Annotated in this window: 105 protein-coding genes, 2 tRNA genes and 1 pseudogene (2 of these 108 only partly in view); 54 read left to right on the top strand and 54 right to left on the bottom strand. The window is 72.6% G+C overall.

Annotated elements, in window-relative coordinates; all coding sequences use genetic code 11:
* Positions 1-676, top strand: partial view of an Nramp family divalent metal transporter gene (locus FHX44_RS09035; RefSeq protein WP_147255070.1) — the final stretch only. Its footprint begins 821 nt before the window's first position; the window shows 676 of its 1,497 coding nt (coding positions 822-1,497); the start codon falls outside the window, past its left edge; its stop codon occupies positions 674-676.
* 2 nt (positions 677-678) lie between these two features.
* Here the strand turns inward: FHX44_RS09035 and FHX44_RS09030 are convergent, their stop codons facing one another.
* The 9 genes from FHX44_RS09030 to FHX44_RS08995 form a co-directional block, all read right to left on the bottom strand.
* Entirely contained in the window at positions 679-1,707 is a 1,029-nt protein-coding gene (locus FHX44_RS09030) for a CopD family protein (protein WP_147255069.1), read from the bottom strand.
* The gene (locus FHX44_RS09025; protein WP_147255068.1) at positions 1,701-4,058 is read right to left on the bottom strand and encodes a DUF1996 domain-containing protein; all 2,358 of its coding nucleotides are present in this window, start codon (positions 4,056-4,058) and stop codon (positions 1,701-1,703) included. The genes FHX44_RS09030 and FHX44_RS09025 overlap by 7 nt, the downstream gene beginning before the upstream one ends.
* 17 nt (positions 4,059-4,075) lie before the next feature.
* Positions 4,076-5,419 (bottom strand): ferredoxin reductase family protein, encoded by a 1,344-nt coding sequence (locus FHX44_RS09020; RefSeq protein ID WP_147255067.1) that lies wholly within the window; start codon positions 5,417-5,419, stop codon positions 4,076-4,078.
* An 18-nt stretch (positions 5,420-5,437) separates the two neighbouring features.
* Entirely contained in the window at positions 5,438-6,295 is an 858-nt protein-coding gene (locus tag FHX44_RS09015; RefSeq protein ID WP_212612389.1) for a cupredoxin domain-containing protein, read from the bottom strand.
* Between the two features lie 70 nt (positions 6,296-6,365).
* A complete protein-coding gene (locus tag FHX44_RS09010) occupies positions 6,366-7,592 on the bottom strand; it encodes a MinD/ParA family ATP-binding protein (RefSeq protein WP_246170277.1) in 1,227 nt (408 codons plus the stop codon).
* Positions 7,589-8,281: a hypothetical protein gene (locus tag FHX44_RS43160; RefSeq protein ID WP_246170276.1), complete on the bottom strand. Its 693-nt coding sequence runs from the start codon at positions 8,279-8,281 to the stop codon at positions 7,589-7,591. The genes FHX44_RS09010 and FHX44_RS43160 overlap by 4 nt, the downstream gene beginning before the upstream one ends.
* Complete coding sequence (locus tag FHX44_RS09005) at positions 8,278-9,210, bottom strand: hypothetical protein (RefSeq protein ID WP_147255064.1); 933 nt, start codon at positions 9,208-9,210, stop codon at positions 8,278-8,280. The genes FHX44_RS43160 and FHX44_RS09005 overlap by 4 nt, the downstream gene beginning before the upstream one ends.
* Before the next feature lie 107 nt (positions 9,211-9,317).
* A complete protein-coding gene (locus FHX44_RS09000; protein WP_147255063.1) occupies positions 9,318-11,114 on the bottom strand; it encodes an aldehyde ferredoxin oxidoreductase family protein in 1,797 nt (598 codons plus the stop codon).
* A gap of 820 nt (positions 11,115-11,934) precedes the next feature.
* On the bottom strand, positions 11,935-12,777 hold the full coding sequence (locus FHX44_RS08995) for an NTP transferase domain-containing protein (protein WP_212612388.1): 843 nt from the start codon (positions 12,775-12,777) through the stop codon (positions 11,935-11,937).
* Between the two features lie 93 nt (positions 12,778-12,870).
* Between FHX44_RS08995 and FHX44_RS08990 the strand changes: the two genes are divergently transcribed.
* The 3 genes from FHX44_RS08990 (at position 12,871) to FHX44_RS08980 (ending at position 15,683) form a co-directional block, all read left to right on the top strand.
* Positions 12,871-14,136, top strand: coding sequence for an AI-2E family transporter (locus FHX44_RS08990; RefSeq protein WP_246170275.1), 1,266 nt, complete (start codon positions 12,871-12,873; stop codon positions 14,134-14,136).
* A gap of 16 nt (positions 14,137-14,152) precedes the next feature.
* Positions 14,153-14,653 carry a ribose-5-phosphate isomerase gene (locus FHX44_RS08985; RefSeq protein WP_147255062.1) on the top strand — a complete coding sequence of 167 codons (501 nt, stop codon included), beginning with the start codon at positions 14,153-14,155 and terminating at the stop codon, positions 14,651-14,653.
* Between the two features lie 163 nt (positions 14,654-14,816).
* Positions 14,817-15,683 (top strand): Fpg/Nei family DNA glycosylase, encoded by an 867-nt coding sequence (locus tag FHX44_RS08980; RefSeq protein ID WP_147255061.1) that lies wholly within the window; start codon positions 14,817-14,819, stop codon positions 15,681-15,683.
* On the opposite strand, the gene FHX44_RS08975 is transcribed toward FHX44_RS08980, so the two are convergent.
* From FHX44_RS08975 to FHX44_RS08965, 3 genes are read right to left on the bottom strand one after another with little or no spacing between them, the layout of a single operon-like run.
* Positions 15,643-16,845, bottom strand: coding sequence for a cytochrome P450 family protein (locus FHX44_RS08975; RefSeq protein ID WP_246170274.1), 1,203 nt, complete (start codon positions 16,843-16,845; stop codon positions 15,643-15,645). The two genes, FHX44_RS08980 and FHX44_RS08975, sit on opposite strands and share 41 nt — an antisense overlap.
* On the bottom strand, positions 16,842-17,609 hold the full coding sequence (locus FHX44_RS08970; protein WP_147255060.1) for an alpha/beta fold hydrolase: 768 nt from the start codon (positions 17,607-17,609) through the stop codon (positions 16,842-16,844). The genes FHX44_RS08975 and FHX44_RS08970 overlap by 4 nt, the downstream gene beginning before the upstream one ends.
* Entirely contained in the window at positions 17,606-18,808 is a 1,203-nt protein-coding gene (locus FHX44_RS08965) for a cytochrome P450 family protein (RefSeq protein WP_147255059.1), read from the bottom strand. Before FHX44_RS08965 ends, FHX44_RS08970 begins: the two co-directional genes overlap by 4 nt.
* A gap of 104 nt (positions 18,809-18,912) precedes the next feature.
* Here FHX44_RS08965 and FHX44_RS08960 point away from each other — a divergent pair, with 104 nt between their 5' ends.
* On the top strand, positions 18,913-19,998 hold the full coding sequence (locus tag FHX44_RS08960; protein ID WP_147255058.1) for a winged helix DNA-binding domain-containing protein: 1,086 nt from the start codon (positions 18,913-18,915) through the stop codon (positions 19,996-19,998).
* A gap of 4 nt (positions 19,999-20,002) precedes the next feature.
* On the opposite strand, the gene FHX44_RS08955 is transcribed toward FHX44_RS08960, so the two are convergent.
* Complete coding sequence (locus tag FHX44_RS08955; RefSeq protein ID WP_147255057.1) at positions 20,003-20,893, bottom strand: sigma-70 family RNA polymerase sigma factor; 891 nt, start codon at positions 20,891-20,893, stop codon at positions 20,003-20,005.
* 74 nt (positions 20,894-20,967) lie between these two features.
* Between FHX44_RS08955 and FHX44_RS08950 the strand changes: the two genes are divergently transcribed.
* Positions 20,968-21,432 carry a carboxymuconolactone decarboxylase family protein gene (locus FHX44_RS08950; RefSeq protein WP_342792475.1) on the top strand — a complete coding sequence of 155 codons (465 nt, stop codon included), beginning with the start codon at positions 20,968-20,970 and terminating at the stop codon, positions 21,430-21,432.
* Positions 21,433-21,483: 51 nt separating this feature from the next.
* Here the strand turns inward: FHX44_RS08950 and FHX44_RS08945 are convergent, their stop codons facing one another.
* On the bottom strand, positions 21,484-22,245 hold the full coding sequence (locus FHX44_RS08945; RefSeq protein WP_147255056.1) for a hypothetical protein: 762 nt from the start codon (positions 22,243-22,245) through the stop codon (positions 21,484-21,486).
* Between the two features lie 107 nt (positions 22,246-22,352).
* Here FHX44_RS08945 and FHX44_RS08940 point away from each other — a divergent pair, with 107 nt between their 5' ends.
* Together FHX44_RS08940 and FHX44_RS42065 are read left to right on the top strand one after the other, a co-directional pair.
* Entirely contained in the window at positions 22,353-23,102 is a 750-nt protein-coding gene (locus tag FHX44_RS08940) for an HAD-IIA family hydrolase (RefSeq protein ID WP_425469182.1), read from the top strand.
* 1,054 nt (positions 23,103-24,156) lie between these two features.
* Positions 24,157-24,312: a hypothetical protein gene (locus tag FHX44_RS42065; RefSeq protein WP_170308843.1), complete on the top strand. Its 156-nt coding sequence runs from the start codon at positions 24,157-24,159 to the stop codon at positions 24,310-24,312.
* A 1-nt stretch (position 24,313) separates the two neighbouring features.
* Here the strand turns inward: FHX44_RS42065 and FHX44_RS08935 are convergent, their stop codons facing one another.
* The gene (locus tag FHX44_RS08935) at positions 24,314-24,814 is read right to left on the bottom strand and encodes a GNAT family N-acetyltransferase (protein ID WP_147255054.1); all 501 of its coding nucleotides are present in this window, start codon (positions 24,812-24,814) and stop codon (positions 24,314-24,316) included.
* 50 nt (positions 24,815-24,864) lie between these two features.
* On the opposite strand from FHX44_RS08935, the gene FHX44_RS08930 reads away from it, so the two are divergent.
* Positions 24,865-25,479: a TetR/AcrR family transcriptional regulator gene (locus tag FHX44_RS08930; RefSeq protein ID WP_147255053.1), complete on the top strand. Its 615-nt coding sequence runs from the start codon at positions 24,865-24,867 to the stop codon at positions 25,477-25,479.
* Here FHX44_RS08930 and FHX44_RS08925 read toward each other — a convergent pair.
* Both FHX44_RS08925 and FHX44_RS08920 read right to left on the bottom strand, forming a co-directional pair.
* Positions 25,429-26,895, bottom strand: coding sequence for a PH domain-containing protein (locus tag FHX44_RS08925; protein ID WP_147261017.1), 1,467 nt, complete (start codon positions 26,893-26,895; stop codon positions 25,429-25,431). The genes FHX44_RS08930 and FHX44_RS08925 overlap by 51 nt on opposite strands.
* Positions 26,896-26,945: 50 nt before the next feature.
* Positions 26,946-27,458 carry a PH domain-containing protein gene (locus FHX44_RS08920; protein ID WP_147255052.1) on the bottom strand — a complete coding sequence of 171 codons (513 nt, stop codon included), beginning with the start codon at positions 27,456-27,458 and terminating at the stop codon, positions 26,946-26,948.
* A gap of 41 nt (positions 27,459-27,499) precedes the next feature.
* Between FHX44_RS08920 and FHX44_RS08915 the strand changes: the two genes are divergently transcribed.
* The 3 genes from FHX44_RS08915 to FHX44_RS08905 are packed head-to-tail and all read left to right on the top strand — an operon-like array spanning position 27,500 to position 29,162.
* Positions 27,500-28,099, top strand: coding sequence for a TetR/AcrR family transcriptional regulator (locus FHX44_RS08915; protein ID WP_147255051.1), 600 nt, complete (start codon positions 27,500-27,502; stop codon positions 28,097-28,099).
* Positions 28,100-28,101: 2 nt separating this feature from the next.
* Entirely contained in the window at positions 28,102-28,821 is a 720-nt protein-coding gene (locus FHX44_RS08910; protein ID WP_147255050.1) for a Mut7-C RNAse domain-containing protein, read from the top strand.
* Complete coding sequence (locus FHX44_RS08905) at positions 28,818-29,162, top strand: VOC family protein (protein ID WP_147255049.1); 345 nt, start codon at positions 28,818-28,820, stop codon at positions 29,160-29,162. Before FHX44_RS08910 ends, FHX44_RS08905 begins: the two co-directional genes overlap by 4 nt.
* Positions 29,163-29,251: 89 nt before the next feature.
* On the opposite strand, the gene FHX44_RS08900 is transcribed toward FHX44_RS08905, so the two are convergent.
* The 3 genes from FHX44_RS08900 to FHX44_RS08890 are packed head-to-tail and all read right to left on the bottom strand — an operon-like array spanning position 29,252 to position 31,208.
* On the bottom strand, positions 29,252-29,905 hold the full coding sequence (locus FHX44_RS08900) for an RraA family protein (RefSeq protein WP_147255048.1): 654 nt from the start codon (positions 29,903-29,905) through the stop codon (positions 29,252-29,254).
* Positions 29,905-30,780 carry an alpha/beta fold hydrolase gene (locus tag FHX44_RS08895; protein ID WP_147255047.1) on the bottom strand — a complete coding sequence of 292 codons (876 nt, stop codon included), beginning with the start codon at positions 30,778-30,780 and terminating at the stop codon, positions 29,905-29,907. Before FHX44_RS08895 ends, FHX44_RS08900 begins: the two co-directional genes overlap by 1 nt.
* Before the next feature lie 29 nt (positions 30,781-30,809).
* Entirely contained in the window at positions 30,810-31,208 is a 399-nt protein-coding gene (locus FHX44_RS08890; RefSeq protein ID WP_147255046.1) for a cupin domain-containing protein, read from the bottom strand.
* 180 nt (positions 31,209-31,388) lie between these two features.
* Here FHX44_RS08890 and FHX44_RS08885 point away from each other — a divergent pair, with 180 nt between their 5' ends.
* Positions 31,389-32,393 (top strand): methyltransferase, encoded by a 1,005-nt coding sequence (locus FHX44_RS08885; protein ID WP_425469122.1) that lies wholly within the window; start codon positions 31,389-31,391, stop codon positions 32,391-32,393.
* Here the strand turns inward: FHX44_RS08885 and FHX44_RS08880 are convergent, their stop codons facing one another.
* A complete protein-coding gene (locus FHX44_RS08880) occupies positions 32,394-32,720 on the bottom strand; it encodes a DUF1905 domain-containing protein (RefSeq protein WP_147255045.1) in 327 nt (108 codons plus the stop codon). It abuts the gene before it with no gap.
* A gap of 62 nt (positions 32,721-32,782) precedes the next feature.
* On the opposite strand from FHX44_RS08880, the gene FHX44_RS08875 reads away from it, so the two are divergent.
* Positions 32,783-33,319: a putative immunity protein gene (locus FHX44_RS08875; protein WP_147255044.1), complete on the top strand. Its 537-nt coding sequence runs from the start codon at positions 32,783-32,785 to the stop codon at positions 33,317-33,319.
* Between the two features lie 40 nt (positions 33,320-33,359).
* On the opposite strand, the gene FHX44_RS08870 is transcribed toward FHX44_RS08875, so the two are convergent.
* Positions 33,360-33,436 (bottom strand) — tRNA-Pro (locus tag FHX44_RS08870).
* A 93-nt stretch (positions 33,437-33,529) separates the two neighbouring features.
* Between FHX44_RS08870 and FHX44_RS08865 the strand changes: the two genes are divergently transcribed.
* Both FHX44_RS08865 and FHX44_RS43805 read left to right on the top strand, forming a co-directional pair.
* Positions 33,530-33,603: transfer RNA gene (locus FHX44_RS08865), tRNA-Gly, on the top strand.
* 81 nt (positions 33,604-33,684) lie between these two features.
* On the top strand, positions 33,685-33,807 hold the full coding sequence (locus FHX44_RS43805) for a hypothetical protein (RefSeq protein ID WP_281287971.1): 123 nt from the start codon (positions 33,685-33,687) through the stop codon (positions 33,805-33,807).
* Positions 33,808-33,865: 58 nt separating this feature from the next.
* Here the strand turns inward: FHX44_RS43805 and FHX44_RS43155 are convergent.
* A pseudogene (locus tag FHX44_RS43155) lies at positions 33,866-34,068 on the bottom strand (DUF5131 family protein); the annotation flags it as partial.
* Positions 34,069-34,168: 100 nt separating this feature from the next.
* Positions 34,169-34,756 carry a CGNR zinc finger domain-containing protein gene (locus FHX44_RS08855; RefSeq protein ID WP_147255043.1) on the bottom strand — a complete coding sequence of 196 codons (588 nt, stop codon included), beginning with the start codon at positions 34,754-34,756 and terminating at the stop codon, positions 34,169-34,171.
* A gap of 106 nt (positions 34,757-34,862) precedes the next feature.
* On the opposite strand from FHX44_RS08855, the gene FHX44_RS08850 reads away from it, so the two are divergent.
* Both FHX44_RS08850 and FHX44_RS08845 read left to right on the top strand, forming a co-directional pair.
* Positions 34,863-35,093 (top strand): hypothetical protein, encoded by a 231-nt coding sequence (locus FHX44_RS08850; RefSeq protein WP_246170273.1) that lies wholly within the window; start codon positions 34,863-34,865, stop codon positions 35,091-35,093.
* A gap of 204 nt (positions 35,094-35,297) precedes the next feature.
* A complete protein-coding gene (locus tag FHX44_RS08845; RefSeq protein ID WP_147255042.1) occupies positions 35,298-36,473 on the top strand; it encodes an epoxide hydrolase family protein in 1,176 nt (391 codons plus the stop codon).
* A gap of 108 nt (positions 36,474-36,581) precedes the next feature.
* Here the strand turns inward: FHX44_RS08845 and FHX44_RS08840 are convergent, their stop codons facing one another.
* The gene (locus tag FHX44_RS08840) at positions 36,582-37,673 is read right to left on the bottom strand and encodes a M23 family metallopeptidase (protein WP_170308842.1); all 1,092 of its coding nucleotides are present in this window, start codon (positions 37,671-37,673) and stop codon (positions 36,582-36,584) included.
* 858 nt (positions 37,674-38,531) lie between these two features.
* On the opposite strand from FHX44_RS08840, the gene FHX44_RS08835 reads away from it, so the two are divergent.
* The 5 genes from FHX44_RS08835 to FHX44_RS08815 all read left to right on the top strand — a co-directional run bounded on the left by FHX44_RS08835 (position 38,532) and on the right by FHX44_RS08815 (position 43,257).
* Positions 38,532-39,458, top strand: coding sequence for an NADP-dependent oxidoreductase (locus FHX44_RS08835; protein WP_147255040.1), 927 nt, complete (start codon positions 38,532-38,534; stop codon positions 39,456-39,458).
* Positions 39,459-39,481: 23 nt separating this feature from the next.
* The gene (locus tag FHX44_RS08830; RefSeq protein ID WP_147255039.1) at positions 39,482-40,015 is read left to right on the top strand and encodes a hypothetical protein; all 534 of its coding nucleotides are present in this window, start codon (positions 39,482-39,484) and stop codon (positions 40,013-40,015) included.
* Between the two features lie 143 nt (positions 40,016-40,158).
* Positions 40,159-40,863 (top strand): Clp protease N-terminal domain-containing protein, encoded by a 705-nt coding sequence (locus FHX44_RS08825; protein ID WP_147255038.1) that lies wholly within the window; start codon positions 40,159-40,161, stop codon positions 40,861-40,863.
* 228 nt (positions 40,864-41,091) lie between these two features.
* Positions 41,092-42,294, top strand: a complete 1,203-nt coding sequence (locus FHX44_RS08820; RefSeq protein ID WP_147255037.1) for a glycosyltransferase — start codon at positions 41,092-41,094, stop codon at positions 42,292-42,294.
* 63 nt (positions 42,295-42,357) lie between these two features.
* Positions 42,358-43,257, top strand: a complete 900-nt coding sequence (locus FHX44_RS08815; RefSeq protein WP_147255036.1) for a LysR family transcriptional regulator — start codon at positions 42,358-42,360, stop codon at positions 43,255-43,257.
* Here FHX44_RS08815 and FHX44_RS08810 read toward each other — a convergent pair.
* The 4 genes from FHX44_RS08810 to FHX44_RS08795 all read right to left on the bottom strand — a co-directional run bounded on the left by FHX44_RS08810 (position 43,243) and on the right by FHX44_RS08795 (position 46,736).
* The gene (locus FHX44_RS08810; protein WP_147255035.1) at positions 43,243-44,286 is read right to left on the bottom strand and encodes an MDR family NADP-dependent oxidoreductase; all 1,044 of its coding nucleotides are present in this window, start codon (positions 44,284-44,286) and stop codon (positions 43,243-43,245) included. The two genes, FHX44_RS08815 and FHX44_RS08810, sit on opposite strands and share 15 nt — an antisense overlap.
* Before the next feature lie 11 nt (positions 44,287-44,297).
* Positions 44,298-45,035, bottom strand: a complete 738-nt coding sequence (locus FHX44_RS08805) for an SDR family oxidoreductase (protein ID WP_425469121.1) — start codon at positions 45,033-45,035, stop codon at positions 44,298-44,300.
* Positions 45,036-45,048: 13 nt separating this feature from the next.
* The gene (locus FHX44_RS08800; RefSeq protein WP_147255033.1) at positions 45,049-45,816 is read right to left on the bottom strand and encodes an oxidoreductase; all 768 of its coding nucleotides are present in this window, start codon (positions 45,814-45,816) and stop codon (positions 45,049-45,051) included.
* Between the two features lie 275 nt (positions 45,817-46,091).
* On the bottom strand, positions 46,092-46,736 hold the full coding sequence (locus tag FHX44_RS08795; RefSeq protein WP_147255032.1) for a class I SAM-dependent DNA methyltransferase: 645 nt from the start codon (positions 46,734-46,736) through the stop codon (positions 46,092-46,094).
* 93 nt (positions 46,737-46,829) lie between these two features.
* Between FHX44_RS08795 and FHX44_RS08790 the strand changes: the two genes are divergently transcribed.
* From FHX44_RS08790 to FHX44_RS08780, 3 genes are all read left to right on the top strand, one after another.
* Complete coding sequence (locus FHX44_RS08790) at positions 46,830-47,180, top strand: YciI family protein (protein WP_147255031.1); 351 nt, start codon at positions 46,830-46,832, stop codon at positions 47,178-47,180.
* A gap of 6 nt (positions 47,181-47,186) precedes the next feature.
* Positions 47,187-48,407, top strand: coding sequence for an RNA polymerase sigma factor (locus FHX44_RS08785; RefSeq protein ID WP_147255030.1), 1,221 nt, complete (start codon positions 47,187-47,189; stop codon positions 48,405-48,407).
* A 263-nt stretch (positions 48,408-48,670) separates the two neighbouring features.
* The gene (locus tag FHX44_RS08780; protein WP_147255029.1) at positions 48,671-48,988 is read left to right on the top strand and encodes a hypothetical protein; all 318 of its coding nucleotides are present in this window, start codon (positions 48,671-48,673) and stop codon (positions 48,986-48,988) included.
* 68 nt (positions 48,989-49,056) lie between these two features.
* Here the strand turns inward: FHX44_RS08780 and FHX44_RS08775 are convergent, their stop codons facing one another.
* Positions 49,057-49,461 (bottom strand): DoxX family protein, encoded by a 405-nt coding sequence (locus tag FHX44_RS08775; RefSeq protein WP_147255028.1) that lies wholly within the window; start codon positions 49,459-49,461, stop codon positions 49,057-49,059.
* Positions 49,462-49,543: 82 nt separating this feature from the next.
* Between FHX44_RS08775 and FHX44_RS08770 the strand changes: the two genes are divergently transcribed.
* The 4 genes from FHX44_RS08770 to FHX44_RS08755 are packed head-to-tail and all read left to right on the top strand — an operon-like array spanning position 49,544 to position 54,040.
* Entirely contained in the window at positions 49,544-50,332 is a 789-nt protein-coding gene (locus FHX44_RS08770) for an IclR family transcriptional regulator (protein ID WP_147255027.1), read from the top strand.
* A gap of 49 nt (positions 50,333-50,381) precedes the next feature.
* Entirely contained in the window at positions 50,382-51,605 is a 1,224-nt protein-coding gene (locus FHX44_RS08765) for an MFS transporter (protein WP_147261015.1), read from the top strand.
* Positions 51,602-53,191, top strand: a complete 1,590-nt coding sequence (gene mdlC, locus FHX44_RS08760; RefSeq protein ID WP_147255026.1) for a benzoylformate decarboxylase — start codon at positions 51,602-51,604, stop codon at positions 53,189-53,191. The genes FHX44_RS08765 and mdlC overlap by 4 nt, the downstream gene beginning before the upstream one ends.
* Before the next feature lie 48 nt (positions 53,192-53,239).
* Positions 53,240-54,040: an NAD(P)H-binding protein gene (locus FHX44_RS08755; protein ID WP_147255025.1), complete on the top strand. Its 801-nt coding sequence runs from the start codon at positions 53,240-53,242 to the stop codon at positions 54,038-54,040.
* An 18-nt stretch (positions 54,041-54,058) separates the two neighbouring features.
* Here FHX44_RS08755 and FHX44_RS08750 read toward each other — a convergent pair whose 3' ends face one another.
* The gene (locus FHX44_RS08750; protein ID WP_246170272.1) at positions 54,059-54,868 is read right to left on the bottom strand and encodes a serine protease; all 810 of its coding nucleotides are present in this window, start codon (positions 54,866-54,868) and stop codon (positions 54,059-54,061) included.
* Positions 54,869-55,054: 186 nt separating this feature from the next.
* Between FHX44_RS08750 and FHX44_RS08745 the strand changes: the two genes are divergently transcribed.
* Positions 55,055-55,660, top strand: coding sequence for a DedA family protein (locus tag FHX44_RS08745; protein ID WP_147255024.1), 606 nt, complete (start codon positions 55,055-55,057; stop codon positions 55,658-55,660).
* 91 nt (positions 55,661-55,751) lie between these two features.
* Entirely contained in the window at positions 55,752-56,198 is a 447-nt protein-coding gene (locus FHX44_RS08740; protein ID WP_147255023.1) for a nitroreductase family deazaflavin-dependent oxidoreductase, read from the top strand.
* 250 nt (positions 56,199-56,448) lie between these two features.
* On the opposite strand, the gene FHX44_RS08735 is transcribed toward FHX44_RS08740, so the two are convergent.
* On the bottom strand, positions 56,449-59,247 hold the full coding sequence (locus tag FHX44_RS08735) for an AfsR/SARP family transcriptional regulator (protein WP_212612387.1): 2,799 nt from the start codon (positions 59,245-59,247) through the stop codon (positions 56,449-56,451).
* 141 nt (positions 59,248-59,388) lie between these two features.
* Between FHX44_RS08735 and FHX44_RS08730 the strand changes: the two genes are divergently transcribed.
* Complete coding sequence (locus FHX44_RS08730) at positions 59,389-60,786, top strand: FAD-binding oxidoreductase (protein ID WP_147255022.1); 1,398 nt, start codon at positions 59,389-59,391, stop codon at positions 60,784-60,786.
* A gap of 16 nt (positions 60,787-60,802) precedes the next feature.
* On the opposite strand, the gene FHX44_RS08725 is transcribed toward FHX44_RS08730, so the two are convergent.
* The 4 genes from FHX44_RS08725 to FHX44_RS08710 all read right to left on the bottom strand — a co-directional run bounded on the left by FHX44_RS08725 (position 60,803) and on the right by FHX44_RS08710 (position 65,354).
* On the bottom strand, positions 60,803-62,647 hold the full coding sequence (locus FHX44_RS08725; protein WP_246170271.1) for a helix-turn-helix domain-containing protein: 1,845 nt from the start codon (positions 62,645-62,647) through the stop codon (positions 60,803-60,805).
* Between the two features lie 16 nt (positions 62,648-62,663).
* Positions 62,664-63,944 (bottom strand): MFS transporter, encoded by a 1,281-nt coding sequence (locus tag FHX44_RS08720; RefSeq protein ID WP_147261011.1) that lies wholly within the window; start codon positions 63,942-63,944, stop codon positions 62,664-62,666.
* A gap of 89 nt (positions 63,945-64,033) precedes the next feature.
* Positions 64,034-64,795: a 3-hydroxybutyrate dehydrogenase gene (locus FHX44_RS08715; RefSeq protein WP_212612386.1), complete on the bottom strand. Its 762-nt coding sequence runs from the start codon at positions 64,793-64,795 to the stop codon at positions 64,034-64,036.
* Between the two features lie 97 nt (positions 64,796-64,892).
* Positions 64,893-65,354, bottom strand: a complete 462-nt coding sequence (locus tag FHX44_RS08710; RefSeq protein ID WP_246170270.1) for a MarR family winged helix-turn-helix transcriptional regulator — start codon at positions 65,352-65,354, stop codon at positions 64,893-64,895.
* Between the two features lie 77 nt (positions 65,355-65,431).
* Here FHX44_RS08710 and FHX44_RS08705 point away from each other — a divergent pair, with 77 nt between their 5' ends.
* A complete protein-coding gene (locus tag FHX44_RS08705; RefSeq protein WP_147255020.1) occupies positions 65,432-66,250 on the top strand; it encodes an LLM class flavin-dependent oxidoreductase in 819 nt (272 codons plus the stop codon).
* Positions 66,251-66,870: 620 nt separating this feature from the next.
* Here FHX44_RS08705 and FHX44_RS08700 read toward each other — a convergent pair.
* Together FHX44_RS08700 and FHX44_RS44180 are read right to left on the bottom strand one after the other, a co-directional pair.
* A complete protein-coding gene (locus FHX44_RS08700) occupies positions 66,871-69,024 on the bottom strand; it encodes an ATP-binding domain-containing protein (protein WP_170309283.1) in 2,154 nt (717 codons plus the stop codon).
* A gap of 474 nt (positions 69,025-69,498) precedes the next feature.
* Positions 69,499-69,780 (bottom strand): MmyB family transcriptional regulator, encoded by a 282-nt coding sequence (locus FHX44_RS44180; protein ID WP_425469120.1) that lies wholly within the window; start codon positions 69,778-69,780, stop codon positions 69,499-69,501.
* Here FHX44_RS44180 and FHX44_RS42700 point away from each other — a divergent pair.
* Positions 69,712-70,113: a zinc-binding dehydrogenase gene (locus FHX44_RS42700; protein ID WP_147255017.1), complete on the top strand. Its 402-nt coding sequence runs from the start codon at positions 69,712-69,714 to the stop codon at positions 70,111-70,113. The genes FHX44_RS44180 and FHX44_RS42700 overlap by 69 nt on opposite strands.
* A gap of 44 nt (positions 70,114-70,157) precedes the next feature.
* On the opposite strand, the gene FHX44_RS08685 is transcribed toward FHX44_RS42700, so the two are convergent.
* Both FHX44_RS08685 and FHX44_RS08680 read right to left on the bottom strand, forming a co-directional pair.
* Positions 70,158-70,748, bottom strand: a complete 591-nt coding sequence (locus FHX44_RS08685) for an RNA polymerase sigma factor (RefSeq protein ID WP_170308840.1) — start codon at positions 70,746-70,748, stop codon at positions 70,158-70,160.
* A gap of 68 nt (positions 70,749-70,816) precedes the next feature.
* Complete coding sequence (locus tag FHX44_RS08680; RefSeq protein ID WP_170308839.1) at positions 70,817-73,759, bottom strand: AfsR/SARP family transcriptional regulator; 2,943 nt, start codon at positions 73,757-73,759, stop codon at positions 70,817-70,819.
* A gap of 151 nt (positions 73,760-73,910) precedes the next feature.
* On the opposite strand from FHX44_RS08680, the gene FHX44_RS08675 reads away from it, so the two are divergent.
* Positions 73,911-77,048, top strand: a complete 3,138-nt coding sequence (locus FHX44_RS08675) for a polysaccharide deacetylase family protein (RefSeq protein WP_147255014.1) — start codon at positions 73,911-73,913, stop codon at positions 77,046-77,048.
* A 16-nt stretch (positions 77,049-77,064) separates the two neighbouring features.
* Here the strand turns inward: FHX44_RS08675 and mmsB are convergent, their stop codons facing one another.
* The 3 genes from mmsB to chvE all read right to left on the bottom strand — a co-directional run bounded on the left by mmsB (position 77,065) and on the right by chvE (position 81,089).
* On the bottom strand, positions 77,065-78,309 hold the full coding sequence (mmsB, locus tag FHX44_RS08670) for a multiple monosaccharide ABC transporter permease (protein ID WP_147255013.1): 1,245 nt from the start codon (positions 78,307-78,309) through the stop codon (positions 77,065-77,067).
* Positions 78,306-79,844 (bottom strand): multiple monosaccharide ABC transporter ATP-binding protein, encoded by a 1,539-nt coding sequence (gene mmsA / locus FHX44_RS08665; RefSeq protein ID WP_147255012.1) that lies wholly within the window; start codon positions 79,842-79,844, stop codon positions 78,306-78,308. The genes mmsB and mmsA overlap by 4 nt, the downstream gene beginning before the upstream one ends.
* 117 nt (positions 79,845-79,961) lie before the next feature.
* Positions 79,962-81,089, bottom strand: coding sequence for a multiple monosaccharide ABC transporter substrate-binding protein (gene chvE, locus FHX44_RS08660; protein WP_147261009.1), 1,128 nt, complete (start codon positions 81,087-81,089; stop codon positions 79,962-79,964).
* 309 nt (positions 81,090-81,398) lie between these two features.
* Between chvE and FHX44_RS08655 the strand changes: the two genes are divergently transcribed.
* Positions 81,399-82,031: a DedA family protein gene (locus FHX44_RS08655; RefSeq protein WP_147255011.1), complete on the top strand. Its 633-nt coding sequence runs from the start codon at positions 81,399-81,401 to the stop codon at positions 82,029-82,031.
* Positions 82,032-82,141: 110 nt separating this feature from the next.
* Positions 82,142-82,303, top strand: a complete 162-nt coding sequence (locus FHX44_RS42055; protein WP_170308838.1) for a hypothetical protein — start codon at positions 82,142-82,144, stop codon at positions 82,301-82,303.
* Between the two features lie 62 nt (positions 82,304-82,365).
* Here the strand turns inward: FHX44_RS42055 and FHX44_RS08650 are convergent, their stop codons facing one another.
* Together FHX44_RS08650 and gltB are read right to left on the bottom strand one after the other, a co-directional pair.
* A complete protein-coding gene (locus FHX44_RS08650) occupies positions 82,366-83,820 on the bottom strand; it encodes a glutamate synthase subunit beta (protein WP_147255010.1) in 1,455 nt (484 codons plus the stop codon).
* Positions 83,813-88,348 (bottom strand): glutamate synthase large subunit, encoded by a 4,536-nt coding sequence (gene gltB, locus FHX44_RS08645; RefSeq protein ID WP_147255009.1) that lies wholly within the window; start codon positions 88,346-88,348, stop codon positions 83,813-83,815. The genes FHX44_RS08650 and gltB overlap by 8 nt, the downstream gene beginning before the upstream one ends.
* Before the next feature lie 486 nt (positions 88,349-88,834).
* Between gltB and FHX44_RS08640 the strand changes: the two genes are divergently transcribed.
* The 8 genes from FHX44_RS08640 (at position 88,835) to FHX44_RS08610 (ending at position 96,688) form a co-directional block, all read left to right on the top strand.
* On the top strand, positions 88,835-89,521 hold the full coding sequence (locus tag FHX44_RS08640; protein WP_147255008.1) for a (2Fe-2S)-binding protein: 687 nt from the start codon (positions 88,835-88,837) through the stop codon (positions 89,519-89,521).
* A gap of 698 nt (positions 89,522-90,219) precedes the next feature.
* Positions 90,220-91,641 (top strand): trigger factor, encoded by a 1,422-nt coding sequence (gene tig / locus FHX44_RS08635; protein ID WP_147255007.1) that lies wholly within the window; start codon positions 90,220-90,222, stop codon positions 91,639-91,641.
* Between the two features lie 167 nt (positions 91,642-91,808).
* Positions 91,809-92,417, top strand: a complete 609-nt coding sequence (locus FHX44_RS08630) for a ClpP family protease (RefSeq protein WP_147255006.1) — start codon at positions 91,809-91,811, stop codon at positions 92,415-92,417.
* On the top strand, positions 92,414-93,064 hold the full coding sequence (locus FHX44_RS08625) for an ATP-dependent Clp protease proteolytic subunit (protein WP_147255005.1): 651 nt from the start codon (positions 92,414-92,416) through the stop codon (positions 93,062-93,064). The genes FHX44_RS08630 and FHX44_RS08625 overlap by 4 nt, the downstream gene beginning before the upstream one ends.
* 177 nt (positions 93,065-93,241) lie before the next feature.
* Entirely contained in the window at positions 93,242-94,525 is a 1,284-nt protein-coding gene (clpX, locus tag FHX44_RS08620) for an ATP-dependent Clp protease ATP-binding subunit ClpX (RefSeq protein ID WP_147255004.1), read from the top strand.
* A gap of 244 nt (positions 94,526-94,769) precedes the next feature.
* Positions 94,770-96,161 carry an OFA family MFS transporter gene (locus FHX44_RS08615; RefSeq protein ID WP_147255003.1) on the top strand — a complete coding sequence of 464 codons (1,392 nt, stop codon included), beginning with the start codon at positions 94,770-94,772 and terminating at the stop codon, positions 96,159-96,161.
* Complete coding sequence (locus FHX44_RS42050) at positions 96,158-96,298, top strand: MFS transporter small subunit (protein ID WP_170308837.1); 141 nt, start codon at positions 96,158-96,160, stop codon at positions 96,296-96,298. The genes FHX44_RS08615 and FHX44_RS42050 overlap by 4 nt, the downstream gene beginning before the upstream one ends.
* A gap of 75 nt (positions 96,299-96,373) precedes the next feature.
* Positions 96,374-96,688 carry a DUF6457 domain-containing protein gene (locus tag FHX44_RS08610; protein WP_147255002.1) on the top strand — a complete coding sequence of 105 codons (315 nt, stop codon included), beginning with the start codon at positions 96,374-96,376 and terminating at the stop codon, positions 96,686-96,688.
* Between the two features lie 15 nt (positions 96,689-96,703).
* On the opposite strand, the gene FHX44_RS08605 is transcribed toward FHX44_RS08610, so the two are convergent.
* Positions 96,704-97,126 carry a PPOX class F420-dependent oxidoreductase gene (locus FHX44_RS08605; RefSeq protein ID WP_212612385.1) on the bottom strand — a complete coding sequence of 141 codons (423 nt, stop codon included), beginning with the start codon at positions 97,124-97,126 and terminating at the stop codon, positions 96,704-96,706.
* 94 nt (positions 97,127-97,220) lie between these two features.
* Here FHX44_RS08605 and FHX44_RS42045 point away from each other — a divergent pair, with 94 nt between their 5' ends.
* Positions 97,221-97,364, top strand: coding sequence for a hypothetical protein (locus tag FHX44_RS42045; RefSeq protein ID WP_170308679.1), 144 nt, complete (start codon positions 97,221-97,223; stop codon positions 97,362-97,364).
* A 122-nt stretch (positions 97,365-97,486) separates the two neighbouring features.
* A complete protein-coding gene (locus FHX44_RS08590) occupies positions 97,487-98,224 on the top strand; it encodes a hypothetical protein (RefSeq protein WP_147254999.1) in 738 nt (245 codons plus the stop codon).
* Here FHX44_RS08590 and FHX44_RS08585 read toward each other — a convergent pair.
* The gene (locus tag FHX44_RS08585) at positions 98,221-99,657 is read right to left on the bottom strand and encodes an amino acid permease (RefSeq protein ID WP_147254998.1); all 1,437 of its coding nucleotides are present in this window, start codon (positions 99,655-99,657) and stop codon (positions 98,221-98,223) included. The two genes, FHX44_RS08590 and FHX44_RS08585, sit on opposite strands and share 4 nt — an antisense overlap.
* Before the next feature lie 87 nt (positions 99,658-99,744).
* On the opposite strand from FHX44_RS08585, the gene FHX44_RS08580 reads away from it, so the two are divergent.
* The gene (locus FHX44_RS08580; RefSeq protein ID WP_147254997.1) at positions 99,745-102,390 is read left to right on the top strand and encodes a valine--tRNA ligase; all 2,646 of its coding nucleotides are present in this window, start codon (positions 99,745-99,747) and stop codon (positions 102,388-102,390) included.
* Between the two features lie 140 nt (positions 102,391-102,530).
* Here the strand turns inward: FHX44_RS08580 and FHX44_RS08575 are convergent, their stop codons facing one another.
* The 3 genes from FHX44_RS08575 to valS are packed head-to-tail and all read right to left on the bottom strand — an operon-like array spanning position 102,531 to position 106,698.
* Positions 102,531-103,031 (bottom strand): pyridoxamine 5'-phosphate oxidase family protein, encoded by a 501-nt coding sequence (locus FHX44_RS08575; protein WP_147254996.1) that lies wholly within the window; start codon positions 103,029-103,031, stop codon positions 102,531-102,533.
* Positions 103,032-103,042: 11 nt separating this feature from the next.
* Positions 103,043-104,134 carry a serine hydrolase domain-containing protein gene (locus FHX44_RS08570; protein ID WP_147254995.1) on the bottom strand — a complete coding sequence of 364 codons (1,092 nt, stop codon included), beginning with the start codon at positions 104,132-104,134 and terminating at the stop codon, positions 103,043-103,045.
* Positions 104,135-104,178: 44 nt separating this feature from the next.
* Complete coding sequence (gene valS / locus FHX44_RS08565) at positions 104,179-106,698, bottom strand: valine--tRNA ligase (protein WP_147254994.1); 2,520 nt, start codon at positions 106,696-106,698, stop codon at positions 104,179-104,181.
* Positions 106,699-106,772: 74 nt separating this feature from the next.
* Between valS and FHX44_RS08560 the strand changes: the two genes are divergently transcribed.
* Both FHX44_RS08560 and FHX44_RS08555 read left to right on the top strand, forming a co-directional pair.
* Positions 106,773-108,251, top strand: a complete 1,479-nt coding sequence (locus FHX44_RS08560; RefSeq protein ID WP_425469119.1) for a bifunctional folylpolyglutamate synthase/dihydrofolate synthase — start codon at positions 106,773-106,775, stop codon at positions 108,249-108,251.
* Positions 108,248-108,628 carry a DUF4233 domain-containing protein gene (locus FHX44_RS08555; protein ID WP_147254993.1) on the top strand — a complete coding sequence of 127 codons (381 nt, stop codon included), beginning with the start codon at positions 108,248-108,250 and terminating at the stop codon, positions 108,626-108,628. Before FHX44_RS08560 ends, FHX44_RS08555 begins: the two co-directional genes overlap by 4 nt.
* A 6-nt stretch (positions 108,629-108,634) precedes the next feature.
* Here FHX44_RS08555 and FHX44_RS08550 read toward each other — a convergent pair whose 3' ends face one another.
* Positions 108,635-109,252 (bottom strand): CGNR zinc finger domain-containing protein, encoded by a 618-nt coding sequence (locus tag FHX44_RS08550; RefSeq protein WP_170308836.1) that lies wholly within the window; start codon positions 109,250-109,252, stop codon positions 108,635-108,637.
* Between the two features lie 62 nt (positions 109,253-109,314).
* Between FHX44_RS08550 and FHX44_RS08545 the strand changes: the two genes are divergently transcribed.
* The 3 genes from FHX44_RS08545 to FHX44_RS08535 are packed head-to-tail and all read left to right on the top strand — an operon-like array spanning position 109,315 to position 111,426.
* Positions 109,315-110,493, top strand: a complete 1,179-nt coding sequence (locus FHX44_RS08545) for an MFS transporter (protein ID WP_170308835.1) — start codon at positions 109,315-109,317, stop codon at positions 110,491-110,493.
* Positions 110,494-110,503: 10 nt separating this feature from the next.
* Positions 110,504-110,914, top strand: coding sequence for a nucleoside-diphosphate kinase (gene ndk / locus FHX44_RS08540; protein WP_147254990.1), 411 nt, complete (start codon positions 110,504-110,506; stop codon positions 110,912-110,914).
* Positions 110,915-110,940: 26 nt separating this feature from the next.
* A complete protein-coding gene (locus FHX44_RS08535) occupies positions 110,941-111,426 on the top strand; it encodes a GNAT family N-acetyltransferase (RefSeq protein WP_246170269.1) in 486 nt (161 codons plus the stop codon).
* Here FHX44_RS08535 and FHX44_RS08530 read toward each other — a convergent pair.
* The 3 genes in view from FHX44_RS08530 to FHX44_RS08520 are tightly spaced (at most 8 nt apart) and all read right to left on the bottom strand, a layout consistent with a single transcriptional unit that may run on beyond the window.
* Positions 111,423-112,262, bottom strand: coding sequence for an MBL fold metallo-hydrolase (locus tag FHX44_RS08530; RefSeq protein ID WP_147254988.1), 840 nt, complete (start codon positions 112,260-112,262; stop codon positions 111,423-111,425). The genes FHX44_RS08535 and FHX44_RS08530 overlap by 4 nt on opposite strands.
* Positions 112,259-112,837, bottom strand: a complete 579-nt coding sequence (locus FHX44_RS08525) for a TetR/AcrR family transcriptional regulator (RefSeq protein WP_147254987.1) — start codon at positions 112,835-112,837, stop codon at positions 112,259-112,261. Before FHX44_RS08525 ends, FHX44_RS08530 begins: the two co-directional genes overlap by 4 nt.
* Before the next feature lie 8 nt (positions 112,838-112,845).
* Positions 112,846-113,187, bottom strand: partial view of an amidase family protein gene (locus FHX44_RS08520; protein WP_147254986.1) — the 3' end only. The gene runs 960 nt beyond the window's last position; only the last 342 of its 1,302 coding nucleotides appear in the window; its start codon lies beyond the right edge, outside the window — the gene reads right to left on this strand; the stop codon is at positions 112,846-112,848.

Here is a 113,187-nt window from a genome sequence, read left to right as displayed (position 1 = left end):
CGGCAGCCAGCGCGAGCTGCTCTCCGTCGGCGTCACCTTCCCGGACGACGAGCGCAACGCAGGCGTGTGGCGGCGCTGGTACCGCCTGCTCATGGTGGACATGTGGGGCGTGTTCTTCGTGGGCGCGATCCTCGGAATGCTGCTGCCCACCATCCTCATGGCACAGGCGGTGGCGATCTCGGGCGAGCAGCCCACCACCGCCAATGTGCCCACGTTCGCCGCCACGGCACTCCAACCGGAGTACGGCCAGGGGATGTTCTACGTGCTGCTGCTCATGGGCGTGCTCGTCCTGTTCTCCACGCAGCTGGGCATCTTCGAGGCGCTGGTCCGGGTGGTGACCGACGGCGCGCCCGCCGTGAGTCCGCGCCTGCGCGAGCTGATCGAGCGTGACCCGCGCCGCTTCTACTACCCGTTCATGATCGCGTTGTTGGTCGCGATCTCGATCATCATTCACCTCGCGCTGCCCGTCGCGCTCGTGCAGTTCTCGGCGAACATGTCCAACCTGGGGGCGCTGATCTTCCCGTTCATGCTGATCTACCTCAACAGCAAGCTGCCGCGCGCGGCCCGGCCACGGCCGTGGCACTACGTGCTGCTGGTGCTGAACTTCCTGTTCTTCGGCTTCTTCTTCGTCAACTTCGTCGCCGACTTCGTGGGAGATCCCCTGATCGTCTTCTGACGTCAGTGGCCGCCGCCGGTCTGGGTGAGCGCGGCGGCCAGGCCGAGCGCGACGGCCATCAGCGTGACCTCGTACCCGGCCCAGAGCAGCAGCGGCACGCGGCTGGCCGCCAGCCGGCGGCGGGTGAGCCACCCGAGCCAGCCGATCACGCCGAGGGCCGCGGTCTTCGCCACCAGCAGCTGCCCCGTGCCGGTGGCGAGGTAGAGCTGCACCGCCGCCTCCCACCTGACGTGCGCCAGCGCGGGCGGCAGCCGGACGGCCGCGGTGAGCACGCCGGTGACCGCCACGGCGGCGATGCACACCGCGGCCAGCCGCGAGAAGCGCGGCAGCACGGCGACGAGCAGACCGCGCCGTGCCACGAGCACCAGGATCGCGCCGAGGCCGCCGACCCACGCCGCCGCGGCGGCCACGTGGACCCCGACGCCGACGACGGCCACCACCTGGTACGCGTGCACCGCGCCGGAGTGGCCCGTGACCGCCGGGGTGATCATCGCGAACAGGGCGACGGCGAGCACGACCCGCGCCGGGACGAGTGCCGGCCTGCGCACCCGCACGACCGTGCACCCCAGCACGAGCGCCGTGGCGCAGGCGACGAGCAGCATCCCCTGGCCTGCGCCGAGCCGCGTGACCCAGGTGGCCAGCTCGTCCGCCCCGACCCCGGTGACGGGACGGGCGAACGCGGCGGCGGCACCGAGGACGATCGTGAGCAGGACGGCCACCAGCCACGCGCCGGCGGCGGCGAGCGCGGTTCGTCGCGTGGCCGCGAGCACCGGTGCCGCCCTCCGGTCTCCCGGTGGGAGCAGCACCTCGAGCAGGGCGATACCGACGACCGCGACCCCGGCCACGTCCATCACCGTGCGGCTCACCGTGACCGCGATCGCCGTGGTGCCGGGCAGCACCCCGTCGGCCGTCGCGGCAAGCAGCACACCGACGACGGCTGCGCCCAGCGCGACCGCCGCCCACCGGCCGGCCGGGCCGACGGCCTCCCGCGGCCGGGCGGCCACCGCGGCGCTGGTCGGCCGGGTCAGCACTGCAACCCCTCGTTCAGGCACTCGACGACGGCGTCCATCAGCTCGTCGGGCATGCCGTTGACGAAGTCGCCGTGGTCGGTGGCCGGGTGGTGCTGCTGGTCGGGGAACCCGTCGAGCGCGAAGTTGCGCCCGCCCGGCTGGTCGTAGGCGAGGATCATCCGCAGCTGCGGCACCGCGACCGTGTCCTGCGGGCACGCGCCGCTGTCCTCGTCGGCGAACGCCATGTGCGAGCGGTGGTCCTCCGAGTCCAGGTTCTCGCCGTCCCAGCAGGACGGGAAGTCGAGTACGCGCAGCAGCCGGCTCCCCTGCGGGCACAACGGGTACTGAGTCGTGGCCCGGTCCTCAAAGCCGCGGCACGTCCACTGGGCCCGTACGTTGTCCGGCCCGTTGGTCACAGCCTTGGCGTCCCCCGTGATCACGCGCAGCAGCTGCGGCATGGGTGACACCGGCTCTGTCGGGTTGCCGAGGAACTGCATGACGACCTGCGCGGGCTCGAGGATCTCCCCGACGTTGCCGTCGAGGCCGCCGCCGTCCTGGTTGTCGTCCGGGCCGACCTGCGAGGTGTCGCGCAGCACGGGCCAGAAGAACGTGGAGCGGTTGTCCAACTCGCACGTCGTCTCCGACACCAGCAGGTCGCCGGCCTCGGTGGACGAGTCGGTGGCGGCGCTGCCGATGTAGTCGTGCATGTGCTGGGCGCCGTTCACCTTGCCCGGCGCCGCGATCCAGTTGTCCGAGTTGCGCAACGCCGGGTCCGGCGTGCCGCACTCGGACACGAAGCTGCCGGTGGACGCATTCGCGTCCGGAGTGGGGTCGGAGACGAGCTGGTTGACCTCACCGATGTCGGCGAAGTCGCCGAGGGCGGGCGGGGCGGCGTTCTCGCGGCCGGGGAAATCGTCGTCGGCGGCGTTCTCGTCCTGATCGTTCTCGTTCTGGCCGTTGCCGTCCTGCTTGTCGTTCTGGTTGTCGCCGTTCTGGTTGTTGTCGCCGTTCCGGTCGTCGTTCTCGTTCTCGGCGTTCCGGTCCTCGGCGCCGCCCTGCTCCGCCTGGCGGGCGGCGAGCGCCTGGTTCAGCGCCTCCCGGGCGTCGTCGCCCTCCGCCTGGTCGCCCGCTGCCTTGTCGTCGTTCTGGTTGTCGTCGTTCTGGTTGTCGCCGTTCTTCCCCTCGTCCTTGTCGTCGTCGCTCTTCTCGTCGTCGGACGGCTCGTTCTTCTTCTCGGCGACGAGGGCGAGGACGTGTTCGGGGGCGGGGTCGAGCGCGGCGAACCCGGCGGCGACGGCCGCCGACGTGGAGGGCTGCGGGGGAGGTGACACCGCGCCCTCGAGGAGCGGGGGCAGCGCGAGAACGCCGATCACGAGCAGGCCGAACACGGCGGGGCCACCGGGCCTGCGCTGGGGGGCCGGCCGGCGCCGGGCCGGGTGGATGCGCGGGGGCGCCGGGGGCCGGGGCGGTGCGGGGAACGGTCGCTGCGGCGGGTAGGACGCCGCGGGGGTGGGGCCGGCCGGGGTGGTGCGGGTGCGGTCGCGCAGCAGCATGTCGAGCAGCGCCCCGCCGCCCAGCACGGCGACGAACGCCAGCACGGCGGCGAGCCACGACGACAGCGAGACCTCGCGGACCGCGGTCAGCACGCCGTCGAACCCGCCGCTCGCGGCCGCGGTGCCGCCGTTCGCGGTGAGCACCGGTGCCGCGCCGCCGGTCCCGGCCGCGGCGGATGCCGCAGACGCCGGGGCCGCCGCGGGAGCGGGCGGTTCGGGGAGTGCCTCGAAGTCCACCAGCCCGGTGCTCTCCAGGTACTCGTGGTGGCGGGTGACGAACTGGGCGGCCGTCGTGGCGAAATCCCGGACCAGCTCGTTGCGCGTGCCCGAGCGCACCTGGGCGATGACGGGGAGGACCTTGCCGTGGGCCTGGCGCAGCAGGTTCACGGCGGTGCGGTCGTACTCGGCACCGTTCTGCGCGGAGATCTCCGCCATCCAGCCCTGCTGCTGTGCTGACGGCTGGCTCGGCAGCGTGGCGCCGAGCTGGTCGGCGGTGCGGCGGACGATCGCGTCGAGCTCGATGTGCTCGGCCGCGATGCGCCGGCCCACGTCCCGCACCACACCGTTCGTGGCGCGCTGCTCCATCTGCTGGCCGGTGGGGGTCTCCCACAGCCCGGCTTGACGCACCTTGACCAGCAGGTCGACGTCGGACCCCGTGAGCGGGCCGAACTCGGTGCGCTTGGTAGCGGTGGCGCCGGCCTGCTGATCCACCGCGACGCCGTCGGCGGTGCTCCCCGAGTTGAACACCGCGACCATCACGATGACGGCCAGCACGAGTGCGCCGGCCCAGCGCGCTGCCCCTGAGACAGGTGATCGCACGGCCCCGTCCTTCGCGTCTAGAACTGCTCGATGTGGATGCGGTGCTCGGGCACTCCGAGCTCCCGCAGGCTGTGTGTCACGGTGGTGACGAAGCCGGGTGGCCCGCACACGAAGTAGTCGAGGGCCGATCGCCCCCCGGCGTGGGGAAGCACGCTGCGCAGCAGCGGGGTGCCGATGTCGCCCGCGGCGCCGGTCCAACCCGGTGGCGGTTTGCGCACGACCTCGACGACGGTGAGGTCCAGCCGCCGGGCCAGGTGGCCGATCTCGTGCCGGAACAGCAGCTCGCGCGGCGTCCCCGCGGCCCGGACGAGGAGCAGCGGGCGCGGGTCGTGCCGGTCGGCGAGCGTGCGCACCATGGAGAGCATCGGGGTGATCCCGACCCCTGCGGCGATCATGGCGACGCCCGAGGCCGGCTGGGGGATGAGGTCGAGGCTGCACGACCCGTAGGGCCCGTCCACCCACACCGGGGTGCCGGGCGGCAGGTTCCGCAGCACCGTGCCGAAGTCGCCGGTGGAGCGCACCGTGAACGCGCACCCGCCGCCCGCAGCCGACGAGGCGATCGTGAACGGGTGCTCCTCGCCCCCCGCCCGGGCGAGGCGCAGCCAGGCGAACTGGCCGGGGGCGAACCGCAGCGGGGTGCCGCGCGGGTCCAGCACCAGGGTGCAGACGCTGTCGGAGTCGAGCCGGACCTCCCGCACCACGTGCTCGCTCGAGCGCCGTGCCGCCAGCACGCGGTGTGCCAGCCCGGCGGCGAGCACCACGGCCAGCGCCACCAGCACCCAGCGCATCACGGGGTGCGCCACGAACTCCCCGACCAACTGCACGTGCAGTGCGGACAGCGCGACCGCCGCCACGCTCAGCACCAGGTGGGCCCAGCGCCACAACTCGTAGTCCTGGCGCACCCGCTTCCGGAGCACACCGAGCGCGATCACGCCCCCGAGGGCGACCGTGGCCACGGTGGCGGCCCTGGCCCGCGGCGGCGCGTAGACCCAGGTGAGCAGGGTGAGGTTGTCGGGGTCGGCGGCGATGACGACGGCGACGTGCAGCACAACGCTGCCCGCGGCCAGCACACCCATGCTGCGGTGAGCCGACAGCAGAGCCGTGATGCCGGCCGCCCGCGACAGCTCCCGCAGCCGGCAGACCAGGACGAACGTGCACACCATCGCCGAGAGCGCCACGAGGCCGGTGAGGTCGGTCAGCATCGCCCACAGCGGCGCGGGACCGCCTGCGACCACGCGGATCGCGAGCGGTGCCAGCAGCACCACGGCGAAGCCGACGAGCCAGCGATGCACCAGCCGCGCAGAGCCGCGTGCGGCCGCGACCGATCCCGGCCCGGCCTGCATCTCCAGCGAACTGGTCACCGCAGGTCACCTCGTCCGTCAGTAGCCATCGGATGAGCCGCCGCCCGTGTTCTCCCGTTCCGGCGCCGTGGACTCGTGCTGGCCGGAGCTGTCGTGGCCGCCGCCGCGCTGGGACCCGGTGGCCGGCTCGGAGGATCGCGAGCCGCCCTGCCCGCCCGCGCCGGCCTCGACGATCAACGTGCCGGTCATCTCGGGGTGCAGCGTGCAGGTGAACTCGTATCGCCCGGGCGTGGTCGGCGCGGTGAAGGTGGCCGTCTCGTCCTGGTTCAGGTTGGACGTCTTGAAGCTGCGGTCGGTCGCGGTGACGTTGTGCGGCGCCGCGTCGGTGTTCACGACCTCGACCGTCGTGCCCGGCGCGACGGTCAGCGGCTGCCCGAACGCGAACCCTTTGATCGTGATCGTGGCGCCTGCGGACTCCCCGGCCGACGCGGGCTCGGACTGCTCGCAGCCGCCGTTCGCCTTGTCCTTGTCCTTGTCCTTGTCCTTGTCCTTGTTGTTGCTGCCGTTGTTGCTGCCGCCGTTGTTGTCGTTGCCGTTCCCGGAGTCGGACTTGTCCTGCCCCCCGTTGCCGCAGGCGGAGTTGTCGGCTCCCTCCGCGAGCTCGTCGGCTGAGACACCGAGCGCGTCGAGCAGGGCCTGCAGGGCGCCGATGAGTTCCTCCCGGTCGGCGGCCTCCCCGCCGCCGCCACCTCCGTTGCCGCCGTCGCCGTCGTCGTTCTCGGGAGGGCCGCCGTCGGAGGCCAGCACCGCCCCGGACGACGAGACGGGCGCCGGCGTGGCACGTGGTGCCGCCGGGCCGTGCTCGCCGGTGACCATGACGAGGAACACCACGGCGGCGGCGAGCGCGGCCGCAGCGATCCACCTCCGGCTCTTCATCGGATCCATCGGTATCGCCGTCCTCGTACGTCGGTTGGTTCCTGCGGTCGTCGGGATGGGGTGGTCGGGGTCAGCCCGGGTCGGGCACCGGCATGGCGAACGGGGGCGCGGGCGCAGCCGGGGACGGGGCGCCGAACCCGTCCGCGACGTGCGCCGCGAGGAGGTACCAGGCATCGCGGGTCGGACCCCGCCACAGCGCCGGGTCGATCCGGCCGCCGGTGGCGAGGTGCGGGTCGGGCGGGATGTCGACCACCGCGCGGCAGCGGGCCGCGAAGTGGGACCGGATGAGGGCGCGGTCGACGTCCGGGCTGTGCCGGTCGCCGCAGAGCACGACGATCGACTGCTCGGCCGCCACCCGGTAGCCCTCGTCCGCCAGGAACGACAGGGTGCGGCTGGCCCGGTTGGCGCCGTCGACCGTGGGGGAGCCGACGACCACGAGGCTGTCGGCGGTGGCGAGCGTGGCCTCCATCGCCGAGTGCACCATGCCGGTGCCCGAGTCCGTGATGATCACGGTGTAGAAGCGTTCGAGCAGCGAGGTGACCTCGAGGTACTCCTCGGCGCTGAACGCCTCGCCCATGGCGGGCTCCTGCTCGCTGCCCAGCACGTGCAACCGCCCCGCGCTGCGGGTGTACCGGGTGAGCTCGGCGACCGAGGCCAGCTTGGGCATGTCCTCGTAGAGGTCGCGCACGGTGGGGCCGCCCGGACCGGTGAGCCGTTCGGACAGGGTGCCCGCGTCGGGGTTGGCGTCGAGCGCCACGACCCGGTCACCGCGCAGTTCGGCGAGCACGAGCCCCAGGCAGGCGGCCACCGTGGTCTTCCCGACGCCGCCCTTGACCGAGACGACGGCGACCCGGTGCGGCGCCGGCAGCGGGCGCCGGATGCGGTGGACCAGCTCCACCCGGGCGGCCTCGTGGACGCTCTGCCCCGGGTTGATGCGGCCGCCGGATGCCGCGTACAGAGCGAGCCGCCATCCCTCCGTCGGGGTGGCGCGCTGGTGCCGCACCAGCGACTCGTCGGTGAGCACGGCGTCGCTCGCCACGTCGATCTGCGCGGCGGGGAGGAACCCCGTCGACGGCTGGTACGGCTGCGCGGGCGCGAGCCGGCTCCAGTCGGGGACGACGGGACCCGGCGGGATCACCGGGATCGGTTCCGTGGGCGGATCGTCCTGGTCGTACCCGGGAGGCCCGGCGCGCCACGGCACGTCGGCCCAGCCGGCCCCGCGACGCGGGCGGGTCGGTGCCTCGCCGAGCGGTGTCTCGTGCCGGCCGGGGTGGTACCCGTGGGATCGCACGGTCACGGCGGGACCACCCCGTCCCGCACCTCGGCTGGCAACGGCGGCACCACGATGACCGCGCCGATGTCCACCCGCCACTGGTCGGTGATCTCCCGCACCGGGACGAGCAGCTCGTACCAGTAGGAGTCGAGGCCCACCCACTGCGGGTCGGTCGGGGCGGGGGCAGCGGCCGGGTAGGGGAGCACGTCGGTGCTGTGCCGGACGCATGTGGGCGTGATCGTCAGCCTGCGGAACGGCGTGACCCGGACCCGGACGTGGACGAGCAGCCGGTCGTCCGACAGGGCGATGACGGCGCCCGGAAGGGCCAGCTCGCCGCGCTGCCGCCCGAGGCCCGACCAGCCGGTGGCCGCGAGCCGTTCCTCCCGGGCCGGCGGCAGGACGTACGGCGCGAGCGCGCGGCCCCGCCGTCCCGGATCGCTCTCGTCCCAGGACAGGAAGTCGACGCCGAACGCCGCGGCCAGCGCGCCTGCGTCGGCCCGGCGGGCAGGGAGCGCGGCCGGGGCCGTGGAGGCGGCGTGCGGGTGGCCCATCGCGGCGAGGTCGGCGCGTGCCCGGTCGGCGCTCGGGCCGGTGCTCGGCGGGGGTGCGGGCCTCAGGTGCGGCGGGGCCTCCGGTCCCGCGATCCGGGGGCGGGCCCGGCGCGCCGCCGGGGGGCGGCGCCACGGCCGGGACCCGCCGCCGTCGCCACTCATTCGGCCGTCCGCTCGCCGCGCTCGAGCGCATCGGCGATGCCCGAGCCACCGCGTCCGGCGGGAGTGCCCGATCGTTCGGAGCCGGCCCGCTCGCGCTCCCCGGCCTGGGAGGAGAGGACGTCCTCGAGGTCACCCGAGCGGTTCGCGCCGCCGGCGGTGGACTCCCGGTCTTCGGCAGCGGCGTCCTGCTGCTGCGCGCCGCCGTCGCAGTCCAGCTGCTCGTCCTGGCCGAGCCGGTCGTCGGCGAGTCGGTCGTCGCTGCCGGGCTGGTTCCGGGCGTCGTCGCGCCGGCCACGGTCGAGCCCGTCGTCGCTGTCCGCCCGGTCCTGGTCGAGCCGGCTGTCCTCGAGCCGGTCGTCGCCGAGCCGGTCCTGGTCGGCCTGGCCGGTTCGGTCGTCGAGCCGTCCCTGGTCGGCCCGGCCCGACCGGTCGTCGAGCCCGTTGTCGTCCGAGCGCGATGCCGCGGTCTCCTGGCGGGACCCGACGGCAGCGCTCGCCTCGAAGCCGGCAGCGGCGAGCGCGGCGGCGAGTCGCCGGGACGTGGGGTCGTCGCTCTCGGCGACGACGTCGGCGAGTTCCTGGGCGAGTTCCTCGGCGAGCGCCGATGAGACGGTGGCGCTGTCCTGCCGGGTGACGCTGTCCTCTCGGGTGGCGCTGTCCTGCCGGGTGGCGCTGTCGAGGCTTGCGCGGGTGATGATGTCGGCGAGCTCCTCGACGAGTTCGTCGGGGAGCGCCGACGATCCGGTGCCCGTGCCCGGCTGTGAGCTCAGGCCGGCGTCGGGTCGGGCGCTCCCGAGCCGCTCCTCGTCGGGAGCGGCGATGCAGCGGGCGGCGGGCGCCGTGGTGTCCTGGAGCGCGCCGAGCGGCGCGGGGCCGGCGGCGGCGCCTGCCGCCGTCAGCAGTGCGATGACGAAGCTGCCTGCATCCATTCCGCGGCCTCACAACTGGGAGTGACTTCTCGGTCCAGTGCGGAACCGTGGCAGCCCGATCTCCCACCCGTGGGCGAACGCGGAAAAACGTGTGCAGGTGTGAACGGCTAGAGCAGCAGGTCGGCGCGGTCCACCGGTGCCGGACGGCCGTCGGTGTCCAGGCCGCGGCCCTGGTAGTAGCCGGCGACCATCGCGGCGAGCCGCTCGGCGGTGAGCGTGGCCGTGCGGCCGGACCCCAGCTGCAGCGGGGTGTCGAGCATCCGGCGGGGCAGCGCGTCGTCGGCCGCGGAGGCACCCTCGCGGGCGTTGAACTCGCGCTTGGCCAGCACGATCCGCCGGGCGGTCGCGCGAAGTTCGTCGGCGGTGACGTCCCAGCCGGTGACCGGGCGCAGCAGTGCCGCCCACTCCTCGAAGGGCTCGCTGAACACCCCGCGCAGGAACTTGCAGAGGATCATCGAGTCCATGACGGCCGCGCGGTCCTCGGTGCCGATGGCGGCGGCGACGTGCGCCGGCCCGCCGGACAGGCGGTCGAGGTCGCCGGACAGGTCGGCCTCGTAGGCGCCGGAGCGGTTGTGGTCGGCGCCGCGGGCGTTGACGGCGAGACCCAGCGCCATCGACTGCAGCGAGCGCGGTTCGTACCCGGGCAGTTCCAGGCCCTTGACCTGCGGTGCGAAGTCGATCGAGCCGTGCCCGACCACCTCGGCCGCAGCCCGGGAGCCGAGCGCGAGCAGTTCGCCGAGGCCGGGTTCGCGGCTGCCGATCAGGTCGAGGGCCCGCAGCAGCGCGGCGCCGTCGCCGAACGTCAGCCATGGCGCGTCGATGAGCCCGCGCTCGACGCACTCCATCGCCCAGGCGATCGTGCCGCCCGCGGAGATCGTGTCGATGCCGAGCTCGTCGCAGCGGGCGCTCGCGGCGAACACGTCGTCGGGATCGGAGACGCCGCAGAGCGGGCCGAGCGCGAACACGTTCTCGTACTCCATGCGCTGCGACCCGCCGCCCTTGCGGGAGTAGATGTGCTCGCAGCCGATGGAGCAGGACGCGCAGCTGTTGCGCGCGACGCCGCGCATCTCGTGCAGCTCCTCCGCGGCGAGCTTGGGTGCCTCGGCGAAGGTGGCGGCGGTGAAGTTGCGCGTCGGCAGTGTGGAGACGGCGTTGAACGCGAGCAGGTTGGCCAGCGTGCCGAGCTCGCGGTACTTGGCGGTGGCCGGGCCGAAGCTGCGCTGCCGCAGGTCCTTGGCCGCCGCGAGCACGGCCACCGGGTCGGCGACCTCGACCTTGGTGCCCGCGCGCACGAGCACCGCCTTGATGTTCTTCGCCCCGAGCACCGCGCCGAGCCCGCCGCGCCCGGCGTGGCGGCCGTCGTGGCTGATCGTGGCGTAGCGGACGCCCCGCTCGCCCGCGGGGCCGATCGCCGCCGTGCGCCACCCGCGGCCGAACCGCTCCTTCGCCGCCGCCTCCGCCGCGGCCGCCGACATCCCGGCCAGCTCGGGGGCCGGCTCGAGCCGCACGCCGTCCGCGTCGACCAGCAGCACCGACAGCTCAGCGGCCCGCCCGCGGACGACGATCGCGTCGTGACCGGTGAGCTTGCCCGCGATCGCGAACTGGGACGACGCGAGCGCGTCGGTGAGCAGCCCGGTGAGCGGCGACTTCGCGAGCACCGCGAACTTCGCGCTCGTGGTGAGCGGGGTGCCGACGAGCGGGGAGAAGACGAACACCAGGGGCGCCTCGGGGGCCAGCGGGTCGACCCGGGCGGGGGCGAGGCGGTGCAGCAGCCACGTGCCCAGGCCGACGCCGCCGAGGTAGGCGCGCAGCACGGGCTCGGGCAGCTCCAGCGCGCTGCCGGTGGCCGACGTCGCGGAGACGTCGACGACCAACGCGCGCCCGGTGTAGCCGCCTGCCGTCATGCTGCCGACTGTATGCGCATCCGCGCCTGATCGTCGGGATCGGGACATGAGCTGCATGCCGAGGGTGTTGCCGAATCAGGCATGTGGTCTTCAACGGTCAAGGGGCGGATCTCTCGGAGGGGGCGCCGCGACCGCGCTCGTGGCTGTCGGTGGGGCCTCCTGGCGGCGCCGCGCATTGTGTGGGGCCGCCCCTCACGCCTCAAGGGCGCCTCTGGCGTCGCTCCGCGATCGCTGCGCGACCCTTGACCCGTGAGCCTCTGCGACCCTCGGGCTGGCGGTGCGGGCAGGCCGGGAGCCTGCCCGCCGGGCGCGCGGCGCCGCCAGCAGGCCGGTCTCCCGGACACGGGATGGTGGCCTCCGCGCCGCTCGCGCACCTGGCGGAGATCGTTCCGATAAGGGCACCACGGCCTCGGCGGAGACGCTGATGTACTCGTCGGGCCGCTCCCGAGAGCCCTCTCCCCCCACCGATGGCCACTTCACACACCCAGTGGCCACTTCACACAAGGCCCGCCTTGTGTGAAGTCCGTACTGGGTGTGTGAAGTCGGCAGTGTGACGCGCCACGGGTGGCGTGATCGGCAGTTCGGCGCGTTCTCGTGTCGTTTCGGCCGTTTCCGCGCCGAGGCCTTGATCATGCGGCCGACACCGCCTTCGGTGGCGCCGCGCGCCCGAAGGGCAGGCCCCTGGCCTGCCCGTGTTGTGCTGCCCGGAGGGGCCGCCCCGCACAATGCGCGGCGCCACCGAAGGCCCTGGCGCCACCGAAGGCCCCAGCACCCGCGCGACCACAGTTCCCATTGCCCGGACATGTCCCGATTCCGCCGATCAACCCCCCGCGTCCGCCGACAGGAAGGCCACGGAGTCACCCGCGACCAAGGGCGTCTCGGGATCCCGGGTGATCTGGTCGCCGTTGAGCGCCGCGACGACGTGTCGGTCCAGCTCCAGGCCGACGGCAGCGGCCGCGGAGCCCAGCGTGGCCGCACGCACCGCCCCGGGCGCCGGGCCGCCGCGGCGGGCGAGCGCCCCGAACCGCTGGACCACGACCTCAGGGGCCGGGCGATCCCGGGCCGCGCGGTACTCGGCGGGCTCGTTCACGTTGACGACGGAGTCCAGGTCCGGGTCGAGGTGGCGGAGCCGGGGGTCGGCGAGCAGCTCGGCGTCGTCGGTGCGGCGGGTGCGGCAGCGCTCGAACAGCTGCCCGAGCTTGAGCTGCCGATCGTCGGCCATCTCCGCGAGCACGGGGGCGAGCTTCGTGCTGTACGCCGTGGCGAGCGGCTGGCGGTGGCCGCGGGCGTACGGGAGGACGGCGTCGCCGTCGAGCAGGTCGATCACCCGCAGGATGTAGGCCGGGTGCAGGAAGGGGAGGTCCGTCGAGCAGACGAACGCGGCGTCGGCGCGCTCGCCGACCGCGGCGAGGCCCGCGGCGATCCCCTGCACCGGGCCGAGCCCCTCGACCGGGTCGTCCACGAACTCGACGTCGCCCGGGAGTGGCGGCAGCGGTTGCGCAGGCGCGCGGACCACGACGACCGGCCCGTCGACGCTGCGGGCGAGGACTCCGGCGGTACGCCGCAGCAGGGTGGACCCGTGCCACTCGAGGGTCGCCTTCGCCGTTCCCATCCGGGACGAGCGCCCGCCGGCGAGCACGATGCCTGCCGTTCGGGACGTCACCCTCGTGATCGTAGACACGGCGGACGCGCGGTGGTCGTGTCTGGGAGTCTGGGTCCGGGGAACCCCGGGGGACGGGGAGCAGAGGGGAGTGCCGTGACGACGAGCGAGGCTCCGCAGAGGGGCCGGGGCACCGCGATCGGCGAGGGCATCACGTGGGCCGCGCGGTGGAGCCTGCGCATGGTGCTCGTCGCCGCGGGCGTCGTGCTGATCTGGCTGTTGATCGGCGCGCTCTGGTCGATCGTGATGCCGACGCTGCTCGCGGTGATCCTCGCGACGGTGCTGTGGCCCCCGACGGGGTGGCTGCGCCGGCACCGCTTCCCGCCCGCACTGGCCGCCGCCACGGTGGTGCTCGCCGGCATCGTGGTGCTCGCCGGGCTGGTGACGCTCATCACCACGTCCGTCGTCGGCAGCGTCCCGGAGATCACGTCCAGCGCCACGTCGGGCATCCAGGCCATCCAGCAATGGCTGTCCGGGCCGCCGCTCAACCTCGCCCAGAGCCAGCTCGACGCTGCGCTGCAGACGGCCACCGCCCAGTTGCAGCAGAGCGTCTCCGCGATCACGGCCAGCGTGCTCACCGGCGTGGGGAGCGTGGCGTCGGGTGTGGTCACCGCCCTCCTGACGCTCGTGCTCGCGTTCCTGTTCGTGAAGGACGGGCCACGGTTCCTGCCCTGGCTGCAGACGGTCGCGGGGGAGGGCGCGGGCGGGCACATCGCCGAGGTGCTGTGGCGGATCTGGAACACGCTCGGTGACTTCATCCGCGTGCAGGCCCTGGTGGCGTTCGTCGACGGCCTGCTCATCGGGCTCGGGCTCGTGGTGCTGGGGGTGCCGCTCGCGATCCCGCTCGCCGTGCTGACGTTCCTCGGCGGGTTCGTGCCGATCGTCGGCGCGCTGGTGGCGGGCGCCCTGTCGGTGCTGGTCGCGCTCGTCAGCAACGGGTTCACCACTGCGCTGATCGTGCTCGTGATCATCATCCTGGTGCAGCAGCTCGAGGGCAACGTCCTGCAGCCGTACCTGCAGGGCCGCAGCCTGCGGTTGCACGCCGCCGTGGTGCTGCTCGCCGTCGCCGCAGGCAGCACGCTGTACGGCATCGCGGGCGCGTTCCTCTCGGTGCCGGTGGTGGCTGCGGCGGCCGTGGTCGTGCGCTACCTGGGGGAGCGGGTCGACGCCCGCGTGGCAGGCGGGGCGCCACCACGGGTCGATCCACCGCTGGAGAGCGTGCAGGTCGTCGGGGGCGTCCCTGGTGCGGCTGCTCCGGACGCCACCGTCGCCGACCCGGGCATCCCGGAGCGGCGCGACCTCGACGTGCCCGAGCCGGAGCTGCCCGAGATGCACCGGGATGGGGGTTCGGGCCGGACATGAGGGAAGATGACGCACCGTGCGCGTCTACCTGGGATCCGATCACGCCGGTTTCGAGCTCAAGACGCACCTGGTCGCACACCTGACCGGGCTGGGCCACGAGGCGATCGACGTCGGTCCCGCCTCCTACGACGCCCAGGACGACTACCCGCCGTTCTGCGTGGAAGCGGCCCGGCGCACGCTCGCCGACCCGGGCAGCCTCGGCGTCGTGCTCGGCGGCTCCGGCAACGGCGAGCAGATCGCCGCCAACAAGGTGCCCGGCATCCGGTGCGCGCTCGCGTGGAGCGTCGAGACCGCCACGCTGGGCCGCCAGCACAACGACGCGCAGGTCGTCGCGGTCGGCGCCCGGATGCACACCCTGGACGAGGCCGCCGAGATCGTGGCCGCGTTCGTCGCCACGCCGTTCTCCGGCGAGCCCCGCCACCAGCGGCGGATCGACCTGCTCAGCGACTACGAGCGCACGGGCGTGCCCCCCGCACTGCCCCCCGAACAGATCCCCGCGCCCACCACCACGACCTAGTGTCCCCCGCCGGGACTCCGCCGCATATCTCGTCGGCCCAGCTTCCCGCTGGGCGCACCGGCGAGCCGCCCGAGTATGCCGATACGAGGGACGCCTCGCCGGCACACCCAGCGAAAACCTGGATCCGCCGATATACGCAACGGACTCCCGGCGGGGGACACTAATGCCCGAAGGTCACACCCTCCACCGCCTCGCCGAACTGCACTCCCGCCGCTACGCAGGCCGCCCGGTCGCCGTGTCCAGCCCGCAGGGGCGGTTCGCGGCGAGCGCCGCGCTCGTCGACGGCCGCGTGCTGGAGCGCACGGACGCGCACGGCAAGCACCTGTTCCACCACTACGGCCCCGACCTGGTGGTGCACGTCCACCTCGGCCTCTACGGCACGTTCGGTGAGGCGCCGCTGCCGGCCGCGGAGCCGGTGGGACAGGTGCGGATGCGGATGGTGGGTGCCACCCACTACACCGACCTGCGCGGCGCCACGGCCTGCGAGCTCGTCACCGGTGCCGAGGCCGCCGCCGTGCGCGGCCGCCTCGGTGAGGACCCGCTGCGTGACGACGCCGACCCCGAGCGCGCGTGGGCCCGGATCTCGCGCTCGCGCGCTCCGCTCGCGACGCTGCTCATGGACCAGTCCGTGATCGCGGGCGTGGGCAACGTCTACCGGGCCGAACTGCTGTTCCGACACCGGATCGACCCCCAGCTGCCCGGCCGGTCACTGCGCAGGGCGCAGTGGGACGCGATGTGGGGCGACCTCGTCGCCTTGATGCGCGAGGGTGTGCGGACCGGCCGGATCGACACCGTCGCCCCCGAACACGATCCGGAGCGCACGGGCCGGGCACCGCGTCAGGACCGGCACGGCGGCGAGGTCTACGCGTACCGCCGCGCCGGGCTGCCGTGTCTCGTCTGCGGCACCCCCATCGCGCACACCGCGCACGCTGCCCGGAACCTGTTCTGGTGCCCGAAGTGCCAGTCGGGGCGGCGCAGGCGCGCGGGCGTTAGTCGAGCACGACCGGCAGCGCGACCAGCCCGTTCATGAGCAGTCCCGGGTTGCGGGCCGGTTCGGTGGCCGGGTCGGCGAGCCTCAGTCCGGGGAAGCGGGCGAGCAGCGCGCCGAGCGCGATCCGCCCCTCCATGCGGGCGAGCGGCGCTCCGAGGCAATGGTGCAACCCGTGGCCGAACGCCATGTGCGGGTTCGAGGGCCGCGTGATGTCGAGGCGGTCCGGTTCGGGGAAGCGCGCCGGATCGCGGTTGGCGGCGAGCAGGGCCGGCAGCACGACGTCGCCCGCGGGGATCGTCACACCGCCCACCTCGATGGGCGCGGCCGCGACCGCCGGGATCGTCACCTGCACCGGACCGTCGTAGCGCAGCAGCTCCTCGACGGCGGCGGGCAGCCGTTCGGGTTCGGCCCGCAGCAGTGCGAGCTGGTCGGGGTGCCGGAGCAGGGCGTACGTGCCGGAGACGATGAGGTTGACGGTGGTCTCGTGCCCGGCCACGAGCAGCAGGAACACCATCGACGTGAGCTCGTCCTGCGAGAGCCGGTCGCCGCCCTCGTGCACCGCGATGAGCGCCGACAGCAGGTCGTCCGCGGGGTCGGTGCGCTTCGCGGCGATCAGCTCGCGCACGTAGCCGACGATGTTCCGGGCCGCGTCGACGTACACCTCGGGCGGGTGCACGGCGCCGTTGACGGCGATCGACGACCAGCGCCGGAAGTCGGCGCGGTCGCCGGGCGGGATGCCGAGCAGCTCGGTGATCACGGTGATCGGCAGCGGGAACCCGAAGCCGTCCACGAGATCGACGGCGCCGTCACCGGCCGCGGCCATGTCGTCGAGCAGGGCGTCGGCGATCTCCTGGACGCGCGGCGCCAATGCCTCGACGCGGCGAACGGTGAACGCGGCGGTCACCAGCCTGCGCAGCCGCGTGTGGTCGGGCGGGTTCGTGCTGAGCAGGTGCGTGTTCATCGCGGCGGTCAGCTCCGGCGGCATCGCGTCCATGTGCGGGCCGCCGCCCGCGACCTTGACCACTGCCGGGTGGGCGAGCAGCTCCCGGGCTTCGGCGTACCCGGTGACCACCCACGCCGGGACGCCGGTGAACAGCATGACCTTCTGCACCGGGCCGGTGGTCGCGAGCTCGGCGAAGGCGGCGTGCCGCGCGGGCCCGGTGGTCTCGGTGAAGGGCGATGGCACCGTCTGGGAGGTCACGGATCCGACGGTAGCGGCGGGCGGGTATCGGCGAGGTGGCTTTGCTGACACCCCGCTGAGACGACGCCGGTGAGCAGGGTCGCGAGCGCTCCGGGCGCGGTGATCATCGCGTCGTGGCCGGTGTCGAGCCGGTCGAGCCGCCAGGCCGGGTCGGAGTCGGCCGCTGCGGCGAAGCCGGCGAAGCTGTCCCCACCGGGCTTCACCGTGCAGTGGATGTACCGGCGGGGCAGGTCGGGAAGCGGGTCGGGCGGGAGCGGGTCACGCAGCGCCCCGACCGGGAACGGGCGCAGCCGGGGCCGCACCCACTCCCGGTCGGCGGCGTCGGGGAGACTCCACCCGTCCATGGCGGCGTCGAGGTCGAGCACGATCCGCCCCGCCTCGTCGACGAGCCCGAGGAAGTGGTCCCGGCGAGCGGCGGGCAGCAGGTCGAACACCGAGCGGCCGGGTGCCGGGACGAACGCGTCGAGGTACACGAGCTCCCGGAGCCGGTCCGGGCGCCGCTGCGCGACTCCCGTCACCACGGCACCCCCCGAGCTGTGTCCCACGAGGACGACGTCGCGCAGGTCGTCCAGCTCGAGCACGGCGACGACGTCGGCGATGTGGACGGCGAGCCCCGTGTCCGGCCGGGCGAGGTGTGCCCGGTCGCCGAGGCCGGTCAGCGTGGGGGCGTGCACCTCGTGGCCCGCCGACTCGAGCAGCGCCACGACGCGCCGCCAGCACCAGCCACCGTGCCACCCGCCGTGCACCAGTACGAATGTGGTCATCGCAGCCTCACAGGGAGCTCGGCGAGCCCGTTCATCATGAATCCGGGGGTTCTGGTGATCTCCGCGGCCGGCACCGCGAGCCGCAGCCGCGGGAACCGGGCGATCAGGCTGCCGAGCGCGATGCGGCCCTCCAGCCGGGCGAGCGGTGCGCCGAGGCAGTGGTGCACGCCGTGGCCGAAGGCGAGGTGCCCGAGCACCTCGGTGCGGCTCAGATCGAGCTCGTCGGGACGCGCGTGCCGATCGGGGTCCCGGTTGGCCGCCAGCAGCGCCACCACCACGTTCGCTCCTGCCGGGATCCGGGTACCGGCGATCTCCACCGGCTCGGTGGTGATGGTGGGGATGGCGCTCTGCAGGGGGCCGTCGAACCGCAGCAGCTCCTCGACGGCCGCGGGGAGCCGTTCGGGCTCGGCCCGCAGCAGCGCGAGCCGGCCGGGATGGGTGAGCAGGGCCAGCACGGCGTTGCCGATCAGGTTCACGGTCGTCTCGTGGCCGGCGAGCAGGAGCAGGTAGACCATCGAGGTCAGCTCGTCCTCCGTGAGCCGGTCGCCGCCGTCGCGCACGGCGACGAGGGCGGAGAGCAGGTCGTCCGCCGGCCGCCTGCGCTTCTCCGCGAGCAGCTCCCGCACGTACGCGACGAGCGCCGTGGCCGCGGCCGCATACGCCTCGACGCCCGCCATGTTCCCGCCGACGACGAGCGGGCCCGTCCATTCGCGGAACAGGTGGTGGTCGGTGTCCGGCACACCGAGCAGCCGGCAGATCACGGCGATCGGCAGCGGATACGCGAACGCCGTGATCAGGTCGGCCTCGTCCTGCTCGGCGAGCCGGTCGAGCAGGTCGTCGGCCAGCTGCTGGACGCCCGGCGCGAGCGCCTCGGTGCGGCGGCGCGTGAAGGCGGCCGCCACCAGCTTGCGCAGGCGGGTGTGGTCGGGCGGGTCCATGGCGAGCATGTGGTGGTTGATGGCCGCCGCGATGCCCGGGGGGAGCTCGTCGGCGAACGGTGCCCGCTCCGGCCCGCCCTTCGACAGGCCCGGGTGCATGAGCGCGGCGCGAGCGGCGTCGTCGCTGGTCACCAGCCACCCGGAGGCCCCGCCGGGCAGCGGGACCTGCTGTACCGGTCCGCGCGCGGCGAGCGCGGCATACGCCCTGTGGCGCGCGCCGTCGGCGGTGGCGGTCCACGGGTGGGGCGGAGCGAGGTGCATGCGCCCATCACACGTCCTCCCGCCGTCCGTGGCATCGGTAGGCGCTGCCCAAGTCTCGCGAACGAGGAAGGATTCGTGCCGCATCGCTGCGTACGGTTCCCGCCATGACCACCTCGCCTCCCGTGCTCGGTCGCCGCGCGCTGAACCGCGCATTCCTCGAGCGCCAGCTGTTGCTGCACCGGGCGGACCTGGCCGTTCCGGACGCGGTCGCGCACCTCGTCGGCGTACAGGCGCAGGTGCCGAGCGCCCCCTACCTGGGGCTCTGGTCGCGGGTGGCCGGGTTCGACCCGCACGATCTCGGGCGGCGCGTGGCCGAGCTCTCGCTGGTGCGGATGCCGTCTCTGCGCGCCACCATCCACCTCACGACCGTGGAGGACGCCCTCGCGCTCCCGCCGATCGTCGCGCCGCTGCACCGCCGGGTCTTCCAGGGCAGCGAGTACGGGCGCGACCTGGCCGGCCTCGACCTGGACGAGGTCGTCGCGGCCGGGCTGGAGCTGCTGCGCGACCGGCCGCTGACCGTCACCGAGCTGGGCCGCGAGCTCGCGCAGCGCTACCCGGGCCGGAAGCCGACACCGCTCGGCGCCTGCGTGCAGTACGGCGCCCCGCTCCTGCAGCTGCCACCCCGCGGGGTCTGGGGCGAGAGCGGACGGGCCCGGCTAGCGGAGGTGGGCCGCACACTCGGCCGACCGGTCGGCACCGACCCGGCCGCCGACCGGCTCGTGCTGCGCTACCTGCGCGCGTTCGGCCCGGCGAGCACGGGCGACATCCGCGCGTTCACCGGCGTCGGCGGCATCCGCGAGGTGGTCGACCGGCTGGACCTGCGCCGGTTCGTCGACGAGCGCGGCCGCACGCTGTACGACGTGCCGGACGGGTCGCTCCCCGACCCGGACACGCCGGCGCCGCCGCGGTTCCTCGGCGAGTTCGACAACGCACTGCTCGGCCACGACGATCGCACCCGCGTCCTCGCCACCGAGCACCGGTCGCAGGTGCTGCTCAAGCCGGTGCGGCCGCTCCTGGTGGACGGGATGGCGGCCGGCGTGTGGACGTCCGGTTCCGACGGGCTGGTGGTGCGCCTGCTCGCGCCGCTCGACGACGTCGCCGCGGCCGACGTGGTGGCCGAGGGCGAGCGGATGCTGGCCGCGTTGTGGCCGGAGGCCGAGCGGAAGGTGCGGCTCGAACCCCCGGCCTGACCGGTCAGCCGTCGAGAACGGCGGGGTCGATGCGGGCGATCCGCTCCGGGTCGCTGACGATGTCGAGTGCGGTGATCTGGCCGCCGGAGACGGTGAACGCCGCCACCGAGACGAGCCGGCCGCCCCTGAAGGCCGCGGCCCCCGGCGCGCCGTTGACCAGCGCGGGGCGGGTGAGCTCGGCGACCCGCGCGAACGTCATCGCGCCCTGGGCGACCGCCTCCCGGCCCTGGAGCAGGGTGCGCGGCCGCAGCTTCCCGGCGTCGGCGCGCACCACCACGTCCGGGGCGAGGAGGGAGACGAGCGTCTCGAGATCGCCGCCGCGTGCCGCGGCGAGGAACGCGTCCACGACGGAGCGCTGGGCAGCGAGATCGGCGTCCGGTTCCGGGCGGGCGCCGCGCACGCGGCGGCGGGCGCGGCTGGCCAGCTGCCGGGTGGCGGCCTCGCTCCGTTCGAGGACGGGGGCGATCTCCTCGAACGACATCGAGAACATGTCGTGCAGCACGAACGCGAGGCGCTCGGCCGGGCTCAGCGTTTCCAGCACGACGAGCAGCGCGAGACCGACCGAGTCGGCGAGCAGCGCCTCCTTCTCGGGGTCGGGCGTGGAGGCGTACTCGGCGGGTGCGACGACCAGGTCGGGTACGCGCGCGTCCAGCGACTCCTCACGGCGCTGGTTGCGGGAGCGCAGCACGTTGAGGCAGATGCGCGCGACGACCGTGGTGAGCCAGCCGGCGAGGTTGTCCACGGCGGCCGTGTCGGCGCGGGTGACGCGCAGCCACGCCTCCTGCACGGCGTCGTCGGCCTCGGCGTGGGACCCCAGCATCCGGTACGCCACCGCCTTGAGGTGGGCGCGGTGCTCCTCGAACCTGTCGGCCAGGAAATCCTCGTGCCGGTCCATCCGTCACATCCTCCCGTCGCCACGCGTCAGAGCTCTGACCCACCCAGGGACACCGATGTGACAGGAGGCATCCCATGCGAATGACGAACCCGGCGTTCGTGCTCCCGGACGCGATGAAGGGCATCCAGCACCTGCTGAAGGCGACGACCCAGGGCGGGGTGCCGCAGCGCACTCTCGAGCTGGTGGGCCTGCGGGTGAGCCAGGTCAACGGCTGCGCCGCGTGCATCCAGGGACACGTGCGCGAGGCCAGGAAGGCAGGTGAGACCGACGAGCGGCTGATGGCCGTGGCCGCGTGGTGGGAAGCCCCGTACTTCGACGACGCCGAGCGGGCCGCACTGCGGCTGGCGGAGGCCGTGACCCGCACGGCCGACCGGTCCGACGAGGCCGTGCCGGACGAGGTCTGGGACGAGGCCGCCGATCACTTCGACGAGAAGCAGCTCGCCGCGCTCCTCGTCATGGTCGGCACCCTCAACCTGTTCAACCGCATCAACGTGGCGGTGAAGGAGCGCGCCGACAAGCCCAGCTGGGAGGCCGCCTAGCGCCGGGGGTGAGCGGATACGGGTGCTGCAGCACCCGTATCCGCTCACGGCTCAGAAGTCGCCGAACCCGCCGTCGAACCCGCCACCGGCGTCGAACCCGCCGCCGTCGAACCCGCCGGAGTCGCCCATGTCGCCGCCGACGTCGCCCTGCGCGTCGTCGGCACCGCCGGCGGACGCCGCACCGTCGGCGAAGCCGTCGGCGTAGGCCACGCCGGACATGCCGGAGAACATCGCGCTGAACAGCAGGACCGACCCGACACCCCAGGCGCCCGCGACGAGGGCGGGCTTCCACCACGGCTCGGAGTACCAGCCCTGCGGGACGGGGCGCCCGGCGACCACGCCGCCCGGGTAGTAGTGCTGGTTGCGACCCGACGGCACCGGCGAGGCGCTGTAGGCGTGGCCCTCGACCTCCACCTCGCGATCCTCGCTGACAGCGCCCGCGCGCTGCTGGCCCGGGAGCGCGGGGAGCTCGGGGCCGGGGTCGAGCCCCATCGCGGTGCGGGCGGCGCGCACGTAGTACAGGCCCTCGCGCGCGGTCTCGGTGACCTGCCGGGCCTGGGTGACGCTGCGTGCCTGTTCCATCTGCGAGCCTGCCGCGTTGTAGCGCTCCGCCGCGTCGGCGAGCGCCTGCTTGGACGCGTCGTCCGTGCCGACCAGGTTGAGGACCTGGCCGCCCAGCCGCTCCACCCATCGCCGGGCCTCGGACTTGGCGTCCTCCAGCTCGCGGGCCTGGGCCGCGCTGCGCTGCCGGATCAACCACATGACGCCCACCACGATCAGGGCGATGACCACGATGGTCAGGATCGTGCCCACTTCAACCACTCCCCATCGGCAACCGTCACACAGTGAACGCCGGTGAGGCCGCCCGCGTTCCAATAGGCTGCCCAGCCGTGGCCGATGCCAAGCCGATCGAGTGCTGGATGACCGACATGGACGGTGTCCTCGTGCACGAGGGCCGCCTGATCCCCGGTGCCGACGAGTTCATCACCCGCCTGCGCGACACCGGCAGGCCGTTCCTCGTGCTCACCAACAACTCGATCTACACACCCCGAGACCTGCAGTTCCGCCTGCGCAGCAGCGGGATCGACCTGCCGGTGGAGTCGATCTGGACCTCGGCGCTCGCCACCGCGAGCTTCCTGGACGACCAGCGGCCGCAGGGCAGCGCCTACGTCGTGGGCGAGGCCGGGCTCACCACGGCCTTGCACGAGATCGGCTACGTGCTCACCGACAACACACCCGACTACGTCGTGCTGGGGGAGACACGCACCTACAGCTTCGAGGCGGTGACCACCGCGATCCGGCTGATCAAGGGCGGTGCGCGGTGGGTGGCGACGAACCCGGACCCGACCGGGCCGTCGGTGGACGGGATCCTGCCGGCCACCGGCGCCGTGGCGGCACTGATCAGCCGGGCCACCGGGGTCGAGCCCTACTTCATCGGCAAGCCGAACTCCCTGATGATGCGGGCGGCGCTGAACCGGCTGGAGGCCCACTCGGAGACGACGGTGATGGTCGGCGACCGGATGGACACCGACATCATCGCCGGCCTCGAGGCCGGGATGCGCACGGTGCTGGTGCTGACCGGCATCACCCAGGCTGAGGAGGTCGATCGGTTCCCGTACCGGCCCAATCGCGTGGTGGCCTCGATCGCGGACCTCGTCAGCGAGGTCTGAGCGCGGGTGGCCTGGGCCTGGTCGCGCGGGTGCTGGGGCCTCGGTGGCTGCCTTTCACCCAGGGCCTTCGGTGGCGCCGCGCAGTGTGCGGGGCCGCCCCTCAGAGGTCAAGGGCGCCTTCGGCGTCGCTGCGCGATCGCTTCGCGACCCTTGACCTCTGAGCCTCTGCGGCCCCTGAGGGCAAGCCATGCGGGCAGGCCAGGGGCCTGCCCTTTCGGGCGCGCGGCGCCACCGAAGGCCGGTCCCACGCACAGGATCGAGGCTTCGGCGCGAAAACGGGCGAAGACGACACGAGAACGCGCCGAACCTCCGATCATGAGGCCCTCGCGACCCGGCTATCGGCGAGCTTCCCCTCCCAGGGCCAAGCACCGCCGCACACCGGGTCCTGATCGGCGATCATGGCGAAACGGCGACTAAATGATCTTCAGCAGCCGCCATCTGCCCTTGATCGCTGCCATCAGCCCTTGATCGCCGCGAAATGCACATCAGTGCCCGCGCCGGGGCGGTGCGGGCGGCTCGGAATGATCTCCGCAGCGCACGTACCTGTTCACGGCTCATGCGCCCCGTCGACGGGGTGCGTCGGCCGACGCGGGGCGCGCGAGCGCACATCGGGTGCGCGAGCGGGGCGGAGGCCACCCTCACGTGCCCGGGAGGCTGGCCTGTCCGCACCGCATGCCCGAGTCGAGGGGCGGCCCCGCACGATGCGCGGCGCCGCCAGCAGGTCCCACCGGCAGCCATGAGCGGGCACCGGAGGATCTCCCCTTTGGGCGCTGCAGGTCCCACGCCTGGTTCGGCAACACCCACCGCCACAGCCGGCGCCCCTGGCCGGATCCGCGCCACGCGGGCACGTCGGTGCGGATCCGGGGCCGGTCGAGGAGGGGATTCTCCGGCCGGGCGCGGCACCGGGGACGCGCGCGGGCCCAGCGCGCCGCGCGGGGCCCGTGGTCAACCCCACCCCCGCGGATCCACTCGCGGCACGCCGGACGCGTGTTACCTCCGGCCTCCGCGCGGCGCGCATCGGGGAAATGACAGTGGTGTCATTTAGCATCGGGCCATGGACACGACGATCACGACCGGATGGTGGATGTGCACCGGGTGCGGCGTCGAGGCCGAGCTGCCCGTCGCCGCGACGGCCGGCTGCGAGGTGCCCTGCCCGGACTGCGCGGAGCCGATGACCGAGCGCTGGCGCTGGGACGCCGTGGCGGCGTAGCTCACGCCGCTTCGGACAGGTCGAGCTCGTAGTCCTGCCCCACGAGGTTCGCGCCGAAGCTGTGGTGCGGCTCCTCGGCCACGAGCCGGAAGCCTGCGGCGAGGTAGATCCGGCGGGCGGCGGCCAGCACGTCGTTCGTCCAGAGCCGCACCCGCTGGTAGCCCGCCTCGCGGGCGAAGGCCACGCAGGCGTCGACGAGCCGCGTGCCGACACCGTGGCCCCGGGCGTCCGGGTGCACCAGCAGGATCCGCAGCTTCGCCGTGCCGGGTTCGTCGCCCGCCACGCAGAAGATGCAGCCCACGCGCCTGCCGTCGAGCTCGGCGATCCAGGCCCTCTCGCGTGCGGGATCGTGGCGCTCGCCGAAGTCGGCCACGATCCGGGCCACGAGCGCCTCGAACGAGCCGTCCCAGCCGAACTCCGCCGCGTACTGCTCGCCGTGCGCGAGCACCACCCAGCCGAGGTCGCCCGGCTGCCCGAGCTCGCGGATCTGCACGTCGCCCATCGCTACCCTCCATGCACTGAAACGACTGTTTCAGTGCAGACTGTGACGCCATGAGCGCTGATCCGCAAGTCCCTTCCGCCCGCCGGGAGGAGTTGCAGGAGCTGGCGTACGCCTACGTGCTCCGCAACGGCATGGCCGGGATGTCGCTGCGCCCGCTCGCGGAGGCCGTCGGGTCGAGCCCGCGCGTGCTGCTGTACCTGTTCGGCTCCAAGGACGGCCTGGTGCGGGCCCTGCTGGGACGGTCACGCGCCGAGGAGCTCGCGCTGCTCGCGGAGGTGCGCGCGGCCGGCGGTGGGCCGGCCGAGGTCGTCGAGCGGCTCTGGGAGTGGCTCGCCGCTCCGCAGCAGCGTGATCTGCTGCGGCTGTGGGCCGAGGGCTACGCCCGCTCCCTGGTGGAACCGGACGGGCCGTGGGCCGGGTTCGCCGCCCAGGGCGTGCACGACTGGATCGAGCTGCTCCGCGAGGTGCTCGGCCCGGGGGGCGACCCGACCGCCGTCCTCGCGACGCTGCGCGGAGCGTTGCTGGACCTGCTGGCGACGGGCGACGAGGAACGCACGACGGCGGCCGTGCGTGCCTGCGTCGGCGCATTGACCGACGAACGGGCCCTTCGTCGCCTAGGTTCCGACGAACGCGCCGTTCGTCGGAACGGTGGAGGCGGGCTCTAGGAAGGGCTCCAGGAGGCCCGGTACGGCCGCCGCGGCGAGGGCGAGACCGTCGTCCGACCCTGCGTCGGGCACCGCGTACGCGCCTGCGCCCGCCGCCGTTGTCGCGATCACCGTGGCGAGGCCCGCTCGCCGCTGGAAGACCGACTGACGGAACGTCCAGCCGATGATGCCGCCGCGCTGCAGCGCCACCGTGGCCCGCCGGACGGTGCCGCTGCGGGCCACCAGGTACCGCTCGCCGAGACCGTGGCCGAGGCCGCGGTAGGCGTCGACGGCCAGCACCACGGCGACCGGTACGAGCACGAGGGCGCTGACCCAGGCGATGTGCAGCAGCACGTCGGTGAGCAGCGCGCCGAGCAGCACGAGCACGGCATCGAGCACGACGACGCTGCTGAGCGCCCACCGCAGCCGCCTGCCGCGCGCGGCCACGGGATGCCCGGTCAGGTGGACCGCGTCGAGCGGGGACTCGGGCTCGCGCAGGACGTCGGCCGCGACCCGCCGAGCGATCGACAGCGGGGCGGCGGGCAGCAGGGTGCGGCGGTCGGACTTGTCGTCGTCGCCCTTCGCGGCCGCCATGCCGGTGGCCACCGCGTCGACCCGCGCCGCCCCGGAGAGCCGCACGCCCAGCGGCTCGACCAGCTCGACGCCGCGCACCCGCGCCTCCTCGATCGAGATCGAGCGCGTGGTGAACAGGCCGCGGCGCACCCGCAACGTGCCGGGCTCGCGTTCCAGCCGGTAGTTCCACCACATCTCGACCCAGAGCCCGAGCGAGGCGACCGCGCCGACGACGAGCGCCGCCGCGACGAGGACCGCGATCATCGTCAGCACCGGCACTCCGCGGAACAGGCTCCCCACCCACGCGATCACGCCGGACTGGAGGCCGAACCACTCCGACACCTGGAGCACGCCGCCGAAGGCGCTAGCGCCGAGCGCCGGCGCGAGGAACGAGACCGGCGCGTAGCGGATCCAGGCCGGGTCGAGCACGGCGAGCGCGCCGTCGGCCGAAGTCTCCGGGTGCGTCCGGTCCAGCAGCTCGCGACGCAGCGACTCGCCGACCGCCGCCGGCACGGGCCGCAGCACCACCGAACCCTCGCCCGCCTCGGACTGCTCGCCCGTGCCGATCCGCACGGCCACCAGCCCGAACCCGCGCAGCAGCGGATCGGCCGTGATGTCGACGGCGCGGACGCGGTCGCGCTGCAGCGACCGGTGCTTGCTGACCAGGATGCCGGTGCGCAGCTCCACGCGGCCCGGGGTCATCCGGTAGCGGGTGCGCCGCCAGCGGATGTGGTCGACGGCGCTGCCGCCGACGACGAGCAGGGCAGCGGCCGGCAGCAGCCAGAGCAGGGCCGTGCCGATCGACGTGTTGCGGGCGATGCCGATGCCGATCGGCAGACCCGCGGTGATCGAGACGCCCGCCATGACGAGTGCGGTGACCGCGACCGTGCGCCGGTCCAGCGCCGTCCAGCCGGTCACGTGGCGTCCCCTGGCGTGGCCTGCGTGGTGGCGGTGAGGCGTTCGGCGAGGTCGGCGGCCACCTCGTGGTCGAGCCCCTCGATCTTCAGGGCGCCCTTCGCCGATGCCGTCGTGACGGTGACGGTGGCGAGCCCGAAGCGCTGCTCGAGGGGCCCGCGCTGGGTGTCGACGGTCTGGATCCGCGACATCGGCGCCACTCGCCACTCCTGCCAGAAGTAGCCGGAGCGGGTGTACACGGCGGCGTCGGTGACCTCCCACCGGTGCAGGCGGAACCACCAGCGCGGGAGCGCGAGCGCCAGCGGCACCCCGACCACCACGATGATCACGGCAGGCAGCAGGAGCCAGAACCGCGCAGGCGGGATCAGGAACCCGAGCACCGCCACCACCGCGACCGGCGTGCCGAACAGCAGCGCGAGCGTGGTGCGCCACCAGCCGACCGCTCGCGGGTCGACGGGGTTGCGAGGTGGACGTAGCCGCAGCTCACCTGGCCGTTGCGTCGTCGTGGACATGCCTCCCCCTTTGCAATGCGGTCGCATTGTAACCTGGACCCATGCCGAGGCGGGTGGATCACGACGCGCGCCGGCGCGAGATCGCCGACGCGGTGCTGCACCTCGCCGCCACCGAGGGGCTGGAGTCGGTGAGCCTGCGGCACGTCGCGGCCGAGGCAGGCATCTCGATGGGCCGGGTGCAGCACTACTTCCGCAGCAAGGACGAGATGCTCGCCTTCGCCTTCGAGCACCAGTCGCGCCGGCACGAGCAGCGGATCGTCGAGAGGCTGAGTGCAACGGGCCGGCCGCCGACCGTTCGCGACATCGTCCGGGCGGTGATGGTGGAGATCATCCCGACGGATGAACCGAGCCGTGCGTCGTGGCTGGCCGGCATCGCGTTCTTCATCCGCGCGATGTCAGAGCCCCGGATGGCGGCCGTGGTCGCCGCGGGTGGGCCGAAGCTCGTCGAGTTCTTCGCCGAGCAGCTGGAGCGGGCGCGCAGCGCAGGCGCACTCGCGCCCGGCGTCGACCCGCGGCGGGAGGCAGGCATCCTCTGGGCGCTCGTCGACTCCCAGGCCACCGGGATCGTCCTCGGGGCCAGCACGCCCGAGGAGGCCGTTGCGACGGTCGACTACCACCTCGACCGGGTGTTCACTCGGTAGGGATGCACCTCGTGGTCCGCCCGGCCCCGGCGCTGTGGCTGTTCCTCCCGCCGCGGCGGCGGTGTGCCAGCTTCGTGGTGTCCTACGACGGCAGCGCGTCGCTCGGGCACGTCGTCCAGGCCGTCGGGATCCCGCTGACGGAGGTGGCGGCGCCGGACGTCGACGGCGCTCGCTCCGACGTGTCACACCGGCCGCACGACGGCGCCGTGATCGAACTCAGGCCGCCTCCACGCCCGCAGCCGCTGCCGGACGGTGCGGGGTTCCTGCTCGACGTCCACCTCGGATCGCTCGCCCGCAGGCTGCGCCTGCTCGGCGTCGACACCGCGTACGGCAACGACGCCGAGGACGCCCATCTCGTCGATCAGGCCGGGCGGGAGCGCCGGGTCCTGCTCACCCAGGACCGCGGCCTGCTGATGCGGCGCGCGCTGTGGGCGGGCGCGTACGTGCGCGGGCACGGCGCGGACGCGCAGCTGGCCGACGTGCTGGACCGGTTCGCGCCGCCGCTCGCCCCGTGGACGCGCTGCTCGGCCTGCAACGGCGAGCTGGCGGACGTGCCGAAACAGCAGGTCGCCGACCTGCTGGAACCAGGCACCCGCCGCTGCTACGAGCGGTTCGCCCGCTGCACGTCCTGCGGCCGCGTGTACTGGCGGGGCGCGCACGGGCGCCGGCTCGACGCGGTGGTCGCGGATGCCCTCAGAACGCGCCCACCATGGCGGTCATGACGTCGTTCGTGTTCAACGTGACCTTCGACTGCACCGATCCGCGCCGCGTCGCGGCCTTCTGGGCCGGGGCCACCGGGTACGAGGTGGCCGAGGAGCGGCCCGACTTCGTGCGGCTGCGCGCCACCGACCCCCGCGGTGTCCGGCACATGCTCTTCTTCCAGGTCCCGGAGCCCAAGTCGGGCAAGAACCGGGTGCACGTGGACCTCGCGACCCGCGATCCGGACGCCGAGATCGACCGGCTCGTCGCCCTCGGCGCGACGAAGGGCGAGCACCGCTCCGGCAACGGAACGAGCTGGACGGTCATGCGGGATCCGGAGGGCAACGAGTTCTGCATCGGTTGACGGTTGCCGACGCACCCCGTTCCGGGTCGCGCTACCCGCTTCGGCCCGCGGTCCCCGTCGACGGGGACCGTCGACCGAGGCGGGGTGCGTCAGGGTTGGAACCGGAAGGTGCTCGGCTCGCCCGCGGCGATCGCGCGCAGGTGCTCCGGGGCGTTCGTGAGCTCGTGCAGGCTCCGGCCGTCGCGCATCGCGGCCGCCACCTCGGCCTCGACGCGCTCGATCTCCTCCGCCCGGTCCACTGCGGCGGCGATGCGCTCGGGCGGGGCGATGAGCAGGCCGTCGTCGTCGCCGACGACGAGGTCGTCGGGCCGCACCTCGACCCCGCCGAACGTCACCGGTTCCTGCACGACCACCGGCCCGAGCGCGGGGCCTGCCGCGGGCGTCGTGCCGCGGGCGAACACCGGCAGCCCCACCCGGCGCATCCCGCGCAGGTCGCGGCAGAACCCGTCGACGACGATCCCGGCGAGCCCGCGCCTGCGCCCCTCGGTGGCGAACAGCTCCCCGGACGCGGCGAGCGGGCGGCCGTCGGTGGCCACCACGAGCACGGTGCCCGGCTCCGCGCGGCCGATCGCGTCGATCATGCCGAGCAGGTCGCCGTCGGCGCGGACGGTGAACGCGACGCCCACCAGGGTGACGTCGGGCAGCAGCGCCCGGATCGCCGGGTCGCACACCGGCAGCGTCTTGTCGGCGTCCGACAGCGACGAGACCTGCAGCCGCGTCAGCCGCGTGACCAGCTCGTCCATCACCCCTCCATGAACCGTTCGAGCGCGGCCACGGTCTCCTCCGGCCGCTCCTCCACGAGGTAGTGCCCCGCGTCCAGCCCCACACCGGTCACGTCGGTGGCGTGCTCGCGCCACACCGCGACCGGGTTGTCCGGGCCGCGCCCGACGACACCACGCGTGCCCCACATCGCCAGCAGCGGCGCCTCGACGCGGCGGCCCACGTCGGCCCGGTCGTGCTCCAGGTCGATCGAGGCGCCTGCCCGGTAGTCCTCCATCATCGCGTGCCGCGCGTCCGGGTCGGCGAACACGCGCTCGTACTCGGCCACCGCCTCCGGGGCGAACGCGTCGACCCGGCCGCCGAACCTGCCCAACACGGTGTGCAGGTAGCCGATGGGATCGCCTGCGATGAGCCGTTCCGGGACGTCGTAGGGCTGGATGTAGAAGAACCAGTGGTAGTAGGCCGTGGCCAGCCTGCGGTCGACGTGGCTGTAGACGTGCAGCGTGGGCAGGATGTCGAGTACGGCCAGGCGGGTGACCGCCTCCGGTGCGTCGAGCGCCATCCGGTGCGTGACCCGGGCGCCGCGGTCGTGCCCGATCACGGCGAAGCGCTCGTGCCCGAGCGAGCGCATCAACGCCACCTGGTCGGCGGCCATCGCGCGGAACGAGTAGGCCGCGTGGTCGTCGCCGGACGGCGGGCGGCTGGAGTCGCCGTATCCCCGCAGGTCGGCGGCCACGACCGTGTACCGCTGCGCCAGCGCGGGCGCCACCTGGTGCCACATCGCCGATGTCTGGGGGAACCCGTGCAGCAGCAGCACCGGTGGCCCGGTGCCGCTGTGCACGGCGTTGATGGTCGCCTCGCCGGTGTCGACCCTGACCCGCTCGAACCCGTCGAACACGATCTCGGACCGTACCGGCGATCAGCCGGTCACGGGAGGTCGTGGCCGGTGGTGCTGTCGACGTGGTCGGGGATCTCGCCCTCGTGCCGGTCGCCCGTGGTGGAGGTTCCGGTCGGCTCGAACATCAGGATCGACCCGCCGGGGGAGGAGGGCTTGTGCTCCGTGCCCTTCGGCACGACGAAGGTGTCGCCCTCGTGCAGCACGACGGTGCGCTCGGTGCCGTCGGCCTCCCGGACCGCCACGTCGAAGCGGCCGTCCAGGACCAGGAAGAACTCGTCGGTGTCCTCGTGCACGTGCCAGACGTGCTCGCCCCGGGTGTGGGCGATGCGCACGTCGTAGTCGTTCATCCGCGCCACGATCCGCGGGCTGTACACCTCGTGGAACGAGGCGAGCGCGGTGGTCAGGTTGACCGGGTCGGTCGTCGTCATGCACTGATCGTCCCCGGCGTGCCGCGCACGTTCTTGTACGAACGTGCTCGGGTTTGGCGGCGGCCGAGTTCGGTCACTCCTTGGCAGCCCGGCCGGCGGCTCGGCCCCCCTCCCGCTCTGCCGGCCGGGCTCCCGGTTGATCGACGGAATCCGGTGGTTCGGCAGGATAGATTCCGCACGGTGGATCACCCGAGGGTCGAACCGTCGATCAGAGCCATGGCCGATCTGGCCACTCCCATGTCCATCCGGGTGGCAGCGACGCTCGGCCTGGTGGAGCTCGCGGGTGGCGAAGGGGCAACGGCGGAGCGGCTCGCCTCCGAGACGGGAACCGCGGCCCCCGCCATGCGGTGCCTGCTCGATCACCTGGTCACGATCGGCGTCTTCGACCGCGATCCGGATTCCGGTGCCTACCGACCCACGAAGCTCGGCGCCCAGATGGGCGACGACGCCCCGGAAGGGATCAAACCCCTGCTCGACATCAACGCCGCTGGGGGGCGTGCCGAGCTCGGCTTCGTCGAACTGCTCGGGACGGTCACCACAGGCATTCCCGGCTACGTGCGGCGGTACGGGCGCGACTTCTGGGCGGACCTCGACGCGCGGCCGGAGCTGCGGCGCTCGTTCGACGCCCAGATGAACTGGCGATTCCAGGTGCAGGCGACGCAGATCGCCGAACGCTTCGGCTGGAGCCGCTTCTCCGAGGTGCTCGACGTCGGCGGGGGCGACGGGTTGGTGCTCGCCGCGATCCTGCACGCCCATCCCGGCCTTCGCGGACGGGTCCTGGACCTGCATCCGACGGCTGCCGCTGCCGCCGACAGGTTCGCGCGAGCGGGGGTCGGTGACCGGGCCGCCGCGGTTCCCGGCAGCTTCTTCGACCCCCTGCCGACGGGGGCCGACGCCTACCTCCTGTCCGACATCCTGCACGACTGGGACGACGAGCACGCCCGCACGATCCTGGCCGGGTGCCGCCGCGCCGCTGCACCGGACGGCACCGTCGTGGTGATCGAGAGCGCGGGGGCGGCGGGTACCGCGATGGACTTGTTCATGCTGATGTGCTTCGGCGGCCGGGAACGGACGGTAGACGAGCTGGTCGAGCTGGCCGTCGGCTGCGGACTCGTGCTCCGCGGATCAGGACCGGTGGCGGACGGGCGGACGGTGCTGGAGTTCGGCGTCGCACCGTCCGCGTGATCAACAGGTCGGACCGGTGCCGTTCGCCTGGCGACCGTCGCGGGGAGCGACGCTCATGCCGACCATGACGGTGTCGCCCTCGACGACGCCTTCCGCCCTCCGGACGGCGTTCTTGACGGGCAGGACGTACCCGCCGTTCCTGGGCAGCAGCGAGGTCTCCCACTCGGTGGCGCCGATGCGCGCACGCACGGGGACCGCTCCCCAGCCGTAGGACGCCGCGGCCGCCTCGGCACGGATGGAGGCGCAGTCGTCCTCGGGGACCGTCAGCCAGTAGAACGGAGCCGGTCCGCGCCACTCGAACAACTCGGCGCTGAACACCAGATCCACGCGGGGCACGGTACCGCTCGACCGGCTTCGACCAGAACGACGAGAGCGAGAAGGATGGCGCCGTGGCGGACGACTCCACAACGGTCGAGCTCGACCTGTCCGAACTCCGGGTGGTCACCGCCTACGCGGTGGCGTGCGCGCGGCCGGCGCTGGAGATCTTCGAACGGGACCGCCCCGACGATCCGCGCCCACGAGCAGCGATCGACGCCGCCCAGGCGTTCGCGGACGGGGGCAGGCGCACCAAGGCGATCCGCGACTGCGCGTGGGCGGCACAGCGGGCTGCCCAGGAAACCCGCGACGCGGGACAGGCCGCGGCGAGCGACGCCGCGCGCGCGGCGCTCGCCGCGGCCAGCGCGGCGTTCCTCCACCCCCTGGCCAAAGCCACTCAGGTCAAGCACATCCTCGGATCGGCCGCGCACGCCGCACGAGCGTTCGAGCTCGCGGCCGGGGACCCCGCAGTCGGCGCCGAGCACATCGCGCAGTCGCGGAACCTCGCCGACCCCGTCGTGGTCGACGTCCTGAGGCGCTACCCGGCAGCCCCGGGCGGCGGCGGGCGGGTCGGGGAGCTGATGCGTCGGCTGGACGCGTCCCTCCGGTGACACAGGGAGGCCCGGAGGATCCTCCGGACCGGCCCTGACCTGGTCGGGGTGGCGGGATTTGAACCCACGGCCCCTCGCTCCCAAAGCGAGTGCGCTACCAAGCTGCGCCACACCCCGTCGGACGGAGTCTAGGCGGCGCCCCGGACGTCGGGACACCGGATACCGGGTGGCTCCGAGACCTGCCGGGTGGTCGGGTAGCCTCGGGGGTACGCGGGCGTAGCTCAATGGTAGAGCCCCAGTCTTCCAAACTGGCTACGCGGGTTCGATTCCCGTCGCCCGCTCCAGCGGTTCTACCAGCGACAACGATGGTTGCTTCCGATCAGTGGAACGGCCGCCGTTGCCGTTCGTGCCCGAAATGTCCGGCCGTGGTTGGGCTGGATCGCCGCCTGCGCGATGCGGACACGGCCGTCCTCGACGAGCAGGTGCCGCCGTTGCAGACCCACCGGCCCTTCGTCCGGCTCGTACGTGCCGGCGCCCTTGACGACTGAACAGCGCCACAGCGCAGCACGACAACGGATGCTCATCGGTGCAGGGCTGGGAGGCGTGCGGTCGGTGCCACTGCTCGAAGAAGAACGGCACGCCCCTGCTCACGCAGGCGTCGCGCAGCTGCCTCACCCACGCCGGGTCCATCGACCGGGCACCCGCTCCGGACTCGCCAGCCGCGACACCCAGCCGATCCCGTCCAGGTCGACGCCGTCGAGCGGTCCGAGCAGCGGCTCGCAGGACAGGAACCGGACCGCAGCCGGCACCTGCCGGAGTCGCCGACGCGGTGGGCGACGTCGTCGTTCTCGACCGACACGCCCATTCAAGAGTCACTCCTCCCAGGCCCGCCCTCCCGGGCAAGCCAGATCAGATGACACCCGTCCGTGCGGCAGTCCCGTTCTTGCGTTGGTTGGCGTTGAAACGCGCCTTCTTCTGACGATTCCCGCACGTGTTCATGTCACACCATTTGCGGGAGCGACTTTGACTGGTGTCGAAGAAGGCAGCTCGGCAGGTCGGCGATGCACACAAGGCTAATTTTCCGTCTCGTTCGCCTGCAATGATGCTGATCGCGTCGGCGGCGATTACGCTTAGGGCATCTTCTACGCAGGAAGCCGAGCTGAGTCGCCATTGACGATTGCCCTCGGGCGTCAGGATTGCCGCGGCCCGACCCTGAATGCTGCAGTCATTGATGGTTTGGATAGCCGACGCAGGGAGAGCGTCCTGGATCGCAGTCGCTGTCGCGGCGGCGTGAATTGATTCCCTCAGTTCCCGAGCGAGTTCGAGCTGGGCGGTGGTGCAGGAGTCCACGGCTAGGCCGTTCGCTGCCAGCCAGTCGACGAGCCGCTGCGGCGTGGGAATGCGCTCCACGGCGTTGCCATGACGCTCCGTCAGAGTCCCCGTGAAGCTGGTCGCTAGCACGTTACCGAGGCGAAAATCAGGGAACCTAGCGCGCATGGAACCACCTTAGCCTCGATCGTCCATTCGAGGACCGCATCCGGCACCCAAAGACTCGGGGCTGGGTCGGTTCCCGTCGCGGGAGTTCGCGATCAACACCTGGTTGATGCACACCCAGATCGCCGCCGACCTGGTCGCCTGGACTCGACTGCTCGCCCTGACCGGCGACGTGCAGGTCCTGGCTGCGTGCGAGCCGAAGGCCATGCGCTACCGATTTCTCCACGTCCCAGCCCGACTCACCCTCGGCGCCCGCAGGCGACGGATGCGCGTACCTGAAAGCCTGGCCCTGGGCAGCCGCGATCGTCGCGATGCCCGCCGACATTCGCAACCCGCCTGACCAGACCCTGTCCACCCACGAGGAACCTCGGAGACCCGTAGCCCGGCAGCGCCGGCCGGCACCCCGCCATGCCCGCCAGTGCACCCGGAGAGCCTGGTCGCAGACCGGGGTTCGCTGGTTGCACGCCGGCATGAGGACATGCTAGAACCGCCTTAGCCGGTTCACAAGAGGTCGTAGCCGGTTCCGCGATGGCCAGGAGGTCTCATGCCCCGTCCAGCCGGCGACGTGCAAGCATTCGAAGCCCACGCAACTGACGCTGACCTCGACGATCTGCGCGCGCGATTGGCCGCGGCGCGGCTACCGGAGGCCGAGACGGTCTATCGCGCCGCGCCCGACCCTCGCCGATGGGAACAGGGCGTTCCTCTCGCCGACCTCGTCGATGTCGTGAACTACTGGCGCACCGGGTACGACTGGCGGTCGTTCGAAGATCGCCTCAACCGTATCGGCCAGTTCCGCACGACCATTGATGATCTGGGAATCCACTTCCTGCACCGCCGATCCGCGCGCGCAGATGCCACTCCTCTGATCCTGACGCACGGCTGGCCGGGCAGCATTGCCGAGTTCATCGATGTGGTAGACGAGCTGGCAGATCCGAAGGATGCAGACGCACCAGCGTTCCACGTCGTGGTTCCATCGCTACCAGGCTTTGGTTACAGCGACAAGCCGGCCACCACCGGGTGGGGAACCGAAAAGATCGCGGCCGCATGGGTGGAACTGATGGGAAGGCTCGGCTACAGCGAGTTCGCAGCCCACGGCGGCGACTGGGGAGGTAATATCACCACGGTTCTCGGCGGCAGGTTCGCGACGCACGTTCTCGGCATCCACACAACGTTCGCGGAGGGACCGCCCGGGTTGACAACGGACGGGCTGACGGCGGTCGAGCGCAAGTGGACCGAGGAAACCCGCGACTTCTACGAGGGCCCCCGCGGCGCATACGCGAAGCAGCAGGCGAGCCGACCGCAGACCATCGGCTACTCGCTCGTCGACTCACCGGTCGGGCTTCTTGCCTGGATCCTCGACAAGTTCGCCGAGTGGTCAGACACCGAAGACGGCCCGTTCGAGACGATTTCCAGAGACAGGGTTCTCGACGACGTCACCCTGTATTGGCTGACGCGGACCGGCGCATCAGCGGCCCGCATCTACTACGAAAGCCACAACTCGCTGGACCCCGAACTTCGGGTCGACGTGCCGTCAGCAATCACCATGTATCCCCGCGACATCGAGAAGTGTCCGCGCCCCTGGGCGCAGGAGCGGTACCGACAGATCGTCCGATGGGGCTCGCCCGAAATCGGGGGACATTTCCCGTCCCTGGAGGTTCCCGAGTATTTCGTCAAGGACCTGCAAGAAGGCCTCGCGGCAGTGCTGGCCGCTAGTCGGTGAACGCGGCTGGGTGCCGGGACTCGAATTAGTCCGGAGATCTGAGCTGTGCGCCGAATACTCTGCGGCGAGGGGTCTCGGCCAAAAATGCCACCAGCCGCTATCGTCGTTTCATCGAGCAGGTCCGACGGGATAGTTGGCGGTGCTCTCGGCCAACGGCAACTCGTTCGTGCGCGGGCCGGGCGGTGAGCTCGTCGTCAGGCCGTCGAGGGTGACCGTGCCAAGGAACTCGAAGCGGTCGATCTGGAAGGGGAGGTTCTCTCCGGTGAGCGGCAGCGGAGAGTTCATCAGGTGAAAGTGCAGGTGGGCCTCGCTGCTGTTGCCCGAGTTGCCCAGGTTCCCGATCTGCTGCCCCTTCGTCACCCTGTCGCCTGCTCGCACGGACGCGGAACCCGGCTTCAGATGAGCGTAGAAGGCGTAGGCGCCCGCGCCGAGGTCGAGGACGATCTGGTTACCGCCGTACTGGTCCAGGCGCAGCCCGGTCGGGAACACGTGCGGGGGCTGGTCCGGCACGTCGGAGACGACGGAGACCACGGTGGCGTCCGCGACTGCCACCAAGGGCTGGTTGTAGGCCAGGTAGTCCTCGTTGCGCGTCGGGTCTCCGCGGAACGTGGCCACCACCCCTGTCCGGACGTCGACGAGCGGCTGGGCGGACAGGTCGAATCGCACCCAGTCGACGGCAAACCGTTCGGTCCCGTTGATCCGTCCGCCGATCGGCAGCATCGCGCTGCGGTGGGGGGACACCGTGCAGCAGGCGTTGAGCGCCACCCAGCTGTCGCCCTGAAGCGGCGGAGCGATCACGAGCGGCGCCCGGCTGCTGTGGCAGATCGAGCCGCCCACCTGGCTCACCTGCTCCGGATACACCCCGGCAACCTCCCGCTGGTCCGCGGTGGGGGGCGCGAAGCTCGCCTCCACCCGGTGCGTGACGATCGGCGGAATTGCGCCGCGGTCGTCGTAGACGTCGTCGAGGAGCAGGATCGCGGTCTGCCCGCCGGGAATCGAGGTGACGGGCGAGGGCTCCCGCGGGTACGAGCCCACGCGCAAGGTCCGCATCACGAGCTCGTCGCCCTGCAATCTGGTCAGCACGCGGTGCGCGGCGTCGTCGGTCAAGGTCTCGACCTTGATGAGCGTGGTGGCGCGGGGCGCCGCGTTGAGCACCGCGAGTTCGTAGGCGACGTGGTACTTGCCGTCGGTGCCCCTCACCGGGATGGGATCGGGCGCCACCCCCGTGACGACGAGCGGCGAGATCTCGTCGCGGGCGGCCGTCGGAACGGCCTGCGCAGCGGATCCACATCGAGGCGAGGGCACAGACGACGACGTCGCGTCCCCACCGGGCGAGCATCCGGCCGCGACCAGCAGCACAGATGATCCGATGCACACCATCAGCCGGCACGGACTGGCCATCATCGTGCCCTTCACCGGTACCGATCGGGAGCCTTGCGCACCATCTCCCCACCGACGCCCATCTACCCACGACGCCGCCGAGGTCGGCCACGCGCGGCCAACAAGGGACCGACCAGCATCCCGCACACAGCCAGTTCGCCGAGGCCCCGAGGCGGAGCATCTTCGTCGACCGAATGGCCGCCGTTCGCCATCGTCGCTGGTGTACGCCCTCGGCCGCTGCACGCTCGGCCACCCCGCCCCGGGCTCTGTGGTCGAGCGCCGAGTCGGATGAGGCGATCCCGATGCGGATGGAGACGCTGCGATTCGTCGCCGTCCTCACGCTCGTCACGGTGTGCAGCGAGCCGACGATCCCGGCAGAGCCCGGCAGCGGCAGCCCGCCGGCGTCGCCGAACGACTGGCTGCGTCGACCCAGTGGCATGTCCTGGTCGACCGAGCACCTCGGCCCTTGTCGACGATCGAGCGGCTTGATGGACGTGTCTCTGCCGCAAACCCCCAGATGAACGGCGAGGCGATGTTCCGGACGCCGGCGACCGGCTCGCGCGGAACGCCAAGGGTGTTCCTCGCGTCACACCGACTAGAACCTGACATCAATGTCATGGATTAGCTTTCCGTCGTCCTCGGGCCGAGCGCCGGAGGACGGTGAGAAAGGAATCTGCAATGAGCACAGCCCTGGGGTACCGGACTTTCGGTGCAGCCGATGTCCAGGAGTTCTTCGATCGGCCCGATCCGTCGCCCGGTCCTGCCGAGGTCCTCATCCGCGTCGCGGCTGCGGGAATCAACCCGCTCGATCACCTGCTCCGTTCCGGATATGTCCGCGAGTTGAACGGTCACGTGCCCTTTCCCCAGGTCCTGGGGATGGAGGCGGCTGGGACCGTCCTGGCGGTGGGTGACGAGGTGACCGGCCTGGCCGTCGGCGACCGGGTAACCGGGTTCGCTCTGACCGGTGCAGGCACGTACGTGGGGACGACTCTGCTGCTCGCCGAGTCCACGGCTCGCATCCCCGACGCGCTGCCGGAGACCTGGGCGGCGACCATCCCCGTCGCCGGCACCACCGCGCTCGACGTCCTCGACCAGCTCGCGTTGCCCGCTGGGGCGTCGCTGTTGGTGAACGGGATCGGCGGTGGCGTCGGAATGGCCGTGGCCCAGATCGCGCGCGACCGCGGTCTGGTCGTTGTCGGCACCGGCAGCGCGGCCAAGCGGGATCTTGCGACCAGGACCGGAGCGACCTTCGTCGACTACACCGCCGGCGATGTCGTGGACCGGCTCCGGGCGCACGCCCCGGACGGCTTCGACGCCGTGGTCGACACGGTCGGGGGTGACTCCTTGCGCGGCGTCGCCCCGCTGGCGGCGAAGCCGGACGCGCTCGTCTCCGTCGGGGACCTGTCGGTGACCGAACTCGGCGGCGTGTTCGTCCGTCGCCGCCTCGACCGGAGCGGCCTCGAGCGCGTTGCCGAGCTGATGGCTACCGGGCGGCTCGATCCGAACATCACGGCGACCTATCCGCTCGCGCGGGCGGGGGAAGCACTGGCACTCGTCGAGTCCCACCACGCGTCGGGCAAGCTCGTCATCGACATGAGGCTCTGACCTCACGATGCGCAGTCGTGGAAGTGGAAGCCGGCCCGCTTCGCCCGAGCTGCGCAAGATCACCACGACTGCGCCATGATCACCGGATGTCGCTCCTCCGCTCCGACGCACTGACGGTGCGGCAGGACTACGGCCAGTTCGCACTGATCGCCGGCGACACGGACGACGACGATCTCGTCGAGCTGATCGACGCTGCGAACGACGCGGACAACATCGCTCAGGGAAACGCGATCCTGGTCGTCCTGTCGCCGCATCAGAACAACTTCGCGCTGGGCCTGACTGTCGAGCAGTGGAGCAGCAGGCCGCCCGACGACCTGGATGCCTGGGAGGAAGGGTTCGAAGCCTCTCTCACGGTCGGCGATCTCGGACTGGTCTACATGTCCCCGACCGACACCTACGTCCAGCTGGACGTCCCCTCGGGGGCATACCGGGCTCGAATCGTCGGGCGCGGGTTCGTCAACCGCGGGTGGCCGGGCTCGACGACACCTGGTGACGTCTGGCGAATCCAGGTCTGGCCGTGCACCGAGCACGCCGCGCCCCGGCGTATCGCGCGGTGAGAGACCCCGAGCATCAGGTGACCGGGTTCCGCCCGGACCCACCGCTTCGGAGATCCACATGCTCGCGCGGACCGGCGGTTGGCGCCCCTGAACGTCGTCAACTTCAGGTTGACGATCGACGATCGTCAACCTAGGGTTGACGCATGAGCCCGCTCAACATCAGCCTCGCTGACCTGATCGCCCGCCTCGACGAGGAACTCCCCGACGCCGACGACCTGGCTCGCATCAGCGAGGCGCACCTACGTGCCCAGACCCTGTCCGACCTCGGTGACCAGCTCGTCGGCCACTACGTCGGCAAGGCCAAGCAGGCCGGCGCGTCGTGGAGCGAGATCGGCGACGCCATCGGGGTGTCGAAGCAGGCCGCCCAGAAGCGCCACGCGCCCGCCCCGTTCGAGCGGTTCACCGACTTGAACCGGCACAGCATCGTGCTGGCCCAGGAGGCCGCCCGAACGCACAAGCACGACTTCATCGGCACCGAACACATCCTGCTCGGCCTGCTCGGCGAACCGCGGGGCCTGGCGTACGAGGTGCTGATGGCGAAGACCGAGTCGGAGCAGCGCATCCGCGACGCGATCGAGGAAGCGCTGCCGCCGGCCGGGAAGAAGGCGCCGCGGGGGCACATCGCGTTCCGGCCGGAGAGCAAGGAGGCCATCGACCAGGCACTCCGCGCGTCGGCCGACCTCGGCCACGACTGGGTCGGCACGGAACACACGCTGCTGGGCCTGATCCGCACCGAGGGGAGCGGGGCCGCGCAGATCCTGCGCAACCTCGGCTTCACGTCGGACGAGCTGCACGAGACGGTCAAGACCGAGATCACCACACGGTTCGCCGGGCGCGACGAGTCGTAACGAACGATCGCTCGCCGCCCCGGGCGGCCCGAGTCGATCGAGGGGCGCGGCTCGGCGGGCGCCTCCGCGCCGCCCAGTGACGCCTGAGCCCACGAGAGACGAAAAATGGGAAGGAGACCGACTCCTTCCGTTTTCAACATATAACACGCCCCCGGCCTTGCGGCAAGACCCCATTCATGCCGCACAATTCCGGCCGAATGCCGGAGCTGGGAAACGGGGAGTGCTGTAGTGCGGGTCCTGTTGGCGACGTGGGGGTCTCGAGGGGACGTCGAGCCGTTGCTGGGGCTGGCGCTCGAGCTGCGCGCACAGGGCGTCGACGTGCGGATGTGCGCGCCGCCGGACTTCGCGGGGCGGGTGGCCGAGGGCGGCGTCGCGTTCGTGCCGATGGGCTTCGCGGTGCGTGAGCTGGTGGCCTCGAAGCCGTCACCCGTGGAGGTGGCTGCCGCATTGGTCGCCCAGCACTTCGATGTGGTGGGGAAGGCGGCCGAGGACTGCGACGCGGTGGTGGCGACGGGCCTGATGCCCGCGGGCGTGCGGTCCGTGGCCGAGCACCTCGGCATCCCCTACGTGCTCGCCTGCTTCCACCAGCTCGGGATCCCGTCGTTGCGCCACCGGCCGGGGCAGCGGCCGGGGAAGCCGTTCCCGCCGGGCGAGGCCGACCTCCGGGTGCTGTGGAAGATCGATGCCGAGCGGGTCGACGCGTTGTACCGCGAGCCGCTCAACACGCGCCGGGCCGCGCTCGGTCTGCCGCCGGTGGACAACGTCCGAGACCACGTCCTCACCTCGCAGCCGTGGCTCGCGGCGGACCCGGTGCTCTGGCCGCTCCAGGACGTGCTGGGGTTCGACGTCGTGCAGACCGGCGCGTGGATCATGCCGGACGACCGGCCGCTGCCCGCGGACCTCGTGGATTTCCTGGAGGCGGGCGAACCCCCGGTGTACGTGGGTTTCGGCAGCATGCAGATGGCCGGCGCTCCCGCCGCGGCCGCGGTGGCCGTCGAGGCGATCCGCGCGCAAGGCCGCCGCGCGTTGGTCTCCCGGGGTTGGGCGGACCTGGCGTTGATCGACGAGAAGGACGACTGCTTCGCCGTCCGTGAGGCGAACCACCGCGAGCTGTTCCGGCGCGTGGCAGCGGTCGTGCACCACGGCGGCGCCGGCACGACGACGGCGGCCGCGCTGGCGGGGGCACCGCAGGTGATCGTGCCGCAGATCGTGGATCAGCCGTACTGGGCGCAGCGCGTGGCCGCGCTGGGCATCGGTGCGGCTCACGACGGTCCGACGCCGGCCGTCGAATCCCTGTCCACCGCGCTCGGACTCGCTCTCCGCGCTGACACCGGTGCTCGGGCCGAAGAAGTGAGCAGCACCATCCGTACCGACGGTGCGTCGGTGGCGGCGAGGAAGCTCATCGACCTGATCGGCCAGGTGCCGGAATGACCAGCGCTCCGATCCGTTGGAACGGGGTGGACGGCGGTCTGCCGCAGGGAGGGACGGGAGTCGATGAGCCTTCGTCAGTTCGAGTACGCCTTGGCCGTTGCCGAGCAGGGCTCGGTGACGGCGGCGGCGGAGCTGCTGCGCGTCGCTCAACCGTCGATGTCCCAGCAGATCCGCAATCTCGAGCGGGAACTCGGCGTGAAGCTGTTCGCCCGCACTCCGACCGGGCTGGTGCCCACCGTGGCCGGCCGCGCGTTCCTGCGGGAGGCGGAGGTCGCGGTGCGGGCGGCGCGGCGGGCGAGGGCGACGGCGCGGGCCGGTGCCGACGACCTGGTGGGCGAGCTGGTGGTCGCGGCGCAGCTGGGCTTCGGCACGCGGCAGCTGCCGGGCGCGCTGAGCGCGCTGCGCCGCCGCTTCCCGCGGGTGGAGGTCACCGTCTTCGAGGAGCCGAGCTCCGCCGAGATGGACCGGCTGTGCCGCCGGGGGGTGCTGGACCTCACGCTGATGGCCAAGTGCGAGCGGAGCCCCGCCGACGCCCACCGCCTCGGCGACGAGGAGTTCGTCGTGGTGCTGGGCGCCGGGCACCCGCAGCTCGCCGCGGACCGGGTCGAGCTGCGCGCGCTGGCGGGGGAGCCGTGGGTCAGGTTCGACCGCGACAGCGGGCTCGACGCCGTGCTGCTGTACGCGCTGCGGGATCACGACCCGGCCCCGATCACGGCCGCCCGCGTGTCGCAGACGGCCACGGCCGTGCGCTGGGCCGCCGACGGGCTGGGGGTGGCGCTCGTCCCGGCCTCCGCGGTGCCCCACGGTTACGAGCACCTCGTGCGCCCGGTGTTCCCGGTCGTGTCCCAGCCCGTCATCGCCGTGGTCCGGCAACACGCGGGCCCGGCGGAGACGGCCCTGCTCGAACTCCTGCGTCAGGAGAGCTGGTACAACGCCGCCGCCCCCATCTCACTCGTGTCCTGACGTGTGGCCTGCCGACCCGGCGAGCCGCACGACGACGTTGCCGCGGTGCACGCCGGCGAGGAGCTCGTCCTGGGCGGTGACGGCGCGCTGGAGGGTGCCGTCGAGGAGCGTGCGCGCGAACCTGATCCGGCCGTCGGCGTACCACTGGGCGTAGTGGGAGCTCCAGGCCTCGATCTGCTCGGGCGTGTGCCTGGTGCTGAAGGGGCGGATCTGCACCTCCCGGGCGATCGCGGTCATGAGGTCGAGGCGGGGGTGCCCGCCGTCGCCGCCGATCTGTCCGGCGAGGGTGCCGCACAGCGCGAAGCGGGCACCGGGCGCCGCGTGCCGCAGCGCTGCCTCGAACTGAGCGCCGCCGATGGTGTCGAAGAAGACGGTGATGCCGTCGGGGGCGAGCTCGGTGAGCCGCTCGTCGAGGTCGTCGCCCCGGTGGTCGATGGCGGCGTCGAGGCCGAGCTCGTCGACGAGGTAGCGGGCCTTCTCGGGCCCGCCGGCGATGCCGATGACGGACGCGGCGCCACGTGCATTGGCGATCTGTGCGGCCATCGACCCGACGCCGCCGGCCGCGCCGCTGACGAGGACGACATCGCCCTCGCCCACGCCGGCGATGTCCACGATGCCGTGGTAGGCGGGCACGCCCTGGTTGAGCAGGTACTCCGGTCCGGGGAAGACGCCGTCGGGCACGGGGAACGCCTCGCCAGGCTCCAGGATGCTCTCCTCCCGCCAGCCGGACGTGTGCAGCACGACGGTTCCGACCGGCAGGTCGTCGGCGCGTGACTCGACGACCCTGCCGATGGCGGGGCCGTGGATCGGCTCGCCGACCCGGAAGACGGGCACCGGGATCTGGCTGGTCGCGAACATCAGGTCACCGCTGGCTGCGATCACCTGCTGGAACAGGTTCCGCACCCGGACCTGACCGGCAGCCGGCTCCTGCGGAGGGAGCGTGACCACCTCGAGCACCGAGCTGGGCGGCTGGGCCAGGTCCGTGCGGTGCGCCCGCAGGACGACGGCGGATGGGCCCTGGACGGTCATGATGAGGCCTCTCAGAGCTGCGTGCGGCCGCCGTCGACGGCGAACTCCGCACCGGTGGTGTACGTGGCGTCGAAGGCGAGGAATGCGGCCGCCCTGGCGAACTCGTCGAGGGTGCCGAAACGCTGCATGGGATTGTCCGCGACCACCTGCGCCTTGAACTGCTCGGCGGCCTCCTCGCTCATCATCTTCTCCAGGATCCCCGTGTCGATGGGCCCGGGGCTGATCGCATTGACCCGGATTCCGCGCGGAAGCAGTTCGCGGGAGAAGTTGCGGGCCATCGAGCGCAGTGCTGCCTTTCCTGCCGCGTAGACGCTGGCGTCCCGCATGCCGATGGCGTTCGCGGCCGAGGTGGTGAGGACGACGCCTGCGCCCGTGCTCAACAGCGGGGCGAGCTTCTGCACGGTGAAGAGGGCGCCCTTGACGTTGATCGCGAACATCTCGTCGTACACCTGCTCGGTGATCGTCTCGAAGGGGGTGGTGCCTGCGATGCCGGCGTTGACGAACAGGGCCTCGATCGTGCCCAGTTCGCCCTTCACCCGGTCGGCCAGGGCATCCAGGTCGGACAGTGAGGCGACATCGCCCCGGACGGCCACCGCGTTCGTGCCGAGCTGCTCCCGTGCGGCGTCGAGCGTGGCCTGCGATCGGCCGGTGATCACGACCCGGGCTCCGCCGTCCACCAGGAGCTTCGCCAACGCGAACCCCATACCGGAGCCGCCGCCCGTGATCACTGCGTTCTTGTCGCTGTACATGTCCATGCTCCTGTCAACCCCGGGGGTATTCGCCGCCGTCGACGCCGAGAACCTGCCCGGTCAGCCAGCTCGCCCGGTCGGACACGAGGAACAGCACCGCGTGGGCGATGTCGTCGGGCTGACCGTCGCGCCCAAGCGGAGGGGTGCCGACCGCGCCCGGCCCCAGGTCCAGGCTCGCCCAGTACTCCCGCGTCGCCTCGCCGCCGGGCGTGGCGGTCCTGCCAGGGCTCACGGTGTTGACCCGGACCCCGAACGGGGCCAGCTCAGCGGCCAGCCCCCGGCTGTAGTTCTCCAGCGCCACCTTCGCCGCCTGGTAGTGCAGGAACGGTGGTGCCGGGGGGACGACCGCGGCCGTGGACACGTGCACGATCGCCCCCGAACGCCGTTCCCGCATCCCCGGTGCCAGCAGCGAGTCCAGCCGCACCGACGACAGGAAGTTGAGGTCCAGCGCGTCCTGCCACTCCTCGTCGGGAATGGCCAGAGCGGCCTTGTGCGGTCGCGCCCCACCCACGTTGTGGACCAGGACGTCCACCCCGCCGAGCACCTCCTGCGCGGCAGCGGCGAGCGTCTCCGCTCCGGCCCGTGTTCGCACGTCGGCCTCCACGAAGGCGGCCCCCTCGGGCACCGTGCTCGTCGCCGACCTGGCGGTCGTGAGCACCTCGGCGCCCGCGTCCAGCAGCTGGCGCACTATGGCCGCTCCGATTCCGCGAGAACCACCCGTGACCAGGGCCCGCTTTCCCTTGAGTTCTTGCGTTCCCGATCCGTTTCCGATCGCGGTCATGCCGCAGGTCCTCTCGATCGTGTCCTAGTTCGCTCGACGAAAGAGGTGGCGTGCGCAGCGCGAATCTTCGGAGAAGTCGCGATGGGTGCCTCGTTCGAGCTGTTTCACGGTACGTCCGGAAAGGATCGAGAGGCAAAGACGAAATGTCAGCAGGCGCCATAGGGAGTTCCTATGACGCCCCGGTGGTAGGGCGATGACGGCACCGAAAACGGCGGCCCGGCCGCTCGGGATCGCTCGTTCGCCGAGGGCGTGCGGCGGCTATGACACGCCGCCGGCTAGACCTTGCGGGCCAGCAGGTAGGCGTGCGCGGTGCGCTCGCCCGGGTCGGGCTCGCGCACGGCGTGGGCGTGGACGGGCAGCCCGGCGTCGGCGAGCAGCGCGCTGACGGGCTCGGGGCGGCGGCGGTGGAACACCAGCGCGATCTCGTGGCCCCACGCCTCGGACATCCGCAGCGGCTCGTCGCCGACCTGGAACGCGAGCAGCGCGTGGCCGCCCGGCGCCAGCACGCGGTGGAACTCGGCGAACACCTGTGGCAGCAGGTCGTCGGGGATGTGGATCGTCGAGTAGTACGCCATGAGGCCGGCGAGCGCGGCGTCCGGCACGTCGAGGTCGGTCATGGAGCCGACATCGAAACGCAGCCCCGGGTGGTCGCGGCGGGCGATCGCCAGCATCCCCGGGGACAGGTCGATCCCGAAGACGTCGACCCCGAGGCCGTGCAGGTGGCCGGTGACGCGGCCGGTGCCGCACCCGATGTCGGCGACCGGCCCGCCGCCCGCGGTGAGCACGAGCTCGGCGAACGTGGCGAGGACTGCCCGGTCCAGCGGCCGGCCCGCCAGTTCGTCCTTCCAGCGCTCGGCAGCGTCGGTCGCGACGGCGTCGTAGGACGCACGGGTGGAGGTGAGGAAGGCAGGCTCGGTCACGGGGGCGGACCGTAGCGAGGAAGTCCGACAGGATCTGTCGATCCGGCGCGTCGCCGTTCGTATGGAGGATGAACCACAGGAGGAGGAGACACGATGGCCCGATACATGCTCGGCATCTACCAGCCCGCAGGCGACCCGCCGCCTCCCGAGATCCTCGAGCCGATCATGCGGGACCTGGATGCGGTGAACCAGGAGATGCGTGCGGCCGGCGCGTGGGTGTTCGCCGCCGGTCTGCACGATCCGAGCACTGCCACGGTGCTGCGCGCGCAGGAGGGGGAGGTGCTGGTCACGGACGGCCCGTTCGCCGAGGGCAAGGAGCACCTCGGCGGCTTCACGATCATCGAGGCACCCGACCTCGACGCCGCGCTCGCGTGGGGGCGCAAGGTCGCCCGCGCGCTGACGCTCCCGATCGAGGTGCGGCCGCTGCACGTCGGGAGCTGCTGACGGGCCGTGCTGTCCACCGCCGAGATCGAGGGTGTCTTCACCCGGGAGTACGGGCGGGCCGTGGCCGTCCTGACCCGCGTCTTCGGCGACATCGACGTCGCCGAGGAGGCGGTCCAGGACGCCTTCACGACCGCGGTGGAGCGCTGGCCGCAGAGCGGCCTGCCCCCGAGCCCGGCCGGCTGGATCATCACCACCGCCCGCAACCGGGCGGTCGACCGCCTCCGCCGCGAGGCCTCCCGCGCGGACCGGCACGCGCAGGCCGCACTGCTCCACGCCGGTGCCGACGAACCCGACGAGGAGCTCGCCGTGCGCGACGACCGCTTGCGGTTGATCTTCACCTGCTGCCACCCCGCCCTGGCGACGGCCGCCCAGGTCGCGCTGACGCTGCGGCTGCTCGGCGGCCTGACCACCGCCGAGATCGCCCGTGCGTTCCTGGTGCCGGAGCCGACGATGGCGCAGCGGATCGTCCGGGCGAAGGGCAAGATCCGCAAGGCCGGGATCCCGTACCGCGTGCCGGACGAGGCCGAGCTGCCGGACCGGCTGCGCGCGGTGCTCGCCGTCGTCTACCTCGTGTTCAACGAGGGGTACACGGCGAGTGAGGGTGAGCGGCTCGTCCGCGAGGACCTCTGCGCGGAGGCGATCCGGCTCGGCCGGTTGCTGGTCGAGCTGATGCCGGACGAACCCGAGGCCGTCGGCCTGCTCGCGTTGATGCTGCTCGTCGAGTCCCGGCGGCCCGCCCGCACGACGCCGGACGGCGATCTCGTGCTGCTCGCCGACCAGGACCGCGGGCTGTGGGACCGCGCGCTCGTGGCCGAGGGGCAGGCGCTGGTCCGGCGGTGCCTGCGCCGCGGGCGGCCGGGCCCGTACCAGATCCAGGCGGCCGTCCAGGCCGTGCACAGCGACGCACCCACGGCGCAGGCGACGGACTGGCGCCAGATCGTGGCGCTCTACGACCAGCTGCTCGCGGTGGCGCCGAGCCCGGTGGTGGCGCTGAACCGGGCCGTCGCCGTCGCCGAGGTCGACGGGCCTGCGGCAGGCCTGCAGCTGGTCGACGCGCTGGACCTCGGCGGCTACCAGGTGTTCCACGCCGTGCGGGCGGACCTGCTGCGGCGGCTCGGCCGGGACGCCGAAGCCGGCGCGGCCTACGCCGCCGCGATCGACCGGGCCGGCAACGCCGCCGAACGCGCCTTCCTGGAACGGAGGCGGTCCGAGCTCGGGCGCCGATGATCACCCGGGCGCGCCGTGCCGGTCGCCCGCGCGGGGCGTGCACACGTCGCCACGGAACGTGACGAAGATCCGCAGCCTTCCCGGGGGAACCGCGGAAGGTGATCACGAAGGGTGGCTCGCTTCCCCGCCGATCAGGGCCTAAACGTGCCTTTTGCGCTCGGGCACACGATGGTGGGACAGCCGTGGTAGTGGCGGTGGGCGCGAGGTTAGTTTTCTGTCTGTCAGTTGCGACCGCACAGTGTTCACCCATTCAGGAGACGAACGTGTGGAAGAAAGCAGGAATCGTCGTATCCGCGAGCCTGGCGGCCGTGCTGGCGCTCGCTCCGATGGCCCACGCGGGCCCATCGCCGGAGGGCGAGGACCGCGGGGACGATGCGGAACAGGTCATCACCGGCGACGACGCGCCACAGGACGGCCTGGTCAACCTCGGTGACCTCAACCTGTTGAACGGCGTGAACGTCTGTCCGGACGTCACCGCCGTGCTCGGACTGGGCAACGTGCTCGGCATCCTCGGCAGCGGCTCGTCGGACCCGAACGTCGCCGACGCCCCGATCACGTGTGAGACGACGGCGAAACGCTGACCGGTCGATGGAAGAACACGAGAAACGGCACCCGACCCGGGGTGCCGTTTCTCGATTCCTCGTCCGGATCAGTGGCCGCGGGTCGGGAGCCGATCCGCGATCGAGGCGCGCCGGCCCCACGCGATGACGGCGGCGAGCACGAAGATGATGGCGGGCGTCGTGACCATCACCGGTTCGCCCAGCACCACCGCCTGGGTGTAGGCCGCCCCGATCATCAGGGCCATCAGGCCGACGGCCGCGGGTCCGGCCAGGCGTGGCACCATCAGGCCGATGCCACCGGCGAGCTCGACGGCGCCGACGAAGTACCGGAGCCACTGCCCGGCGCCGATCTCGGTGAAGATCTGCACGGCGTACGGGTCACCCCAGAACTTGGGTGCCGCCGACGCGACGACGAAGAAGACTCCCAACAGGATCTGCAGGACCCACAGTGCGCGGTGGGCGGCGCTGGAGCGGGTCTGGGCGACGGTGGTCATCGGGTCCTCCGGGGTGGCGCGTTCGTGCTGTCAGGGGTAGGACCTGGGGCCACGTCAGAACTCATCGCTCGGGGGTGCGGCCGTGGCGGGTGGGGCCTCCGAGCCGGGCAGGTCGGTGCTCGACCGGGCACTCGCGGTGCTGGGCTCGTTCTCCGACGAGCGCCCGGAGCAGACGCTCGGGCAGATCGTGGCCGCCACCGGGCTCGCCGCCGCCACCGTGCACCGGCTCGTCGCCGAGCTCGTGGCCTGGGGCGCGCTGGAACGCCCCGGGCGCGGGCGGTACCGGATCGGTATCCGGCTGTGGCAGATCGGCGCCCTCGCGCCGTTGGCCCGGGACCTGCGCGACGCCGCGCTCCCGTTCCTGCAGGACCTCGGCGCCGTCACGGGCCAGGTGGTGCACCTCGTCGTGCTCGACGGCCACCAGGCGCTGTTCCTCGAACGGCTGCCAGGGCACGCGGAGGTGACCGTGCGGTCCCGGGTGGGCCGCCGCATGCCCGCCCACGCCAGCGGCCCGGGAAAGGTGCTGCTCGCGTACGCGCCACCCGCGTTCGTCGCCGAGGTGGTGGCGCGCGGGCTGCCCCGCATGGCGGCGGGCACCATCACCGACCCGCACGAGCTGGCCGTCGCCCTCGCCGAGGTGCGCCGGGCCGGCTACTGCCTCTCCCGCGACGAGATGACCGACGGCGCGGCCTCGGTCGCCGCGCCGATCATCGGCCCGTCGGGCGACGTGGTGGCCAGCGTGTCCGTGGTGGTCCCCAGCAGCACCGAGAACCTGCAACCCCTGGTGCCGGCAGTGCGGCTGACGGCAGCGGCCGTGGGCCGCGCCCTCATCCCCGGGGTGGATGTTCCGCTCAGTGCGAGGAACTCCTGACACGGGCCGCGAGGGGTGCAGATACTCCCGGCCCATGGCCGCGGATCCAATGCAGAATCCGACAGAGACCGGGAACGACGCGACCCGGGAACGCGCCGGCTGGGTGGCACCGCTCGCCTGGTCGTCGGTGGCGCTCGAGGGCTTCGACCTGGTGGTGCTCGGCGTCGTGCTGTCGCCCATGCTCCGCGACGGCGTCTGGGGGCTCACGCCGAACGCCGGGGCGCTGATCTCGTCGGTGGGGCTCGTCGGGGTGATGGTCGGGGCGATCGCGATCGGCACCGTCACCGACATCATCGGGCGCCGCCGCACCATGCTGATCACCGTCACCGGCTTCTCGGTGCTCACGCTGCTCTGCGCGCTCGCGCCGGACCCGTGGACGTTCGGCGCGCTGCGCTTCCTCGCAGGTCTCGGGCTCGGCGGTGTGCTGCCGGTGGCGATCGCGCTGGTCAACGAGTACGCCAAGGTCGGCAAGGGCGGCGGCGCCACCACCGTGCTGATGACCGGCTACCACGTCGGTGCCGTGATCACCGCGCTGCTCGGGATCGTCGTCATCCCGGCCCTCGGCTGGCGGGCGATGTTCGTGATCGGCGCGCTGCCCGCCCTCGTCCTGGTCCCGTTGATCTTCCGGTACCTGCCCGAGTCGGCGTCGTTCCTGCAGGAGAAGCCGCGCGAGCGGCACAACCCGGTCGCGATCCTGTTCGGCGGCGGGCACCTGCGCGCCACCATCGCGTTCTGGGTGACGTCGTTCATGGGCCTGCTGCTGGTCTACGGCCTCAACACGTGGTTGCCCGAGATCATGCGGTCGGCCGGGTACGAGCTGGGCGCGGCGCTCGCACTGCTCCTCGTGCTGAACGTCGGCGCGATCCTCGGCCTGCTGGTGGCCGGGCAGGTGGCAAACCGGATCGGGGTCCGGCCCGCGGTGATCGCCTGGTTCGCCGCCGCGGCGCTCTTCCTCGCCGTGCTGAGCATCCGGCTGCCCGGGATCGGCGTGTACATCGGCGTGCTGCTGGCGGGCGTGTTCGTGTTCAGCGCGCAGGTGCTCGTCTACGCCTACGTCAGCCAGCTCTACCCGGCGGCTGCGCGCGGCACCGCGATCGGCGCGGCCAGCGGCGTGGGGCGCTTCGGCGCGATCAGCGGCCCGCTGATCGGCGGGGCGCTCCTGACCGCGGGCATCGCCTACCCGTGGGGCTTCTACGTGTTCGCGGTGGTGGCGGCGATCGGTGCGGTCTCCGTCGCCGCGGTCGGCGTCAGCGCGACGAAGGGGGCCGCGTGACCCGCACCGTCCGGGACGCCACGTTCGACGTCCTGCGCCACCACCGGCTCACCACGATCTTCGCGAACCCCGGTTCGACCGAGGTCGCGTTCCTCACCGACCTGCCCGACGACATCGCGTTCGTCCTCGCGCTGCACGAGGGCTCCGTGGTCGGCATGGCGACCGGGTGGGCGACCGCGCTGGACCGGCCCGCCCTGGTCAACCTGCACACCACGGCCGGGCTGGGGAACGCGGTCGGGGCGCTGGCCACGGCGCGGGTGAACCGCGTGCCGCTCGTCGTGCTGGTGGGCCAGCAGGACCGCCGCCACCTCGCGCTCCAGCCGTTCCTCGCCGGTGAGCTGGAGGGGCTGGCCGGCAACTACCCGGTGTGGGTGCGCACACCGGCGCGGCCGCAGGACGTGCCCGGCGCGGTGGCACGGGCCTGGCACGAGGCGCGTGCCGGCAGGGGACCGGCGCTGGTGATCGTGCCGAGCGACGACTGGTCGGCTCCCGCCGAGGACGGCCCGGTACCGGCCCCCGCGGTGCTGCACCGGGCAGACGCCGTCGACCCCACCGTCGTCGACGAGCTCGCCGCCGTGGTCGCCGGGTCGGCGTCACCCGCTCTCGTGGTGGGGGCGGACGCCGACGACGCCGACGCCTGGAACGCGCTCGTCCGGCTCGCGGAACGGCTGCGCTGCCCCGTGTGGCAGGAGCCCTTCGCGGCGCGCGCCGGGTTCCCGCAGGACCACCCGCAGTTCGCCGGGCACCTGCCCGCCGGGCGGGCCGGGCTGCGGGACGCGCTCGCCGGTCACGACCTCGTGCTCGCGGTGGGGGCGCCGGTGTTCCGGCAGTACCCGTACGAGGAGGGGCCGCTCGTCGTCGCGGGCACGGCGGTCGCGATCGTCACCGACGACCCGGAGGACGCCCACCACAGCCCGGCCGACCTCGCCGTGCTCGCGAACCCGGCCGCGGTCTGCGCGCTGCTCGCCGAACGGGTGCCGGACCGGTCGCAGGCCGCGCCGCCCGCCGTCTCCCGCGCCTGCGCCCCTGCGGAGCCGGGCGAGGGTGAGCCGCTGCGGGCGGCGCACGTGATGGCGGCGCTCGCCGCGCGCGTCCCCGCGGAGACGGTCGTCGTCGAGGAGACGCCGTCCAGTCGCCCCGATCTGCACCGGCTCCTCCCCGCGCGCCGCCCGCTCGGGTTCCTCAGCGCCGCGATGGGCGGGCTGGGCTTCGGCCTGCCCGCCGCGATCGGGGTGCGGATGGCCGCTCCCGGCCGCCCGGTGGTCGCGGTGGTCGGCGACGGGTCGTCGCTCTACGGGATCCAGGCGCTGTGGAGCGCGGCGCACTACGGCGTCGGTGTGCTGTTCGTCGTGCTCGCCAACGGCCGCTACGCGATCATGGACCGGCTCGCCGAGCAGCGTGGTGGCAAGCCGCCGTGGCCGGGGTTCGAGGAGGTCAGTGTGGCCGGGCTCGCCGAGTCGCTCGGTTGCCCGGCCCGCCGCGTCACCGACCACGCCGGGCTCGTCGCGGCCCTCGACGAGGTGGTTCCCACCCTGGGCGAGCGGTCGCAGCCCCTCGTGCTGGAGGTGGCGGTCGAGGCGGACTGAAACTGCGTACCTTGTATTCGGTACGGCGTACGCGCTAGCCTCCCCGGCATGATCCTGGTGACGGGGGCGACGCGGAACATCGGGCGTCTGGTCGTCGACGAGCTGCTTGCGGTCGGGGCGACGGACGTGCGGGCGCTGACGAACAAGCCGGAGAAGGCGGCTCTGCCGCCGCAGGTCGAGGTCGTGCGCGGCTACATCGGCCGGGTCGAGACGCTCCAGGGCGTGTTCGACGGCGTCGAGAAGATGTACCTCGCTCCGCTGGAGGAGACGGTCCGCGAGGTCACCGCGCTTGCCGCCAAGGCGGGCGTGCAGCACATCGTCGACGTGTCCGGCCCGAAGGACTCCTGGTGGGCGTCGGTGGCGACCGCCGTCGAGGAGTCGGGGGCCGCCTGGACGCACCTGTCGCCCGGCGAGTTCATGGACAACATGCTGATGTGGGCCGAGCAGATCCGGACCACCGGCGAGGTCCGCGACGGCTACCCGGGTGCCGCGAACGCCCCGATCGATCTCGCGGACATCGCCGCCGTCGCGGCGACGGCGTTGCTCGAGGACGGGCACGCCGGCAAGGAGTACCTGCTCACCGGGCCGGAGACGCTCACGCGGGCGGAGATGGTGCGGCACATCGGCGCTGCGATCGGCCGGGAGATCCCGTTCGTCGAGGTGGACCACGACGAGGCCGTCGCCGTGCTGGAGCCGTCGATGGGGGAGTTCGCGCAGTGGTACGTCGACGGGATGCGGGACCTCACCGAGCACCCGCAGCAGGCCAACCGCGTCGTCGAGGAGATCACCGGGAGGCCTGCCACCACCTTCGCGCAGTGGGCGCGGAAGAAGGCGGACGAGTTCCGGTGAGCCCGCTCGGTTGACCCGCTAGTCGCGGAGCCGGAACGGTTCCCGGCCCGGCACGAGCGTCACGTGTCCGATCCCGCCGTAGGCGTTCGCGTAGTCGAGGGCGTGGGCGAGGTCGGTGAGGCCGTTGGTGGCGCTGCCGTCGGTGAACAGGGTGGAGAGCACGCCGAAGGCGCGGCCGTCGCCGTCGACGTAGCCGCTGCCGGAGTCGCCCGGACGGCCGGGAGGCCTGGTCTCCACCCGGTGGGCGAGCCCGCCGCCGCTCGTGCCGAGGCTGCGCCCCTGCTTGATCGTCGTGGCGCCGGTGTGCGGCTGGTAGCTGAACACCGGCTCCCCGAACACCGTTCCGTCGGCGTCGAGCCCCGTCGGCCCGCCGAAGACGGGCACGGTGGGGTCGACGCGCGCGACGTCGGCCCGGTCCAGCTCGACGAGAGCGAAGTCGTTGTGGAGGCACCGCGCGGGGTCGGTCTCCCCGCGCTGCTGCATCGTGCCCCACGAGGTGTAGGCGAGGCGGCCGGATGCGCGGGAGCCGTCGTTGCCGACGATCGTCACGTCGGTGCCGACCGGGAGAGCCGGCTCCTCGCAGCCGGAGAGGCCCATCGACTCGCTCGCGCCCGCGCAGTGCGCCGCGAACCCGAGGTACGTCGCGTCGTCGCCCGCGAAGACGAACGCCGCCGTGCACGAGCTCGTGACGCGCTCGTCCACCGGGCTCATCATCAGCACCCCGGGTGTGATCGTGGCGCCGGAGGCGGGCGCGGCGTGCGCCGGCCCGGCGGCGAGCGCCATCGCCACCACGGCGACTCCGAGCACGGTGACACGGCGGACGACCACTGATCACTCCCCGTCGGACGGCGGACGCGGCGAGCGTAGATCGACTTCCGGGGTTGCGCCGTCCGTGTCGCGCGACGGGGTGACGGGGACCGCACTGCCGGCGCACGGGGCCGTCTGAGAGGCTGGACGGGCTCCCCCGGCCTGCTGTCGCGCGCTCACGGGCGAGCGCGACCGAGAGGACTGCATTTGTCGGACGTCCTGACCGTGTGCGACGCGGTCCTGCGCAGCTCCTGGCTGCTGCCGCTGCTCGTCGTGATGATCGCGGTCGACGCGCCGTTCCCGGTCCTCCCCAGCGAGACCATCCTGATGTCGGCGGCCACCACGGCGTTCGGCGGCGGCGACGTGGGCATGGTGTTCGGGCTCTTCATCGCCGCTCTGGCCGGTTCGGTGCTGGGCGACGCGGTGGTCTTCTGGCTCGGCCGTTGCTCGCACAAGCTGCTGGCGCGCACCGTCGACACCGAGTGCGAGATCGCGGCGTGGGTGCGCAGGCACATGCTGCGCCGTCCCGGAATCGCGCTGGTCGGGGCGCGGTTCGTGCCCGGCGGGCGGCTGGTGAGCACGGCGGCCGCCGGACGCTTCGGCCTGCCGGTGCGCCGCTTCCTGCCCTGGTCGATCGCGAGCTCGGCGGCGTGGAGCGCCTACATGCTGCTGATCGGGCTGGCACTCGGCCCGGTCACCGGGGGCGACCCGCTGCTCAGCCTGTTCGCCGGCGTGGCGATGGCACTGGCCACGGCCGTGGGGTTCGCGGCGGTGTCGAAGCTGCGGCGCAGCCGCGTCCCGGTCGCCTCCTGAAGCGAGAGCACTGCTCTTGACTTGTTGCTCATGCTCTGGAACGCTGCTCCTTGTCAAGAGCACTGCTCTTAAAACAGATCAGGAGATCGTCATGAGCGCCACCCGCCGCTACGTCGAGGCCGGCCGCGGTGCCGAGCTGTTCAACACCCTGGTCGCCTGGCTCACCGCGCGCGGGCTGAGCCTCTTCGGCTCCCGGGTGCTCGCGGTGCGCGGCCGGCGCAGCGGGGAATGGCGGACCGTGCCGGTCAACCTGCTCACTCACGAGGGCGCCCGGTACCTCGTGGCCCCGCGCGGCCACACGCAGTGGGTGCGCAACCTGCGGGCCGCGGGCGGGACGGGGGAACTGCGGCTCGGCAGGCGGACCGAGGTGTTCGTCGCCGACGAGCTGACCGACGCCGACAAGCCCGAGATCCTGCGTGCGTACCTGCGGCGCTGGAAGTTCGAGGTGGGCGTCTTCTTCGAGGGCGTGGACCACACCGCATCCGACGAGACCCTGCTCGCGATCGCCCCGGGCTACCCGGTGTTCCGCCTGCGCTGAGCCCGGGGAAGAAGATCAACCGGTGCCGGCGGAGGCTCCCCGTTCCGCCGGCCCCGGTCATCGGGCTCAACGCACGATCCCTGGGCGAGTTGCGGGTCGATCTCGGTCGTCCGTCGAGTGGGCGATCACGATCGGTGATCGGCTCGTGGCCAGATCGACGCCGAACGGTCACCGCCGAGCGACCGGCGGGAACCATCCGGCGCCCGATCGCGCGCGTCGCCACGCCGGCCCCGGCTCGCTCCGCGGCCGGTCAAGCCTCGAGGTGGCGGTGCAGCGCCGCCCGCGCGACCTCCAGTGCCTCGCGGCGACCGATCGCGGGCCCTGACACGAGCCGTGACGGCCTCGCGGCGGGCGGCGCGTCCGGGGCCTGGTCGGCGGCCGCGTCGAGCAGGACGGCCGGCTCCTCGTCCCCCAACTCACGCAGCAGCGCGGCGAGGTTGCGCAGCGTCACCCACAGCTGCGTCCAGTTCCCCGCCTGTGCGAAGTACTCGACGATCCCGCGGTAGCCGCGCAGCGCGTCCGCCGTGCGTCCGGCGGCCGCCCGCACGGTGACCAGCCCGACCGACGCGATGCCGACGACGAACGTCGCGCCCGATGCGCGGGCGCCTGCGATCGCGTCCAGGTAGTGCACCTCGGCGTGTTCCGCGCGGCCTGCGGCGTTCTCGATCTCCCCGGCGACGTAGTCGCCGAAGGCGTGCACGGTCGGGGGCAGCGGGCCTTGGGCGACGAGGGCGGCGTGCAGCTCGCGGGCCTGGGCGAGGTCACCGGCGTAGGCCGCCGCGAGCGCAGCGACCCCGAGGCCGCCGTCGGGCCGGGCGGCGTGCTCGGCCGCGGCGCGCTTGTGCTCGATGACCTCGGCGAACGCGCCCCGGCTCAGCGCGGCGTTCGCGAGCGCGTCGAGGCAGAACCAGCGGCCCTGCGCATCGGCCGCGCGGGCGAGACCGTCGCGGGCGAGCCGTTCGGCCCGTGCGTGGTCGCCGCGGATGTAGGCGCCCCGCGCCGCGGTCCCGAGCACGGCGGCGACGCAGGGGTGGGCGACGAGGGCCGGGTCGTCGACCAGCTCGTCGGCCCAACCGCGGACCTCGACGAGATCGCGCCACACCGACAGCTCGTGCAGCGCGACCACCATCGTGACCGCGTCGTCGAGCGCGGCCCGCCGCCGCGCGAGCCGCCACGCGGCACGCAGGTTCGGCAGCTCGCGGCGCAGCGCCGCGTCGGCATCCGGTTCGCGGTCGGTGGCGGCCGTCGCATCGGCCCACGTGATCAGCTCGACGGCCCAGCGCAGCAGGCGATCGTCCGCGGCGGCGGCCTCGCCGGCCGCGGCGAGCCGGTCGACGCCGAACGCGCGCAGCGTCTCGAGCATGCGGTAGCGCGGGCGGTCGGAGAAGCTCACCTCGACCATCGATGCGTCGACGAGGTGCGCCAGCGCGGCCGCGGGGTCGCCGGTGAGCCCGAGGTCGGCGGCGACGGCTTCGGCGGTGGGCAGGTCCACGCCGTCCACGAACACCGCGAGGTGCCGGAAGAGCCGCTGTTCCTCCGCGGGCAGCAGGTCGTAGGACCACTCGACCGTCGCGCGCAGTGTGCGGTGCCTCGCGTCGCCGGTGCGCGCGCCGAGCAGGTCGAGCGCGCGGTCGAGGCGGGCGGCGAGGTCGGGCAGCGCCAGACCGGCGAGTCGCCCGGCGGCCAGCTCGATGGCGAGCGGCATCCCGTCGAGCCTGCGCACGACGTCGGCGACCAACTTCAGTTCCTCGCCCCCGGGGGAGAAGCCGGGACGCGAGCGGGCGGCGCGGTCCAGGAAGAGTGCCACGCTCGGCACCTGTGCCGTGGAGGCGTGGTCGGGACCGGGGAGGGGGAGCGGGGCCAGCCGCGAGGGTGTCTCGCCGGGCACCCCGAGCGGCTCCCGGCTCGTGGCGAGCACGGTGAGGCCGGGGCAGCCGCCGAGCAGCCGTTCGACGGTGTCGCGCACCGTGTCGAGCAGGTGCTCGCAGTTGTCGACGACGAGGAGCGTGCGCGTCGTGCCCAGCACCGCGGCGCAGGCCCCGAGCACGTCGCCGGTGACCACCTGGAGGTCGAGCGCGGCGGCGAGGGCGTGCGGCACGGCGGACGGGTCGGTGACCGGTGCCAGCGGCAGGACGCGGGCGCCGCCCGCGCGGCGGGCCAGCTCCAGCGCCACCCGCGTCTTGCCCACCCCGCCAGGGCCGACGATCGTGACCAGCCGCTCGTCGCCCAGCAGCCGTTCCAGCGCGGCGAGCTGGGCGTCGCGACCGAAGAGGGGCCTCGCGCTCCGCGCCGGTGCGGCATTCCCGGGCACCGGCGCGACGAGCTCGCCTGCGGCCACTGCGCGTTCGAGCTCACCGAGGGCGGGCGACGGGTCGAGCCCCGTCTCGTCGGCGAGCCGGCTGCGGTACTCGCGGGCGACGGCGAGCGCCCGCGCCGCGTCCCCGGTGGCCGCCAGCGCCCGCACCACCAGCACGACGGCCGGCTCACGCAACGGGTCCTCGGCGAGCATGGCCGTCGCGAGGTCGACGACGTCGTCGAGCCGTCCCGAGCGGATCGAGCACCCGACGAGCAGCTCGATCACGTCGCGCCGCAGCTGGTCGTATGCGATGGCGGTGGCCGCCAGCGGGGGGAAGTCGGCGAACTCGGCGAGCACCGGGCCCCGCCAGAGTGCGCTCGCCGCTCGCAGGTGGTCCACGGCGGCGGCGGTGGTTTCCCGGGCCTGCCGCAGCAGCGACCGTGCCTGCGCGACGTCCAGTTCCGCCTCCTCCAGCGCCAGCCGGTAGCCCCCGCCCGTCGACACCAACCGCGACCCAGCCGGCCCGAGGTGCCCGCGCAACCGGGAGACGTGGCTCTGCAGAGCGGCCCGCCCGGACTCGGGCGGCTCCTCGGGCCAGAGGGCGTCGAGGAGGCCGTCGGCGTGCACGACGCGGCCCTCGGCGGCCGCCAGCAGCGCCAGCACGGCGCGCCGCTTCGGGCCCGGGACCTCCACCGGCCTGCCGTCCACGGCAAGGCGCAGCGGCCCGAGCAGCTCCACCCGAACCGTCGTCACGTCCAGACCTCCCGCGCCCAGCATGCCGGGCCGGCGCTGGGCGGTGGACCCGTGCCAGCGCCCTGCAAGGACCGTGCCAGCCCTCCCGTCCACCCTGCTCGCTCGAGGGCCGGCACGCGGCCCGCGATTCGAGGAGGCGGCATGACGACGAGCGAACTGGTCGGTTCGGACGAGCGGGCGGTGGTCGAGGCGCTGCGGACGTCCGTGCGCGGCGCGGTGGTCGATCGCAGCGACCCCGGCTACGACGAGGCGCGCCGGGTGTGGAACGGGCTGATCGACCGCAGGCCTGGGGTGATCGCCCGGTGCGGCGGCACCGCGGATGTGGTCGAGGCCGTCCGGGTCGCGCGCAGCCACCGGCCGGTCGTGAGCGTCCGGGGTGGCGGGCACCAGGTGGCCGGCAGCGCGGTGTGCGACGACGGCATGGTGATCGACCTGTCGGGGATGCGAGCCGTCCACGTCGACCCGGCGGCCCGCACCGTCCGCGCGCAGGCCGGGGCCACCTGGGCCGACGTCGACCGGGCCACCCAGCTGTTCGGTCTCGTGACGCCGGGCGGCGAGGTCTCGCAGACCGGGATCGCCGGGTTCACGCTCGGCGGCGGGATGGGTGTGCTGCAGCGCAGGTACGGATTGGCGTGTGACAACCTGCGCTCGATCGAGATCGTCACGGCCGACGGCGTCGTGCGCACCGCGAGCCGTGAGGAGCACCCCGACCTGTTCTGGGCGGCGCGCGGCGGCGGGCGCGGCCTCGGCGTGGTGACGTCGTTCGAGTTCGCCCTGCACCCGCTCGGACCGGTGGTGCGCGAGGCGCTGGTGTTCTACCCCTACGACCAGGCCCGGACGGTGGCCCGCGGCTGGCGCGACCTCACCGCGCAGCTGCCGGACACGGTCTCGCCCGAGTTCGTGCTCTGGAGCGTCCCGCCGGACCCGGCGATCCCGGCCGAGCTGCACGGCGCACCGGTCGTCATCGTCGCGGGCGTCTACGCGGGCGACCCCGCCGACGCCGACCCGGTGCTGGCACCGCTCGCCGAGCTGGGCACGCCGCTCATGCAGGGCGGCGGCGAGCTGCGGTACGCCGAGATGCAGCAGGCCCTCGACCCCGCGTTCCCGGCGGGCGGGCGCTACTTCTTCAAGTCGCACTTCGTCGGCGACCTCACCGACGACGCGATCGACACGATGATCGCCTGCGACGCCCGGCGGGCCACCCCGCAGTCGCTGATGGTGATCCGCACCCTCGGTGGCGCCATCGACCGCGTCGGCGCAGGCGAGAGCGCCTACCCGCACCGCGGTGCCCGCTACAACCTGAGCATCGACGCCGGCTGGACCGACCCTGCCCTGGACGACACCGCGATCGGCTGGGCCCGCTCGTCGTGGGGCGCGCTGCGCGAGTTCGCCACCGGCGGCGTGTACGTCAACTTCGCGGGCCTCGACGAGGACAGCGCCCGCGACGCGGTGTTCGGCGAGAGCGCAGCCCGCCTGGACGAGATCCAGGCCGCCTACGACCCGGACGGCCTCTTCGCCGCGGCGGCCCGCCGCCCCTGAGACGCCCCACCCGGCGTCACGGACGTGCTGACGCCCCGGAGTTGCTGCGGAGCCTCCTCAGGCGGAGGGCCAGCTGGAGCTCCAGGGCTCGGTCGGGGGCGTGCCAGTCCTCGCCCAGCAGTGCCGCCACCCGTTCCAGGCGCTGGGCCACCGTGTTCACGTGGACGTGGAGCGCGCCGGCGGCACGGGTCGGGCTCGCCCCGGCGGCGAAGTAGGCGTCCAGGGTGGCCAGCAGGTCCGTGCCCCGGCGTGCGTCGTGGGCGGCGACCGGGCCGAGCACGCGCTCGAGGTACCCGTCGACGTCCGCGGCGTCGCCGGTGACGAGCCCGGCGAAGCCGAGGTCGCGGGCGGAACCGGCGGGCAGGCCGAGCGCGGAGAGGGCGTCGGCCGTGCGCCGGGCGTCGGCGTGCGCGTCGCGCAGCCCCGCGGCGGGAAGGACCGGGCCCGCCGCGCCCACCGTCACGACGTCCCGCCCCATGCGGCGGGCCAGGTCCGTGGCGATCGCGGACGGGTCGCGTCCGGGCACGACCGCGACCACCGACCCGTCGTGCGTACCCGCGAGACCACGGCCGAGACCGAGCGCATGGCTCGCGCCGCGCGCACCCCGGCACACCGCCACGACGTGCGGCATGCGCAGCCGCAGACCGAGCAGCCTCCCGCGCTCGACGAGCGTGGGGTCCACCTCGCCCGCCGGGCGGGCCAGCAGGTCGGCGAGCAGGTCGGTGCGCACCCGCTGGTCGGCCTCGGCCTCCCGCAGCCGGAACAGCAGCACCAGCGCCGTCACCATCGCCGCGCGTTCGACGGTGCGGACCTGCCCGTCGTGGAGCGCGGCGCGGCCGCCGAGCACGAGGGTGCCCAGACGCTGGCCGACCGCCCGCACGGCCACCGCCGAGGCGCCGTCGGCGCTCACCAGCCGACCCGCGTCCGCGGCCCGGCGCACGGCGGGAAGGTCGGCAGCGTCGTCGGGCACCGCACCGTGGGCGGCCAGCAGCTGGTCGTCGACGTCCAGCACCGCCACCCAGCGGCCGAGCAGCTCGCCGAGGGCGGCGGCGATGTCGTCGACCCCGCCGCCGGAGAGCACGACACCGGCGAACCGGTCGTGCGCCGCGGCCGCCTGCTCGATGCCGGCGTGCGCGCTGGAGAGGGCGGCGAGCGCATCGGCCGTCTCCGCCGCGCGGCGCACCTGCACGAGCGAGACGGCGGCGAGTGCGGCCAGCGAACCGAGCAGCGCCACCTCGGTGCTGGCGAACGGCCTGCGTACCCGGTGTGCGGCGAACAGCACCCCGACGAACTCGTGATCCACCAGCAGCGGCGTGCCGCAGATCGCGATGAGGCCTTCCTCGTCGACGGCCGCGTCGATGTCGGTGGTGTGGTCGTAGCGGGTGTCGGCCGGGTAGTCGGCCGTCCAGTACGGCCGCCGCGTCTGCGCCACCAGGCCGCCCAGCCCTGCACCCAGCGGCAGCCGGAGCGTCTGGAACCGGGCGGAGATCGACCCGTCCGTCGCGCGCATGAACGTGTCGCCGCGTTCCGGGTCGGCGAGGGTCAGGTACGCGCAGTCCGCCCCGAGCAGGCTGCGGGCCCGGCGCACGATCGTGTCGAGCACGCCGCCCGGGTCGGGGAGGGACGCGAGGTCACGGGCGATGTCGACGAGCGCCGACAGCTCCGCCTCGCGGCGCCGGTGCGCGTCGATCCCCGCCCGGACCCGCAGGGCGAGCTCCCGCGCGACCGCCCCGGACTCCGGGTCGGCCGCCGCGAGCACCCGCGCCTGCTCCTCGATCCGCTCGGCGGGAGCGTCTTGAGCGAGCAGGCGCAGCAGCTCCAGCGCCGTGCGCGACACGGCGGTGATGATGCCACCGCCCACGTCCGCGAGCTCCTCCTCAGCGGGTCGGGGCGATCGCGTGGTCCTGGGCGAGGTCGCGCTGGCGCGTCTCGCCGTAGGAGGCCACGGCGACCAGCGTCAGCAGCGCGCTCAGCGCGACGTAGACCGCGACCGCGTACCCGCTGTCGAACGAGGTGTAGAGGGCCACCGCGACGATCGGGGCCAGACCACCCGCGAAGACGGACGCGAGCTGGTACCCGACGGAGGTGCCGGAGTAGCGCACCTTCGTGCCGAACAGCTCGGACAGGAACGCCGCCTGCGGGCCGTACATCGCGCCGTGGAACACCAGGCCGCCGATCACGGCGAGCGTGGTGAGGGCGAAGTTGGCGGTGTCGATCAGCGCGATGAACACGAACGCCCACACGCCCACGCCGGCCGCGCCCAGCAGGTAGATCGGCTTGCGGCCGTAGCGGTCCGACAGCGCACCCCACACGGGGATCGTCACCAGGTGCACGAAGGCGCCGATCATCACCGCGCCGAGGACGAACGAGCTGGACACGTCCAGCCGCTGCGTCATGTAGGAGGTGATGACGATCGTGAAGATGTAGTACGAGACGTTCTCGGCGAACCGGGCGCCCATCGCGGTGAAGACCTCGCGGGGGTAGCGGCGGAACACGTCGACGATCGGGACGACCTGCTTCTCCCCGGCGGCGGCCGCCTGCGCGGCCTTGGCCTGGGCCTCCTTGAAGATCGGAGACTCCTCGACCGACAGCCGGATGTACAGCCCGATCAGCACGAGCACCGCGGAGAGCAGGAACGGGATCCGCCAGCCCCACGCGAGGAACGCCGCCTCGTCCTGGACGGCGGCCAGCAGGAACAGCAGCCCGTTGGCGAGCAGCTGCCCGAACGGCACCCCCGCCTGGGGCCAGCTCGCCCAGTAGCCGCGCCGGGCCGGGTCGCCGTGCTCGGAGACGATCAGGACCGCACCGCCCCACTCGCCGCCGATGGCGAACCCCTGCACGAGCCGCAGGACGATGAGCAGGATCGGGGCGGCCACGCCGATCGTCGCCGCGCCCGGCAGCACGCCGATGAGGAACGTCGCGATCCCCATCATCAACAGGCTGATGACGAGCAGGGTCTTGCGGCCCAGCTTGTCGCCGTAGTGGCCGAAGACCAGCCCGCCGAGCGGCCGGGCGACGAACCCGATCGCGAACGTGGCGAACGAGGCGACGGTGCCGGCGGCCGGGCCGAGCGCCGGGAAGAACACCTCGTTGAACACCAGCGCCGCGGCGACGCCGTAGAGGAAGAAGTCGTACCACTCCACGGTCGTGCCGGCCATGCTGGCCGCGACGACCTTGATGATGTTGGTGCGGGATGTCCCGCCGGACTTGTCGGTGACCACGATGTCTCCGTTCCTCCAGTGTTCGGTCAGTGGGCGGTCCAGCCGCCGTCCATCGAGAACGACGCCCCCGTGATCGACGCCGAGGCCGGTCCGTAGAGCACGGCGGCCAGCTCGGCCACCTCGTCCGGCTCGACGAGGCGCTTCACGGCGGCCGGCGCGAGCATGATCTGTTCCACGACCTCGCCGGGGTCGATGCCGTGGGTGCGGGCCTGGTCGGAGATCTGCCGCTCGACCAGCGGTGTGCGCACGTACGCGGGGTCCAGGCAGTTGCTCGTGACGCCGTGCTCGGCGCCTTCGAGCGCGATGACCTTGGACAGGCCTTCGAGCCCGTGCTTCGCGCTGACGTAGGCGGACTTGAACGGGCTCGCCCGCAGCCCGTGCACGCTCGAGATGTTGATGACCCGGCCCCAGCCGCGGCCGTACATGTGCGGCAGCGCCCGGCGGGCCAGCCGGAACGGCGCCTCCAGCATCACGCGCAGGAGCAGCGAGAAGCGGTCGGGGTCGAACTCGGGGATCGGGGCGACGTGCTGCAGGCCTGCGTTGTTGACCAGGACGTCGACCGCTGCCGGCAGCGCGTCGACGGCCGCGAGGTCGGACAGGTCGCAGGGCACCGCTTCTACTCCCGCCTCCCCGGCGAGCGTGGCCAGGCCGGCCTCGTCGCGGTCGACGGCCACCACCTGGGCCCCGTCGGCGGCGAGCCGCCGCGCGAGCGCGGCCCCGATGCCCGAGGCCGCCCCCGTGACCAGCGCGCGGCGCCCGGCCAGCGGTGGTGACGTGACGGAGGTCATGTCGCCAGACGGTACGGTGGCCGAGCCCGTTCCGCCCTCTGTCGAGGGCCCACACATCCGGGCTATGTGTGTGGGCGGCACACATCGAAGGCGGGATTCACACGCTGCGGAAGCCGGGGTGGATCCCGGGGCGCAGCCCCTGGTCCGCGGCGATCCGGGAGAGCAGATCGCGCAGCGTCTCGCGTTCGCGCGCGTCGAGGCTGCGGCAGAGCGCGTCGTTGTGCTCGCGGCCGATCTTCGAGATCCGGGCCAGCATCGCCGTCCCCTCGTCGGTGACGTGCAGCGCGTGCAGCCGCCGGTCGGCCCGGTTGCGCCTGCGCTCGACGAGCCCGCGGTCGGCGAGCGCGTCGACCAGGCCGACGAGCCGGCTGGGCGGCATGCCCAGTACCTGGGCCACGGCCTGCTGGCTCTGTCCGGGCGACGCTGCGACGAGCCCGAGCAGGCCGACCTGCGGGGGCGTGAGATCGAGGTCGGCGACGCGCTCGGCGAAGCGCGCGGCCGCGTGCGCACCGACCGCGGCGAGGAGGAAGGCCGACCCCGGGGGGTTCTCCAGTGCCACGGGGTGGACCGTACAGCGTCTGAACGGTACTCTCCAAATAATCGTTCAAACATGTAACGGTTCTGGAGGTGGGGGGAATGTCCGAACACAAGTTCCGCTTCGGGGTGGTGGTGACCCCGCAGGGTGGTGGCGAGCAGTGGGCCGCCACGGCGAAGCGGGTGGAGGAGCTCGGCTACTCCACCCTCCTGATGCCCGACGGCCTGCAGCTGCTGTCCCCGTTCTCGTCGCTCGCCGTGGCCGCATGCGCGACCACGACGCTGCGCGTCGGCACGTTCGTGCTGGCCAGCCCACTGCGGCCGCCGCGCGCCGCCGCGTGGGAGGGACACTCGCTCTCGCTGCTCACCGAGGGCCGCTTCGACTTCGGCATCGGCACCGGGCGGCCGGAGGCGCAGCGGTTCGCCGAGGCGCTCGGCCGGCCGTGGGGGTCGGCGGGGGAGCGGCTGCGGGAGGTGTCCGAGTCGATCGAGCACCTGCGCGAGCTCGACGGCGACCGGCACACTCCCGTGCTGGTGGCCGCCGGAGGCCCGAAGGCGCTCGCGCTCGCCGCCCGCACCGCCGACATCGTCACGCTGGCCGCACCCCCGCTCTCGGGTCGCGACCACCACGCGGGGATGGTGGCCCAGCTGCGCGACGCCGCGGGCGAGCGTGACATCCAGATCGCCATGAACCTGTTCGTCGTTGGCGACGAGATCCCGCCGTGGACCCAGCACTTCATCGGTGCCGACCACGCCACCCTCGTCGCCCACGACTCGCAGACCCTCCTGCGCGGCACCCCGGCCGAGATGGCCGACGAGCTGCAGCGGCGCCGCGACGCGTACGGCGTGTCCTACGTCAGCGTCAACGGCTCGTTCCTCGAGCAGTTCGCGCCGGTCGTGGAGCGGCTCGCCGGGAGTTAGTACTCCAGCTGCAGCCCGTTGTGTCCGAGCCTTGAATCGGCGGCCTCGGGATCACCGTCCCCGCCACCGGCCATTCCCAGGAGCCCGGGGCGTGATCGGCCGGAGCGTGGCACGAGTCGCACACGCGGGCTGTTGGCCAATCGTGCGGGACCGTGCGGTGCCCGTATCGCCGTCATGATCGCCGCGAGCAGTACCTCATTGCTGCCGCGTCCGCGCTGACGTGCTGTCCGCGGCGATCAACCGGGTCTGAGCGGCGTGAGCAGCACGCCGCTGCTGCCGCGGCGACCGGGGTGTGCTGCTCAGGTGGATCAACAGCCCGCGGGGCGCGGCACACCACACGGCCCACATTCCTCGCTGTCTCCGCAACCATGAGCAACCGCAACCGCGGATCATGACCGGCAAGCTCCCGCGTAGCGGTTGCCCATGGCTGTCGCAACAGCAATGGGCAACCGATACCGCGGATCATGCGCGGGCCGCGCCGGACGTGCCGAACACCATGATCACGGAATCCGGCAGCTCAGTTGTACTGCCCGCCGGAGGTTCTCCAAGGGCGCGGCGGCCCGGCACGAGGGCTGCCCGCGCAGGGGTGGGCCGCGGCGAGCACGGGCGGAGACGACGATCTACACCCGGACCGCCAGCCGGTGCAGACCGGCCGGCAGCGGCTCGGTGTGCAGCACGCCGAGCCGCTGGGTGGCCCGGGTGAGCGCGACGTAGAGGTCCGCCGGGTGCATCCGCTGCGGCTCCACGAGGAGGACGGCGTCGAACTCGAGGCCCTTTGCCTCCCGCGGCGTGAGCACGGTGGCGCCCGGCACCTCGGGGAACGGCTCCGGGGCGATCACCGCGACCGAGCCGGGGCCGCCCACCTCGTCCCGCACCGCCTCCACCAGTTCGTCCGGCCGCACGCGCTGCGCCCACGGGCGTACGCCGGTGCTGCGCGCGGCCTCGGGCGTGGTGCAGCCCGGGTTGTGCGCCGCCAGGACGTCGGTCGCCACCGCCATGATCTCCGCGGGGGTGCGGTAGCCGACCGTCAGCACGCGGTGGGTCCAGCGTCCCGGCGCGTAGCGCTCGAGCGCGGCGGCCCATGAGCGCGCCCCGGCCACCGAGCGGCGCTGGGCGAGGTCCCCGACCACGGTGAACGAGCGGGTGGGGCAGCGGCGCAGCAGCACGCGCCAGTCCATGTCGGACAGCTCCTGCGCCTCGTCGACCACCACGTGCCCGTACACCCACTCCCGGTCGGCCGCCGCCCGCTCGGCGATCGTGCGGTGGTCGAGCTCCTCATGGCGTTCGGCGAGCAGGTCCGCGTCCACCAGGTCGACGGCGCGGATCTCGTCGTCGTCCGCCGGTTCGACGTCGAGCAACCGCAGGACGTCCGCGGCGTAGCCGAGGCCCTCGGCCGCGCGGCGCGCCGCCCGTTTCGCACCGGCCCTGACGGTGGCCGGGGGACCCAGCAGCTCGGCGGCCTCGTCGAGCAGCGGCACGTCCGACACCGTCCAGGCCGCGCCGTCCTCGCGGGCGAGCGCCGCGCGGTCGGCAGGCGCGAGCGCGGCCGCCGCGCTGTCGAGCCGTTCCGGCGAGCTGAACAGGTCCGCGAGCAGCGTCTGCGGGGTGAGCTCGGGCCACAGCGCGTCGAGGGCCGCGTGCAGCTGCCGGTTCTCGCGCAGCTCGGCTCGTGCATCGGTCCGCAGGTCGGCGGCGAGCTCGGGTGCCTCGCGCGGAGCGAGCCAGCCCGCGCCGATCCGGTCGACGGCCTGCTCGGCGAGCGCGTCGAGCACCGCCGTCGCGAAGACCGGCCGCGCCTCGTTGTGGCGCAGCCCGCGGGCGCGGGCACGCTCGCGCGCGGCGGTCGCGATCTCGGCGGTGATCTCGACCGTGACGTCGTCCAGCTCGATCGGGATCGGCTCTCCGGGCACCTCCTCGCGGCGGGCCACGGCCGCTGCGATCACCTCGACCATCGCGAGCGACCCCTTCACGCGCGCGGCGTCCGGGGCGTCCTCCACGTCGGTGGTGAGTCCGGGCAGCAGGTCGCCGGGCGTCGCGAACACGACGTCGGTCTCCCCGAGCGAGGGCAGCACGGCGGAGATGTACTGCAGGAACCGCGGGTGCGGGCCGAGCACCAGCACGCCGCGGCGGGCCAGCTGCGGGTGCGTGTAGAGCAGGTAGGCCACGCGGTGCAGCGCCACCGCCGTCTTCCCGGTTCCCGGGCCGCCCTCGATCACGGTGATCCCGGTGTGCTCCAGCCGGATGATCTCGTCCTGCTCGGCCTGGATCGTGGCGACGATGTCGCGCATCGCCCCGGTGCGCGGCGCGTCGAGCGCGGCCAGCAGAGCGGCGTCCGAGCCCGCCGAACCGTCGTCGCCGCCGTGGACGAACACGTCGTCGTGCGCGTCGAGCACGGCGCGGCCGCGGGTGCGGAAGTGGCGCCTGCGCACGAGGCCCTCGGGGTGTGCTGCCGTGGCCGTGTAGAACGGGCGGGCCGCGGGCGCGCGCCAGTCGATGAGCAACGGCTCCAGGTCGTCGTCGAGCAGCCCGAGGCGGCCCACGAACGTCCGGGTGCCGTCGACGGCGTCGGTGCGGCCGAAGCACAGGCCGTCACCGCCTGCGCGCAGCCGGCCGAGCCGTGCGGTCTGCACGCGTACCGCCGTCTCCCGCAGGGCGCGCTCGCCCGGCGAGCTGCCCGAGGCCCGCTGGGCCGTCAGCAGTTCGCGCTCCGCAGCGGCTCGTTCGGCGTCGAAACGGTCGTACAGAAGTGCGATGTGGCGGCGGTCCTCATCCACGCTCGACAATTCCGGAGCTCCTCTGGTAGAATAGCTACAGAAATGCGATCCCATTGATCAGTGGTAATCGCAATCTTCTTTTCTACCAGAGAATTCCGGGTCGGGGGTGGGGATTTCCCCCGTCCCGGGTCGGGGGTGTGCCGGGCGGTTTCCGGCTCCGCAGCGGCGAACACTCGCAGCATGGCCACCGTCGCCGCACGCACCGCACCCGCCGCCGTTCAGATGTCCGTCGTGCTCTGGCTCGCCGCCATCGGAGCCGGAGCCGTGGAAGCGCTCGTCCACCTGCTGCTCCCCGAGCCACCCACCCTCACCCAGCTCGCCGGGCGCTTCGGGATCTACGCCGTGCTCACCGTGCTGGTGCTCGCACTGCGCACCGGGCGCGACGCCGTCCGGTGGACGGTGGCGGTGCTGCTCGGCGGGTTCGGCACCCTGTCCCTCGTGATCGAGCCGATCTCCTGGCTGATGGCGGGCGGCTCACCCGGCCTGTTCCTCGTGACGGCCGAGGCGCCCGCGCTCGTCGCGGCGACCCTGCGCATCGCGCACCTCGTCGCCGTGTTCTCCGCGCTCGTGCTGATGTTCCGCCCGGCCGCGAACACCTGGTTCCGGGCTCGCTGAGGCCGTCATGCGCAGGAGTTGCAGCGCCGCGTCGCTCGGGCTGCCGGGCTCCGCGCCGTAGGTCACGAGGCGGTGGCCCGTGCCGTCGGCGAGGTCGAGGGTCTCCAGCTCGAGCGTGAGCGCGCCGACCTCGGGGTGCACCAGGTGCCTCGTGCCGAAGGCGTGGCTCGCCACGGGGGCGCGCACCTGGCCCGCTCGATCGAGGCCGCGGCGGTCGGCGGTCGCATCTCGCTGATCGGCGTCCTCGACGGGTTCGAGCTGGCGGGCCAGATCGCTCAGTTCGCGCGCAAGAAGCTCACGCTCGACGGCATCCAGGTGGGTCCGCGGAGCGCGCTCGAGCAGCTCGTCCGGGCCGTCGAGACGACGGGCATCAGCCCGGTCGTCGACGCGGAGTACGCGCTGGAGGACCTCCCGTCGGCACTCGCGCACCTCGACCGAGGGGTGTTCGGCAAGGTCGTCGTCAGGGTGGGCTGAACGCTGAACCGCCAGCGCGGCAGCACGCTCCGCAGCGGTGGACGTCAGCTGCTCGCGCAGAGATCCTGGCCCGCTCGGGCGAGCCCGCACCGCAGCGTCCGCAGGGCCCGCTGCCGGGTGGGCCCGATGCTCCCGATCGGCAGCCCCATCTGCCGGGACACCTCGGCGTAGTTGGGTTCCGGGGTCGAGAACAGCGCGCTGACCAGCGCGCGCGGCTTCACCGGCAGCTCGGTCACCGCGTGGGCGACCGCGCGCCGGGCCTCTTCCGCCAGCACCATCGCCAACGGCCCGGGCTCCTCCACGACGAGCTGGTCCTCCGCGACCCCCGTCGGCGCCTCCCTGCGGGACCGGGCCAGTAGCGCGAGGCACTCGCGCCGCGCGACCGTGGTCAGCCACCCGCCGAGGCTGTCGGGGTCGCGCACGGTGTGGAGCCGCTCGAGGGCCCGCAGCCACGTGTTCTGCACCGCGTCGGCGAAGTCGGCCTCCTGGAGCCGGTAGGAGCCGACGACGGCCCGTACGAGGCCCTCGTACCGCGAAGCCAGTTCGGACCACGCTCCGGGGCGCCGGTCGCACGCATCTCTGACGAGCTGGCCGGTGCTCGGTGCCGCGGTGGTGACCGGATCGGGGCTGACCATTGTTGCCTCCCCAGAACGAGCAGGAGGCATACAGTCACGCGTCGCGCTTGCAGCGGACTTGCAATGGCCTAGACCGTGTCCGATCCGAACACGCGCGCGGCGTCGGCGGCGATCCGGGCCTGCTCGGCCGGGTTGTCCTCCAGGCGCTGCTCCGCCACCTCGAGGACGGCGTTCATCAGCGTGCGGGCCCTGACCTGGTTCCCGCTGGCGGCGAGTGCGACGGCGAGCCGTCTGTCGGCCAGCAGCGTGCTCGCGTGCGCGGGGCCGAGCGCGGCGTGGAAGATCCGCCGTGCCCGTGCCTGGGCCTCGATCGCCTCGCCGGTCCGGCCCGCGTCGGCGTAGGCGAGGCCGAGGTTCGTGAGAGTCATCGCCACGCGCGAGTCGTCGGCGCCGAGCACGCGCTCCAGCAGCCGCACCGCGCGCAGGTGCACCTCGACGGCCTCGTCGGCGCGGCCCGAGAGCCGCAGCGCGTAGCCGAGCTTGTCCAGAGTCTGGGCGGTGTCGGGGTGCTCGGGGCCGCAGACGCGCGTGAACACATCCAGGGCGGTGCGCTGGAGCGACACCGCCTCTTCGAGGTTGCCGCCGTCCTGCGCGACGATGCCGAGACCGGCGGTGGCGTGCGCCCAGTCACGGTCGTCGCGCCGTCCATGACCCTCCAGCAGTTCGCGTCCCGCCCGTAGCGCCTCGCCGGCGGGACCCAGTCGCCCCGCGGCCCACAGCGTGTAACCGAGGTCGACCAGCACCGGCGGCACGAGGTCGTCCCTCCCGGCCTTCTGCAGGGCCAGCAGCGCGCGCTCGTGGGCGTCGATGGCGGCGACGGCGTCGTCGGCGCAGTTGAGGACGTGGCCGAGGCGGTTGTAGGCGTGGGCGAGCACGACGTCGTCCGGATCGAGGGTCGAGTCGAGGATCCGCACCGCGCGCCGGTGCAGGTCGAGGGCGGGCGCGAGGTACCCGGCGGCGTCGAGCACCTCGCCGAGCCGGCACACGAGCGTGCCGTGCAGCACGGCGTCGTCGATCTCGTGCTGCAGGCGCAACGCCGTCTCCAGGACGCGCTGCGCCGCCGGGTAGAGCGCACGCGCCGCCTGCCGGCCCGCCAGCTCGGCCAGCGCCTCCACCAACCCGTCGGGCACGGTGCCGAGCGCCTCGGCGTGCGCGGCGACGGTCAGCAGGTGCGCGCCGGCGTCCTCGGTGTCGGCCCCGTCGCCCGTACAGGCCCGCACGGCCTCGACGAGCCGGCGCCGCCGAACCCCGACCGGCAGCCGGGCCCTGACGACGTCCTGCACCAGCCGGTGCACCCGGACGAACCCCGAGTCGCGGTCGACGAGCGACAGCCGCAGCAGCTCCGCGAGCGCGTCCTGCAGGTCGAGCTCGTCGGCGAACATCTCGGGATGACCGAGGCGGCGCAGCGTGGCGACGGTGATCGCGTCCGGGGCGAGGAACGCGATCGCCTCCAGGAGCCCGGCCGCACGCGGCGAGCGCTGGTACAGCCGGTCGAACGCGAGCCCCCACGTCGTGGCGACGGTCGGTCGCGAGTCGAGCGGGTCGCGCAGCAGCAGGCTCGCCCGCCGCTCGCGGAACAGCTCCACGTAGTCCGGGACGGACATCCCCGTCTGCTCGATGTAGGCGCAGGCCTGTTCCAACGCGAGCGGCAGGTCCCCGACCTGCTCGGCGAGCGTGTCGGCCTCGGCGGCGGCGTCGCCGGTACGCCCCACCACGTAGCGGACCGACTCCGTCCTTCGCAGCGACGAGACGGTGACCGGCCGGGCGAGCCGTCGCCACGCCGGGTTGCGCGAGGTGATCACGACGTCGCCGTGCCGGGCGGCGGGCAGGAACGGCTCCAGCAGGGCGGGGTCGTCGGCGTTGTCGAACACCAGCACCCAGCCGGGCGCCCGGTCGAGCTCGGTCCAGAGGGCCGCGTGGGTGTCCTCCCCCCGCTCGAAGGCGACGATGCCGAGCGCGGCCGCGAGATCGGCCAGCCCGGTGGCGGTGCCGGCGGGATCCTCGGCCGCGACCCACCAGGCGACCCTGCCGGTCCGGCGCCTGCGGTGGGCGAGTTCGAGGGCCAGCTCCGTCTTCCCGACGCCCGCGAGGCCGACCAGTGCCACGGCCCGGGGCCGGCGGACGTCGTCGTCCAGGACGCCGGAGACCTCGGCGAGCACGTCCTCCCGCCCCACGAACGAGCGGTTCCGCGGCGGGAGGTTGGTCGGCAGCGCCGAGGAGACGGCCGCGGGGAGCGGCTCCTGGGCCAGCACGGCCGCGTGCACCCGGCGCAGCTCGGGGGTCGGATCGACGCCGAGCTGCTCGGCGAGCGCGTGCCGGCACCGCTCGAACGCGGCGAGGGCATCGGCCTGCCTGCCCGCCGCGTACAGGGCCCTGACGAGACGGACGGCCACGGACTCCCGCAGCGGGTCCCGCTCGGCCAGCTCGTGCAGGAGCGCGACGTCGTCGCCTGCCCGCCCGCAGCGGGCGTGCGCGTCGGCCAGCGCCTCGGCGGCCAGCACGTACAGCTGCTCCCACTTCGCCGCGAGTGGTGCCAGGAAGTGCGCCTCGCGCATCGCCCCGAACGCGTCCGGGCCCCGCCACCGGCCGAGCGCCGCGTCGAGGATGGCCGCCGCCGCGTCGTCCGCGCCACGGGCGAGGGCCTCCCTGCCGCGGGACACGTCGTCGACGAACAGGTCGGCATCGACGGTGACGACCTCCCGGTCGATCAGGTACCGCCCGGCCCGCCGCGGGATCGCATCGCCGCCCAGCAGCCGCCGCAGCCGTGAGACGTAGGCGTGCACGGACGCCACGGTCGAGTCGACGGACCGCTCGCCCCAGACGTCGTCCACGACCTGTTCGGCCGATACGGTCTCGTCCGACCCCGCCAGGATGCGCGCGAGCACCGCCTTCTGCCGAGGGCCACCCAGAGCGACCGGCCGGTCATCGACGGTGGCGGCGAAATCACCGAGCACGTGCAGCACGACATCCCGGTCCCGCGTGCTCGCGCCGTGCATCACCGCTGTCGCCACCCCTTCTGAGGAGTCGGGATTCTGCGATGAAGCGTTGCCGCCTCCGCGAGCCCACGTCAATGACGTGCAGCTCTCGGGCTCAGCGAGTAACGGATCGGACACGCGGCGCGAGCGACTCCGGTCCGGAGTCGCACCACACGGGGGAGTCACCATGAACGCAGGCATCGTCCACTTCACACCGGACGCCTACCCCCGTGTGGTCGCCGGGCCCGACGGCTCCCTGGACGTCCTGCTCCCGTTCCGCATCGAAACCGACGAGCCGGGAGTTCGGATCGTCGCGCACCGGCTGCAGGTCGAGGTGGACGGGCGGTCGTGGTCGACGCGGGCCCGGATGCGCCACATCCGGAAGGGCTTCGCGGACTGGATGCGCCACCAGATGCGCACCCAGGGCCAGTTCCGCTTCGAGCACCTGCCCTACTACGTGGGGCTCGACCACTCACTGGGCAGCGGACGCACGCAGTACCTGGAGGCCAAGCTGCCTGCCGTGCCCGCAGGCGCGCAGATCCGGTACACGCTCTCGGTGACCTTCGCCCATGGACCGGAGGTCCACTCCGCCACCTGCACCACCGTCGCCGTGGCCCCCGACTTCACCCGCGACGACATCCGCCGGATCTTCATCCCGCAGCCGGGCGCCGCGCTCGACGGGTGGGTGCTCTACCACCGCCGCGCCGGTGACCGCGACGAGATCCGCGTCGACGTCGTGGACCTGTTCGCCCACCGCCAGGACCGGCCCGACCTCGCGCTGCAGATCGGCGACCGGATGATCGATCTGCGCACCCCGCAGCCGGACCCGCTGCCGCTCGTCGACCTCTCCGCCGACTCGGTCACCGTCGCCGTGCCGCGGTCGGGGGACGACCTCCCGCCGGTGGTGGTCACCCACCACGGAAGGGCCGTCGACGTCGACCTCGCTGCCCCCGCGGACGCCGGGAGCGCCCGCGTCGTGTTCGTCAACTTCGCCATCCAGGGCCTCAACGACCTGTTCGCCACCGCCGACGACGACTACACCCCGCCCAGCACGTACGCGCAGGTGACGATGCGCGACCCCGCCGCGAGCTACAGCAGCCGCCCCGGCAGCAAGGAGAGCAACACCGGCGACGGGTACGCGTTCACCCTCGACGCGCACCGCCACTACGGCATCAAGCAGATGTGGGCGATGAACGGCGGGCTGCTCGACCTGCTCGCCCACGACTGCCCCGAGGACCTCCAGCGGATGCGCGAGGACGTTCGGGACGGCCTGCTCGTGCCGGTCGTCGCCGGGTTCGGGGCGCACCGGCTGCCCTACTACACGGCCGCGACGAACCTCGACGCGATCACGCTCGGCTCCGACGCGATGCGCGAGATCCTCGGGGAGACGAGGCCGGTCTACTACCCCGACTCGCGCATCGTCACCGACCGGCCCAACGTCGTGCAGGCGCTGCAGAAGGCCGGCATGGAGTTCCTCGTCGTCGACGGCGGGCACCACGAGAACGGCGAGGAGGACACGGCCACGGTCGTCCGCAACCCCAGCCCGCCGATGGGCAGGGAGACCGGCGGCCGGTGGGTGAACTGGCAGTACCTGTGGCGCGACCGCGTGAGCGGCCTCAAGGTGCTGTTCATCGACCCGGAGATGAAGGACAGGCTGCTCGGGGCAGACGACCACGACGCCGACCGCGGCAAGATCGCACGCGACCTGCGGCGCAAGTTCATCGAGCTGGCCGCCCAGCCGCAGTTGCGGCGCGGCAACCTGCTCGTCTACTCCGACGACGCCGACAAGGCCAGCGGCAACGGCTGGTTCGACGGCGTCTACAACGGCAACGAGCTGCAGTTCAACCAGAAGTACCAGGCCGCGCTGTCGTGGCTGGCCGCCCACCCGTGGGTGCAGGTGGTCACCACCGACGACCTCGGCGACGCCGACTGCGTCGGGGACCTCGACCTGGTGCGCGCGTCGGACCCCTACATCGAGAAGGAGTGGCGCCTGCACCTGGACCCGGTGCCGGGCCACGACTTCGGGCTCGCGTTCGACACCTGGTACACGGCGTGGGCCCGGACGAGGGCCGAGTGGCTGGGGGAGGACCTCGAGGCGGTCTCGAAGAGGGCCGAGCGGGCCATCGCGTCCTGCCCCGCCGACTGCCGCAACCAGCTCTTCGACCTCGCCCGGCTGTACCTCACCCTCAACCTGCACGAGTCGCAGTGGTCGAAGCGCGCCCGCGTCCCGGAGAACGATCCCGGTGGCACCGAGGGGGAGGACTTCGTGCTGGCCGAGTCGCTGCAGCTGCGCAACACGCACGTCTACCTCGCCGCCGCGATCTGGGCCGCCTGGGCGCAGCGCCTACCGGACGGCGCCTTCCGCGATGCCGGCCCCGTGGTCGATCGCGTGGCGCAGCTGGAGGACGTCGTCGACCGCGACGCGGCGCCCGCGTGGCGGCGGGAGCGGGGGCTGCACTGGGACCACGACCCGCTGCCCTCCGTCGTGCTCTACAACGCGCGGGCGCTGGTGGTGCTCGACCGCAACGGCGGGCGCATCACCCAGCTGTTCTCCCTGGTCGACGGGCGTCCGTACTCGGTGAGCGGGACGTGCAAGGCCTACCAGTTCCTCGACATGGACTGGGCGTCCGACAGCGGGGTGCAGTGCGACGGGATCGTGCTGCAGAACACCGTGTGGACCCCGAACCACGCCTACGTCGCCAGCGACGTCGACCCGAGCCGGGGCACCACCGGCACCAGCCCCGCCGGCGACGACGCGTTCGACTGGTACTACCCGGACAACTTCAACGTCTACGACGAGATCTCCACGGACCCGGCGGCCGTCACCTTCGAGTACGGCGAGGGCAGCCCGCCCGCCGATGCCCCGGACAACCTCCAGGACCTTGCGGCCCGCCTCGCCGAGGACCACCGGGCGAAGCGGGCGGGCGAGCGCGGCGTGGTGCTGCACGACGTCGAGGCGTTCGGCCGCTTCCGCAAGACGGTGCGGCTGGACGGCCAGGTCGTGCACGTCTCCTACACGGGCACGCTCCCGGGCCACCGGGTCGCGAACGAGTTCTGCGTCGACCTGTGGGCCGCGGCGATGCAGGGGAAGAGCCAGATCGCGACGGTGTCCCCGGACGGCCGCAGCGCGGAGGTGGTCAACGAGGCCGGGCTCGCCGTCCGGGTGGAGCTGGGGCCGGGCTGCGAGTTCTCCGCCGCCGCCCGCGCGCCGCAGGACAGGCCGACCGTCGAGACGCTGCGCCTGCACCGGGTGATGACCGACGACCTGGAGATCGTCGCGCCGAAGGGCGGCGACTTCGACTACCGGATCGTCCTGCCGGGGTAGATCACCGTCGCGAAGGTCAGCGTGACGAGCCCGCCCGCCGCTTGTTGTAGATGTCGAAGGCGACCGCGAGCAGCAGCACGATGCCCTTGACCACGGACTGGATCGGCTGCTCGATGCCCATGAGCTGCATGCCGTTGCTCATGACCGCCATGATCAGGCCGCCGACCACGGCGCCGACGACGGTGCCGACGCCGCCGGTCACGGCCGCGCCGCCGATGAACGCCGCCGCGATCGCGTCGAGCTCGAACATGTTGCCGGCGCCCGGCTGGGCCCCGTTGGAGCGGGACGAGAAGATGATCCCCGCCACGGCGGACAGGACGCCCATGTTGACGAAGATCCAGAAGTTGACCGCCCGGACCTTCACACCGGAGAGCGTCGCGGCCGACAGGTTGCCGCCGATGGCGTAGACCTGCCGCCCGAAGACCGAGCGCCGCGTGACGACGCCGTAGGCGAGCACCAGGACGCCGAGGATGATCAGCACGACGGGCAGGCCGCGGGCGTTGGCGAGCTGCCATGCGAAGTACATGACGACCGCGCCGACCAGCACGACCCGCGCCACGAACAGCGGGAACGACTCGACCGGCTGCTGGTAGGTGATGCGGGCCAGGCGGGTGCGGAAGCCGCTCACCGCGTAGCCCGCCACCGCGATCACGCCGATGAGCAGCGTGAAGACGTCGTAGCCCGGGCCGCCGAGGAGACCGTTGATGAACCCGGTCGCCACCTGCTGGTACTCCGCCGGGAACGGGGAGAGCGAGATGTTGCCCAGCACCTGCTGGGTGAGGCCGCGGAACAGCAGCATGCCGGCGAGCGTCACGATGAACGCCGGGATCCCGACGTAGGCGACCCAGAACCCGTGCCATGCGCCGATCACCACCCCGGCGGCCAGTGCGGCGAGGATCCCGACCCACCACGGCATTCCCTGCTGGATGACCAGCACCGCCGAGATCGCACCGGTGAGCGCGACCACCGACCCGACCGACAGGTCGATGTGCCCGGCGATGATCACGATGACCATGCCGATCGCCAACACGAGGATGTAGGAGTACTGCAGGACGATGTTCGTGATGTTGATCGGGCTGAGCGAGACGCCGTCGGTGAGGATCGCGAACAGGGCGATGATCGCTACGAAGGCGACGTAGATGCCGCTCTGCCGCAGGTTGCGCGTGAGCAGCTCGCGGATGTTGCTGGTGCCGGTGTGCAGCGCGACCGACGTGGTGGCGCCCTCGGGCGCCTTCTCCTCGGGGGGTGCGGTCCTGGTCATGCCGCCGACTCCCTCTCCTTGGTCATGAGGGCCATCAGGTTCTCCTGGGTCGCTTCGCGCACCGGCACCTCACCGGTGATCCGGCCCGCGGACAGGGTGTAGATGCGGTCGCAGATGCCGAGCAGCTCGTTCAGCTCGGACGAGATCACGACCACGGCCTTTCCCGCAGCGACGAGCCGGTTGATGATCAGATAGATCTCGTACTTTGCGCCGACGTCGATACCACGGGTCGGCTCGTCGAGGATCAGCACCTCGGGGTCGGTGAACAGCCACTTCGACAGCACGACCTTCTGCTGGTTGCCGCCGGAGAGCTTGCCCACGACGCTCATGACGCTGGGCGCCTTGATGTTGAGGTTGCGGCGGCTCTCCTCGGCGACCTTGATCTCCTCGTTGCCGTTGACCCAGCCGCGCGAGGAGAGCTTGCCGAGCGCCGCGGCCGAGACGTTGCGCCGGATGTCCTCGATGAGGTTGAGGCCGTAGCGCTTGCGGTCCTCGGTGGCGTAGGCAATGCCGTTCTCGATCGCCTCGGCGACGGAGCGCGTGCGCACTTCCTTGCCGTGCATGAAGATCTTGCCGGAGATGTTGCGCCCGTACGACCGCCCGAAGATGCTCATCGCGAGCTCGGTGCGGCCGGCGCCCATGAGCCCGGCGATCCCGACGACCTCACCCGCCCGCGCCGTGAAGCTGGCTCCCTCGACGACCGTGCGCTCCTGCGTGGGGTGCCAGACCGTCCAGTCCTCGACGCGAAGCACCTCCTCGCCGGGATTCGACTCCCGGTCGGGGTAGAAGCTCTCGAGATCGCGGCCGACCATGCCGCGGATGATCCGGTCCTGCGTGGCGTCCGGGTCGCTCATGTCCATGGTCTCGACCGTGCGGCCGTCGCGGATGACGGTGGTGCGGTCGGCGATGCTGACGATCTCGTTCAGCTTGTGCGAGATCATGATCGAGGTGATGCCGCGCTCCTTGAGGGCGCGCAGCAGGCCGAGCAGGTGGGCCGAGTCGTTGTCGTTCAGCGCGGCGGTCGGCTCGTCGAGGATCAGCAGGCGCACGTCCTTCGACAGGGCTTTGGCGATCTCCACGAGCTGCTGCTTGCCGACCCCGAGCTGGCCGACCGGTGTGACGGCGTTCTCGGTGAGGCCGACCTCGGCGAGGAGTCGGGCGGCGTCGGCGTTCGCCCTGTTCCAGTCGATGAGACCGCTGCGGCCCCTGCGCTCGTTGCCCAAGAAGATGTTCTCGGCGATCGAGAGGTACGGGACCAGGGCGAGCTCCTGGTGGATGATCACGATGCCGACGTGCTCGCTGTCCCGGATGCCGGCGAACCGGACGGGCTGGCCGTCGTAGACGATCTCGCCCTCGTAGTCGCCGGCCGGGTGGACGCCGGAGAGGACCTTCATCAGCGTCGACTTGCCGGCGCCGTTCTCGCCGCAGATCGCGTGGATCTCGCCGCGCCGCACGGCGAAGTTCACGTCCGACAGTGCCTTGACGCCGGGGAAGGTCTTGGTGATGCCGCGCATCTCCAGGATGTAGTCGTCCATGAACCTCGTGGTCTCTTCGTCGTCGTGCCTACGGGCATCCCCCTGGCCCGATTGTGCGTGGTTCGGCGGACCCCGGCAGCACTCGCAGCCGGGGCCCGCCGCGCTCTGGTTCCCGCGTCAGCCCGACTGGCCGCTGGCGACCTCCTGGGCCGTCAGGTAGCCGGAGTCGACGAGCGAGGACTGGATGTTGTCCTTGAACACCGTCTCGACCGGCAGCAGGTAGGACGGGACGACCTTGACGCCGTTGTCGTACGTCGTGGTGTCGTTGGCCTGCGGCTGGCTGCCGGAGAGGTAGGCCTTGGCGGCGATGACGCCCTGCTCGGCCAGCAAGCGGGTGTCCTTGAAGATCGTCGAGCTCTGCACGCCGTCGTTGATCAGCTTGACCGACGCGACCTCGGCGTCCTGTCCGGTGACCACCGGCAGCGGGTTCGCGCCGCCGCTGAGCGTCGGGCCGTAGCCGGCGTTCTGCAGCGCGGTGATGATGCCGCGGGAGATCCCGTCGTAGGGCGAGAGGACGCCGTTGAGCTTGCTGCCGTCGTTGTAGGCGGCGGTCAGCACGTCCTCCATGCGCTTCTGGGCGGTCTCCTGCAGCCAGCGCTGGATCGCGATCTGCTCGATGGCCGTCTGGCCGCTCTTGACGACGAGCGTGCCGTTGTCGATCAGCGGCTGGAGGACCGACATCGCGCCGTTGAAGAAGAAGAACGCGTTGTTGTCGTCGAGCGAGCCGGCGAACAGCTCGATGTTGAACGGTCCCGTGGCCGAGCCCGGCGAGCCGTCCGCGTTCTTGATGCCCAGCCCCGTCAGCAGGGCCTCGCCCTGGGCGACGCCCACCTGGAAGTTGTCGAACGTGACGTAGAAGTCGACGTCGGGGCTGTTGCGGATGAGCCGGTCGTAGGAGATGACCGGGATGTTCTGGGACTTCGCGGTCTGCAGCTGGCTGGAGAGTGCGGTGCCGTCGATCGCGGCGATGATCAGCGCGTCCGCGCCCTGGGTGATCATCTGGTCGATCTGCTGCGACTGCGTCGGGATGTCGTTGTTCGCGAACTGGAGGCTGACCTGGTACCCGGCCGCCTCGAGCTGCTTCTTGACGTTGTCGCCGTCGTCGATCCACCGCTCGGACTCCTGGGTGGGCATGGCCACCCCGACGAGCAGGTCTGCGGGCTGCTGCTGCTGCGCGGCGCCTCCACCGGCGCCCCCGCCCCCACCGGCGCCTCCGCCGGCACAGGCCGCGAGCACGAGCGCCATAGCGGCGCCCGCTGCGACCAATCCGAGCTTTTTGTGCACGTCTCCTCCTCGAGATGCCTGCCCGTGATGAGTCGGGCCGTCCCGCGGTGGGCGGGCGACCCAATGTGAGCGCTAACAGGGTTCAGCGTCAACCCCTCTGGCGTACGCAGCCGTCACGGTCCGATAACGCACCCGCAACTGTCACCCGCTGCGCACCCGCCGTCACCGTAGTGCCTCGAGGTGGGGATTACCCCCCGCTCGATCCGGGTGTCTACGCCAGTGATCGCGACGCCCCCGCCGACCACCCTGATACCCGGTCGAGGGAGGCGGATGGACGTCGCACTGCTGCTTCACAGCGCATGGCTGCTGCCGGTGCTGGCGCTGCTCGTGGCCCTGGACGGACCGTTCCCGGTGGTGCCGAGCGAGCCGCTGCTGATGACGGCGTCCGCCGTCGCGATCGGCGCACACGACGTGCAGATGGCGCTGGGGCTGCTCGCCGCGGCGTTCACGGGATCGGTGGCGGGTGACCACCTGCTCTTCGCGCTCGGACGAACGTCGCGCCGTCTCGCCCGCCCGGGCGGCGGCGGCATCGCGGGCTGGGTGCAGCGCAACATCGCACGCCGGCCGGCCGTCACGATCGTCGGTGCGCGGTTCGTGCCCGCCGGGCGGCTGGTCAGCGCCACGGCCGCCGGGCGGTACGGCCTGTCGCCGCGCCGGTTCCTGCCCTGCTCGCTCGCCAGCTCGGCGCTGTGGGCCTGCTACATGATGGTCGTCGGGCTGCTGCTGGGCCCGCTCACCGGCGGCGACCCACTGCGCGGCCTGGCGGCCGGCATCGCCATGGGCGCCCTGACGGCCGGTGCCTTCGCGCTCGCGGAGCGGCTGCGCACCCGGCGCGGGTCGACGTCGGGGAACGAGCCGGCGGAGGGTGGTTCCCCCGGTCTCGCTGCGGCCGCCGGCCGCTGACCGCCGCACGCGTTCGCCGAGCTGCGCAGCGACGCGGAGGCCTCCCGGGACCTGCACGGCGACGCATCCCAGAACCGCCTGACCCAGCTGCTCGTCCGGGGAACGTCGGGGTGGGGGCGATCGTGCTCGTCGTGATCGGCGCGCTGCTGGTGGTGCGCAGGCGGCGGGCGAACCCCGGCCGTCCCGGTTCCGCGCCGCACCCAGGGGAGCCCGTCGACGGCCCGACCCGGGCGATCAGGACCTCCGAGCCATCGCACGGCTCGGAGAGCTGAGGTACGAGCGGCACTCGCGTCCGGTAGGGGGGCCGGACGAGGGTGCCGCTCGTACTGCCGGCTCAGGTGATCGGGCGGTCTGTGGGCGCGATCGGCCTCGGGAGGACGTTGCGGCCCGTCAGGTAGCCGTCCACGCCTGCGGCCGCTGCGCGGCCCTCGGCGATGGCCCAGACGATCAGGCTCTGGCCCCGGCCCATGTCACCCGCCGAGAAAACGCCGTCGACGCTGGTCATGAAGTTGTCGTCGCGAGCGACGTTGCCGCGCTGGTCCAGCTCCACGCCGAGGTCGGCGAGCAGCCTGCCCTTCTCGGGGCCGACGAAGCCCATGGCGAGCAGCACGAGCTGGGCGGGCAGCTCCTTCTCCGTGCCCTCGATCGCCACGAAGCGGCCGCTCTCGTCGCGCCTCACCTCGACGATCCGCAGCGCCCGGAGCTTGCCGTCGGAGTCGGCGACGAACTCGGTGGTGTTCACCGAGAAGAGCCGCTCGCCGCCCTCCTCGTGGGCCGACGACACCCGGTAGACCATCGGGTAGGTCGGCCACGGCATGCCTTCCGTGCGCTTCTCCGGCGGCGTGGGCATGATCTCCAGCTGGGTGACCGACGCCGCGCCCTGCCGGTGGGCGGTGCCCAGGCAGTCGGCGCCGGTGTCCCCGCCGCCGATGATCACCACGTGCTTGCCCTCCGCCGTGATCGGCGGGGCGTCGATGTCGCCCTGCTGCACGTGGTTGGCCCACGGCAGGTACTCCATCGCCTGGTAGACGCCCTCGACCTCGCGGCCCTTCGCGGGCAGGTCGCGCCACGCGGTGGCCCCGCCCGCGAGCACCACGGCGTCGTACTCGGCACGCAGCTGGTCGGCCGTGACGTCGGTGCCGACGTCGACGGACGCGCGGAACTGCGTGCCCTCCGCCTCCATCTGCGACAGCCGCCGGTCGAGCCGGTTCTTCTCCATCTTGAACTCGGGGATGCCGTAGCGCATCAGACCGCCGATGCGGTCGGCCCGCTCGAACACCACGACGTCGTGCCCGACGCGGGTGAGCTGCTGCGCGGCGGCGAGCCCGGCCGGGCCCGACCCGACGACGGCCACCTTCTTGCCGGTCTTCGTCGTCGGGGGCTGCGGCGCGACCCAGCCCTCCTCGAACGCGTGGTCGATGATCTGCAGCTCGACCTGCTTGATCGTGACCGCGTCGCTGTTGATCGCCAGCACGCACGCCGCCTCGCACGGGGCGGGGCACAGCGTCCCGGTGAACTCCGGGAAGTTGTTGGTGGCGTGCAGCCGCTCGATCGCCTCACGCCAGTCGTGGCGGTAGACGAGGTTGTTCCACTCCGGGATGAGGTTCCCGAGCGGGCAGCCCTGGTGGCAGAACGGGATGCCGCAGTCCATGCAGCGGCTCGCCTGCCGTTCGAGCTTGTCGTCCGGGAACTCCTCGTAGACCTCCCGCCAGTCCATCAGCCGCAGCGGCACGGGACGACGGGTCGGGGTCTCGCGGGGGACCTTCAGGAAACCCTTCGGGTCAGCCATGCGCGGCCTCCATGATTGCCTCGTTCACATCACGGCCGTCGCGCTCGGCCGCGGCGCGGGCGCGCAGCACCCGCTTGTAGTCCTTGGGCATGACCTTGCCGAACCGCTCGACGGCGTCGTCCCAGTGGGTCAGCAGGGCCCACGCGACCGCAGAGTCGGTCTCGGCGTGGTGGCGTTCGACGGTGTCGCGCAGGAAGGCGCGGTCGTCGTCGTCGAGCGGGTCGATGTCGACCATCTCGCCGTTCACCCGGTGCCGGGGCAGGTCGAGGAGGTATGCGATGCCACCCGACATGCCCGCCGCGAAGTTGCGCCCGATCTTGCCGAGCACGACCACGCGGCCGCCCGTCATGTACTCGCAGCCGTGGTCGCCCACGCCCTCGACGACGGCGAGCGCGCCCGAGTTGCGCACGCAGAACCGCTCGCCGACGACGCCGCGGATGAACATCTCACCCGAGGTGGCGCCGTAGCCGATGACGTTGCCCGCGATGACGTTCTCCTCGGCCGCGAACGGGGCCGACGGGTCGGGGCGCAGCGTGAGCCGGCCGCCCGACAGGCCCTTGCCGAAGTAGTCGTTGCTGTCGCCGACCAGGCGGAGGGTGATGCCCTTGGGCACGAACGCGCCGAAGCTCTGGCCTGCCGAGCCGGTGAGCGTGACGTCGATCGTGTCGTCGGGAAGGCCCTCGCCGCCCCAGCGCCGGGTGAGCTCGTAGCCGAGCATCGTGCCGACGGTGCGGTTGACGTTGCGCACCGGGAGGTCGAGGTGCACCTTGTCGCCGGACGCGAGCGCCCCCTCGGACAGCTGGATCAGCGTGTTGTCGAGGGCCTTCTCCAGGCCGTGGTCCTGCTGCTTGGTCTGGTGGCGCGCGGTGCCCGGCCGCAGCTGCGGCATGTGGAAGATCGGGGAGAGGTCGAGCCCCTCGGTCTTCCAGTGGCGCACGGCGTCGTCGGTGTCGAGGATCTCGGCGTGCCCGACGGCCTCGGCGATCGAGCGGAAGCCGAGCGCCGCGAGGTACTCGCGCACCTCCTGCGCGACGAAGCGCATGAAGTTGACGACGTACTCCGGCCGCCCGTCGAACCGCTTGCGCAGCTCCGGGTTCTGCGTGGCCACGCCGACCGGGCAGGTGTCGAGGTGGCAGACCCGCATCATGATGCAGCCCGACACCACCAGCGGCGCGGTGGCGAAGCCGAACTCCTCGGCCCCGAGCAGCGCCGCGATGACGACGTCGCGGCCGGTCTTGAGCTGCCCGTCGGCCTGCACGACGATCCGGTCGCGCAGACCGTTGCGCAGCAGCGTCTGCTGGGTCTCCGCGAGCCCGAGCTCCCACGGCCCACCCGCGTGCTTGATCGACGACAGCGGCGATGCGCCGGTGCCGCCGTCGTGGCCGGAGATGAGCACGACGTCGGAGTAGGCCTTCGCGACGCCCGCCGCGACCGTGCCGACGCCGACCTGGCTCACCAGCTTCACGTGGATGCGGGCGCGCGGGTTGGCGTTCTTGAGGTCGTGGATGAGCTGCTTGATGTCCTCGATCGAGTAGATGTCGTGGTGCGGGGGCGGTGAGATCAGCCCGACACCCGGGGTGGAGAACCGGGTCTTCGCGATCCACGGGTAGACCTTCGCGCCGGGCAGCTGCCCGCCCTCGCCCGGCTTGGCTCCCTGCGAGATCTTGATCTGCAGGTCGTCGGCGTTGACCAGGTACTCGCTGGTGACGCCGAAACGGCCGGACGCCACCTGCTTGATCGCACTGCGCCGGGAGTCGCCGTTGGCCTCGATGACGTAGCGCTCGGCGTCCTCGCCGCCCTCGCCGGTGTTGGACTTGCCGCCGAGGCGGTTCATCGCGATGGCGAGGGTCTCGTGCATCTCCTTCGAGATCGAGCCGTAGGAGATCGCGCCGGTGGCGAACCGCTTGACGATCTCGTCGACCGATTCGACCTCGTCGATCGGCACGGGCGGCCGCACGCCCTCCTTGAACCGGAACAGGCCGCGCAGCGTCATGAGCTTGCCCGCCTGGTCGTCGACGGCGCGGGTGTACTCCTTGAAGATCTCGTAGCGGCCCTGGCGGGTGGAGTGCTGCAGCTTGAACACCGTCTGCGGGTTGAACAGGTGCAGCTCACCCTCGCGGCGCCACTGGTACTCGCCGCCCACCGGGAGGGTCCGGTGGTTGGGGCGCACCTCGTCGGACGGGAACGCGCGGCGGTGCTGGATCAGCACCTCCTCGGCGAGCTCGTCGAACCCGACACCGCCCAGGCGTGACGTGGTGCCCGCGAAGCAGGAGTCGATGACGTCGGGGCCGAGCCCGATCGCCTCGAAGATCTGCGCACCGGTGTAGGAGGCGACCGTCGAGACGCCGATCTTCGACATCGTCTTGCGGACGCCCTTGCCCAGCGCCTTCACCAGGTTGTGCGCCGCCTGCTCCGGCGTGACGCCGGGGATGTCGCCGCGCGCGGCGAGGTCCTCGACGGTGGCCATCGCGAGGTACGGGTTGACGGCGGCGGCGCCGTAGCCGAGCAGCAGCGCGATGTGGTGCACCTCGCGCGCGTCGCCCGCCTCGACGATGAGCCCCACGCGGCTGCGGGTCTTCTCCCGCACCAGGTGGTGGTGCACGGCACCGGTGAGCAGCAGCGACGGGATCGGCGCGAAGTCCTTCGTGACGCCGCGGTTGGACAGCACGATCAGCCGCGCGCCGTCCTCGATGGCCTCGGAGACCTCGGTGCAGATCTCCTTGAGCCGTCGCTCGAGGCCCGCGCCGCCGTCGGCGGCCTTGAACACGCCCTTGGCCGTGACGCAGGCGAAGCCGGGCAGCTCGCCGTCGTCGTTGATGTGGATGATCTTGGCGAGGTCGTCGTTGCCGAGCACGGGGAACGGCACGACGACGGTCCGACAGTTCGCCGGTGTGGCGTCGAGCAGGTTCTGCTCGGGACCGAGCAGGCTCTGCAGCGAGGTGACCAGCTCCTCGCGGATCGCGTCCAGCGGCGGGTTGGTGACCTGCGCGAACAGCTGGGTGAAGTAGTCGAACAGCTGCCGGGGGCGCGACGAGAACGGGGCGAGCGGCGCGTCGTTGCCCATCGAGCCGATCGGCTCGGCGCCGCCGGCCGCCATCGGCTTGAGGAGGATGTTGAGCTCCTCCTCGGTGTAGCCGAACGACTGCTGCCGGTGGGTGATCGCGGAGTGGTCGTAGATCTCGCGCTCGCGCGTCGGCAGCTCGTCGAGGTGGATCAGGCCGGCGTGCAGCCACTCGGCGTACGGGTGCTCGGCCGCGAGCGCGCCCTTGATCTCGGCGTCGTCGAGGATGCGGCCCTGCGCGGTGTCGACGAGGAACATTCGGCCCGGTTCGAGGCGGCCCTTGCGCACCACGGCCGACGGCTCGACGTCCAGCACACCCACCTCGGAGGCGAGGACGACCGTGCCGTCCTCGGTGATCCAGTAGCGGGCGGGGCGCAGGCCGTTGCGGTCGAGCACCGCGCCGATCTGGGTGCCGTCGGTGAACGCGACGAGCGCGGGCCCGTCCCACGGCTCCATGAGGGTGGAGTGGAACTCGTAGAAGGCCCGGCGGGCCGGGTCCATCTCGTCGTGGTTCTCCCACGCCTCCGGGATCATCATCAGGACGGCGTGCGGCAGGCTCCGCCCGCCCAGGTGCAGCAGTTCCAGGACCTCGTCGAACGTGGCGGAGTCGCTCGCGTCCGGCGTGACGATGGGGGACAGGCGCGCGAGGTCACCGGGGATGAGGTCGGACTCCAGCAGCGCCTCGCGCGAGGCCATCCAGTTGCGGTTGCCGCGCAGCGTGTTGATCTCGCCGTTGTGGGCGACGTACCGGTACGGGTGCGCGAGCGGCCACGCGGGGAACGTGTTGGTGGAGAACCGGGAGTGCACCACGGCGAGCGCGCTGGTGACGCGGTCGTCGGACAGGTCGGGGTAGAAGGCCTCGACCTGCGGCTCGGCGAGCATGCCCTTGTAGACGATCGTGCGCGGGGACAGGCTCGGGAAGTAGACGCCCGTGGCGTGCTCGGCCCGCTTGCGGAGGCAGAACGTGCGGCGCTCGAGCTCGATGCCCGACTCGCCGTCACGCCCGGCGACGAACAGCTGCCGGAAGCTCGGCATGGCCTCCCGCGCCATGGGGCCCAGGTCGGCGGCGTCGGGGTCGGTGGGCAGCTCGCGCCAGCCCAGCACCTCGAGGCCTTCCTCGGCGGCGATTTTCTCGATCTCGGCCACGGCGACGTCCGCATCGGCCCCGTCAGCGGGCAGGAACGCGGTGCCGACGGCATAGGCGCCCTCGGCGGGCAGCGAGAAGTCCACGACGGCCCGGAAGAACTCGTCGGGCACCTGGATCAGGATGCCCGCGCCGTCCCCGGTGTTGATCTCCGCGCCCCGCGCGCCGCGATGTTCCATCCGCAGCAGCGCCGTGAGCGCCTTGCGGACGATGCCGTGGTCGCGGCGACCGGCGAGATCGGCGACGAAGGCGACGCCGCAGGCGTCGTGCTCGAACTCCGGGTCGTAGAGCCCGGACGAGGTACCCGCTGGGATCGCAGCCAAGAGTGCCTCCTGTTGTCGTCTCGGTGCACCCCGACACCAGCATCGGGACGACGGTGTAGACGAGTGTGTGGTGGTTGGGCGTGCAGGGAAAGGGGAGTATCGGTCCGACCTGCCCGCGCCGCCGGTTCTGGCGTTCCCGTCCGCGTGCGGCGCAGCACCGTGCGTCCGGACGTTGTGGGCCTCGGACACCGGCACGACGACCGGTCGCCGTCGTGTGGCGCTGGCCGGGTTGTACGCACGGGTGCGAGCGCGCACGCGTCAGCGGGTGCGGTTTCGCCGGGACAATGTCGCACGTGGGAGCGGCGATTCGCCAGTGAGAGCCGGAGTGACCACAGTGACCGGCTTCGAACGCGCGAGATCGGCCGTACTGCCTGTAATGTGTACGGCCGGTTTCGCCAGCGTGACCTGAACGGGGGTTCGGTGGTTCACAGCCTACCCGTGCCGTGAGCGGCTGTGTGCGGCACGTGATCGGCGCACACTCCGGGGATGGACGTGCGCGCGCTGCTCGCCGACGTGGCCGGCCTCGGCCCGTTCTTCGCGCTCGGGCCCGGCACGGGCGAGCGCCCGCTCGCCGACCCGGAGCTGGTGCGGGAGCGGATCGCGCACGTCGGCGGCGCGCTGGGGTGCGACGCGCGGGTGGCGGCCTCGCTCGCGTTCCAGGGGCTCGCGGCTCAGCTGGTGTCCGCGCCGTACGCCGCCGCGGTGCTGCACGGCGCGGTACCCGAGCTCGGCGCGACCTCCGTGTGGTGGGGCCGCGCCGCGGACGGCGGCCGGACGCTGCGCACCGACGCCACGGCCCTCGTCGGCGTCGACGCGCTCCCCGCGCTGCTCGACGGCCTCCTGGAACCGCTCGTCGGCACGGTGCGGGCGCACGTCCCGGTGGCCGGCCGACTGTTGTGGGGCAACGCCGCGTCCACGGTGGCCGCCGCCAAGCGGCTGCTCGTGGTGCAGCGCCCTGCTGTCGCCCGCAGGGCGGCCGATGTGGCGGAGGCGGTCCTCACCCACGGCGGGTTCGCCGGGGCGGGAGAGCTGTTGCCCCCGCGCGCTCCCGATCTGGTCTGGACCTTCCGCAGGCGCAGCTGCTGCCTCTACTACCGGGTGCCCGGTGGCGGCCTGTGCGACGACTGTGTCCGATTGCCTCCGCTGCGCTCCGGCGGGCCCGCGGGCCCCTGAGACGCTGTCTTGCTCCTCCGGTGCTCGGTCGCTCGTTCCTCGCTCCCTGCGCGTCTCCTCCGCAAGACAGCGTCGGCCCGCGAGCCGGTCCGATTGCCTCCGCTGCGCTCCGGCGGGCCCGCGGGCCCCTGAGACGCTGTCTCGCTCCTCCGGTGCTCGGTCGCTCGTTCCTCGCTCCCTGCGCGCCTCCTCCGCAAGACAGCGTCGGCCCGCGAGCCGGTCCGATTGCCTCCGCTGCGCTCCGGCGGGCCCGCGGGCCCCTGAGACGCTGTCTTGCTCCTCCGGTGCTCGGTCGCTCGTTCCTCGCTCCCTGCGCGCCTCCTCCGCAAGACAGCGTCGGCCCGCGAGCCGGTCCGATTGCCTCCGCTGCGCTCCGGCGGGCCCGCGGGCCCCTGAGACGCTGTCTTGCTCCTCCGGTGCTCGGTCGCTCGTTCCTCGCTCCCTGCGCGCCTCCTCCGCAAGACAGCGTCGGCCCGCGAGCCGGTCCGATTGCCTCCGCTGCGCTCCGGCGGGCTCAAGGCCCGTGAGACCGCCCGCACGCCGCGGTCGCGGCCCGCCAGGGGAGCGGCCTGCCGGACCCGTAGACTCGCGAGGACGACCGGCCGGGTGCCCGTGGGCATCCGTGGCCGGGCCCGGCAGCGGACCCCTGTCGCCCGTGGTCCGCGCACATCCCAGCACAACCGAGGAGTAGTCCCACCGTGAAGAGCACCGTCGAGCGGCTGAGCCCGACGCGAGTCCGCATCAACGTCGAGGTGCCCTTCGACGAGCTGAAGCCGGACTTCGACCGGGCCTACAAGAAGATCGCGCAGCAGGTCCGGGTGCCGGGCTTCCGCCCGGGCAAGGTCCCGGCCCGCATCATCGAGGCCCGCCTGGGCCGCGGCGTCGTGCTCGAGGAGGTCGTCAACGGCGCGGTGCCGGCCAAGTACAGCGAGGCCATCACCACCGCCGAGGACATCACCCCGATCGGTCGGCCGGACATCGAGGTCACCGAGATCGCCGACAACGACAAGCTGTCGTTCAAGGCCGAGGTCGACGTCCGCCCGCAGATCGACCTGCCCGACCTCACGTCACTCTCCGTCTCCGTCGACGACGTCGAGGTCGACGACGCCGACGTCGAGGAGCAGCTGGACAACCTGCGCGCCCGCTTCGGCACGCTCACCGGCGTCGAGCGCCCGGCCGCCAAGGACGACTTCGTCCTCATCGACCTGTCCGCCACCGTCGACGGCGAGCCCGTCGAGGACGCCACCACCACCGGCTTCTCCTACCAGGTGGGCCAGGGCGGCCTGATCGACGGCATCGACGAGGCGATCGAGGGCCTGTCGGCGGGTGAGGAGGCCACCTTCACCTCCAGGCTCGTGGCCGGCGAGTTCGCCGACAAGGACGCCGAGGTCACCGTCAAGGTCACCGCCGTCAAGGAGCGCCAGCTCCCCGAAGCCGACGACGAGTTCGCCCAGCTGGCCAGCGAGTTCGACACGCTCGACGAGCTCACCGCAGACCTGCGCGAGCGGCTCGGCCGCGTCCGGAGGATGGAGCAGGTCGCCCAGGCGCGCGACAAGGTGCTCGACGCCCTCGTGGAGGCCACCGAGGTGCCGCTGCCGGAGACCGTGGTGCAGGGCGAGATCGACTCCGCCCTCCACGACGCCGTGCACCCCTTCGACCACGACGAGGCCAAGTTCGAGGAGTTCCTCGTCTCCCAGGGCCGCACCCGCGAGCAGTTCGACACCGAGACCAAGGAGGCGGCGGAGAAGTCCGTGCGCACCCGGCTCGTGCTCGACACCCTCGCCGACCGCGAGCAGACCACGGTGAGCGAGCAGGAGCTCACCGAGCGCATCGTCTTCCAGGCGCAGCAGTACCAGATGCAGCCCGAGGAGTTCGTGCGGCGCATCCAGGAGGCCGGCCAGCTCGGTGCCGTCTACTCCGACGTGCGGCGCAGCAAGGCGCTCATCGCCGCCGTGCGCGCGGCCACCGTCACCGACGGTTCGGGCAGCGAGGTCGACCTGTCCGAGTTCCTGGGTGAGGACGAGCCGGAGGGCACCGAGGCCACCGAGGCCACGGAGTCGAGCGCGGAGACGGGCGAGGACACCCCCGCCGCCGAGGAGAAGGCGCCCGCCTCGTCCTGAGGCGCGCCACGCCCACAGCGAACAACCTGGCCAGGCGCGGCGGATGAGAGGTTCGTCCGCGTAGGGTCGAAATCGATGGACACGCGAGCCGAACCAGCAGAAGGCAGGGTGAAGTGAGGCCAGAGGACATCGGCCCGCGTACGGCGGACCGACTCGTTGGAGCGGAGATGCGGCGGGGTGGTGCACCCACGTCGATGACGCTGTCCGACTCGGTGTACGAGCGGCTGCTGCAGCAGCGCATCATCGTGCTCGGCCAGCAGGTGGACTCGGAGATCTCCAACCGCATCGCGGCGCAGATGCTGCTGCTCGCGGCCGAGGACCCCGACTCCGACATCTCCCTGTACATCAACTCGCCGGGCGGCTCGGTGCCGGACGGCATGGCGATCTTCGACACGATGCAGTTCATCCCGTGCGACGTCGCGACCTTCGGGATGGGCATGGCGGCGTCGATGGGGCAGTTCCTGCTCTCGGCGGGCACTCCCGGCAAGCGGTACGTGCTGCCGCACTGCCAGATCCTCATGCACCAGCCGTCGGCGGGCGTCGGCGGCACCGAGTCCGACATCTCGATCCAGGCGGAGCTGTTCAAGCGCCACAAGCGTGAGATGGCGGAGCTCATCGCCGAGCACACCGGGCAGACGGTCGAGCGGATCATCGCCGACTTCGACCGCGACCGGTGGTTCTCCGCGCAGGAGGCGCTCGAGTACGGCTTCGTCGACCACGTGGTCACCCGCGCCAGCCAGATCCCCGACCCGAACCAGAACGGGAGCGCCCGATGAGCAACATGTGGACGCCGGGGGGCCGCGCTCCCGAGCCGGCGCAGTCCCGGTACGTCCTGCCGTCCTTCGTCGAGCGCACGAGCTACGGGGTCAAGGAGTCGAACCCGTACAACAAGCTCTTCGAGGAGCGCATCATCTTCCTCGGGGTGCAGATCGACGACGCGTCGGCCAACGACGTGATGGCGCAGCTGCTGTGCCTCGAGTCGGCCGACCCGGACCGCGAGATCAGCATGTACATCAACTCGCCCGGCGGCTCGTTCACGTCGCTGATGGCGATCTACGACACGATGCAGTTCATCCGCCCGGACATCCAGACGGTCTGCCTCGGGCAGGCCGCGTCCGCGGCGGCGGTGCTGCTCGCGGCGGGCACGCCGGGGCGCCGCCTCGCCGTGCAGAACGCGCGCGTGCTGATCCACCAGCCCGCCACCGAGGGCTTCTACGGCCAGGTGTCGGACCTGGAGATCCAGGCGGCCGAGATCTCCCGCATGCGCAGGCTGCTCGAGAGCACGCTGGCCCACCACACCCACCGCACCCCCGAGCAGGTGCACGAGGACATCGAGCGGGACCGGATCCTCACGGCCGAAGAGGCCAAGGAGTACGGGATCGTCGACGAGATCATCCAGAGCCGCAAGCTCTCCGCGGTCTGAGAACCGAAGAGGCGTGTCGACGCCGGCTTTCCGGGCCGGCGTCGACCGTCCGCCGACCCGTCGCCGAATCTCCGGTGCGCGAAGCTCCCCGGGGACCGCGTCGGGCGGGTACCGTCCAGAGAGCGCGCCTCCCGGACCCGCCGGGGCAGCGCAGAGAAGGATTTGGGGTCTGCACTCATGGCACGCATCGGCGACGGCGGTGACCTGCTCAAGTGCTCGTTCTGCGGGAAGAGCCAGAAGCAGGTCAAGAAACTGATCGCCGGCCCTGGGGTCTACATCTGCGACGAGTGCATCGATCTCTGCAACGAGATCATCGAGGAGGAGCTGGCCGAAGCGGGTGAGGTCAAGCTCGACGAGCTGCCCAAGCCGGCGGAGATCCACGACTTCCTCGACCAGTACGTCGTCGGGCAGACCCAGACCAAGCGCACGTTGTCGGTGGCGGTCTACAACCACTACAAGCGCATCCAGGCCGGCGAGCGCCGCGGCAGCGGCGACAGCGGCGACGGCATCGAGATCGCCAAGTCCAACATCCTCATGCTCGGCCCCACCGGCTGCGGCAAGACCTACCTCGCGCAGACGCTGGCCAAGCTGCTCAACGTGCCGTTCGCGATCGCCGACGCCACGGCGCTCACCGAGGCCGGCTACGTGGGCGAGGACGTCGAGAACATCCTGCTCAAGCTGATCCAGGCCGCCGACTACGACGTCAAGCGCGCCGAGACGGGCATCATCTACATCGACGAGGTCGACAAGATCGCCCGCAAGTCGGAGAACCCGTCGATCACGCGCGACGTCTCGGGCGAGGGCGTGCAGCAGGCCCTGCTGAAGATCCTGGAGGGCACCACGGCGAGCGTGCCGCCGCAAGGTGGCCGCAAGCACCCCCACCAGGAGTTCATCCAGATCGACACCACCAACGTGCTGTTCATCGTGGCGGGTGCGTTCGCGGGTCTCGAGAAGATCATCGGTGACCGGGTGGGCAAGCGCGGGCTCGGCTTCGGCGCCGAGATCCGCTCCAAGCGCGACATCGACCCCGCCGAGAGCTTCACCGAGACCCTGCCAGAGGACCTCATCAAGTTCGGCCTGATCCCCGAGTTCATCGGCCGCCTGCCGATCGTCGCCTCGGTCACCTCGCTGGACAAGGACGCCCTCGTCAAGATCCTCACCGAGCCGCGCAACGCCCTGGTGAAGCAGTACCGCAAGCTGTTCGAGATGGACGGCGTGGAGCTGGAGTTCACCGAGGACGCCCTCGAGGCGGTGGCCGACCAGGCCATCCTGCGCGGCACCGGGGCCCGCGGCCTGCGGGCGATCATGGAAGAGGTGCTGCTGCCCGTCATGTACGACATCCCGAGCCGCGACGACGTGGCGAAGGTGGTCGTCACCGGCCAGACGGTGCGCAGCAACGTCAACCCCACGATCGTGCCCCGCACCCCGGCCCGCCGGGAGCGTCGCGAGCGTTCTGCATGACGGCCGCCTGAACCACTCACGAAACGACGCCGGTCCGCGCCACGCGGGCCGGCGTCGTGTTCGTTTGCCTCCGCTTCGCTCCGGCGGGCTCGCGCAGTCCCACACGTCGGGGGCGCCGTTCGTCGGCCGTTCGTCGACCACTGGTCCCGATCGCATACCGTATGGCGTAGCCGTGGTTGCAGGCGCACCGACCATGATCTACGTTCACGCGGTCGTGTCGGGATGAGGTGGCGAGGGAGCCCCCATGGCAGTCGGTTTCCTGCAACGCGAGCGCATCATCGCGCCGCCGGGCTGGAGCAGGTGGCTGATCCCACCCGCTGCGCTGTCCATCCACCTGGCGATCGGGCAGGCGTACGCGTGGAGCGTCTTCAAGAACCCGCTCGCGGCCACGATGTTGCAGGGCAACCCTGCGGCGGGCACGCTCACCGCGCTGCCGTTCACGCTGGGCATCGTCATGCTGGGCGTGTCGGCCGCCGTGTTCGGCACCGCGGTGGACCGCAACGGCCCGCGCTGGGCCATGTTCATCTCGATGGTCTGCTTCTCCACCGGCTTCCTGGTGTCGGCGCTCGGTGTGTCGCTCGGCCAGTACTGGATGGTCATCCTGGGCTACGGCGTGATCGGCGGGATCGGGCTCGGCATCGGCTACATCTCGCCGGTGTCCACCCTCATCAAGTGGTTCCCGGACCGCCCGGGGATGGCCACCGGGCTCGCCATCATGGGCTTCGGTGGCGGCGCGCTGATCGCGTCGCCGTGGTCCGCCTCGATGCTCGGCGGGTTCGGCGCCACCGGGGAGAACGCCCAGGCGAGTGGGGTCGCACTGGCCTTCCTCGTCCACGGCGTGGTGTACGCGGTGTTCATGTCGGTGGGCTGGCTGCTCGTGCGCGTTCCGCCCGACGGATGGCACCCCGCGGGCTGGCACCCGTCGGAGGCCAAGACCGGTTCGCTGATCACCACGGCCAACGTGTCGGCGAACAACGCGATCCGCACGCCCCAGTTCTGGCTGCTGTGGGTCGTGCTGTGCTTCAACGTCACCGCCGGCATCGGCATCCTCGAGCGCGCCTCGCCGATCTTCCAGGACTACTTCCCGGACGCGGGCACGGAGATCGCCGCCGCGGCGGCCGGGTTCGTCGCGATCCTGTCGCTGTCGAACATGGTCGGCCGGATCGTCTGGTCCTCCACGTCCGACCTCATCGGCCGCAAGAACATCTACCGGGTCTACCTGGGTGTCGGCGCCCTGCTGTACCTGCTCATCACGCTGCTGGGCAACGCCAACCAGGCGCTGTTCCTCATCGCCTCGATGCTGATCCTGTCGTTCTACGGCGCAGGTTTCGCCACGGTTCCCGCGTACCTGCGCGACCTGTTCGGCACGTACCAGGTCGGTGCGATCCACGGGCGCCTGCTCACCGCGTGGTCCACGGCGGGTGTGCTCGGGCCGGTGATCGTGAACGCGATCGCCGACGCGCAGATCGCCGCCGGTGTACAGGGGCCGGGGCGGTACACGCTGGCGTTCTCGATCATGATCGGGCTGCTGGTGATCGGCTTCATCTGCAACGAGCTCATCCGGCCGGTGAACGAGCGCTACCACGAACCGACGGGTGAGCAGGCCATCCGGACGACAGGAGCGCAGGCCGCATGAGCACGCAGTCCGAGGCCACGGACGCCCCTTCCGGACCGCCGCCGATCGCGTGGCTCGCCTGGGCGTGGGTGGTGATCCCGTTCCTGTACGGCCTGTACCAGCTCGTGATCAAGATTCCGGCCCTCTTCGGAGGCTGACCCGCGCGCCGGCCGTCGTGTCGCAGCGGCGGTGGCCCGTGCGCGGACCGCGGTGCGCGCGCGTACGGTCACACCGTGGCTGAGAGCAGCGATGCAAGCGCCCTGTCCGAGTGGGTCACCGCGGTGGTGCGGGAGCTGGGCATCGAGGACGCCCTCGAACGCGAGGGTGTCGTCGACATGGTGCTCGACCTGACCTCCGACGTGGCCCACGGCGTCTCCCGCCCCGGAGCGCCGGTCACCGCATTCCTCGTCGGGGTGGCGGCGGGTCGGGCCTCCGACCCGGCCGTCGCCGCGAGGGACTACGCCGGGAAGATCAGCGCCCTCGCCGACGGCTGGGGCAGCGACAGCGAGCGAGGCGCCCCGGCAGGCGACCAGTCCCGCCGCGCCTGACGCGGGCCGGCGGCGTCAGCCCGTCACTCTCAGGTCGGCGACGACGCGGGTCGGGCGGAGGCGCACCACGAGCTCGCCGGGCACGCCGTTGCGCTCACCGAACTCCTCGGCGCGGTCGGCGCCCATGTAGCGGCCGCCGATGGCGGTGGCGGTCCGCAGCAGCTGGTCCGGGTCGTCCGAAACCGACGCCGTGCCCTGGACCTGCACGAATGCGTACGGCGGTTCGTCGACGTCGACGCAGAGCACGACCCGGCGATCGCGCGCGATCGCCCTGGCCTTGGGCGTGGTCGCACCGGTGGTGAACACGAGCTCGTCACCGTCGAGGACGAACCACACGGGCGCCACCAGCGGGCGGCCGTCCTTGGCGACGTAGCCGAGCTTGCCGGTGCGCGTTCCGGCGGAGAGGAAGGCCCGGATCTCGGGCGTCAGGTCGGACACAGTCGGCACTGTAGGCGCAGGCGTTCATCCGGAGACCGGCGACCGTTCACCCGAGTGGACTACACCAGGCGCATGCGTCGTCGCGAGCGAGCCGGTGACCGGGTCGTTCCGCACACCGCCCGCCCGGCACGAGGGCGTGCGGTTCGTCTGGTCCGGCGACGTGGTCGGCCAGGGCTGGGGGATCGACCGGGACCGGGGCGGGATGCGGGCCGGCGCAGGGGTTCCAGCACTTCGGTGAGGTCGACGTCGCGCCGGACGGTGAGCTGCGCGTGACCCTGCGCAGGCAGGACGGTCGGGAGCTCTGGTCGACCACGCTGCCGACCGTGGCGTGACCCCTGCTCCGAGGGGGAGTATCGGGGTATGCGGACCGTGGTCGGGGTGGCGCGGTGGATCGGCTCGCGGGTCGGTCGCGTGACCCGTCGTCCTCCGCCTGAGCCGGTGGCGCGCGTGCGGCCCCTCGCGGCCGGCAGGCGCCCTCTCCTCTCCGACCGCCTCGGCGAGCAGCGGCGCGGCGGCGCCCGCCTCGACCAGGTCAACGGCACCACGTGCGGCAGCGCGGTGCTCATCGCGCTCGCGGCCTGGGCCGACCCGGCCGAGATGCAGCACCTCGACGGAGAGGAGGCGGCCACCGCCTCCGGTTCGGGCGTCGCTGCGGGCGCGCAGGCGGGCGTCACCATCGGGTTCGGCGCGCGCTACGACGCGCGGCAGAAGGAGGTGCACCGGCAGTCCACGCGGTTCTGGCCGCAGGCGCTGGGCACGACGCCGTGGGGGATGGTCGGCTGGCTGCGCCGGCACGTGCCCGCCGCAGGCCCGTACCGCGTGCGGCTGGTGGACGACGTGTCCGCCGCCGACGTCGACGACGTGCTCGGGCAGGCCGGGGCGGCGCTCGCAGCGGGCCGGCCGGTGCCGCTGCTGGTGGGGTCGCTGGTGCCGCGGCACTACGTCCTCGCCCTCGGCGTGCTGGACGACGGCCGCTGGCGGGTGTACGAGCCCACGAGCGGGCAGATCCGCGCGCTGGACCTGCGGCTCGTCCGGGAGCGCAGGCTCGCGTCCGTGCTGGGGTTCGACCGGCTGCACGCGGCGCTGCTGCCCGCCTAAGCGTGGTTGAGCACCGAGTGCCGCTTGCCGTACGCCAGGTAGATCACCAGGCCGATCGCCAGCCACACCGCGAACCGCAGCCAGCTGAGCAGGTCGAGGTTCAGCATCAGGTAGAAGCAGGCCACCGCGGCGATGGCGGGCAGAACCGGCGAGAGCGGCACCCGGAACGGCCGCTCGAGGTCGGGCCGGGTGCGGCGCAGCACCGGCACCGCGATCGCGACGATGATCATCGCGCTCAGCGCCCCGATGGAGACCATGTCGGCCAGCTCGGAGATCGGTGTGGTCGCCGCGATGACCGCGATCACCACGGCGCCGATGATCGTCATCCGGTGCGGGGTGTGGAACCGGGGGTGCGCGGTGCCGATCGGGGCCGGCAGGAGCCCGTCGCGGCCCATCGCGAAACCGATTCTGCCGATCGTCACCAGCTCGACCATCATCACCGAGGTCAGCCCGGTGACCGCGCCGATCGAGATCAGCGCCCCGACCCAGGGCAGCCCGACCGTGTTGAACGCGCCTGCGAGCGGGGCCCCGGGATCGATCTGCGCGTACGGCACCATCCCGGTCAGCACGAACGAGACGGCGATGTAGAGCACCGCGCACAGGCCCAGCGCGCCGAGCAGCCCGATCGTCATGTCGCGTTCCGGCCGCCTGGTCTCCTCGCCGAGGTTGGCCAGCGCCTCGAAGCCGGTGTAGGCGAAGAACACGACCGCGGCCGCCGTGAGCATCCCGCCGATGCCGTACGCCGTGGCCTCCAGCCCGAACACGCCCTCGACCACCGGTTGTTCGAGGACCGAGCCGCCCTCCGGCACGGGCACGGCGGGCGGGACGAACGGCGTCAGGTTCGCGGCGTCGACGAAGAAGATGCCGACCCCGATGATCAGCACGCACACCGCGAGCTTGATCAGGACCAGTGCGTTGGTGAGCCGGGACGACTGGCGGATCCCCAGCACCGCCACCACGGTGAGCACCCCAATGATCAGGACGGCCCCGATGTTCACCGGCGCCGTCTCGCCGAACAGCACCTGCGGTAGCCCGAAGAGGTTCGCCAGGTAGCTCGACCAGCTGCGCGAGACCACGGCCAGGCCGAGCCCGAACTCCAGGAGCAGGTCCCAGCCGATGATCCACGCGAACAGCTCGCCGAGCGTGGCGAACGCGTAGGTGTAGGCGGAGCCGGCCGTCGGCACCGAGGACGCGAGCTCGGCGTAGCAGAGCGCCGCCAGTGCGGCGACGACCGCGCCGATGATGAACGACAGCGTGACCGCGGGCCCCGCGTGCTCCTTCGCCTCGACGCCGGCGAGGGTGAAGATGCCGGTGCCGATGATGATGCCGACGCCGAACCCCACCAGGTCGCGCCCGCGCAGCGTCCGCCGCAGGTTCGCGTTCTTGCCTCGTTCCAGGACGTGTTCGACCGGGAGCGTGCGCAGCAACGACATTCGAGGCACGTTAGCCCGGGCGGCCCACTCCCGCCGGGCTCGCGACCGGTCACGGGCACACCGTGGGTCGCTCGTAAACTTCATCAGGTGACCGACACCCTCCCACAGCGCACCGCCGACCTGCCCGCCCAGTGGAACCCGGGCGAGGTAGAGGGCGTGCTCTACGAGCGGTGGGTGGAGCGCGGGTACTTCGAGGCCGACAACACGTCGGACCGGCCGCCGTTCTGCATCGTGATCCCGCCGCCGAACGTCACCGGCAGCCTGCACCTCGGCCACGCCATGGACCACACGCTGATCGACATCCTCACCCGGCGCCGCCGGATGCAGGGATACGACGCGCTGTGGCTGCCGGGCATGGACCACGCCGGCATCGCCACCCAGAACGTCGTCGAGCGCCAGCTCGCCGTCCACGGGCAGAGCCGCCACGACCTCGGACGCGAGCGGTTCGTCGAGAAGGTCTGGGAGTGGAAGGCCGAGTCCGGCGGATCCATCCTCGGCCAGATGCGCCGCCTCGGCGACGGCGTCGACTGGACCCGCGAGCGGTTCACCCTGGACGAGGGGCTTTCGCGCGCGGTCCAGACGATCTTCAAGCGGCTCTTCGACGAGGACCTGATCTACCGCGCCGAGCGGATCATCAACTGGTGTCCGCGCTGCCACACGGCGCTCTCGGACATCGAGGTCGACCACCACGACGACTCCGGCGAGCTCGTCTCCATCCGCTACGGGGACGGGGCGGACTCCGTCGTCGTCGCCACCACCCGCGTCGAGACGATGCTCGGCGACACCGCCGTGGCCGTGCACCCCGATGACGAGCGGTACGCCCACCTCGTCGGCCGCGAGATCGAGCTACCGATCGTCGGCCGGATGATCCCGGTCGTCGCCGACGCGCACGTCGACCCGGCGTTCGGCACCGGCGCGGTCAAGGTCACCCCCGCGCACGATCCCAACGACTTCGAGATCGGCCGCCGCCACGACCTGCCGATGCCCTCGATCATGGACGAGGCCGCGGTCATCAGGAACTCCGGCACCGAGTTCGACGGGCTCGACCGGTTCGAGGCGCGCTACGCCGTGCGCGAGAGGCTCCGCAAGGAGGGCCGGATCGTCGCGGAGAAGCGCCCGTACGAGCACGCCGTCGGCCACTGCAGCCGCTGCGACACGGTGGTGGAGCCCCGGCTGTCCCTGCAGTGGTTCGTGCGGGTCGAGCCCCTCGCGAAGGCTGCGGGCGACGCCGTCCGCGACGGGCGCACCACGATCCACCCGAAGGAGCTGGAGAAGCGCTTCTTCGACTGGGTCGACAACATGCACGACTGGACGATCAGCCGGCAGCTGTGGTGGGGTCACCGCATCCCGGTCTGGTACGGGCCGGACGGTGAGGTCGTCTGCGTCGGCCCCGACGAGCAGCCGCCGTCCGGCGAGGGGTGGCGCCAGGACGAGGACGTCCTCGACACCTGGTTCTCCTCCGGTCTGTGGCCGATCTCCACGCTCGGCTGGCCGGACTCCACGCCCGACCTCGCGCGCTACTACCCGACGTCCGTGCTGGTCACCGGCTACGACATCCTGTTCTTCTGGGTCGTCCGGATGATGATGTTCGGGCTGTACGCGATGGACGGCGCACCGCCGTTCGAGCACGTGTTCCTGCACGGGCTGATCCGCGACCAGTACGGCAAGAAGATGTCGAAGTCCAAGGGCAACACGATCGACCCGCTGGACCTCATCGACCGCTTCGGTGCCGACGCCCTGCGCTTCACGATCGCCAGGGGCGCCAACCCCGGCGCGGACATGGCGCTCTCGGAGGAGTGGGTCGCCGGCTCCCGCAACTTCGGGACGAAGCTGTGGAACGCCACGCGTCTCGCGCTGACCAACGGGGCGTCACCGGATCTCCCGCTGCCCGCCGAGGCCGACCGCACCGACGCCGACCGCTGGATCCTCGGCCGGCTCTCCGAGGTGGTGGAGCAGACCGACGCGCTGCTGGAGGACTTCCAGTTCGCCAAGGCCACCGAGGGGCTCTACCACTTCACGTGGGACGAGCTGTGCGACTGGTACCTCGAGCTCGCCAAGGCGCAGCTGCGCGACGAGCGCACCGCCGACGGCACCCGCGCCGTGCTCGGCCACGTCCTGGACGCGCTGCTGCGGCTGCTGCACCCGATCAGCCCGTTCCTCACCGAGGCGCTCTGGACGGCGCTCACCGGGCGCGAGTCCGTGGTGGTCGCGCCGTGGCCCACGGGCGCAGGCGGCGCTGTCGACGCGGCCGCGAACGGGCGGCTCGCCGACGTGCAGAAGCTGGTCACCGAGGTGCGCCGGTTCCGCACCGAGCAGGGCCTGCCCGACAGCCGCCGCGTCGCCGCCCGGGTCGAGGGACTGGTCGCGGCCGGGCTCGGGGACCCGGGGCCCGGCGGTGCAGCCGCCGCGCTGCGCTCCCTGGCGCGCCTCGACGACCCGGATGACGGCTTCGCGCCCACCGCCACCCTCGACGTCCTGCTCTCCGGTGGGCGGGTCCACGTCGAGATCGACACGTCCGGCGCCATCGACGTGGCCGCCGAGCGGGCCCGCCTCGGCCGCGACCTCGCGGCAGCGCAGAAGGAGCTCGACCAGGCGGAGAAGAAGCTGGCCAACCCGAAGTTCCTGGAGAAGGCCCCGGCCGACGTCGTCGCGGGCATCCGGACCCGTCGCGAGGCCGCGGAGGCGGAGATCGCGAGGGTGACGGCGCGGCTGGAGACCCTGCCCAGCGCCTGACGGGGCAGCGCATACCGACGAGCGGCGCGTTCGTCGGAACCTATCCGACGCCATGTATGTCTGAGGTCTGCGCGCGCCGCGAAGCAAGCGCGCAGACCTCAGTGGCACGACAGCGCCGCTCGTCGGACAGGTGCGTGGGCTCAGAACCGGTGGCGGGTGTGGGAGAACGTGCCCTTGCCGAAGGTCAGGACCTTGGTGGGCGCGACGGCGTACACCAGCGCCGGGCCGACCTCGTGCTGGAACGCGCCGTCTCGTGCCTCGAACTGCCAGCGCCCGTCCCACTTCGTGCGCCACGCGTCGGCGAGCCGCTCCAGCATCGCGTCGTCCGTGACCTGGACGGCGTCGCCCTCGACGACGACGTCGAGCCCGCGGTCCCAGTCGTTGCGCCCGGTGGTCAGGGCGACGTGCGGGTTGCCGCGCAGGTTGACGGCTTTCTGCTCGGCGGCGCCGGTGCAGAAGTGGAGGGCACCGTCGAGCCAGATCGCGGGGAGCGGGGTGACGTGCGGTCGCCCGTCACCGCGGACAGTGGCGATCCAGAACAGCTCCGCCGACTCGATGGCTTCCACGGTGTCGTCCCACGAGATCGGCGTGGCGTCCGGGTCGCTGAAGCGGCTGTCGAGCGAGGTCGTCGGTGCACCCATCGGGATTCCTCTCATGCCAGTTCGTCCACGATCAGCTGGTCTATCCGGGCTGCGGTGGCGAAGTCGCCGAAGCGGTTGCGCATCACGGCGACGGCGACGCCGGAGTCGATGTCACCGAAGGCGGCGGAGCCGTTCGCGCCGACCCAGCCGAAGGTCGAGCCGGGCCTGCCGCGGCCACTCGGCCGGAAGGGGCTGTATCCGTACGTCAACGACGCCGGGAAGCCCATCACCTCGTCCGTCCCCTCGAATGCGATCTCGGCGATCGCGGTGCGTCGGGCGGCCGAGACGAGGGCGACGCCGTCGACGGGCCCGAGGAGCGCGGCGTAGATGCGCGCGACGCCGCGGGCGCTCATGGTGCCTTCGGCGGGGATGTCGCTGGTGAGGAGGTCGGGCCGGTTGGCGTAGTCGGGGTCCGGGACCACGCCGGGCGGCATCGCCCTCGCGAGTGCCGACCCGGGATCGGGCCGCGGGGAACCGGAACCGACCTGCCGGGCGACCCGCGGGAGCAGCGCCCGGGGGACGCCGAAGTGGACCTCGTCGGCGACGCCGAGCGGTCCGGTGACGTGGGTGCGCAACAGGGCGGAGATCGGCTCGCCCGTCGCACGGCGCAGGGTCTCGCCGAGGAGGAACCCGAACGTCTTGGCGTGGTAGCCGAACCGGGTTCCGGGCTCCCAGCACGGCTTCGCATCGGCGACGACCGCGCACATGCGGTCCCAGTCGCACAGGTCGGCCGCACTCGTGTCGGGGGGAAGGTTCGGCACGCCTGCGGTGTGCATGAGCACCTGGCGCAGGGTGACAGCGTCCTTGCCGTGCGCCCCGAACTCGGGCCACACCTCGGCGACGCGCAAGTCGTCGGTGAGGCCACCGCGCTCGACGAGGACGTGAGCCACGGTGGCCGCCACGCCCTTCGCCGTCGAGCCGGCCCAGAACAGCGTGCCGGGCTCGACCGGTGCCGCGGTACGAGGATCGGCCACGCCACGTGCCGCGTCGACGAGCGTGCGGCCGTGCCGGATCACGGCGACCTGCAGGCCGGCCTCCGCCCCCGAGCCGACCAGCTCGTCGAGCAGGGCGTCGACCGCCGCCGCAAGGCGCTCCTCGCTCACATCACATGAGACCGTCCAGGGGAGCAGAACTCATCGGTGCCCCCTCAGAGGCTGACCCCGACTTCCAAGGACGCGCCTTCCCGGACGTCGAGCACCTGGATCCGGCCGGCCGACCGCACGTCCGCCGCGGCGAGGGCGAGCCGGTCGAGGACGTCGCGTGGGGCCGTCACGACGGTCTTGCTGACGTCCGTGCGCATGGAGACCTTCGCCTCGGACTTCGCCCGCCGCACCGCCGTGATGACATCGGTGGCCGCGGTCAGGATGCGCGCGTCCCCGGCCTGCGCACGGAGGTCGGCGGCCTCGGGCCAGGCCGCTGTGTGCACCGAGCCCTCCTGCCACCAGGACCAGACCTCCTCGGTGACGAACGGCAGAACCGGCGCGAACAGCCGCAGCAGCACCGACAGGGCCGTGGCGAGCCCGGCGTGGGCCGACGCGGCGGCCTCGGCGCCGTGCTCGCCGTAGGCGCGGGCCTTGACCAGTTCCAGGTAGTCGTCGCAGAAGTGCCAGAAGAACCGCTCCGTGACCTCGAGGGCGCGGGCGTGGTCGAAGTCCTCCAAGGCGGCGGTGGCAGCCTCGACGGTGTCGGCGAGCTCGGCCAGCAGGGCCCGGTCCAGCGGGGCGGTCACCTCGCCGGACACCGCCCCCGTGGACAGCGCGAAGCGGCTGGCGTTGAGCACCTTGATCGCGAGCCTGCGGCCGATCTTCATCTGGCCCGTGTCGAAGGCGGTGTCGGTGCCCGGCCGCGCGCCCGCCGCCCAGTACCGCACGGCGTCCGACCCGAACTGCTCCAGCAGCCCCATCGGCGTGACGACGTTGCCCTTGGATTTCGACATCTTCTTGCGGTCCGGGTCGAGGATCCAGCCGGAGATCCCGACGTGCGCCCAGGGCAGCGTGCCGTGCTCGGTGTGTGCGCGCAGCACCGTGGAGAACAGCCAGGTGCGGATGATGTCGTGGGCCTGCGGGCGCAGGTCCATCGGGAACACCCGCTGGAAGAGGTCGTCGTCGGCGCACCAGCCGCCCGCGATCTGCGGGCTGAGCGATGAGGTGGCCCAGGTGTCCATGACGTCCGGATCGCCGGTGAAACCGCCCGGCACGCCGCGCTGCGCATCGGTGTAGCCGGGCGGCACGTCGGTGCTCGGGTCGACCGGCAGCGTCGCCTCGTCGGCGGCGATCGGGCGGTCGTACTCGGGCTCGCCGCGCTCGTCGAGCGGGTACCAGACGGGGAACGGCACGCCGAAGAACCGCTGCCGGCTGATCAGCCAGTCGCCGTTCAGCCCTTCGACCCAGTTCTCGTAGCGGGCGCGCATGTGCGCGGGGTGCCACACCAGCTCGCGGCCGCGCTCCAGCAGCGCGGTCCGCAGGTCGGCGTCGCGGCCGCCGTTGCGCACGTACCACTGGCGGGTGGTGACGATCTCGAGTGGCTTGTCGCCCTTCTCGTAGAACTTCACCGCGTGGCTGATCCGCTCCGGCTCGCCGACCAGCCGACCCTGCTCGCGCAGCATCGCGACCACCCGCTCCCGGGCGGTGTGCACGGTGGCGCCGACCAGCTCGCCGTACGCGCCGCCGTCCACGCCCTCCGGCGGCTCGGGCAGGAACCGGCCGTCGTGCCCGACGACGGTGCGGGTGGGCAGCTGCAGCTCGCGCCACCACAGCACGTCGGTGGTGTCGCCGAACGTGCAGACCATCGCGACGCCGGTGCCCTTCTCCGGGTCGGCGGCCCGGTGGGCGAGCACCGGCACCGCCACGTCGAAGACGGGGGTGCGCGCGTGGGTGCCCAGGAGCGGGCGGTAGCGCTCGTCGTCGGGGTGGACCACCAGCGCGACGCACGCGGGCAGGAGCTCCGGCCGGGTGGTGGCGATCTCCAGGTCGGCTCCGTCGGCGCGGGTGAACAGGAGGCGGTGGAACGCGCCGGGCCGGTCGCGGTCCTCCAGCTCCGCCTGTGCGACGGCGGTGCGGAATGTGACGTCCCACGGCGTCGGGGCCTCGGACAGGTACGCCTCGCCGCGGGCGAGGTTGCGCAGGAACGCCCGCTGCGCCGCCACGCGGGCGCGGGTGCCGATGGTGCGGTAGGTCGTGGACCAGTCGACCGAGAGCCCCAGCCGGCGCCAGAGCTCCTCGAACGCGATCTCGTCGTCCTCGGTGAGGCGTTCGCAGAGGGTGATGAAGTTGCGCCGCGAGACCGGGATCTGGCGGTCGCCGGGCTGCTCCGGCGGCTCGAACCCGGGGTCGTAGGGAAGTGCGGGGTCGCAGCGCACGCCGAAGTGGTTCTGCACCCGTCGCTCGGTGGGCAGGCCGTTGTCGTCCCAGCCCATCGGGTAGAACACCGCGCGCCCGCGCATCCGCTGGTAGCGCGCGACGACGTCGGTGTGGGTGTAGGAGAACACGTGCCCGACGTGCAGCGATCCGCTCACCGTCGGCGGCGGGGTGTCGATCGCGAACACCGCCTCCCGCGGCTGCGTGCGGTCGAACCGGTGTACGCCCAGCTCGTCCCATCGGCGGGCCCACCTCGGCTCGAGGCCGTCGATCGTGGGCCGCTCCGGCAGGGAGGCGGCAGGCGTTGTCATGCGGCAACGGTAGTGGTGGGGACGCGACGCCCGCCCCGGGGTTTCACCCGGTACCGGCTCGTAGACTCGCCTGTGTGAGCGACGAGCGCGACGAGCGGCCCGAGGGCGAGGGCGAGCTCCCCACGCCCGAGGACGCGGTGGTGTCGCACGTCCTCGACGCGATCCGCGGCGGGGACACCCCGGACGTGGTGCCTGCCCAGTCGTCCACGCTCGGCTACGCGGAGTTCCTCGCGGTCGAGCAGGAGCTGAACCGGCGCTGGCCGGAGACGGTCATGGAGCCGTCACTCGACCGGATCGCCACGCTCGTGGACGTGCTGGGCGAGCCGCACCGCGGATACCCGGTGGTGCACCTGACCGGCACCAACGGCAAGACCTCCACGGCGCGCATGGTCGACGCCATCCTCACCGAGGTGGGGCTGCGCACCGGCCGCTACACCAGCCCGCACCTGCAGCGGGCCACCGAGCGGATCAACATCGACAACCGCCCGATCTCGCCCGAGAAGTACGTGCAGGTCTACCGGGACGTGAAGCCGTTCGTGGAGCTGGTCGACCTCAAGGAAGGGGTCGCGCTCTCGAAGTTCGAGGTGCTCACGGCGATGGCGTTCTCGGCCTTCGCCGACGCGCCGGTGGAGGCGGCGGTCGTCGAGGTCGGGCTGGGCGGGCGCTGGGACGCCACCAACGTGGCCGACGGCTCGGTCGCGGTGATCACCCCGATCGGCCTCGACCACGCGGAGTACCTCGGCACGGACATCCTCGGCATCGCACGCGAGAAGGCGGGCATCATCAAGCCCGGCGCCGTCGCCGTGCTGGCCGCCCAGGAGAAGGCGGTGGCCGACGTCCTGCTGGAGCGCTGCGTCGAGGTGGACGCGCAGGTCGCGCGCGAGGGCGTCGAGTTCGGCGTGCGCGAGCGGGAGATCGCCGTGGGCGGGCAGCGCCTCGTGCTGCAGGGCCTGGGCGGCACCTACGACGACGTCTTCCTCCCGCTGCACGGCGAGCACCAGGCGAACAACGCGGCGTTGGCGCTGGCCGCCGCCGAGGCGCTGGTCGGCGCGGGCCCGCAGCAGCCCCTCGACGCCGACGTGGTGCGGGCGGCGTTGGCGGGTGTCATCTCCCCGGGGCGGCTGGAGCGGCTCGCCGCCGGTCCGGGCGTGCCCACGGTGCTCGCCGACGCCGCCCACAACCCGCACGGCGCCCGGGCGCTCGCCGCGGCGCTCACCACCGAGTTCCGCTTCACCCGGCTGGTCGGCGTGCTCGGCGTGATGCGGGAGAAGGACGTCCGCGGCATCCTCGCCGAGCTGGAGCCCGTGCTGCAGGAGGTCGTGATCACCTCCAACTCCTCGCCACGGGCGATGGATCCGGACGAGCTGGGTGCGCTCGCGGTCGAGGTGTTCGGCTCCGCCCGCGTGAGCGTCGAGCCCGTGCTCCGCGAGGCCGTCGACCAGGCTCGCGAGCTGGCGGAGGAGGGTGGTGAGTCCGGGGTCGGCGTCGTCATCACCGGATCCGTGGTCACCGCGGGCGAAGTGCGCACCCTCTTCGGCAAGGAACCGGCATGACCGCCCCCGACCCCATGAAGGGGCTGCGGGGTGTGTACGCCGCCACGCTCACCCTCGAGGCGATCGTCGTGGCGCTCGCCCTGCTCGTGCTGTCGAAGTTCGGCGAGGGCGCTACTCCGTTCGGCGTGACGGTGATCGTCGGGCTGGCAGTGGCGATGATCGTCGCGGCGGGCGTGCAGCGCAGGCCGTGGGGGCTCTGGTTCGCGCTCGGCCTGCAGGGCGTGATGATCCTCTGCGGGCTGCTCGTGCCGGCGCTCGGCGTGATGGGTGTGGTGTTCGCGCTGGTGTGGGCCGGGATCCTGCTGCTGCGCCGCGATCTTCTCGGCAAGATGGCCCGCGGTGAGCTGCCCAGCCAGCAGGTGCACGACCGCGAGTGACGCGGTTCAGGCCCCGCGGCGCCGAGCCGCGCGCCGTGCGACGTAGCGGCCCATCTTCTCGGCCGTGCCGCAGTCGGCCATGTCGCACCAGCGCCGGCTGCGGTTCTTCGACCGGTCCACGTACAGCCAGGGGCAGCGCGCGCAGCGCTTGACCCGCCCGAGTTCCGCGCTGACCAGCAGGTCGGTCGCGGCCGTCGCCACCGGGTGCAGGACGACCGCCGGATCGTCGGCGCCGGACCACGACCAGCGATACGCGCCCGAGCGGGTGTCCAGCTCCGCGGCCGCGACGGCGTCGGCGGCGAAGGGGCGCAGCCGGCTCCAGCGCCCCGCGATGTCGTCCGCGCCGTCGGCGACGGCGCCGAAGACGTCTCCCAGCACCTCGCGCAACTCGTGCGCCCGCTCCAGCGCCGCTTCCGCGGCCCCGGGGTCGTGCTCGGCGGCCCTGAGCAGCTGCTCGGCGCGCTGCTCGTCCAGGGTGTCCACCCGCAGCGACCAGCGGACCAGGTCCGGGTAGGTGGCGACGTGGTCGTGCCGGGTCGGGCCGAGCGGGTCGTCGACGGTGTTGGCGAAGTCGAGCGCGAGGTTGCCGCCGACGATCGGCAGCTCCCTCGGGGCATCCGTCATGTTTCCACCATAAGTCGTTTCACCGGTTGCGGGAACAGGACCCCCGTGCCACGGTTTCCACCGTGCAGCTGATTGCTGGTAACCGCGCGTTCCCCGCGCTCGCGACCGCCGTGCTGCTGCTCGGGACCGCCGACTCGATGGTCGGCGCATACCTCGTGCTGTTCGCGGCCGACGGGGCGCGCCTGACGCCCGTCCAGGTCGGCCTTCTCACCTCCGCGACGGCCGCGGGCGGCATGGTCGTCAACCTGCTCGCGGCGCGCCGGTTCGACCGCGCCCCGACGCGGGCCTACGCCGCGGGGGCGGCCGCGCTCGGGGCACTCGGGTACTTCCTGCTTCCGCGGACGTCGACCTTCCCGCTCCTGCTCCTGATCGCGGGCACCCTCCTCGCTGCCGTCGCGGCGGCGTTCCCGCAGCTGTTCGCGCTCGCGCGGGTGGTGCTGGGCGCGGGTTCCGCGGGGCGAAGGGCGGCCCCGCTGCTGCGCTCGGGCTGGTCGCTTGCCTGGGCGATCGGACCGCTCGCGGGTGCCGCCGTGCTCGCCGTGGCCGGCTTCGCCGGCACGTTCTGCGTGGCAGCGGCTGTCCTCGCGCTCACGGCGCTGGTCGTGCTCACCGTCCCGGCGCCGGGCTCCCCGGTCCCCGAGACCACCCCGGAGCACCGGCCCGCCGGCTCCTCCGCCGCTCCGGTCGCCGTCGGGCCGCTCGTCACCGCGGTCGCCCTGTTCTACCTGGCGGTGTTCGCCGGTTCCGTGGCACTGCCGCTGCACGTCACGCGCGGCCTGCACCTTCCCGCGAGCGCGGTCGGCCTGCTCTACAGCGTGTGCGCTGCCGTGGAGGTCGTCGCGGCGCTCGTGCTCGCCCGGCTCCCGGCCCGCATCCGCGATCGTGGGCTGATCGTGGCGGCGATGGGCAGCTTCGCCGCGTTCTGCGTTCTCGCCGTGCTGGCGGACGGGATGGTGTTGCTGCTGGCCTCGCAGGTGGCGCGGGGGGTGGCGATCGCCGGTGTCGGGGCGTCGGGTATCCGCTTCTTCCAGGACGTGCTCGCCCCGGCCGCGGGACGGGCGATGGCTCTCTACTCCAACGCCAACGCCGCAGGTGCGCTGCTCGCGGGTGTCCTCGCCGGCATGGCGGTGCAGTACTGGGGGAGTCCGGGGACGTTGCTCGCCTGCGGTGGGGCCGCCGTCGCAGGGGCCGTGACGTTCGTCCTCGGCACCTCACCGGGCCGGCCCGGCGTCCGTCGATAGGGTGTCGCGCGTGACTGAACGCACCTTGGTCCTCGTCAAGCCCGACGGCGTGCAGCGCCGCCTGATCGGCGAGGTCGTCTCCCGCATCGAGCGCAAGGGGCTCGACATCGTGGCCCTCGAGCTGCGCACCGTCCCGCGCGAGCTCGCCGAGCAGCACTACGCCGAGCACGACGGCAAGCCGTTCTTCGGCGACCTGCTCGAGTTCATCACCTCCGGCAAGGTGCTCGCCGCCGTGGTGGAGGGCCCGCGGGCGATCGCCGCGTTCCGCCAGCTCGCCGGTGGCACCGACCCGGTCGAGAAGGCCACCCCGGGCACCATCCGCGGCGACTTCGGCCTGGAGACGCAGTACAACCTCGTGCACGGCTCCGACTCGCCGGAGAGCGCCGCCCGGGAGATCAAGCTCTGGTTCCCGAACCTCTGACGTCCGGGCCGCACATCGTCTCCGAGGTGGGCCCGCAGACGGCGACCTCCCTCGGAACGCTCTGGACCGCCGTGACCCGCGCCGGGGGCGCCGTCGGGTTCGCGCCCGACGCGCCGGAGGCGGACATCCGCGCGGCTGCGGAGCAGGCGATCGAGGACGTGCGGGCGGGGCGCGAGCAGCTGTTCGTCCTCGACGCCGACGGTGAGCTGGTCGGCGCGGTCTTCCTTCGGCGGGGGCCGAAGGCCACCGTGCGGCACCGCGCCGACGTGGTGCGCCTGATGGTGCACCCGGACCTGCAGGGCCGCGGATGGGGGAAGGCGCTGCTCGACGCGGTGGTGGCGCACGCCACGGCGATCGGGCTCGAGCAGTTGCTGCTCTCCGCGCGGGGCGGCACCACCCTGCCCGACTTCTACGCGAAGCAGGGCTGGCGGCAGGTCGGCCTGTTCCCGGACGCGCTGCGCATCGGACCGGACGACCTGCGCGACGAGCACTGGTTCCAGCTGCGGCTCTAGACCTCGGCCCGGTGGCGCTGCAGGGCCCGCAGCTCCACCGGGTCGTGGGCGCTGAAGATCGTGATCAGGTCGCCGTGCTCGCGCACCAGCTCGCGCAGCCGTTCCTGGTTGGCCAGGCGCAGCCCGCGCGCCGTCTCCATCCGCGCCTGCATGTAGCGCAGGCCCGGCGGGCAGGCGGGGGCGTCCGCGCGCATCTCGTCGTGGTGGAAGTACGCGTCGCCTGCGTGCAGCAGCCAGCCGTCCCCGTCGCGCACGGCCACGCCGGTGTGGCCGACGGTGTGGCCGATCAGCGGGACGAGCCGGATGTCCGCCTCGACGCCCGGCAGCTCGCGGACGGCGGCGAAGTCGAACCACTCGTCGCCCTGCGGGTCGTGCGTCACCCACCGCGGCCCGTGCGCCCACTGGGCCCGCGGGTAGCGGGTGCGCTCCCTCGACGTGCGGGCCGCGCGCGCCGCCTCCAGCTCGCTGCGCAGCACGTGCACGCGCGCCTGCGGGAAGTCGCGCAGGCCGCCGCCGTGGTCGAGGTCGAGGTGGGTGAGGACGACGTCCCGGACGTCCCCGGCGCCGAACCCCAGCGCCTCGACCTGCCGCAGCGCGGTCTCGGACTCGTCGAGCACCGGCCGGGCCAGTCGCCGGAACGACCGGGTGAGCGAGGCGTCGGGGTTGCGGACGTCGTCGGTGCCGTACCCGCTGTCCACGAGGACGAGCCCGTGGTCGGCCTCGACCAGCAGGCAGTGGCAGATCATCTCGGCGGTCGCGAGCAGCGAGCCGCTCCCGCTCACCAGCCGCCCGCCGTAGGGGCGCATCGTGCCGCAGTTGAGGTGGTGGATCCTCATGCCGATCTCCGTTCCGGTGCGAGCAGGGCGCGCAGGTGCGTCCCGACGGTCTGCAGTGGTGTGACGTCCCGGCGCGTGCGGGCGAGCAGGATCGCGCCCTCGACGGCGGCGACGAGCACGGTGGCGAGTCCGTCGGCGCCGTGGACGCCTGCCGCGCGCAGGTGCTGTGCGACGAGGCCCTCCCACGAGTCGTAGACCCCGGTGCACGCCAGGCGGATCGGCTCGCTCTGCGCGGCGGCGTCGAGCGCGACCGTGGCCACCGGGCAGCCCTCCCGGAAGTCGGTGGCGACGAGGTGCTCGCCGAGCAGGGCCAGGACCCGGTCGAGCGCGGCGGCGGGGTCGGCGGTGCTCTCGAGCACGCCGGTGATCGCGGCGCACAGCTCCTCGCCCGCCCGGTGCAGCGCCTCGACGGCGAGCTGTTCCTTCCCGCCGGGGAAGTGGAAGTACAGCGAGCCCTTCGGCAGGCCGCCCTCGGCGAGCACCTGGTTGAGGCCGGTGGCGTGGTAGCCCTGCGCCCGGAACAGGCCCGCCGCCGTCCGGATCACCCGCTCCCGGGTGTCTGATCTCCTCGGCACCTCGCGAACTATAGAGACCGGTCTACTTGCTGTCGACACCGCTCGAAGGCGGCCGCGAGCGCCAGTAGGACGGAATCGGTGCCCGGGAGGCCGTCGAACGACAGTCCGACCGGCAGCCCGGAAGCCGTGCGCCCGGCCGGCACGGAGATGCTCGGCAGGCCGGCGAACGCGGTCGGGTCGGTGTTGCGCAGGTATGCCTCGAGCGTGCCGACCGGGCGTCCGTTGATCTCCACCTCGTCGTCCTGTCCGATCGGCCGCGCCGGAAGCCGGGTCGTGGGCAGCACCAGCGCGTCCAGCCGGTCGCGCCGGACGCACTCGGCGTAACGCGCCACCAGCGCGGGCCGGGCCCG

The organism is Pseudonocardia hierapolitana, assembly GCF_007994075.1.
GTDB lineage: Bacteria > Actinomycetota > Actinomycetes > Mycobacteriales > Pseudonocardiaceae > Pseudonocardia > Pseudonocardia hierapolitana.
This window is presented reverse-complemented; position numbering and strand designations above follow the sequence as displayed.

What these genes read in the sequence shown, in the direction of transcription:
- FHX44_RS09015 (WP_212612389.1), bottom strand. Translation starts at nt 6,295, where the DNA reads ATGAAGAGCCGGAGGTGGATCGCTGCGGCCGCGCTCGCCGCCGCCGTG.
- FHX44_RS43160 (WP_246170276.1), bottom strand. Translation starts at nt 8,281, where the DNA reads ATGAGTGGCGACGGCGGCGGGTCCCGGCCGTGGCGCCGCCCCCCGGCG.
- FHX44_RS09005 (WP_147255064.1), bottom strand. Translation starts at nt 9,210, where the DNA reads ATGGATGCAGGCAGCTTCGTCATCGCACTGCTGACGGCGGCAGGCGCC.
- FHX44_RS09000 (WP_147255063.1), bottom strand. Translation starts at nt 11,114, where the DNA reads ATGACGGCAGGCGGCTACACCGGGCGCGCGTTGGTCGTCGACGTCTCC.
- FHX44_RS08980 (WP_147255061.1), top strand. Translation starts at nt 14,817, where the DNA reads ATGCCCGAAGGTCACACCCTCCACCGCCTCGCCGAACTGCACTCCCGC.
- FHX44_RS08970 (WP_147255060.1), bottom strand. Translation starts at nt 17,609, where the DNA reads ATGACCACATTCGTACTGGTGCACGGCGGGTGGCACGGTGGCTGGTGC.
- FHX44_RS08965 (WP_147255059.1), bottom strand. Translation starts at nt 18,808, where the DNA reads ATGCACCTCGCTCCGCCCCACCCGTGGACCGCCACCGCCGACGGCGCG.
- FHX44_RS08960 (WP_147255058.1), top strand. Translation starts at nt 18,913, where the DNA reads ATGACCACCTCGCCTCCCGTGCTCGGTCGCCGCGCGCTGAACCGCGCA.
- FHX44_RS08955 (WP_147255057.1), bottom strand. Translation starts at nt 20,893, where the DNA reads ATGGACCGGCACGAGGATTTCCTGGCCGACAGGTTCGAGGAGCACCGC.
- FHX44_RS08950 (WP_342792475.1), top strand. Translation starts at nt 20,968, where the DNA reads ATGCGAATGACGAACCCGGCGTTCGTGCTCCCGGACGCGATGAAGGGC.
- FHX44_RS08940 (WP_425469182.1), top strand. Translation starts at nt 22,353, where the DNA reads ATGACCGACATGGACGGTGTCCTCGTGCACGAGGGCCGCCTGATCCCC.
- FHX44_RS42065 (WP_170308843.1), top strand. Translation starts at nt 24,157, where the DNA reads ATGGACACGACGATCACGACCGGATGGTGGATGTGCACCGGGTGCGGC.
- FHX44_RS08935 (WP_147255054.1), bottom strand. Translation starts at nt 24,814, where the DNA reads ATGGGCGACGTGCAGATCCGCGAGCTCGGGCAGCCGGGCGACCTCGGC.
- FHX44_RS08930 (WP_147255053.1), top strand. Translation starts at nt 24,865, where the DNA reads ATGAGCGCTGATCCGCAAGTCCCTTCCGCCCGCCGGGAGGAGTTGCAG.
- FHX44_RS08925 (WP_147261017.1), bottom strand. Translation starts at nt 26,895, where the DNA reads ATGGCGGGCGTCTCGATCACCGCGGGTCTGCCGATCGGCATCGGCATC.
- FHX44_RS08920 (WP_147255052.1), bottom strand. Translation starts at nt 27,458, where the DNA reads ATGTCCACGACGACGCAACGGCCAGGTGAGCTGCGGCTACGTCCACCT.
- FHX44_RS08915 (WP_147255051.1), top strand. Translation starts at nt 27,500, where the DNA reads ATGCCGAGGCGGGTGGATCACGACGCGCGCCGGCGCGAGATCGCCGAC.
- FHX44_RS08910 (WP_147255050.1), top strand. Translation starts at nt 28,102, where the DNA reads ATGCACCTCGTGGTCCGCCCGGCCCCGGCGCTGTGGCTGTTCCTCCCG.
- FHX44_RS08905 (WP_147255049.1), top strand. Translation starts at nt 28,818, where the DNA reads ATGACGTCGTTCGTGTTCAACGTGACCTTCGACTGCACCGATCCGCGC.
- FHX44_RS08900 (WP_147255048.1), bottom strand. Translation starts at nt 29,905, where the DNA reads ATGGACGAGCTGGTCACGCGGCTGACGCGGCTGCAGGTCTCGTCGCTG.
- FHX44_RS08890 (WP_147255046.1), bottom strand. Translation starts at nt 31,208, where the DNA reads ATGACGACGACCGACCCGGTCAACCTGACCACCGCGCTCGCCTCGTTC.
- FHX44_RS08855 (WP_147255043.1), bottom strand. Translation starts at nt 34,756, where the DNA reads ATGCGCGCTAGGTTCCCTGATTTTCGCCTCGGTAACGTGCTAGCGACC.
- FHX44_RS08850 (WP_246170273.1), top strand. Translation starts at nt 34,863, where the DNA reads ATGCACACCCAGATCGCCGCCGACCTGGTCGCCTGGACTCGACTGCTC.
- FHX44_RS08845 (WP_147255042.1), top strand. Translation starts at nt 35,298, where the DNA reads ATGCCCCGTCCAGCCGGCGACGTGCAAGCATTCGAAGCCCACGCAACT.
- FHX44_RS08835 (WP_147255040.1), top strand. Translation starts at nt 38,532, where the DNA reads ATGAGCACAGCCCTGGGGTACCGGACTTTCGGTGCAGCCGATGTCCAG.
- FHX44_RS08825 (WP_147255038.1), top strand. Translation starts at nt 40,159, where the DNA reads ATGAGCCCGCTCAACATCAGCCTCGCTGACCTGATCGCCCGCCTCGAC.
- FHX44_RS08815 (WP_147255036.1), top strand. Translation starts at nt 42,358, where the DNA reads ATGAGCCTTCGTCAGTTCGAGTACGCCTTGGCCGTTGCCGAGCAGGGC.
- FHX44_RS08810 (WP_147255035.1), bottom strand. Translation starts at nt 44,286, where the DNA reads ATGACCGTCCAGGGCCCATCCGCCGTCGTCCTGCGGGCGCACCGCACG.
- FHX44_RS08805 (WP_425469121.1), bottom strand. Translation starts at nt 45,035, where the DNA reads ATGTACAGCGACAAGAACGCAGTGATCACGGGCGGCGGCTCCGGTATG.
- FHX44_RS08800 (WP_147255033.1), bottom strand. Translation starts at nt 45,816, where the DNA reads ATGACCGCGATCGGAAACGGATCGGGAACGCAAGAACTCAAGGGAAAG.
- FHX44_RS08790 (WP_147255031.1), top strand. Translation starts at nt 46,830, where the DNA reads ATGGCCCGATACATGCTCGGCATCTACCAGCCCGCAGGCGACCCGCCG.
- FHX44_RS08775 (WP_147255028.1), bottom strand. Translation starts at nt 49,461, where the DNA reads ATGACCACCGTCGCCCAGACCCGCTCCAGCGCCGCCCACCGCGCACTG.
- FHX44_RS08765 (WP_147261015.1), top strand. Translation starts at nt 50,382, where the DNA reads ATGCAGAATCCGACAGAGACCGGGAACGACGCGACCCGGGAACGCGCC.
- FHX44_RS08755 (WP_147255025.1), top strand. Translation starts at nt 53,240, where the DNA reads ATGATCCTGGTGACGGGGGCGACGCGGAACATCGGGCGTCTGGTCGTC.
- FHX44_RS08740 (WP_147255023.1), top strand. Translation starts at nt 55,752, where the DNA reads ATGAGCGCCACCCGCCGCTACGTCGAGGCCGGCCGCGGTGCCGAGCTG.
- FHX44_RS08730 (WP_147255022.1), top strand. Translation starts at nt 59,389, where the DNA reads ATGACGACGAGCGAACTGGTCGGTTCGGACGAGCGGGCGGTGGTCGAG.
- FHX44_RS08720 (WP_147261011.1), bottom strand. Translation starts at nt 63,944, where the DNA reads ATGGCCGGCACGACCGTGGAGTGGTACGACTTCTTCCTCTACGGCGTC.
- FHX44_RS08715 (WP_212612386.1), bottom strand. Translation starts at nt 64,795, where the DNA reads ATGACCTCCGTCACGTCACCACCGCTGGCCGGGCGCCGCGCGCTGGTC.
- FHX44_RS08705 (WP_147255020.1), top strand. Translation starts at nt 65,432, where the DNA reads ATGTCCGAACACAAGTTCCGCTTCGGGGTGGTGGTGACCCCGCAGGGT.
- FHX44_RS08685 (WP_170308840.1), bottom strand. Translation starts at nt 70,748, where the DNA reads ATGGTCAGCCCCGATCCGGTCACCACCGCGGCACCGAGCACCGGCCAG.
- FHX44_RS08675 (WP_147255014.1), top strand. Translation starts at nt 73,911, where the DNA reads ATGAACGCAGGCATCGTCCACTTCACACCGGACGCCTACCCCCGTGTG.
- mmsB (WP_147255013.1), bottom strand. Translation starts at nt 78,309, where the DNA reads ATGACCAGGACCGCACCCCCCGAGGAGAAGGCGCCCGAGGGCGCCACC.
- mmsA (WP_147255012.1), bottom strand. Translation starts at nt 79,844, where the DNA reads ATGGACGACTACATCCTGGAGATGCGCGGCATCACCAAGACCTTCCCC.
- chvE (WP_147261009.1), bottom strand. Translation starts at nt 81,089, where the DNA reads ATGGCGCTCGTGCTCGCGGCCTGTGCCGGCGGAGGCGCCGGTGGGGGC.
- FHX44_RS08655 (WP_147255011.1), top strand. Translation starts at nt 81,399, where the DNA reads ATGGACGTCGCACTGCTGCTTCACAGCGCATGGCTGCTGCCGGTGCTG.
- FHX44_RS08650 (WP_147255010.1), bottom strand. Translation starts at nt 83,820, where the DNA reads ATGGCTGACCCGAAGGGTTTCCTGAAGGTCCCCCGCGAGACCCCGACC.
- FHX44_RS08640 (WP_147255008.1), top strand. Translation starts at nt 88,835, where the DNA reads ATGGACGTGCGCGCGCTGCTCGCCGACGTGGCCGGCCTCGGCCCGTTC.
- FHX44_RS08630 (WP_147255006.1), top strand. Translation starts at nt 91,809, where the DNA reads ATGCGGCGGGGTGGTGCACCCACGTCGATGACGCTGTCCGACTCGGTG.
- FHX44_RS08625 (WP_147255005.1), top strand. Translation starts at nt 92,414, where the DNA reads ATGAGCAACATGTGGACGCCGGGGGGCCGCGCTCCCGAGCCGGCGCAG.
- clpX (WP_147255004.1), top strand. Translation starts at nt 93,242, where the DNA reads ATGGCACGCATCGGCGACGGCGGTGACCTGCTCAAGTGCTCGTTCTGC.
- FHX44_RS08615 (WP_147255003.1), top strand. Translation starts at nt 94,770, where the DNA reads ATGGCAGTCGGTTTCCTGCAACGCGAGCGCATCATCGCGCCGCCGGGC.
- FHX44_RS42050 (WP_170308837.1), top strand. Translation starts at nt 96,158, where the DNA reads ATGAGCACGCAGTCCGAGGCCACGGACGCCCCTTCCGGACCGCCGCCG.
- FHX44_RS08590 (WP_147254999.1), top strand. Translation starts at nt 97,487, where the DNA reads ATGCGGACCGTGGTCGGGGTGGCGCGGTGGATCGGCTCGCGGGTCGGT.
- FHX44_RS08585 (WP_147254998.1), bottom strand. Translation starts at nt 99,657, where the DNA reads ATGTCGTTGCTGCGCACGCTCCCGGTCGAACACGTCCTGGAACGAGGC.
- FHX44_RS08575 (WP_147254996.1), bottom strand. Translation starts at nt 103,031, where the DNA reads ATGGGTGCACCGACGACCTCGCTCGACAGCCGCTTCAGCGACCCGGAC.
- valS (WP_147254994.1), bottom strand. Translation starts at nt 106,698, where the DNA reads ATGACAACGCCTGCCGCCTCCCTGCCGGAGCGGCCCACGATCGACGGC.
- FHX44_RS08555 (WP_147254993.1), top strand. Translation starts at nt 108,248, where the DNA reads ATGACCGCCCCCGACCCCATGAAGGGGCTGCGGGGTGTGTACGCCGCC.
- FHX44_RS08550 (WP_170308836.1), bottom strand. Translation starts at nt 109,252, where the DNA reads ATGACGGATGCCCCGAGGGAGCTGCCGATCGTCGGCGGCAACCTCGCG.
- FHX44_RS08530 (WP_147254988.1), bottom strand. Translation starts at nt 112,262, where the DNA reads ATGAGGATCCACCACCTCAACTGCGGCACGATGCGCCCCTACGGCGGG.